Consider the following 113687-nt stretch of genomic DNA (forward strand, 5'->3'; position numbering starts at 1 on the left):
TTTTCCTATCCCAGACATATATTCTTCTTCATGTACTAAATTAGTAGCTACGGAAAGCAACGGAACCTTAGGAAGCTCACAAGAGGTTGTATTCTCAAAGGTTCGGATTCCATGAGCCATACTGTTTCTGTAGTCTTTTAAAATATGAAGTGCTTTTAGTAATAGTTCCTTCCTTTGTTCAAAGGAAATTTTGTCTGTAGAGATTAGCTCTTTGCATACATATGTTTTATCATTGTCTTTGAGGATGCTATACCATTGTATTGCAAGACCAAAAGGGACATTTCCTATTAATATCCAAGGTGGGATATGATTTTTGTTGTTTTGATAGTGTATAAGACTTAAATTATGTCTTGGTTCAATAGCGCATTGTTTTATTTTTTGTAATATATTTTTTCTACGATTATTGCTTGAACTGTAATTTTTAAGAAAAAGGTAGTCTGTGCTATCCCTATTATTTTCATCATCAATATTAGTATAAACACCATAATTTTGTGAAATAATATATGATATTTTACTTTTTAATGAGCGTTCTATGTGCAATATATACTTCAATAATACGCTATTTAAATTTGTATCAAGAATATGAATTGTATACAATTCTTCAAATTTGGTTCCAGGAACGAACATATCACTGCCATTTAATGAAAGAAAAGTATTTTTATATCCGTTCACTAATGTGTAATAAGAAATATTACTCAAAGCATTTTTGGCAAATTCATAGTTTGTTATTTCAATGTTTCTGGAAATCATAATTTCTATAAGTTCATCATAAGTTTTGAATGGTTTATCAAACGCCATAAAGCAAAAGCCCCCTTATCAATACTGATAAGAGGGCAAACGCTAGTCATTTCAATCAACGACCATTTCTGCTGCTATCATCTTATCAGTAGTTGTAGAAAATGTCAAGCCAGTTATCCTAATTTAACTGGGTCGCCAACATGAATTCTTGTATCTTTTGCTTTTAGAGGTTTGATTTCATTTTCATCCACATCTAATGGTACATATTCCTTTTTTTGTAAGGAAAGCAAAGGGGAAATAGCCATTTCAGAAAATACAGTTGATCTAGTTTCCTGCTTTTGACAGATAGAATAACGTCTATCAACTTCTATAACCTCTAAAATATCCTTAGTGTACTCAAATTCACATAATTCGGAGCCGTCTGAATTATAAAGTATATCGATTGGTTCGTATACTTTTACTAAATCCCCAACTTTAAGTTCTTCTTCACCTACATTTATAATAAGAGTTCTATTATCTATAATGCGAATCACATCACCAATTTTGTTTATATTTTTTTCTATCATATAAATCCCCCATTCTTTTATTAATTTTATTAAAACGCCGTAGCGAATTAATCTATTTAAGACGCAATTCAATAAGCTTTTCGCTGTACCCAAATATACGTGATAGCTGCTCCATTGTATACTCTTTATTTTCCTTAATATCTTCGTCCGTAAGAAGACATTCCATTGCAAATTTATTGGCTTCTATTTCTAAATGGTCTACAGATAAAAATGTTGTTGATCGTAGAAATGGAGTATTTGCATTTGGATGCATGACGGCATGGCCTAATTCGTGAGCACAGGTAAGTATTTGTAAATGTTCAGACAGATTCTGATTAATGTGTATCTGCTTTATACGTAATTGTTTGCTGTAATATCCATTGATGCTGCCTAAATCTTCAAACAAGACTAATATCCCCATTGCCTCTGCTAATTCAAATACATTTCTCGTATGGTACTTTTGGATTAATTTGTGCACTACTTTTTTTATATCCAAATGAATCACTTCCCATCAATCTTTCCGATACTTTTTCGGAGTGAATTTCTGCTTTGCATTGATTTTGGCAATACGAATACTATTTTCAAGACTGGCCTTCAGAAGTTCTCTGGTTTCATCATCCAGTGGTTCGCCGCTGAACATAAGTCCTTCCTGCGCATCTTCAAGGTCTGCAAGAGCATCTTCAAGGCGTTTGGCTATATCCTTTTCATCTCTGCGGTTTAAAACAATTTTGTTGTTTTCCGATTCTTCGTTTCCGGATGTTAAATAATCAACGGTCACTTCTAATAAGTCAGCAATTTGTTGTAGCTTATCAATACTGGGTTTGTTTTTATTGAATTTATTAATAGAACTTCTGGCAAAACCCAGCTCCTGTTCCAATTTATTGATTGAATATCCCTTAGTTTTAGCTATATCTCGTATCTGTTCATATAGTCCCATATTGTTATACCTCAAAATTTTGCGCATATTTCACTTGACATACGTAAAATCTTGTGTATAATAAAGATATGAGTTACGCAAGATTTTGCGAATATCCAGTAAAAGCGTTATTCTATAGTTGGTTGGTGGTACTTCTAATTTTAGAATATATTACGCAAAATGTCAATATATTATCTCAAAATTTTGCGTAACCTTAGATTGTTTTTTTGAAGGAGGTGAAATTATTGATATACCAAAAAGTTAAAGAAGCTTGTGGTGATGCAGGGATAAGTATTACAGCTCTGGAAAATAAGCTGAACTTTCCACGAAGCAGTATCTGCAAGTGGGATGATAATATTCCAAGTGTACTGAAGGTTTATGAGGTAGCAAAAGAGCTGAATAAACCTGTAGAGTTTTTTTTGGAAGAGGATAAGGAGGTGAAAATAGAATGACAGTTATTAAACAGATGTACGGAAATCCAGTAATGAGCGTGAAAGGAATCTGTGAACAGTTTCATATCAGCGATCGCACAGCGAGGAAGTATATGAAAGAAATTGAAATAAACCGGGATAGATATGGAGAGTTTGCCGTAATGGGAGAAGGTCCACTGAAAAGGGTGAATTATATGGCCTTCACGGATTACTGGAAATATCGCAGGATGCTGGGCGATAAAAACGCAAGGAAACATACTCCAGAGTATAACCCGCAGGAAATAGCAAAAGCATTAGGTTTTTATGGCACGGAGGTGATGTGAAATGGAAAAACAAATTCACAATATGACAAATGAAGAAATCCTTCGCCAGCAGTTGGTGCTGTTAGCGGAGGCGTCAAGAGGTGCAATGGATATGGAATTAGGACCGTTAAGCACTGCAATGGTTGAAGTCTGTAAATTACTTAGTGCACCAACCAAGACGACGATGTCCCCGGGAGGTTCCTATGGTAGAGAAAGACAGAACAAAAGGAGCAATGAGGAAGAGCTCAGAATAGCAGGTAATGCAGTAAAAGCTATCACAGGGTTTACCTATCGAGAATTGGAAGCGGCAGAGCAGGCAAAGAAAAGGGAAAAGAAACAGGTATATATAAACCCAGATTCTTTAATCGGAAAAGAGATCAAGTACCAGACTGCTTTGCTGCATGAGATACTCCATGAATTAAGGAATAGGGGATGACAAGCACCCCCTACCATAAGGTTAATTGTTGTGAGCCGGCATAAAGGAAGAGAGGTAAGATTTGGACCGTATAAACAAGGTGTTTCTTGCGAAGGAAATTGTAAAAGAACTTTCATCGCAAGGAATAACTGTAAAGGATTTAAATGATATTTGTAATCTTGCCAAGGAGATTGCAAGTAATGAAAAAATAACACTATTTTGCGTTGAGTCTTTCAACGACTGGTTCGATTAAAGCACTTATTTCTGAATAAGCTTTTTCAAAAGCGTCAATGGAATTTTTACATGCTTCATCCATTGAAGTGGGCTGAATATCTTGCAGACATTGATTGACACATATAAGAGATAAGTCATAAACCAATTTGTTTTTATCCAAGTGAAATTCTCCCTCCATATTTACTCAGCCCTGGCGGGGGCCTGTAAGTACATTATAGGTGGGAGCAAAAAGAAAATCAACACAGAAGACCTGACGGGTAAGGAGAGAATCATGTGGGTTATATTTGTACTATCTGCAACGGCATTCGGGCTGTCCAGCGTGCTGACACAGTAGTTAAAGAGGAGTAATAAAGAGGACCTGCTTTTGGGGGCAGACCCGCATGAAACAAGTACAACCAGTACCGCATATCTTTAACAGGAGGTGTTTAGCATGGCAAAGCAGAAAAAAGAGATCAAGTGCACCGCCGAATATACGGAAGGCTGTGCACAGAGATTAACAGATGCTCTGGTAGACATTTACTACCAGAGAAAGGCTCAGGGAAGACTTGGGGAAATTGAAAAATACAAGGAAGATAAAACCGCCTAAGGGCGGGACCATGGGACAAGCAGGAAGGAAGATCAAAATGATACATGCAGTGATAGCTTTTATACTGGTGTGCCTTGTATATAAGCTTCCGCTCTGGTCGATCGTAGTGTTCCTGGTAGGCACTGCGGTCTCCAGGGGAGCAGCAAGGACATTTAAGGAATTGATGGAGGAATAAGATGAGAGTCATGCTTGTAGAAGAGGAAATAGTGGCCGGGATCTGGCACGTTTCGGAAGAGCTTGCAAAGAGCAATGATCCGGAGAATAACATGAAGGCAGTTGCACTGGTCTGGTGCTTGGAGGCACTGGGGCTGGACAAGCCGGAAGAAAATAAAAGGGCCCTGTCAGCGGGGGCGCGAAACAGGACCCAAGACCAAAATAGTCAAATACATAATAACAGGAGAAAGGAGAAAATGCAAGTGTACAGTACGATAGCAGAAGCAATGATTCGGAGATGGGTAGACGGGAATTTCCGGACTGGGAGCGTAAAGATATATATGAACGGGAGAAGTGCAAAAGTGGTAGATAAAAATGGGGACAGCCTTTATCTGGTCTATGATCCAGAGCAAAGAGAGGTGAACGTATATGACCCAGAAGAAATTTAGCACCCTGCAGGCAGACATCGAGCCGATCTTCCGGGAGATCGAGCAGGTAAAAGAGAAACACGGCTTGACCACATTGTCGCTGGAATCTTTCCAGCTTTCGGATCAGTACAGCGGGAGCTGCGCAGGAAAAGACGGGTTTCTGGCCCGCCGGGAGTTCAAACATCGGAGGGACAGCACTACGTCGTTCAGGCTGTTGATATAAAAAAGAAAAGGCAGACCGAGGGAGCAGCCGCCTTTTCTCAAGGGTTATGATGCTTAGAAATTAAGATAAGAAGCTCATGACTGTATAGTAACACTGCCATTAAAAAATGTCAAGATATCCTCAAAAAAATTAGGGATTTGAAAATAAAAAATGGCAGAAACTGTGTGCTCTTCTGGATCATACAGTGCAAAGAAAGGCAGGTACCGAAGAAACCTGCCTTTCCTAAAGAAGGCGCCCCGAGCTACAGGGTACGATTCTATATTACTATCATGAAAAAAAGATGTCAATATATGGGGAAAAGATCCCCTTTTTATCACTTGATAAGACTATTAAACTTGAGATAACACAAGGGGAATGAGATATGAAGACGAAGCGGGTAACATATGAGTTCGCGGATGTGATCGAGCGGGAAGAATACCTTGACGGGAGGTATGGGGCCCCAGGAGAGAAAAGGAGCGTGAAGAAGAAGGCGACCCCGGAGCAGGTGGCCCAGGTGAACCAGTGGAACAAAGAGAAGAAGGCCAGGCACCGCCTGCGGAAGTATTTCAAGGTGAACGATTATCTCATCACCCTGACCTATCCAAAGGACAGACGGCCGAAAGATATGAAACAGGCAAAGGCGGATTTTCGGGAGTTTTATCTGGCCGCCGGGAAGGAATACAAGAAAAGGGGCATGGAGCTGCGCTGGATCCGGAACATCGAGTGCACCCCGACCGGGAACTGGCACATCCATGTAGCCCTGAACCGGATCCCGGATACGGACATCATCATAGAGGCGGCCTGGAAGCACGGCAGGGTAAAGGACAAGCAGCTGCTGTACCGGGAAGGGAACTTCAAGAAACTGGCCCAGTATCTGACGAAAGATGCAAAGAGCCAGGAGAAATATGTCGAGAAGGGCGTGCTGGACCATAAGGTCGTAGAAGCAAACTACTCCGTTTCTAGGAACATGCCCCTGCCGGAGCCGGAGAAAGAAAAGCTGGACCGTTGGCCAAAAGAGCCGGAGGCGCCCAGGGGCTGGTACATAGATAAAGAATCATATTTTGAGGGAAGGAACAAGGTGACCGGATTTCCTTACCGGCATTATACCCTATTCCGGATCCAGACAGGAGGAAAGCGTGAATGAGCTGATGTACCCCAAACAGGGGAAGAAGAAAAAGAGAAAGAAGCATGGGAAGAGCATCCTACAGGACCAGTCCTGTAAACAGTGCTTCCTGTGTATGCTGCTGGAAGGGGACTTCCGGGAAAAGCCGGTGCAGGACCATCATGTCTTTTATGGGAGCGGACGCAGGCAGATCAGTGAGGAGCAGGGATTCAAAGTGAACCTGTGCCTGCGCCATCATATCGACGGGGCGGAGGCCGTGCATCAGAACCGGAACTATGACCGGATGCTGAAACGAATGTGCCAGCAGGTCTATGAGCTGGATCACAGCCATGAGGATTTCTTGGGACTTTTCCATGAGGATTTCAGATGAGGAGGATAAAAGATGAAGCTGGGACAGAGGATGAGCCTGGGACAGCTGGAGGAGATGCACCAGCTGGCTCTGGAAGGGAAGAACGCGCTGCAGATCTCCAGGAGCATGGACGTGTCTCCTACGACAGTCAGGGAGTACATGAAGAAATGGGGCCTGGATGACAAAGGAGGGAAAAAACAGGGAAAATACCCGCCGCAGCTGATCGCGGAATGGGACAGATTACATGAAAGGTATGGGAAGAACGTATGAACAGAGTCGTATTGATCGGAAGACTGACCAGGGAGCCGGACAGCAGGTATACACAGGGGGAGGAACCCTTTATGATCACGACCTATACCCTGGCCGTGGACCGGGCCCGGAAGAAGGAAGGGGAGGCAGAAGCGGATTTCGTCCGCTGTGTGGCCTTCCGCAGACAGGGGGATTTTGCCGCAAAATATTTCCGCCGGGGGATGAAAGTGGCCGTAAGCGGCCGGATCCAGACGGGGAGCTATGTGAATCGGGAGGGGCGTAAGGTATATACCACGGATGTCATCGTGGATGACCAGGAATTTGCAGAGAGCAGGAAGGCAGAAGAACCGGTGACGCCGGTGCCGGTGGACGAGGATGGTTTTATGCATTACCCGGATGAGGCCATGGATGACCTTCCTTTCTCTTAGGAGGCAGCCATGAAAAAAGTGAAGATAAGTATCCGGATATGTGGAAAGACAGCCACAGCGAACCTGCTCTATGTGGATAAGAGCGGGAAAACGCATAGATCTGTGAAGCAGGTGGAGAAGGGGCCTGGGGACACCCGGGCGGCAGTGGAGATAAAAGCCCTGCTGGCAGGCCTTCAGGCCCTGCGGGAGCCGGTAGAGCTGGAACTGTCCGCCCCGGCACATATAGGATCGGCGGTAAAGAATGGCTGGCTGGACCACTGGGCGGCATCCGGCGGTAAAAAGTATGATGGGAAACCGGTAAAATGCTGGGAACTATGGGAGCAGGTGCATGAGCATCTGCAGAAGCATAAGATAGGAGGAACACATGGATAAGTTAAAAACAGACGGGGATATCATGGCGTATCTCAGGAATATCAGGGACAACCTGGAGAAGATAGCAGAAAAGACTGGGCAGGAGATCCATTTATATGTAAATGGCAAGGATTACGGATCTGTAGAGACCGGAGGATATATCGCCATAAAGGTAAACGGGCGGGAAAGTTACCAATACCGGCTGGATGAGGTAAAGGACTGGAGACATGTGGAGCCGGATCAGATCGCATTTGAAAAGGGGGAAAGAACATGACATTTAGAGAAAAATTGCAACAGGAACTCCCCACGTTTGTAAATGAAAAATGGTGGGGAGGATGCAATGGTTGCCCGGATACATATGGATATGAGATAGAAAGCGATTGTATAGCATTAGATGATGAAACGGACGAAGACAAGAAAAGGCATTGCACAGAGTGCTGGGACCGGGAAGCACCGAAAGAACGGGAAGAACCGAAAGAAATGACCTTTGCGGAGATAGAGCAGGCCCTCGGACACCCGGTAAAAATCGTAGGTGATAGCCATGAGAGCGATCAGTGAGATGTATAAGCGTTCCGGAGGTACCGACTATCGGAACCTATGCGCGGAGTGTGATAACTTCTTCCGAGAGAACAGAAGATTCTGCTGCAGGCTGTACCAAGAAGCTGGAGGAACGAGGCAGTGGCAGCCACAGTGGATCGCCTGCAGGTATTTCAACCTTCCGTACCTCCCGGAACAGAATAGAGGAAAAACGGAACAGAATCGGGGAAAAGCGGAACAGAGACAGGGAGAACCGGAACGGGAAGAGACGGGACAGATCTCAGAGCAGCAGGAAGGGGTACAGATGAGTATCTTTGATTATCCGGAATATCTGTCGGGAAGGGAAAGAACATGACAAAAGGTGATAACATCAGGCGTATGCTCGCGACGGATGAGGGCATAGCTGATTTTTTTATGGAACATGGTATAGATGATGGGATTGATTTCTGCCACAGTGAAAATAAGCCGGAATGTGAGAAACTGGTAAATATCCAAGGCGGAGGGTCAGTACCGGATGAATGGTGCCGGCAGTGTCTGACCGAGTGGTTAAAGGGAGAAAGTTTTAAAGATAGGGGTGTATGAAATACTGTGTGAAAGAACAGAGAGACAATTAGAAGAGGTATATCAGAGCAGAAAGCCTTATTTGAGTAAAAAGAGTGAATGCGAGGAATTACATGATGTTTGGATGAAGAGATCAGGTCAAATATCAATATCAGAATACATGCAGGCCAGAGACAATACACCTATAAGACGTTGCGGCCAATGTGTCTGCCGGAGCTGCCTGTACTGGTGGTCAAGTCGTTGCCTATACGGTGATTGCTATGATGATTACCGGGCAAAGGTGGAGCCATACGACAAGGCTCATCCAGATAAGCCGCCACGGACTGCCTGGAGCAACTGGGATAAGCCGGGAGAGCAGGCGCACTGGTGTAGAGGCGGGATATTTTATCCGGTCCATTACTGCCCAGGGTTTACAAAATATAAAGGCTGCCAGGTAAAGGAGTGCCTAAAGTGCAATGTGGCAGTGTATCAGGACGGGTACATAGCATGTAGTCTGGTGGATACTCTGGGGTGCGAGGCTTGTTACCAGGAGTTTTGTGAGAGTATGGAGGATTAGAAATGGAAAATAGAGAAAAATGTGGGAACTGTGTATGGCATATACCAGGCAAGGATGATTGGATATGTTCCTGCGAAGACTCAGAGGCATATGGACTGGAAACAGAATATACAGATGTTTGTGAGGAATTTCACGATATAGAGAATTAATATTTAGAGGAGATACTTATGTGTAATGATTTTGAGTGTGTGCATGATCAGTGCGGCATTTGTAGCTACACGGATGCGAATTGCGAATATGAGGACTGCGAGATGTGGGGAGACTGCGGGCGGCGGATGCGGTGGTGTTACTATAACGAAGATTACGGATACGGGATTTCATTATAGTGCGGGTGGCAGGAGAGACAAGAGTGTTCAGTACAAGGATATAGATGAAATTTATTAAAATAGCAGGAGGAAATCTGATGAAGATAAGAGTGACAACGGAAGGTAAGAGTGTAGCGATAGACTTAGAGAAGAAGCTGGGAGAAAAGGTATTCAAAGCGATCGTGCTGCAGTTACTGCAGGCAGATGGAATGGACCAGGGGCAGCAGTCGGAAACACTGGTGAAGGAGCAGCTGCCAGGAACACCGGTGCAGATCCAACCGAGAGCAAGAGTGAAAGAAAAGCCAGAAGATTCAGAAGAACCATCTAAGAAGCTGGGAGGTGCGTATACATACAAAGGATTCTTGTATTTAAAGTGCCCTTCCTGCGGGCATACAAGAGGATTTTGTACAAAGAAAGAGATAGGAGGATATCATTGTGAACTATGCGGAGCATATCACCCATTTACAGAAGAATTGAAACAGCTGCAGGTGAATTGCCAGTGCGGGAGAAAATTTGAATATATGACCAACAAAGAGGAAAAGATGTTCGATATCAATTGTATAGACTGCGGAGGTCCCGTAGCTGTGAACTATAACGAAAAGAAAGAGATTTATGAGACGATCAGATAAAGAGGAAGGAGAAGAAGTGTGATGGGAGCACCACAGATCATATATGCAGTTTTATTAGGGTTCAGCATAGCGGACAGTTTTGCTAATAACGGGCGGATCAGAGCCGGAAAAGTGAGTTTCGGTCAAACATGTATCAGATGTCTGCTCACTTTGGGGATTTTATGGTGGGGAGGATTTTTCGGATAGACAGCAGGAGGCGAGGCCGTTGGAGAGTAAGATGACCAGGAAGATGTTAGATGATTACATAAAGATAAAAAGAGAGATCCCGGTCCTGAAGATGGAGATTCAGGAGATGCAGACAGGGGAAGGCGGCCTGATAAGCAGCACCGTGTTTGATTATCAGAGAGGATTTCCACGGGCACAATCTGTGGTCGGCATGGACTGGAAACTCTTCGAGAAGAGAAAAAAGATCCTGGAGCAGAAGAGGAAGAGAGCCAGGGCGGTAGAGATGTGGATCGAATCGATAGAGGACGGACAGACCCGGTGCGTGTTCCGAATGTTCTACATGGAGGGAATGACCTGGGAGCGGATCGCGGCCAAAACAGGATATCAAAGCAGTCCGGACTATCCCCGTTTGATGATACGGGATAAATATTTAAAAAAGTGTGGGATAAAATAGATTCTATACATCAGCCACTTATTTGTACACGTGATAATACGTATAAAAACGATTGACATACGTAATAATACGTGATATAGTAAAAATATGATAAGGAAAGGAGATACGAGGAAATGCCAATGACTTCAAAGGAGATGATAAAACATCTGAAAGACAACGGCTTTGCAGAGGTGAGTCAAAATGGTTCCCATGTAAAAATGAGAAACCAGGCGACTGGAAAGCAAGTGATCGTACCTTATCATTCCAGATCTTTGAAAAAGGGGCTGGAACAGGCTATATTGAAACAGGCAGGGCTGAGATAGTGCCCTGCCTTCGGCAGGAGTATGGAGGTAGGAAGCATGAAAAAAACATTTTATCCGGCTGTTTTTCATAAGGCAGAAGAGGGAGGATACTGGGTATCATTCCCTGACTTTCCGGAATGCCTGACGGAGGGGGATGATATGGCGGAAGCGTATGAGATGGCAGTTGATGCGCTGGGCCTGGAACTCACAGATAGGATGAAGCGGAAAGAAGAGGTACCGGCTGCAAGGGAAGCGGATCAGGTAGATACAGAAGACGGGGTGCTGGTCATCGTAGAATTCGATCAGGAAGCATATAGAAGAAAGCACAGCAGCAGGGCAGTCAAGAAGACATTAAGCATTCCGGAATGGCTGGATGAAGAGGCAACGGCAAGGGATATCAATTTTTCTCAGGTGCTCCGGGAGGCACTGCTGGAGAAGATAAATGCAGGATGAGTAACAGAAGAAAGTGATAGATAGGATAGCAGTTTAGAGCAGACAAGGGCGCATTCCTTTCCGGGAACGTGCCCTTTTGACGTCGGGAAAATATGAGATAAAGTGTAAGTAGTTTGTGTTATATTAACAATAGATACCGTAGGCGACACCAAATGGCTCATTTGGAGGTTGACTATCCTCCTTTTTGTAATTTGGCTACTGGGTGTTGTAATTTTGTTGGTGTATCAAACTCAGGCGGCAACGATTCAGTATAATGTAATTCATGATGTTTAGGAGAAATCTTATACATAAAAAACCAAGCACTCAAGGTACTTGGTTACTTGCTGAAAGTGTTACCACAGTTCAGCTGGTTTATAATTCTTTCTCGACAATTGAATTATAACACTGTGGTATACCTTTTTCATGTGATTCCTTTGACTTATAAGGGCGCCTTCCTTTCAGTGAAGGTGCCTTTTTAGTGTATTATAGAAAAAATATAAGATAAAGTGAAAATAGTTCGTTTTATTCGTTGGATTCGTTTTATACTAACAATAGAGCCACTGGGCGGAACCAAACGGCTCATAATCCCCTTACATTTATGTAGTCCCCTTTGTTTTCCAGCCGTCAGGTGTCACAGCCTGGCGGCTGGTTTTTGATCAGAAAAAAAGAAGATAGAACATCAGAGCGTCCAGCAGAAGTGCTGGGCGCTCTTTCTATGGGCAGGAGGCGGAAGATGGATTACCAGTCAGGGAAATGGAAGAAGAAGCGGGCACACATCCTGCGGCTGGACGGCTACCGGGACCGGGTGGCAGCCATGTACGGCAGGAGCGGGGACGCGGACACAGTGCACCATATCTATCCGGCAGAGGAATACCCGGAGTATGAATGGATGGACTGGAACCTGATCTCTGTGAGCCGCGCCACGCACAACCGGTTAGAGAACCGGAAGACCGGAGAATTGACAAAGGAAGGACGGATGCTGCAGCGTCTCATCCGTCCGATGGAAGATTGGAGGAAAGGACATGGATGAATTATTAAAGGCATTACGGGAGGGCACGGTCAAGTCCGGGGATACCAGGCAGATCGATCTGGTCAATGAACTGGGCAGACAGATCAAAACCCTGCAGCAGCAGGCGGACACGATGCCGGTGAGAGTACTGGAGGAGAGCTGTGAAGCGATGCTGCCATATGGATGCAGCATCCATATCCAGGAGATGCAGGTGCATATCTATCGGGAGAGCCCCCCTGGTCCCGAAAAAGAGGCCTGAGGCTCCTCTACTGGGGGAGTACCTGTTCTTCCATCTCCGATGGAAAAAAGAAAAAGGGGGGAAACCCGTGAAAAAACAGACTATGAGCCGGAAGCGGAATGCGCTGTACCGGGAGACAAAAGCCGGCATGGAGGCGCTTGGGACATATAAAAGTGAGTTCGAGGCGCCTATCAAAAGGTACGTGGAACTGCGCCTGCAGTACGACATATTGAACGAAAAATGGTATGAAAACGACTGCCAGATCACAGAGGTATACACGAACAAGGCGGGGGCAAAGAACCAGAGGAAGACGGCACTCTATCTTGCCCTGGAGACCATGCGCAGGGAGCTGACGGAGATGGAGAATGTTCTGGGGCTGACCCCGAAGGGGCTGAAGCTCTTAAAGACAAAGGGACTGGAAAAGAAGAAAGGCGGCGCACTGGCAGAAGCGCTCCGGAAGGCAGATGGAGAAGTATAAAAACTGGGATGCCGTCATGGGGTATGCAAAGGGTGTGGTGTCGGGGAAGATCCGGGCGAACAAATACCGGATCCTGGGCTGTGCAAGGTTCCTAAAGGACTTAAAGAACCCGGCCTATGACTTTGACCCCCATGACGCGGAGTTCTGCATCCGCATCATCGAGAGCACTCTCTGTCACCAGCAGGGAGAAAAGCGGGACGCTACGCCTCTGCGCGGGACCCCGTTCCTTTTGATGGACTTCCACAAGTTCATCGTTTATAACCTGCTGGGGTTCAAGATAAAAGGGACAAAGGTCAACCGGTTCCATGAAGCACTCATCTTTATCCCCAGAAAGAACGTCAAGACCAGTTTTGCAGCAGGGCTGGCGTATGCCCTGGGCCTTTTGTACCGGATGTCCGGTTCCAAGATCTACGTGGTGGCCGCTGCGCAAAAGCAGACCATGGAGACCTTTGGGTTCTTGAAATACAACATCACCCGCATGGGAGAAGAGGAGACTTTCCGGATCATCGACAACAACAACGAGCATTCCATCAGCGCCGAGATCGGAGGAGGCCTCTTCAGCCTGCAGGCCCTGGCTGCGAACCCGGATGCCCAGGACTCTTTCAACTGTAACGTAGCGATCGCGGATGAAATCCACGCGTTCAAGAGGCCGAAGCAGTACAACCTGTTCAAGGAGGCCATGAAGGCATATTCCAATAAGCTGATGATCGGCATCTCCACGGCGGGAGATGACCCCAATGGATTTTTAGCGAACCGGGTGAAGTATTGCAAGCGCGTCCTGGATGGACAGGTGGAGGATGAACAGTATTTCATCTTCATCTGTGAAGCGGATCCCCAAAAGGGGGAGGACGGGAGCGAATACATCGACTACCTGGATCCTACAGTCCATGAGATGGCCAACCCGGCTTATGGGGCGTCTATCCGTCCGGAAGAGATGATGAACGACGCGATGCAGGCCCAGAACGACCCGCAGCAGAGGAAGGACTTCTTTGCAAAATCCCTGAACGTCTTCACAAGCTCTGTGGATACTTACTTTGACATGGCAGTCGTGCAGGCATCGGATGAGAAGTATGACTGGAGCCTGGAGGAACTGGCAGCGCTGCCGGTGACCTGGTACGGCGGGGCGGACCTCTCCCTGATGCATGACCTGACAGGAACGGCCCTTCACGGCCGGTACAAGGATATCGATATCGCGATCACCCACGCCTTCATGCCAGCTGCGCTGGCAGCCCAGAAAGCCGATGAGGACAGCATCCCATTCTTCTGGTGGGAGGAAAAGGGATGGCTGACCCTGTGCAACGGCACCGTCATCGACTATGAGGAGCCGGTGATGTGGTTTTTGAAAATGAAAAAAATGGGCTTTAAGATCAAGTGGGTTGGTTATGACAGACGGTACAGCCGGGAGTTCGTCCTGAAGATGAAAAAAGCCGGATTCCGGGTACAGGATCAGTCCCAGCGGTACGTGGAGAAGACGGAGGCCTTCCGCGAGATCGAGAACAAGTATAAGGAACAGAGGTTTTATTACTGCCATAACCGCGCCTATGAATACTGCATCCAGAACGTGAAGGCTATTGAGGACAGCGATGACTTTGTACGGTTCGAGAAAGTGGAGAAGCACCTGCGCATCGACTTGTTCGATGCGGACGTCATCGCGGCAAAGCAGATGCTGATCGATATCGAAAAGAAGCAGAAGGCGAGCGAATGGTTTTCATAAGGAGGAGACATGGCAAAGAAGAAAAAGAAACAGACCCGTGCAGAGCCGGTATCTTATCTGTGCAGCATGGAGGCGTATGAGACCTTATGCTGCAGCGGCTATACCAGCCTGGCCGACAATCCGGAGATCATGGCAGGGGTGGGTAAGATCTGCGACCTGATCTCCAGCATGACCATTTATCTGATGGGGAACACAGAGAACGGGGACGTGCGGATCCGGAATGAACTGGCGAAGAAGATCGATATCCATCCGAACCGGTACATGACCCGGAAGACCTTTATCTCCGCCGTCGTGCGCACGCTCCTCTTGGAGGGAGAGGGGAACAGCATGGTGTTCCCGGTGACAAAGGACGGGTACCTGGAAGACCTGGTGCCGGCAAGACCGGGGAGCGTATCTTTTCTGCCGGACGGATACGGGTACCGGATCTTATATGAAGGACAAGAATATGATCCGGACGGGGTACTCCATTTCGTCATCAATCCGGATCCCTCTTATCCATGGAAGGGGACCGGGCACCGGACCGCCTTAAAGACCGTGGCGGACAGCCTGAAACAGGCGGTCAAGACAAAGAAAGGCTTTATGGAGAGCAAGTGGAAGCCATCCATGGTAGTGAAGGTGGATGCTCTAACGGAGGAGTTCGCCGACCGGAAAGGCAGGAAGGAACTGCTGGAGAGCTACCTGGAGACATCCGAGGCAGGAGAGCCATGGATGATCCCGGCGGAACAGTTCGATATCAAGGAGATCCGGCCGCTGTCCTTAAATGACATTGCCCTGCCGGATTCCGTGCGGCTGGATAAACGGACCGTGGCGGCCATCCTGGATATCCCGTCTTTTCTGGTGGGGGAAGGACAGTTCGATGAAAAGGAATGGAACAACTTCATCAATACCCGTATCCGTACGCTGTGCGCCGCCCTGGAGCAGGAACTCACCCGGAAGCTCCTGCTGAGTCCGGACTGGTATTTCAAGTTCAACCTGCGATCCCTGTACGCGTATGACATCAACACCCTGTCGAACGTGGGGAGCAACCTTTACACCAGAGGGATCATGGCCGGGAACGAAGTCCGGGACTGGATCGGGCTGTCACCGAAAAAAGGCCTGGATGAGCTGATCATCTTAGAGAACTATATCCCCCAGGGGATGATCGGGGACCAGAAAAAACTGATACAGGGAGGTGAGGAAGATGCGTGAGGAACGCGGAAATGAGATGCGGCAGATGAAAGGAAAGATATCGAAGTTCGAGACACGGGAGGATTCCGAAGACCTCTATATCTCCGGATATTTTGCCGTCTTCGGCTCAGACTATGAGCTTTGGCCAGGGGCCACGGAGAGCGTGGCGGACACAGCCTTTGACGGAGCGCTCTCGGATGACATCCGGTGCTTAGCGGACCATGAGACACGCCTGGTGCTGGGAAGGACCCGGGCCGGCACCCTGACGCTCAAGACAGACAGCCGGGGGCTGTGGGGCGAGGTTCGGATCAACCGGAACGATATGGACGCCATGAACCTTTATGAGAGGGTGAAGCGCGGGGACGTGGATCAGTGTAGCTTTGGGTTCGATATCCTGGATGAGGAGTTCGAGGACCGTGGGAACGAGGTACACTGGACCATCAAAAAAGTGAAACTGTATGAAGTATCCATTGTGACCTTCCCTGCATACACGGAGACTTCCGTGAGTGCCAGGAAGAGCCAGATCGAGACGCTGCGCAGGCGCAGCCTGGAAGCCTGGCGGGAACGGATGTTAGGAAGACTGAAAGGAGAATGAAGATGGCATTACGGGCATTGCTGTTAAGGAGCAGACTGGACAAGAAGAAAAAAGAGCTGGAGGAGCTACGGGGACAGGACGCGGACTTCGCTAAGAGGGAAGCGGAACTGGAGGCTGCGATCCAGGAGATGACGGAGGAGACCACAGAAGAGGAGCGGAAGGAAGTCGAGGACCAGACAGAAGCCTTCCAGAAGGAAAAAGAAGAACATGAACAGAAGACGGGAGAGCTGGAGCGGGAGATCGAGCGGATCGAGGGCGAGATCAAGGAAGAAGAGGCGCGCAGCGCAGTACCGCAACAGCCGGTAGCACCCGCAGGACCTGCAGCCGGTGCGCCGCAGACAGAAAGAAAGGGAGAAAGGACCATGACCATGAGAGGAAAGAGATTTGAGGACATGAGCATCCAGGAGAGAGAGAGCATGTTCAGCCGTTCGGAAGTAAAAGAATTTGTCACAAGAGCCAGGGCGGTCATCTCGAACCGTCGTGCAGTGGGGAACACGGAGCTGATCATCCCGGAGATCATGCTGCCTATGCTGAACCAGATCGTATACGGGACATCGAAATTGTTAAAGTATACAAGCCATGATGTGCTGCCGGGAACGGCCAGGATGGTGATCGCTGGGGAAGACCCGGAGGGTGTGTGGACGGAGCAGTGCGGGACACTGAACGAGCTGACTTTAGGGTTCACGGATGTGGAAATGGACGGCTTTAAAGTAGGCGGATTTTTCAAGGTGTGCAATTATATCTTAGAGGATAATGACGCCGATCTGACCGGGCGCCTCATGAACGCTCTGGGCACGGCTATCGCTAAAGCCTGTGATAAGGCGATCGTATACGGAAAAGGTGCGAAAATGCCTCTGGGCTTTGTGACCCGCCTGGCCCAGGAGACGAAGCCGGATAGTTATTCCGAGACCGAGAGGGAATGGGAGGACCTGCATACCAGCAACCTCATCACTGTGACCGGAAAAAAAGGCGTGGACCTCTTTAAGGAGATCGTAAAGGCTACCAAAGCCATCGCCAATGATTACAGCAAGGAAGGCCTGGTGTGGATCATGAACAAGTCCACTCACGTGGACCTGGTAGTGGAGGCCATGGGCAGCAACATGGCAGCAGCCATCGTGTCCGGGATGTCCGATACCATGCCGGTGATCGGGGGCGCTTTAGAGGAACTGGAGTTCATGGAGGACGGTGATATCGCCTTCGGCTACCTGGGCAGCTATAAGCTGGTCGAGAGAAAAGGGATCACTCTGGGCCAGTCCGAACATGTGAAGTTCTTAGAAGACCAGACCGTGTTCAAGGGCACGGCCAGGTATGACGGAAAGCCGGTCATCGCGGAGGCCTTCGCGATCCTGAACATAGCGGGAAAAGCACCAACGACCGCCGCCACTTTCCCGGAAGACAAAGCGAATACATCCGAAGAGACAAAATGAAGTCCGAATGAGATAGAGAGGAAGGGCAGCTATGAAAAGGGAAGAACAGCTGGACATCCTGAAGATGGATCTGCAGCTGATGACGGATATACAGGACGAATACCTCAGGAAGCTGCTGGAGCTTTCGGAAGAGGAAATCCGGCGGGAAGGGATCAAGCTGGATGACAGCGTGGAGAGCGGCATGGTGCAGGTGCACTATGCGGCCTGGCTCTTCCGAAAGCGTGCTGCGAACGTGAACGAGACGGGGATGCCGCGCTTCCTGCGCTACGAACTCAACAAAAGGCTCATGAGCCAGGTCATGGGAGGGAAGAAAAATGACATTTGATGACGGAAAGCTGGAGATCTATCGGACGGTCAATGCGGCAGATCCTGGGGAAAAGCCCAGGATGGAACTGCGGTACCAGAGCTCCCATGCCTTCGGTTATGAGACCGTGGGGATCAGCCGCTATTATACTGCCCTGCAGGCAAAGGAGAAGATCGAGGAGGTCGTGCACATCTGGAGGGACCGCACGATCCATACGGACGATGTCTGCCGGATCGAGGGCGCATCCTTCCGGTGCGCCATGGTCCAGCATGTCCTGGATGAGAACGGGCTCAAGATCACGCGGCTGTCCCTGGAAAGGCTGGGAGAAAGATGATCGGACAGGCAGTGGACAAGGTAAAAGAGGCACTTCTGGAGGTCACGGAAGAGGTATCCCACTATGAGGCCAGTCAGAAAGGCTGCCACTACATTGTATATGCAGAGGACGGCGAAGGCGCAGGTGTGCATGGGGACAACCAAAAGCTGCTCCAGAGCATAGAGGGGACCATAGACCTGTATACCAAAAAGGACAGAGATCCATGGGTGGAGGGGATACAGAGGGCACTCAAGAGAAAGCGCATCGCTTTCCGGCTGTCAGAGGTCTCTTATGAGCAGGAGACCGGGTATCTCCACTACCAGTGGATCTTTGAGACCAGTTAGAGGAGGAGACCGTATGGCCGTCATGCAGATCAAGGGTATGGAGGAATATACAAAAAAGATCAAGGACCTGGCAAAGAACGAGGAAAAGGTCATCAAAACGAGTGTATATGTAGGGGCTGGTGTGATCGCAGATGCGGTAAAGGTAGCACTCAAGACATTACCCGTGGAGGAAGGCGGGAACGGACTCCCGCCTTTTGGAACACCGGAACGTCCGATATCAGGGGTATCCAGGCAGCAGAAGGGAGACCTTATAGACGGTATGGGCCTGGCGCCCATCAAGGAGTCAAAGCCGGGGTATATCAGCACAAAGCTGGGATGGGCCGGATACGGCCGAGTGAAGACAAAGAGATATCCAAACGGTGTGCCAAACCAGATGCTGATGCGCGCCGTGGAAGGCGGGACTTCCTTTCGCAGGAAAACCCTGGTGGTGCGTAAGAGCGTCCGGAAGGCGAAACAGCAGGCCGTAGAGGCCATGGGCAGACGGGCAGAAGAAGAGATCAGAAAGGAGATATGACATGGCAATCAAAGGATTATCGATCCCGGTGTGCGGGACCTATAAAAAAGAAGAGGACAGGGTGTCCTATGAAGAGCCGTTTGTGGCGGACCATGCTGTAGAATACGGCGTGTCCTGGGAGATGGGGGACGATGCGCCCTTGTACGGGGACAACAAGACCATCGAGAATGCCAGAGGGACCTTTAAGAGCGGAGAGCTGACCCTGGGCACGGCAGACCTGCCGCAGGAACTCTCTATGAAGATCCTGGGGCTGAAAGTAAAAGAGACAGAGTTCGGGCCGGAAGGGGAAAAGATCCAGGTAAAAGAACTGACCTATGACGATGATATGAAAGCACCGTACCTGGGGTTTGGGATCATCGAGGAGCATCAGATCGATGATGTGGACCAGTACCGGGCAGTTTTCCTGCCGAAGGTATGCTTCAATCTGCCGGAGGAGGCAGCGACCACCCGCGGGGAGAGCGTGGAGTGGCAGACGAAGAGCGTCACAGCTAAGATCCTCCGGTCCGACGCCGTGGATGAGGAGAACAAGCATCCCTGGATGCAGGACGCCTGGTTCACGAAGGAGTCGGAGGCCGTGGAGTACCTGATGTGGAAATGCGGGAAGGAATGGGAGGGCGGTCTATGATCAGTTATCTGGAGATCGCCGGGAAGAGATATCCTATGTCTTTTTCCCTGGGAGCGCAGAAGGCAATCGTGGCCAGGTATGGCGGTATGGAATGTCTGGGAGATCTGAGGAGCAGAGGACTGGATGAGCAGGATATGGACATGCTCATCTGGATGACGGAACTGCTGATCGCGCAGGGATGTGCATATAAAAATTATTTTGAAAAAGATATCCCGGCACCGAAGGACGCGCCGGTGGATGCGGATGGAAAATGGATCCCACTTCCGGCGGAGGCCATCGAGGTGGGGATCACGGAACTGGGAGGCCTGGCGGTCCTGGTAAAGAGCATCCTGCAGTGCATCGGGATCTCCAAGAAACAGGAAGTCGAGGCAGAGCCTGTGGAGGGCACCGTAAAAAACGCAGAGACCACGCAGGGCCGCTGAGCTTTGCGTGGTATGACTTCTGGGGAAGAGAACTAGGAGCGCCGGTCCTGGAATATTCCTGCATGCCTGTGGGAGAGTTCCTGGACTTGATCGCTGTATGCCAGATCCGGAACGGAGCCGCACGGGAAGCAGAAAAGAACACGGGATATATCCCAGATTTGAGGTGAGAAGATGGCATATGACATAGGCCCCCGGATCGGGATCGATGGGGAAGCGGAATTTCGGAAACAGCTGAATAATATCAATACGTCCCTTAGGACCCTGGGGACGGAGATGCAGAAAGTCGTATCGGAATTTGCAGAGAATGCCAATGGCCAGGAGGCACTCATCGCAAAGAACCAGGTGCTCACGAGCAGTATCGAGAAACAGAGGGAACAGCTTGAGGCATCCAAGAAAGCCTTGGCAGAGGCTGCGGAAAAATATGGAGAAAATGCCACGGAGACCTTAAAGTGGCAGCAGGTGGTGAACCGTTCCGAGACTGAACTCAATAAGCTGGAAAATGAGCTGAAGCAGAACAATACCGCCCTGGATGAGATGGAACAGGGGCTGCGGGATGTGGAAACCGGTATGGAGGTCAAGGCTGGAGCAGAGTATGAGCGTCAATTGAGTGAGATCGACACGGCATTGCAGACCCTGGGGACGGAGATGCAGAAAGTCACATCCAGGTACGCGGAAAATGCGAATGGCCAGGAAGCACTCCTCGCAAAGAACAAAGTCTTGAACACTTCTATCGAGACTCAGAAGCGGAAGCTGGAGGCCTGCAAGAAGGCCCTGGCGGATGCTTCCCGGGAATTCGGGGAAGGGTCCACGCAGGCCATGAAGATGCAGCAGGCAGTGAACCGTTCCGAGACTGAACTCAATAAGCTGGAAAATGAGCTGAAGCAGAACAGTACAGCCCTGGATGAGATGGACCGGGGCCTTCGCGATGTAGAGACTGGTATGGTGGATATGGCGAAAGCAGCAGGAAAAGCCAAGCGGGAGAGTAGCTCTTTCGGGGACAGCTTAAAAGCCAGCATCCTGGGGAACGGGATCGTGGAAGGGGTGAAGGGCATCTATTCCGCTATCTCCGGCCTTATGGAAGAAACAAAGGAATACCGGAAGATCATGTCCAGCCTGGAGGTGTCCAGCAAGAAAGCCGGGTACAGCACGAAAGAGACCACGGAGAGCTATAAGACACTTTACGGGGTGCTGGGGGATGACCAGACCGCAGCGACCACCACAGCGAACCTGCAGGCCCTAGGCCTGAGTCAGGATAAGCTGACTCAGCTCATCAACGGTACGGTTGGCGCGTGGGCGAATTATGGGGATTCCATCCCCATCGATGGCCTGGCGGAAGCGATCAACGAGACGGCAAAAGTGGGGACCGTGACTGGTACCTTTGCAGATGTACTGAACTGGGCGGGGACCAGCGAAGACGCGTTCAATGAGCGCCTGGCAGCCTGCGGTTCCGAATCTGAGAGGACAAACCTCATCATGCAGGAGCTGGCCGATCAGGGACTGATGCAGGCTGGCAAGGCATGGCAGGCCCAGAACCAGGATCTGGTGGCCGCAAACCAGGCGGCTGCAGATTTTGATGCGAACATGGCACAGATGGCAGAACGGCTCTCTCCGGTGTCACTTGCCGTGCAGGAAGGCATCAACCGTATCCTGCAGAAGGTCCTGGAACTGACTGAGGACGCGGATTTTGAGAAAGTAGGGGACGCCATAGACAGTGCCTTTGATTTCCTCGTGGAGGAAGTCGTCCCGGCGGTGGTAGAGTTTATCGGTTTTTTGATCGATAACAAAGAATCCGTTGTTGGGGTCCTGACAGCCATCGGCCTGGGCTTTGCTGCCTGGAAGCTATCATCCATGGCAGTCCTGAATCCTATCGGCCTGATCATCGGCCTGGTCATATCTTTAGTCGGCATCCTGACCACCCTCTGGAACACGAATGACAAGTTACGGAATTGGGTGGATGAGCACGTAGAAAAGATGAAAGAGAAGGTCGGGGGCGCTGTAGAGAGCGTGAAAGGGTTCTTCAAAGATCTCAAAGAAAAGACCGTGGGAAGTTTCGAGAGCATGGCGGAGAAAGTCTCGGGCAAGGTATCGGAGATCAAGGAGGACACCGTGGACGGATTTGGGAACATGGTGGATAAGACAAAAGAAAAGGCCGGAGACATCAAAGACAACGTGGTGGACGGCTTTGAGAACGCGAAGGAGTATATCACATCCCTGCCGGGCCAGGCAAAGGAATGGGGGAAGGACTTCATCAAAGGGCTTGTAGACGGCATCAAGGAAAGGGTAGCCAGTGTGAAGGACGCCGTAAAGGATGTGGCCAATACGATCGCGTCCCACCTGCATTTTTCCGTGCCGGATGAGGGACCGCTCACCAGTGCACCTGAATGGATGCCGGATATGATAGGCCTCATGACAAAAGGCTTAAAAGACAGCCGTCCGGAGCTGATGCGTGCCGTCCGGGAATTGGCCAGTGACATGCAGGGTACTATGGACCTGGGAAAGAACACCATGACCTACAGCGCACAGGTCAGCCAGCCGGTATACATCTATAACACTGTAGATCTGGACGGAGAACCCATCTACCGGAAGACAGAGCAGTATATTGGAAACAAACAGAGGAGCAGGATGGTGGTGAGAGGAAGATGAGATATGGATATGACTTAGAATATGCCGGGGTCCGGGCGGAGAGCCTGGGGATCTATGTGGTGCGGAGGCCGGATATACCGGCCCCGGAGTATGATATGGAGGCCATCGTCATCCCTGGGAGGGACGGCGTGCTCCATAAGGATAACCATAGGTATCATCCCATAGAGATCACGATCGAGTTCAATTACCTGGAAAAGCCGGAAGCCTGGGCAGAAAAATGGAGGCATGTCAAGCGGTGGCTGTCCGCCCGGAATGCACGATTGTGCCTGTCGGATGACGCGGACTATTTTTATCACGTGTATGCGGTACGCCTGGAGACCAATGCCAGGACTGCGCGGGAGCTGGGAACGTTCAGTGCGGTCTTTTCCTGTGATCCGTACCAGTATCTGAAAACAGGAGAGATGGAACAGGAGCAGGATCTGGCGGATGCTGACCTTCTGGCTGCGGACGGAAGTCCGATCCTCGAAACGGGCGGCGAGCAGATCCTGACGACCTGTCGGATGGCGGTACTGCAGAACCCCTTTGACGGATGCTGCCCGCTCTTCCGGATCACCGGGGAGGGGACCTGCAGTTTTTCCGTGAACGGGAACTGGATGGAGGCGGCGGTCGACGGGGAGATCTTTATCGATACCGAGCGGGAAGCTGCCTACACACCAAAAGGAGAGCTGGCCGGCCGGAAGGTGTCGGGAGATTACCGTGCCATGCGCTTCCTGCCGGGACACAATGAACTGACGACCAGCGGAGATTTTACGATATACATCACACCGAGGTGGAGAGAAGTATGATACAGATCTATGAGGCCGCAAACCAGGCCTATGAAAAGAATGGAGACGCTGTCCTGCACCCTTTATCATGTACGGTGTCAGAAGTCCTGAAGGGGACCTGGGAGATGTCCTTGCAGAACCCTTATGATGAGAACGCGGGCCTGATCAGATCCGGAGCTGTCATCAAGGCAGATACCAACATTGGGAAAGGGCAGCTGTTCCGTATATATAAACACGAAAGATCAGAGAATGGCGTGAACGCCTCGGCCTACCCGATCTTCTTTGATGCGGGGAAAAATACAGCCATCCTGGACAAACGCCCCACCAACAAGACCGGGGATGAGGCACTGCAGATCTTGACCCAGGGGACGCCGTACACGGCCGAGTCTGACATCCGGAGCGCACGCACGGCCTATTACCAGAAGGTGAACCTGATGGAAGCCCTGTGCGGGGAGGATGAGAACAGTTTCATCAACCGCTGGGGAGGGGAACCCATCTATGACAACTACCACGTGACGATCAACAGCCGTGCGGGCGGGGATCATGGAGCCAGAGCAGCCTTCGGCTATAACCTGCAGGGGATCACAGAGCACGTCCGTTTTGATGACGTGGTGACCCGCATCATCCCGGAAGCTTACAATGGCTATATGCTGGAAGGGGAGAGGCCATGGGTGGACAGCCCGAACATAAAGAAATACCCCATCGTCTATACCAAAGTGGTCCAGTACAGTGAGATCAAGCTGCAGGAGGACTGCACCGGTGAGGATGAGACCGGATATCCGGATCTGGAGAGCCTGCAGAAAGCGTTAAAGGAACGGGCGCTACAGGACTTTGAGGCGGGCATCGATAAGCCGGAGGTGTCCTATGATATCGAATTCCTTCCTCTAGAGGACACGGTGGAATATGAGGACCTGAAAGACCTGGTGCAGATCGGCCTGGGAGATAGTGTGGAGTGCGAGAACAAAGGACTTGACATCATCACGAAAGGGAGGGCGACCAGCCTGACCTACGACTGCATTCGGGAGAAGGTATCCGCCCTGCATGTGGGGGACATCGAGAGCAGCTATTTTGACGATATGTCCCTGGTCATGCAGGCGGCCGCGGATGCGATCACCAAAGAGGGAGGCCTCAAAGGAGAAAAGATCATAGGGATCATGAACGCAGCCATAACACAACTGCGGGCGCAGAGTACCAGAGCAAAAAAAGCAGAAGTTGTAGCAATGATCTGCGAGGACCTGGACCCAGAAAGCCCGGATTTTGGAGCGATGTGTATCGGAACAAAAGGGTTCATGATCGCGTCGGAGCGTACAGCAGATGGAAAGGACTGGGACTGGAGGACATTTGGGACAGGATATGGGTTCATCGCGGACTGTATCGTAGCAGGCCTTCTAGCATCCAGAAACTACAACGAGGAGACTGGGGAAGGGTTCTATATCAACCTGGATACCGGGGAAGCCTCAATGAACAATGCCCATTTAAAGGGAGAGATAGAGTCAAAAAGAGACGGATATGGATTGTACGTGAGTATCACACCGGGGGCAGTAAGCCTCTTATCCGATTATAACGGTAAAAAGGTTAGCGTTTTTAGGATGAGTGGCGGCACAACATTAGACGAAGAGACCGGAGAGCTGAGGGGTGTCAGCCCCTATATCACATTAGGACCTAAGAGCAGTTCTTTTGCGATACAGTTTTCGGATAGTATATTGAACGCCTGGCGGTTTGGCAAAGACGGGATCGGGGACAAGAACACTTATATCAAAGGCGGAAAGACCGGACGGATCGAATTTTCGGATGGCACATATCTGGATGTAGAGAACGGATGGGTGTCCGGAGGAAAGACAAAAGAGGGGGAATTCTAATGGCACTGCTCATCAGCAACATGTACTTAGAACGGGGGCAGATGACGGACAATGCCCAGTACATCGCGGACTATCTGATCGGGAATGGCTGGACCCAGAATGCGGTGGCGGGGATCCTGGGGAACATGGAGCAGGAATCCACCATGAATCCAGGACTGTGGCAGGACCTCAAATATGAGAACATGTCTGGAGGGTACGGTCTGGTGCAGTGGACGCCGGCAACGGAATATACCTCCTGGGCTGACCGGAACGGCTACCCCTGGGGTGGAGACACCAGCAGTCCGACCGTTTACGTGAACGGCCAGCTGGAACGGATCTTGTGGGAAGTCCGGTATGACCAGCAGTGGATCGCCACGTCAGCCTTTCCTTTTTCATTTACCGCTTTTACCCAGTCCGGGGAAGCTCCGGAATATCTGGCAGAAGCTTTTATGAAGAACTATGAGAGACCCGGGATCCCGGAGCTGGAAAAGAGAAAACAGAATGCCAGGTACTGGTTTGAAAACCTGCAATACGGCGGGAGCCGGCTGGAAGATGTGGTGCAGTTAGTGCTCAGCCGTGTAGGGAAGAACACCTATTCCCAGGACGGCGGCCTGCGGCAGCGCGTCTTCGACGAACCGAATGGATACTCGGACTGCTCTTCCCTGATGTGGAAGGCGTTCGAGCGGGGGGCCGGTATCCAGATCGGCACCTGGACCGGGGACCAGATGGGTCATGGGGAGCTGGTATGGCATAACCCGGCCTATGAAGATGTGTTCTCTCTGGAGATGCAGAAAGAGTCCGGTGCAAAACGCGGGGACCTGGTGTTCTGGGGGCCGAACGATGACCCGGGAAGTTCGTCCCATGTGGAGATGTACCTGGGGGATGATCAGTTCGTGGGCCACGGCTCCGGGATCGGCCCCAGGGTAAAGACAGCCAGTGCTTATACCCACAGCGGAAAGCTTGTGGAGGTGCGCCGGTATTTACAGGGCGGGGCACCCCCGAAGCCGCCGGATCCGCCGCCTCCCACAGGGGTATATCTGGTCCGGTGGATCCCGGGAAGAAAGGAGTGAGGAGATGGTAGAACATGTGATGCCGGTGTACTTCCTCCGGGAGGGGATACAGGCAAGGCTTTGTATGGTGCAGGATGACCGCGGACGGGAAGCCTGCTTCCAGGTGCGGGATATGATCCTTGCGGAGGGGCTGGGCGCGAAGATCTATATCGAGAAGCCCAGCGGCCTGTCCTGCTGGAGGGAGGCCGAGATACATGGGAATGAAGTGTACGCCGAGATCACGCCGCAGATGCTGGCGGAGACCGGGACCTGCCTGGGACAGGTCCAGCTGTACCGGGAACAGGAAAGGGTCACGAGCTTTTTGTTCCGCCTGGAGGTGCAGAAGTCCCTGGTGGACAGTTCGGTGGAGAGCAAGGATGAGCTCACCGTCCTGGAAAGACTGATCCAAGAGGCAGAAGCAGTCATCCAGAGAGCAGAGAAGGCCGGCGAGGCTGCCCAGACCGCAGCGGAAAAGGCTGAGACCTCTGCAGAGAGAGCCGACACGGCAGCCGGAAATGCCCAGACAGCGGCAGAAAAGGCTGACACAGCATCCGAAGAGGCCAATACGGCAGCGGAAAGAGCCGATACGGCATCTGAAGGAGCGGGTACGGCAGCAGGAAATGCAGAGACTGCAGCAAAAAGAGCAGAAGCAGTCTACGAAAAGTTAAAAGACTTCAGTGCGGAGGCCGTGGATAACGAGATCCAGGAGATCCAGGCAGCACTGGGAAATACGATCATAGTGGAGGGATAGATATGGCAGTAAAAACAATGCAGGCCATCATAAATGGCCAGACCGTGACGCTGACAAAGAACAGTGAATCTGGAAAATGGGAAGCGACCATCACCGCTCCCAACAGGTCCAGTTATAACCAGTCCGGGCATTATTACCCGGTCACTGTAAAAGCAACGGATGATGCGGGAAACGTGACGACCGTAGATGCGTCCGACACGACCCTGGGGAGCAAACTGAGGCTCACCGTAAAAGAAAAGGTAGCGCCCATCATCACCATCACGGCACCGACCGCAGGGGCATACCTGTCCAACAATACGCCGACGATCTCATTCAAGGTGACGGATGACGATTCCGGCGTCAATCCGGATACCATCAAGGTGACCATCGACAGCGGCACGCCTGTTACAGCCGGCATCACAAAGACACAGGTCACAGGCGGATATGAATGTACCTTCAAGCCGACAGCCGCCTTGTCTGACGGCAGCCACACCATCAAGGTGGATGCGATGGATCATGACGGCAACGCAGCCGCACAGAAGAGTGTGACCTTCAAGATCGATACCATTCCGCCGACCCTGAGCATCACAAGCCCGGCCGAAGGCTTGAAGACCAATCAGGCAGCCTGCACCGTGGCCGGTAAGACCAATGATGTCACATCCAGCCCGTGCACCGTGACCATCAAGCTCAACAGCGGCAGCGCAGAAGCGGTGACCGTGAACGAGGACGGTACCTTCAGCAAGGCATTGACCTTGGCCGCAGGAACCAATACGATAACGGTCGTGGCTACGGATAAGGCCGGAAAACAGGCGACTGTCACAAGGACTGTCATCCTGGATACTACTGCACCGAGGATCACGGATGTGGTGCTCACGCCGAACCCGGTAGATGCTGGAAAGACCTTCATCATCAGCGTCACCGTAACGGACTGATATGGTCGCGCGCCTCGAGGGAAAGGTCGACGGCAGGGATGTAGCGTTTGTGAGGAAACATGGGGACGTGTGGGAAGCCATCGTCCCCGCTGACCTGGATGGGACCTATATCGTGGAGCTCACGGCATGGGATGATGCGGGAAACTACTGCTTCGTCCTCAAGTGGCTGCTCATGTTTGATCCGTCCAGCCTCTGCGCGCACCTGATCCCTTGCCCTTATCAGGCAGAGGTGGTGCCGCCGCTCTTTTACGCGGAATTGTTACAGCCAGCATGCGGAAGGAGGTAAAAAATGGCCATGAGATATGAGATGGATACCGGCGAGACCAGGATGGTGCAGATTGTGATACGCAGTATCCACCACCATCCGTTCCGGATCCTGGCAGCGAGATATGAGCTGTCTGAGAAGTATACGGGAGAGATTCTGGAGAGCGGGGAAGCAGACATCGAGAAGCATGTGCTGCGGGCCATGGTGAAGCCGCCGGGACCGGGGATGTATCTGTTAAAGTATATCTACCAGATCGGCATGGAGACATTTGTCGAATGCGTGGAGGTGAAGGTAAAATCTTGCTGAACATCAAGATCACAGACGTAAAGCTGACCCCGCAGACCGTGACCGTTTCCGGTACCTTCCAGATATCGGTGACAGCAGAGGATATCTTGTTCCCGGTGGAAGAAGCAGCAGGGGACATGCTGCAGGACGCAGCGGGGAACGCCATAGAATATGTGCCGCATTGAGGCGCAGGAAGTCAGGAGGAAAAGAAATGGCAGAAGTAAAAGGAAAGAAGATCAAAGAGCTGGAAGAACAGAAAAGCATCCAGCTTTCGGATGACATCATCATAGAGACGGACCCGGAGACTGGGGACCCCAAGACCGGAAGGACGAAGATCGGGGCCTTGTTCCTGGCCCTCCATCCCATCGGGAGCATCTATCTGTCCACTGCGGCAACGAACCCGGGGAGTATCTTTGGGGGGACCTGGACCGCCTGGGGGGCAGGGAGAGTGCCGGTGGGGATCAGTGCATCTGATGAGGATTTCAAGACGGCAGAAAAGACCGGGGGAGCCAAGGACCATAAGCATACGACTGCGGGCCATAAGCTGACCACGGCAGAAATGCCGCCCCATAAACATGATATCGTGTTCAGTGGGACAAAGCTGGACTGTGCCGTGGCTTATTCCGGTATCAACGGACCGGATTACTGGAGGCTGAGCCCGGCGCTGAGCACAGAGGTGACTGGGGAAAAATCCCTTACTATCGGGAACACAGGAAGCGGCGGAAGCCATGGACACGGAGATACCGGATCCACGAACGCACTGCCGCCGTACATCACCTGTTATATGTGGAAACGGACCGCGTAAAAGGAGGGCCGGGCAGATGACGGAATGGGGAGTCTTCGGCGTGATCACCGCCCTGGCAGCGTTCGGGGTGTCGATCGTGACGCCGATCATCAAGCTCAATACATCGATCGTGCGGCTCATCGACCGTCTGAACCGTCTGGATGAAGGGGTAGATGAGCTGACGGAAAAAAATCAAAAATCCCATGGAAGGATGTGGGACCATATGGAGGAACAGGATGGGAAACTGAACGACCATGAGATGAGGATAACGATCTTAGAAGAGAAGGAGAAATAAAATGGATTTAAATTTTTTAATGGATCATATCAACCCTGTGATCTTAGGTATCTGCCTGCTGGTGGGCTATGTGATCAAGACCGCGATACCGGCGATCAAAAACAGGTATATCCCACTTGCCGCTCTTGCTATGGGAACAATTATCGCAATACTTATCAACATGAGTAACGGAATTAACGCAGAGGTGGTGCTTGGCGGTATGATCTCCGGTCTGGCCAGCACAGGCTTTTATGAGATGCTGCGGAACTTGTTGAAAAAAGACGGGAAGAAAGAAACGGAAGAAGGACCAGAGGGCGAGTGATCGTCCTCTTCTGAGTAGAAAGGAAAAGAAATGGGTGTATTGATCATGGGAAGAGCATCTGCCACGGCAGAGCAGATGCGCAGATATATCAAGAGCAGAAACCCCAGTGTGGAGCCGTCCGTACTGGATATGATACCGCTATATCTGGCAGAGGGTGAAACGGAGGGAGTAAAAGGAGATATAGCCTTTGCACAATCATGTCTGGAGACAGGGAATTTTACCTTCGCAGGGTCCGCAGTCAGCCTGAGGCAGAATAATTTTTGCGGAATGGGTGTGACAAAAAATGGTGAGAAAGGTAACAATTTTCCCAGCCCACAATTGGGAATCCGTGCGCAGGTCCAGCACCTAAAAGCCTATGCCTGTGACCAGCCATTAAAACAGGGATGCGTAGACCCACGCTTCCACTTCGTAAAACGCGGGATGGCTGAATATGTGGAGTGGCTGGGGATACAGGAGAACCCAAACCATACAGGATGGGCGGCAGGTAAAGGATACGGAGAAAAAATCTTGAAGATACATCGGGATATTTTAAATGTGGAAAGTGAGGAAGAAGGAATGAGAATCAATGTACATGCAGGACATAACTTTAAGGTTCCAGGAGCGGCTGGGGTATTTTCTGAAACAACGGAAGACCGGAAGGTGAAAGACCTGGTGATTCGTAAGCTGCAGGCGGCAGGCCATACAGTCTATGACTGTACGGATGAAAGCTCCGGAACTGTGAACGGCAATCTTGCCGCGATCGTGGCGAACTGTAATGCGCATGCTGTGGATCTGGATGTGTCCATCCATTTCAACTGCTACAATGGACAAGCGCATGGAACGGAGGTATTTATCTATAACTGGGGATCTGCCGCCGAATCCTATGCCCAGAGGATCGCAGACCGGATCGGGGAACTGGGATACACAAAAAGGGGAGGAGGAGTAAAAACAAATCCCAGTCTTTATGTGCTGCGGCATACCGCCAGCCCGGCACTCCTGGTAGAGTGCTGTTTTTGTGACAATGCGGATGATGCCGCAAAGTACACCGCAGAGAAGATGGCAAACGCCATTGTTGCCGGTATTACTGGCAGTGTGATGTCCGGCAATACTCCATCCGGCGATACTAAAGATTGGCTGTCCAGGGGCGATACCGGAGCAGAAGTGACAGAATGGCAGAAAAAACTGAACATCTTTGGCAGTGGAGTAAATGTGGACGGAGAGTTTGGACCGGACACAGAGACACAGACTATCCGGGTGCAGCGCCTTGTGGGTGTGAATCCTGATGGATGCGCAGGTGAGAAGACAAGGGTAGCCGTAGATACATACCTGAAAAAGAATAACTGGACACAGGTCCGCGATGGCCGCTGGTGGTACCGCCATGCAGACGGCGGATATACCCGGAATGACTGGGAGAAGATCGGGGGCGTGTGGTTCTTCTTCGACGGTTCTGGCTGGATGATGACAGGCTGGATCGAATGGAAGAATAACTGGTATTATCTGAAAGCCAATGGAGCAATGGCTGCAGATGAGCTGGTAAGGACCGGGGGCAAAGTCTACTATGTAGACAAGTCCGGAAAGATGTGCTACACGGACAAAACGGGAGCGCTCAGATAAAAAACAGAACATAGATATCTTATCACTACAAAATAAAACGAAAGGATGATTTTATGTTAGTAGAGATCAAGAAAATGAATAAAGATGAAGTGACAGTATGTACAAGCTTGGATGTAGCGGAGACATTTGGAAAAGAACATAAGAATGTCTTGAAAGATATACGGGAAATGGATTGCAGTGAGGAATTTGGACGGCTAAATTTTGAGCTGTCCTCTTATCTCAATTCACAAAACAAAAGGCAGCCCATGTATTATATGACACGCGATGGGTTTACCATGTTAGTTATGGGCTACACTGGGGAAAAAGCTATGAAGTTTAAAGAGGCCTATATCCGTCAGTTTAATGCTATGGAAAAAGTTCTCATTGGTAAAATGAAGGAGCGCGAAAAAGGCATTGCTGTCCGTCAGGCTCTTACCAACGCTTTGCAGCAGTCAGAAGAAAATGAAAGAATGCATGGCCATGCTTATTCCACATATACGAATATCGTATATAAGGCGGTATTCGGAAAAGACGCAAAACGTCTCCGCGAAGAATATGGCATATCCAAAAAGGAGAATCTTCGGGAATGTTTTAGCGAGGAAGAACGGAAGGCTGTACAATCAGTTGAAATGATCGTGAGTGGTTTGGTGAACTGCGGGTGGGGATATGAACAGATTAAGGAGTTCGTGATGAACCAGAATCTAAAAATGCTGGCAGCCTGATACGTGGACAAGTCTGGTAAGATGTGCTATACTGATAAAACAGGAGCACTACTGTAACTATCAACGCACAGAGTACCACTGTAAAACGCTGTAAGGTCTCGGTTTCTCCACCGGGGCCTTTTAAGTGCCATAAATGAAGAGACTATACATAAAGTATAGCCTCTAGATAAAGAAGGAAATGGTGGATATATTACCAGTTTTTAATGATAACGCGTGGAGTCTCTGATGTCAAGTATAAAATGACAGACTGTACCCGAATGGCCGACTTTAAATGGTTTTGTCAATATAATTACACACATCAACCCAAAAGGATCCCTCCAGGGTCTTTAATCATACAGATTATCTAGTTTTTTGTGCGCTCGATACAACAAAGTTCCGACAGAGGTTATCGTGGAATGATGTTGTTCTGCAATTTCCTTATATGATTTGCCAGAAATTTTTTCTGACAAAAAGATACGCTCAAGCCTACTCAATACAGATAAGTCGCAATCTGTATATTTGGTATAGTCAATATTTTGCCTACGATGTATATAGAGATTTGGCTGTGGGGTATCAAGCTTTTTACGGGCTTTCAAAAGCAGAGCATTTATATTTTGTCTGCAACAATTCAACTGTTGTGATATTTCAACAGTTGAAAGACCTTGCATTTTCAATATCAAAGTTTCACGTTCCCGAATTGTTAAAATGGATAAGTCTGAATCCGCATATTTAGTATAGTCGACGCGTGCCGGCATGACGTTTGATACCTCCTACTATTCATTGTCATTACCTCTGCCCTATATTGTAAATGGGCCGTCAACAGTTGTCAAGAAGCACAAAAAGGCCGGCACCATTACAGCACCGGCCAACAAGTCGAATCGGAGGTTATCCATACCTCTGGTTACATCGACATTTAATCCTGATCGTTTTCGTTAATGACACGTTGGCAATTGGCTGGAGGCAGTTGTGCTGCAGTACCAGCGTGACCACAGGCTTACCGTGGATGGTATTGCAGGGCACGATACCTTTATGGTCTTAATTGCTAAATAACTGGTCGAAAAGTTTTTATAAGGGATTTCCCCGGACTAAGCCGGGGAAAGTATTTAATCACAAACAGGGTTTTCAATTAAAGTCGCAACGATAAAGTCATGTTTGTGTCCTGCGTCCATAGAGGTACATCCTTTAATAAGATGTACGTGTTTTCCACAACCGACATCAATTGCCGGTGAGGATGTGCCGCAAAATTCATGGGTATGGCCATTACAAGAATCGGTTTGAAATTTTACTTCATGCACGTGGCTACCATCACAGGGAATTGCTTCGCTGGACACTGTAGCAAACCGATGGTTATGAGCATATTCACAGCACCCGGAAATCTTAACGCTTCCGGTCACTTCGTGAACGTGTTGTTTTGGAGGACAAGGCCTTTTCATATCTTCATTCATAATTTTTCCCTCATGATTGATAATTGTAGATGTTACAATGTTATATTATGCTTAATGAAGAAAAACGTACCCCCAATTTTTAAATATTAAGCAGCCGACACCATTATAATGCCGGCCATAAAAAAGAGAAGAGCGAACCATTAAGTTCTATTTATAATATGAGATAAGCCTGCTATAAAATACCGATAAGGTCAATAAATGATAAGAAATTTAATGCGGAGCAGGAAGCAAGCTGATACGCAAAATGACCGGTACCATTATAATGCCGGCCATTCCGCGACTAAGAAACTTATTGATACTTTTGGTTGCAAATAAATATTACAACATAATTGGAATTAGAGCAATAGATAATCGTGGACAGTTTTCGACATTAATCCTCTTTTAGCAGCCCACGTTCGTGTGCTTCTTTTACTATACGTTCGTACAATTCCTCTGACGGCTCAAAATTTTCCAGATCCGGTTCAGTATCTATTTCTTTTGGATTTCCTGCAGCCTCATTCCTGACACGCTGGCATATCCATTCAAGAAATCCTGGGTCCTGTTCAAATTCTGGATTAGCCTCAAAATCTGGGTCATATGTTTTCTTTCTGTTTGACATTTTCATCACCTCCGAAAATAAGTTTAATATCGGAGGTGATAATAATGCTACTGGTAAATAATGGAAGTTATGCGGATGCGTGCGGCCCATATCGGTATCCCCTGGGTCGCTCATCTGGATGCATCTTATAATATAGGTAGAGGGCGTACTATACTTTTGAGCTGTTTTGACCAGTGAAAAAAGTATTATTTTTTTCAAATAATCCCCTTTTTGTCCCCTTTTTCGGCTTTCGGACATTTTGTAACGCTTGAAACCCGCATGGTTGGTGGGTTTTGACTAAAAAATATAGTTTTTAAAACTATTTGTAAATGGATTTTTCCGAAAACAGCAGAAATCCCCGGCAAACGCTTGCCTGCCCCGGGGAGCTGTGTTATATTGTAGGAACAGGTGTTTTGATACATGGAGATAGAAAGTACAAAATGTGCTTTCTATTGTTGATTTATGGAGGTACATTTATGAGTATATATGACACTTTGAATCCGCAGCAGAAGGAAGCAGTCCTTCACACAGAGGGGCCGGTGCTGATCCTGGCCGGAGCGGGCTCAGGAAAGACCAGGGTGCTGACCCACAGGATCGCCTATCTGATCGAGGAAAAGGGTGTGAATCCGTGGAATATCATGGCGATCACATTTACCAATAAGGCGGCAGGTGAGATGCGCGAGCGTGTGGATAAAATCGTGGGATTCGGTTCTGAGAGTATCTGGGTCTCCACCTTCCATTCAAGCTGTGTGCGTATTTTGCGAAGATATATAGACAGGCTGGGATTTGACCACAATTTTACCATTTATGATACAGATGACCAGAAAAGTCTGATGAAGGATATCTGCAAACGTCTGCAGATCGATACGAAGGTACATAAGGAGAGGGCCATACTTTCCGCCATTTCTTCGGCAAAGGATGAACTGGTGACGCCGGAGGAATATGAGCTGAACAATATGTCTGATTTCGGCAAGAAAAAGATTGCCCAGGCATACAAGGAATACCAGAAAGAGCTGAGAAAAAACAACGCACTTGATTTTGACGATCTGATCGTGAAGACAGTGGAGCTGTTCCAGGCATGTCCGGATGTGCTGGACTATTACCAGGAGCGTTTCCGTTATATTATGGTGGATGAGTATCAGGATACCAATACGGCACAGTTTAAATTTGTAAGTCTTCTGGCAAGTAAATATAAGAATCTGTGCGTAGTGGGCGATGATGACCAGTCTATCTATAAATTCAGGGGTGCAAATATCGGAAATATCCTTGGATTTGAGAAAGTATTTTCTGATGCAAAGGTGATCAAACTGGAACAGAATTACCGTTCTACCCAGAATATCCTCAATTCTGCCAATGAGGTGATACATAATAATATAGGAAGAAAAGAGAAATCCCTGTGGACAGACAATGAGGAAGGTTCCCTGGTGCATTACAGGCAGTTTATGAATGCATATGAGGAGGCCGAATTCATTGCGGGAGATATCAGCAGGAAAGTGCGGGAAGCAGACTGCCAGTATAAAGACTGTGCCATTTTGTACAGAACCAATGCCCAGTCACGTCTTTTCGAGGAAAAATTCCTTATGGCAAATATTCCGTACAAACTGGTGGGAGGCGTCAACTTCTATGCCAGAAAGGAGATCAAGGACCTGCTGGCTTACCTGAAGACTGTGGACAACGCCAGAGATGATCTGGCTGTGCGCCGTATCATCAATGTGCCGAAACGCGGAATCGGGGCAACCACTCTTGCAAAGGTGCAGGATTACGCCTCTGAGCACGACATGAGCTTTTACGATGCTTTGAAAGAAGCAGAGAATATTCCTACCCTTGGAAGGGCAGCCGCCAAAATCGAACCCTTTGTCACATTTGTCCAGAGCCTCAGAAGTAAGACGGAGTATTTTTCACCGTCAGAGCTGCTCAATGATATTATTGAGGAGACAGGATATGTGATGGAGTTAAAGGCAGAGGGCACAGAGGAAGCAGACGCAAGGATTGAAAATATCGATGAGTTGATCACAAAGATTGTTTCCTATGAGGAGGAAAATGAAGATCCCACACTCAGCGGATTCTTGGAAGAGGTTGCCCTGATCGCCGATATTGACACAGTGGACGGGGATGGAAACCAGGTGCTTCTTATGACGCTGCACAGTGCGAAGGGTCTGGAATTTCCTTATGTATATCTGGCCGGCATGGAGGATGGTATTTTCCCGAGTTATATGACCATCACGGCAGATGACCCGGCAGAGCTGGAGGAGGAGCGCAGGCTTTGTTATGTGGGTATCACAAGGGCCATGAAGGATCTGACGCTGACCTGTGCGCAGCAGAGAATGATACGCGGTGAGACACAGTACAATAAGCCCTCCCGTTTTATCCGGGAGATACCAAGGGAACTGGTGGACCTGGGAAGAGACTTTAAAGAGCAGAAGATCAAGGAGATTCCGCTTCCCAATACGATGAAGCAGATGAAACAGGCGTTTAAGCAGCCTGCATTCATACCAAAGCAGTTTGAGGTGAAAAAATCAGCGGGGCTGTCTTACAATGTGGGTGACACGGTGAAGCATATCAAATTTGGTGTGGGTGTTGTGAAAAATATCGTGGAAGGCGGCCGAGACTATGAAGTGACCGTGGATTTCGACAAGTCAGGGACTAAGAAAATGTTTGCGTCATTTGCAAAACTGAAAAAAGTGGAATAAGATTTGAGAAATCTGCAGAAGCTGAATAGAAATAAAGTTACTGCTCACTCTGTGACCGGTACCGGGATAAATACTGTTCACTGCGTGCCCAGCAACACGCTTCGCGATGCACAGATATGGAGCATTCTGCTCCATATCGCGCTGGCTGTCTCGGGATTTTCATGCCTTCAGCCTGAAAACACCTTGCGGGACAGTGGCGTGTGAACAGTAACTCGGGATAAATCAATATGAAAATATTGAATAAAGGATAGTAAAATTTTGCCTATCGTGATATAATATTAAAAACAAGCCGAATGAAAGTTTTTTTACAGGAAACTATAATAAAGGAATTTGCAGTACATTCGGCAAAGACTGACAGACAGCCGGCAGCAACTCCGGAGAGTCGGGGCAGCAGTGCAGGATGTCATAAGTAAGAGAGGATGGTGCAGGCTATGAATCGTATTGAGGATTTAATCACAGCATTACAGAAGAAAGAAGAAGAAAAAAATAAGAATACCGTCTTATGGATTCTGGCTATCATCGGAGCAGTAGCTGCTGTTGCCGGAATAGCATATGCAGTATACCGTTTCTTCACTCCGGATTATCTGGAAGATTTTGAAGAGGACTTCGACGATGACTTCGATGATTATTTTGAAGACGATGACGAGGATGAAGACAAATAAAAAGAGTAATAGGGAGCTTCGGGAAACCGGAGCTTCTTTTTCTGTTAAACAATATCAGGAGGAACAGTTTTGAAAAAAGGAGAAATTTACGAAGGAATCATTGAAAAAGTAGACTTCCCCAACAAGGGACGTATCATCATAGACGGCAGGACCGTTACCGTAAAGAATGGCATTCCGGGCCAGAAGGTGCGGTTTTTGATTAATAAAAAGAGGGGAGACCGTCTGGAAGGACGACTTCTGGAGGTGCTGGAAAAATCTCCGCTGGAGAAACGCGAACCTGTCTGCAGCATTTTCCCGGCCTGCGGCGGCTGTATGTATCAGACCATGGAGTATGAAGACCAGCTTAATATGAAGGCAGAGCAGGTTAAAAATCTGCTGGACAAGGTGATTGTAAATGCCGGTCAGGTGGATGAGGACGGCAGCCCGGATTATATGTTTGAAGGGATTAAGGGAAGTCCCATGGAGTTTGCTTACAGAAATAAAATGGAGTTTTCCTTTGGTGATGAATACAAGGACGGCCCTCTGGCGCTGGGACTGCATAAGAAGGGAAGTACCTATGATGTGCTGAATGCTTATGACTGTAAGCTGGTGCACGAGGATATGACGAAGATTCTGCAGTGTGTGGGCGAGTATTTCCGGAGCAGGAATGTGAGTTATTATAAGAAGATGCAGCATGTGGGATATCTGCGCCACCTGCTTTTGAGAAGGGCCAATACAACCGGGGAGATTCTGGTGAATCTGGTAACTACAAGCCAGGAGGAACATGATCTGGAACCGCTGAAGGAAGAACTGCTGGCGCTGCCTTTGGAGGGGGAGATAGTGGGATTTCTCCATATTATCAATGACGCCCTCTCTGATATGGTGCAGAGCGATGAGACCAGGATACTGTATGGGAAGGATTATTTTTATGAGGAGATCCTGGGGCTTAAATTTAAAGTAACGCCGTTTTCTTTCTTCCAGCCGAATTCTTATGGGGCAGAGGTGCTGTATAATACGGCAAGGGAGTATATCGGGGATACGAAAGATATGACCGTGTTTGATCTGTACAGCGGAACAGGGACCATTTCACAGATACTTTCGCCGGTGGCGAAAAAGGTGATCGGGGTTGAAATCGTGGAGGAGGCTGTGCAGGCGGCGAAGGAGAATGCAGAGCTGAATGGAATTGACAACTGCCGGTTCATTGCTGGGGATGTGCTGAAGGTGATCGATGAGATCGAGGAGAAGCCCGACTTCATCGTGCTGGACCCGCCGAGAGACGGGATCCATCCTAAGGCGCTGCCGAAGATTGTGGAGTATGGGGTGGAGAAGATGGTTTATATATCTTGTAAGCCCAGTAGTTTGAGTAGGGATTTGGAAGTGTTTTTGAGGGAAGGGTATCGGGTGGAGAGGGTGTGTTGTGTGGATCAGTTTTGTCAGACGGTTCATGTTGAAACCGCCGTGTTGCTGGTGCGGAAACCTTGATTCTAGGCGGGTTTGCGGGATTATTTGGTGAAAATGAAGTTGTGTTTTTATGAAAATAGATATGAATAAGTTATCGTGGAAGTGGGGATGGGGTAACGCCGTGTGAGTTTATTAGGTAGTTAAAATGGGTTTTGCCGGGGAGTGAAAACGATTTGGCAAAACCCATACTTTTTAGCAAAAGGGATATTCCGAATAAAACCGAGCAGAGACTATTTTATTATGTGATCAGACGTAAATAGCTTTTTCTTTTGAGATAGTAAACAGTTGGATTGTGTGGTAAAATTAGGTTATCAGCCAAAGAAGGAGTTGAAAAATACTATGGATAATTATGAAGTATTAGAGGTCATTCATTCATCTAGGACAAGCGAAACAATTATTTTGAAAGTTAAAGAAAAAAATAAGCGAGTTTGTGATAAGGTTTACGCATTAAAATTAATTGGTTCGTTAAATAATAGATTTCAAAAGTTAATATTTAAGCGAGAAGTAGACGCTCTTAAGACATTAAATTCCTGTGATAATATTGTGAAAATTAGAGACTATATGTTAAATGCAGAGTTCAGAGGAAAAAATGATTGGGGTTTGATTTTATTAGACTTTGTTGATGGAATAAATCTAGAAGAATTAGACTTGAGTAGTTTTTCGCAGGTAGAAAAGTATGGACTCTGTTTGAAAATTTTAAAGGCTATTGAAGAAGCGCATAATAATAATGTTTTACATCGTGATATCAAGCCTTCTAATATCATGTATAATGTCGATACTGGCGATGTAAAAATCATTGATTTTGGAACAAGTAAAATAAAATCTATAGTAGAACAAGAGACAACCCTGCCTTTCTTTTCTCCAAATTTTTCAGCACCAGAAGTTGTTAAAGGGAATAGTACAACTGAGGCTAGTGATATTTATTCTTTAGGAGCAGTAATTTTTTATATTTTATTCGGAATGTTGCCTAATGGAACGGAAATGATCTGTAGAACAATGGATACTTTAGAGATTCCTGATAATTTAAAAAAATTAATTGCTCAAATGGTTGCGCAAGAACCAAAAGATAGATATCAAGATATTGGTTCGGTTATTGATATCATGGGGGATTTAATTGGAGATAATAGCCCTCAAAAAGATACATATTTATGTAGCATTGATGTTGACAAACTGAGATATTTGAAAAATATTTCGTTAATTGAAGCAAATACGAATATGACTCTTTTTACAAAATCATTTTTAAAAAGTCAATTTAAGGAATGTTCTGCTTTTTATAACCCAAATACAGATGTTTATATATTTTCTGGAAAGAAAATAGCCGTTGAATGTACATATGATGAAGAAAATCAATTATTTGTAGTAAATAAAATTATGTCTTTGTCTGTTGATAGAAGGATTAGTAATCAAAAAAGAGGGTTTACAATTAATGGAGTTGTTAAATTTATAGAAAATGGAAGACGTAATTATGTTGGAAGAAGTTTTGAAAGTGATAATGAAAAGCTGATTATACAATTTAGGAATAATAAAAATAGTAAAAGTGCGCTGCAAAAACAAGATGAGTTATTTGAAGAACTATTTGGAAAGTGGCAGGATGGCTTAGATGAATCCATGAGAAATGAAAAAGAACGAGTGGGGAGGGTGTCATATTCCGCTTTTAATATAGTAGATCAGCAATTACTTTTGACCGTTGAAGAATACAAAAATAATGATATCGATGGATTAGAAAATGATATGAACTATATCATTGAAGATGTGGATAGCAGAGGGAATTTTTTCTATTATGATATAGGAAATTATCATGGTGTAAGATATGATGAAGAGGAAACGGTTCTTGTTATAGATTTAGATAAAAAAGTACAAATGGGGAAATTGCGTCCTTTACTTAGAAAACAGCGTTCTGTGATGGAAGATTTTAGAGCTAATATAAGTGCATATAAGAGACAACATTATGCTATTCGTGCGTTACATGATGATAATTATTCTTCCAAAAATTTAAAAGATGTTTTACTTAATCTGGATGAGCCTACATACACACCATTTTTACAAAATATAAGGTTTAGCAAGGATAGCTTGAACTCATCTCAAAAAGAAGCAATACGAAAGGCGCTTTATTCAGATAGTATAAGCCTGATCCAAGGACCACCAGGTACAGGAAAAACAACGGTAATAAAAGAAATTGTGTGGCAAATTTTAACGCAAATAAATAAATTTGATGATACATCAAGGATTCTTATTGTATCTCAATCACATACAGCAGTGGATAATATTGTTGAGGGATTAGTTGATATAGATGAGGGAAAGTTAGATATTATTAGAATTGGGCGTGCAGAGAATATATCGACAAAAGTTGAAGAAACCTGTACTATGAATGCTATTAGAAAGAAGATGTTTATAGACATTAAAGAAAAATCTAATGAATATATTGAACAGCAAAATGCGTTATATGCAAATATTGTTGAGCAAAAATTATTAGATAGGTGGGAAAGAATTAAAGACATTCAGAAAGATTGGATTAATAGATGTAGTAATTTAGAAACCTTAGATTATCAAGTGATAAAAAGTGCTACGATTATTGCTGGAACATGTGTAGGATTTTTGTCAAACGATTTTGTCAAAGAATTAGATTTTGATTATGTAATTATCGATGAGGCGGCAAAAGCGACTACACCAGAATTATTAGTCTCTATCATTAAGTCAAAGAAGATTGTATTAGTAGGCGACCAGAATCAATTACCAGCTTATGCGGATCAAGATTTATCACCTATAATAGCTAAGTTGACGAAAGAACCTAAGTATAGATTATTTGATTTATTGTTTAATGTATTACCTGATACGCATAAGCAAATTTTGACAGTACAATATAGAATGAGACGAAATATTGGCAATTTGATTAGTCAAGTTTTCTATGAAGGAAAAATTGCAACAGAAGTCGATGATAAGAATAGAACACATCCGATAAAAAAATTTGAAGGAAAATCTATTATTTGGGTGGATACTTCAATGATGGATAGGAATGACGAAAGTAGACTTAAGGGCGGGTCTTTTTGTAACTATGTGGAAAATACTTTAGTCAAAAAATTGTTGGAATGTTTTAAAGGTGAAGGTGTACTTTCAGATTTGGATATTGGAATTATTACAGGCTATCGAGGACAAAAAGACTTGATTCGAAAATCTGTAAATAATAGTGGATATGACAGAATAGCTAAGGTAATTGATATTAATACACTAGATGCTTTTCAAGGAAGAGAAAACGATATCATCATATATAGTACAGTTAGGACTAAAAATTCAATTGGTTTTCAAAAAGAAAAAGAAAGGGTTAATGTTGCTTTCTCAAGAGCCAAGAATTTACTTATTATTTGTGGTGACATGGATTTCTTTTATAAGTTTGATGATCCGGATAATAAGTTTATTGAAATCATTGATTATATTTGTGAACATGATGATGAATGCCTTATCGTACCAGGAGGTGAAATATAGTGGATAAATTAATTGAATCCTTATCCAATATTAATGTGAGAAAAAATGATGGATATTTTTTTGTAAAACGTGATGAAATCTATGTTCCTATAATAAGAGCTGTATTGTCAATTACTAAACGTTCATTCTACTCTCTTCCATTGTTGGATGAGATAGTATTACGATTAATAAATGAAGGAATTCAGGAAATAGACGAATTGGTGAGGATATTAGGGATTGATAGAAAACTGTTAGAGGTAACACTTGCAGATTTGAGTGTGAAAGATATAGTTTACTGTACAACGAATCGCTGCAGTTTGTTAGCAAAAGGAAAACAGGCATTAAGAGAGTTAAGAACTATACAAAGACGGAAAGACACAGTTAAAAATATTTACCTAGATCCTATTAATCACAAAATAATCCTTGATTATGAAAATTATCAGTTCATTGATAAGGTTTATGTTAATGATAAAAAACTAGATGCAGATTTTGAAGTAAGTGACACAGAGATTTTTAAGGAAAATATCGATAATGTAAATAAAGTTTTTCTTGACGAAATGAACATTTACAATGATAAAACGAAAAGTGAACCGGATGAGCTATTAAGTATTGATGGTATAGAGAATGTCTATGTAAAATTTGTTCGAATCCCTATATATGTGTATGTCAGTTCTGGAGGAGTTGATATAGACATTATGGCTGTTAGCAAAAGGAACGATTCTTTACTTGCTTTATTTAAAAGTGAAATAATAGATCAGATTAGGAAAAAGAAAGTTTTGAAAACGGTTTTTGTGAAACATAGTTTGAGAAAGCCATTTTTAGGTCTAGATTTAGAAGAAAATGATAAACTTAAAGAAGGGCTGCAAAAGTATAAAAAGAATAAATCCGATAGAGATGAGTTAAAACAGATAATTGAAAAGGAAATATTTTCAGATAGAAAGTTAATGGATGAAGAATTTGATGTATTGATAAAATATTTTGCAGATAATTGTGAAAGTTATAAAATTGCGGTTTATCATTTAGATGATTGGGTGAAAAGCGAATGGTGTAGCAGAATTCTGTCAATTCTTAATGGGAAAAAATTGTCTGCAATAGGATATGAGGAATGTTATAATTTTAGAAAGACATTTTCTATTATTCAAAGAATGATACCGGAATATGCAAGAAATAAAGTGATTCATACAGATGCAGATAGCTATATGTCACTGGTATTTGATGAAAAGTATATAATATCAGGGATACCTAAAGATATAGAAATTATAGATAGCAATACACATATTCATAAAGTTGATTTTTATTTGCAAGTAATATAACAAATATGTAAGAAGTATTGCTGGGGATACGGAGGATTATTGATATGGAGTATAAAAGAAAACTTTCACCGCACGTTGAAACCGCCGTGCTTCTCGTGCGGAAATTTTGATTCTAGGCGGGGTTGCGGAATTTTTAGCAAGAAATGGAGTTCTGTTTTGGCGGAAGGTGAGATGGACAAGTATCTATGAAGAATATGATTACCTGGTGAGTATCATGGTAAGCTTTGCTACCGGTTCTTTCACAGAGGACGGAAGGCCGATGAGACATATGAATTATCTTTCCAATGCACTGAATACAGAATCACTTGAAAAATCCCCTGATTTCACAGCTGCCTTAAAGGAAAAGAATACACCTCCGATTTTGGTTGTGCAGCCGGAATACGGTGTTGTGCCATGGCAGATGCATTACCAGTACAGGGAATATTTTGACGATGTCAGATTTGTAATTGCACCCGGCTCCGGGCACAGCGTTTGGGGGGCAGAGTCCGGAAAAGATATTTTAGTACGCAATGGGGATGCTCTGTTTAAAGGGGAAGCAATCCCTGATGCATATACATCAGCGGAGAATCCGTTACCGCCTGTGCAAAATGAATCGGAACGATGAAAAAGAATCGGGAAATCAGAATGTAAATTCAAAAAATATGCCACTGTCGTGGGAAAGCCCTCCAGTCATTTGAGGGGGGCAGAAAAAATATTCGCGCAAGGGAGAGATAGGGATGAAATCTGTAATTATTTATTATTCTTATACAGGAAAAACGAGGGAACTGGCTGAAAAAACAGCACGGGATATAGATGCCGATTTGATTGAGATAAAGGAAAAAAGGAATCGTTCCGCTTTCAATGCTTATGTCTGTGGGTCTCTTGCCGCCAGAAGGCAGAAGAAAACAGAAATTAAAGAAGATACGTTTGATTTGTCTGAGTATGAAAAAGTGATTTTAGCGGTTCCGATCTGGGCAGGCTTTCCCTCCACACCTTTTAATAATATTCTGGAACTGCTCCCTGAAGGAAAAGAAATTGAACTGATTCTGACATCGGGAAGCGGAAATTCTAAGGGGAGTAAAGAAAAAACAATTTCACTTGCCAAACAAAAAAATATTAAAATCATAAAGTATACAGATGTAAAAACAACAAAGTAATCCGGCGGTACTGGCTTATATGCGGTAAGCCGTGTTTTAGAGATCATGATTTCAAGATGAATTTTTTCAGTAGTTACAAGTTTACATTTTGTGTTTTTTATAAATATTAAATTGTCAGTTCGGAAGAATAGAGATAATGGGGAATACGAGTATGGATTATTCGATGGATGAATTAATGGAAGCGAAAAGACAGATTGATTCAACTCTGCACAAGCTGAGAGAAACTATAAAAACGTTTGAAGCAAAAGAAAACGCTTCCCGGTATAAATCTCAGATCACATTGGCTAAGAGGCGCGTAAAGGCTTTTGAAATTGCCAATCATTTTATTGAGGATGAGATAGAAAGAAAATCGAAAAAATAGTTTGCAGTGAATTACTTTTCAACAGAATAAGATTATTTTAAAGCATCAGTCATGAATGATTGGTGCTTTTTATGTGTAAGCGCTTAATTTTCAGCCGTTGATAGAAAAATATCCGGTTACCTTTCGGTAATCGGAATACCTTGACAATTCACATATGATTTATGATTGATTTGTGCAAACAGGTGATATTTGCCACCTGCCAGAAATATTTTATCCAGGGAATAAAAATGTCCGGTCTGAAAGGCTGAGACATTCCCTGACAATCACAACTATAACAAGACAAAATGGAGGACAACTTAAATGAAATACAGAAACCCGATTATTTCCGGATACAATCCTGACCCGTCAATCTGCCGGGTAGGAGAGGATTACTATATTGTTAATTCATCGTTTGAATTTTATCCGGGAGTTCCCGTTTATCACAGCAGGAACCTTGTGAATTGGGAGCTTGAAGGGTATTGCCTTACAGAAGAATCTCAGCTTGATTTACATGGGTGCAGGCCTTCGGGAGGAATCTATGCACCTACAATCCGTTATCATCAGGGAACTTTTTTTATGACGACAACGAATACATCAGGTAAAGGGAATTTTATTGTACATACCACGGATATGAAAAAAGGATGGTCGGAGCCTGCCTGGGTAGATCAGGGGGGAATTGACCCGTCCCTGCTTTTTGATGATGACGGAACGGTGTATTTTGCGTCCACCAGTATGGACAGTGAAGGAAAAACCGGAATCTTCCTCTGCCAGGTAAATCCTTTTACCGGGGAACGGCTCACGGAGAGCGTGGTGATCAGCAGAGGATGCGGCGGCAGGTATGCGGAAGGCCCGCATCTTTATAAATGGTTTGGAAAATATTATCTCATGCTGGCTGAAGGCGGCACGGAATACGGACATATGGAAACTATACTGCGGTCAGACAGCCCTTACGGACCATTTGAGGCGTGCCCCCATAATCCAATACTCACTCACAGAGATGACATGAGGGAGGAGATTTACTGTACCGGCCATGCAGATATGATAGAGGACCACAATGGGAACTGGTGGCTGGTCTGTCTGGCAATCCGTCCATGTCAGGAGAAAAAAGACAGGGTACTGCTTCATAATCTGGGGCGTGAGACTTTTTTGACGCCGGTTGTGTGGACAGAAGACGGATGGCCTATTGTAGGGGAAAACGGTTTGATCTCACCGGAGATGGAAGGTCCCCTTCCCGGAGAAAGCCCGGCACCGGTCAATCGTAATTTTGCAGACGATTTTTCACAGGATAAGTTCAGCCTGCATTATAATTTCCTGAGGAATCCATCTATGGAGAATTATGTGAGGGATACTGCAAAGAGAAAACTGATTCTTAGAGGAACCAGTACAACCATCAATGAAATGGCAAGCCCAACCTGGATCGGTGTGCGGCAGAAAGGGTTTGAGACGGTATCCGTGGCAGATGTTTCATTGCTGGATGCAGTACAGGGAATGCGTGCAGGTCTTACTGCTTATTATAATGATTCCTATCACTATGAGATTTATCTGAGCAGAGAAATGGACAGATGGAAAGTTTGTTTGGCGAAACATATTCATGACATTTTTACAGTTACAGCAAGTGCGGAAATTCCTGCAGCAGAAAATGTTAAGCTGCGGATCGTATCAGATAAAACATATTACAGATTTTCTTATAGTCTGGACGGTGAAACATTTGTGGAACTGGGAAGCGGGCTGACGGTAGGCCTCTGCACAGAAAGTACGAGAAATATGACATTTACAGGCACTTACATTGGTATGTTTGCGGAAAATGGCTGTGCCGTATTTGAAAATTTTCATGTGAAGGTGCTGGATTATTGAAAAACAGAGATACTGCAGTTTCAGAAGCAGAGGGATGGTAGAATGCATAAATTACGGATTCATCCAAATAAGATAGCAGGAAAGATTAACAGAGAAATTTACGGGCATTTTTCGGAACATCTGGGGCGCTGTATTTACGGCGGGGTTTATGTGGGTGAGGATTCACCCATTGAAAATGTAAACGGAATGAGAACAGATGTAATCAATGCTTTGAAAGAAATAAATGTACCTGTATTAAGGTGGCCAGGCGGATGCTTCGCAGATGAATATCATTGGATGGACGGCATCGGCCCGAAAGAGAAACGAAAGAAGATGATCAATACACACTGGGGCGGTGTGGTGGAAGACAACAGCTTTGGAACACACGAGTATTTTGAACTTTGCCGCCAGCTTGGATGCAGTGCATATGTCAACGGAAACCTGGGAAGCGGTACTGTAAGGGAAATGTCGGAGTGGGTAGAGTATATTACCTTCAAGGGATTGTCACCTATGGCACAGCTTCGTGAGGCGAATGGTTCCGAGGAAGCCTGGGATGTAAAGTTTTGGGGTGTGGGTAATGAAAACTGGGGATGCGGCGGCAATATGAACCCGGAATATTATGCAAATGAATACAGACGTTATCAGACCTATATCCGGGACTATAGAAATGACGGAGGCATTAAAAAAATCTGCTGCGGTCCAAATGCAGACGATTATACATGGACCAGAACGGTTCTGGACACCTGTTTCCGCAGCTCTGCGCCGGAACATCACGGGTTTATGGATGGTTTATCGCTTCATTATTATACCGTTCCCGGGGATGGGAAGGAAAAGGGAAGTGCTGTCTTTTTCAATGAAAAGGACTGGTACAGAACATTGAGCAAGACGTTGTATATGGAAGAACTGATTGAGCGGCATGGTCAGATTATGGATGAGTATGACCCGGATAAGAAGATCGGACTGATCATAGATGAGTGGGGAACCTGGTATGACTGTGAACCGAGTACAAATCCGGGATTTCTGTATCAGCAGAACACCATGCGTGATGCCCTTGTTGCGGGAATCAACCTTAATTTATTTAATAAACATTGTGACAGAGTGAAAATGGCTAATTTTGCCCAAATGGTAAATGTGCTTCAGGCTGTACTGCTGACAGAAGGGGAACGGATGATAAAAACGCCTACATACCATGTGTTTCAAATGTATAAGTGCCATCAGGGAGCTTCTCTTGTGGAAAGCACTCTGGAGATTTCCAGGATTGGTCTGGAGGAGGCATTTATGGTTCCGAATCTTACGCATTCCGTATCGGTTGATGACATAGGACAGGTGCATATAACTATTACTAATTTATCGGCTGATGAAGCCAGTGAGATTGAGGCTGAAATCATGGAGAGAGAAGTAAAAGAGGTGAAGGGTGAGTTATTGGCTGGAGATATACATGCAAAGAATACTTTTGAGGAGCCGACAAAGGTGCAGCCGGTACCATTTCACAATATTATTTTAGATAATGGTGCTTTTAAGTTTACACTGCCGCCATGCAGTGTGGCGCATCTTGCGGTGAAATAAGAAGACCGCCGGGAGAGATTCCGGCGGTTTAGACTGTGGAAAACTATCATTATCAAGCTTCCGCAGATAGGAGACGGGGATAGCGCTGGATAGTTCAAAAATGAGGGTAAGCATAAAATATAACAGCGGATTCTCCAATCCGCTGTTATATTTTATAACTGTAGTTGTCAGATATCTATGTCCACATAAATCATTCCGCCTGCGCCTGCGCAGCCGGAACCCGAATCAACCGATTCAGCTTCCTCATCTCCATCGAAAGCATGATCGCCGCCATAGCCACCGAGAACACATCCGACACCGGGAAGGACCACATCAGGCCGATAATCCCGAAGAAGTAAGGCAGGATCAGCATACAGGGAATCATGAACAATACCTGGCGTGACAGGGAAAGCACTGTAGCGCCCATTGCCTTTCCGACTGCCTGGAAGTATACGCTGGCCACCATCTGAACGCCCATGACAAAGATGAAAATGGTCATATTTTTCAGACACATCACAGCGAATTCATTATACAGATCGTTTTCCTGACCAAATATGGAAATGATCTGCTGCGGGAAGATCTGCAGACACAGCATACCGAGAAAGCCGATGGTAACACAGACGATCAGGCAGGTCTGCGCCAGTTTTTTTACGCGTGTAAAGAGTTTGGCGCCGTAATTATAGCTGAACAGAGGCTGTGAGCCAACGGAGATTCCCATGATCAGAGACATCATCAAACCATTTACCTTATTGACAATCCCAAACACGGTCAGAGGAATGTCAGCACCGTACTGAGACAGCGCGCCGTATTTGATCGTCTGCTGATTCATAATGATCTGCATGACCAGTGCGGCATATTGTGTGAGGAAGGAGGAGAGGCCCAGTACCAGGATGCTCTTTACGATGGAGAGACGCAGCCTCATATTTTCCTTTTTCATTGTCAGTGTGCGGAACTTTTTCAGATAAAGAAGACTGAAGACAAGCGTGCCGAACTGTCCGATGATGGTGGCAAAGGCAGCGCCTTTCACGCCCCAGTGGAAGACGAAGATAAACAGCGGGTCCAGCACACAGTTGAGCACAGCGCCGATCAGCATGGATCTCATGGAATAGCCGGGGTTGCCGTCGGCACGGATCTCATCATTGATCATAATGCCCACGCTGGTAAACATGGTGCCAAGAAGATAAATGCGGCCGTAATCAATGGCATAGGGCAGCACTGTGTCAGTGGCACCAAAGAGGCGCAGCAGGGGAACCATGAAGATTTCACCGATGACACAGAGGATGATTCCGCTTGACAGGGCAAGGGTAAAGCCGTTGCCGAGAGTCAGATTGGCACAGTCCTGGTCTTTTCCGCCCAGATTCAGTCCGACATTGGCGGCGGTACCCACGGAAATCATCAGTGAGATCGCCATGGCGATGGTGACAAAAGGAAATACCACGTTGGTGGCAGCATTACCGAGATAACCGACACCCTGGCCGATGAAAATCTGATCCACCAGATTGTAGATGGAGTTTACCAGCATGGAGATGACGGAAGGTATGGCAAATTTCGCAAGGAGTTTTGGTATGGGAGCAATACCCATGATGTTATTTTCTTCCGGCGGGACTGCCGCGGGAGCCAGATTTTTATCAGACATTCGCGTTCCTCTCTTTCATAAAACATATTGGAAACAGTATGCTGCTAAGCAGCAGCGCCCGGAAGACCGTTCTCCTCCGGGCGCTGTGAATAAAAAGCAAAATGATAATAAATTACCGTTTACTGCCTGGATGCACGGTACATACCTTTGCGGAACGCAGGCGTCATCTTCTGTGGGAAATACATATAATTGGGGAAGCAGTATTTGCCGGGCTTGAAGTATTTTCTGACGAATTCTTCACCGGCTTTTTCCTGTTCTGCTTCGGAAGCGCCTTCGGGCAGGTCCGGTTCTACGTGGAGAAGAATCTTATCGCCGTATTCTTCGTACATTTTCTGGGTCGGGTTCATAGGCATGGGGCACCAGGACTGCCAGCCGGCTTTGATAAAGTTGGGAAGCTGCATTTCCAGGCTGCCGCAGCTGTGCAGGTCAGCGATCAGTCCTTTGGACTTGATGTGGTCTGTCAGCTCTCTCATGTAGGGAACGATCATCTCTTCGCCCACTGCAGGGGAGAAGAACGGCGCTCTCTGGGAACCCCAGTCATCGTGTACGGTAAATCCGGAGATACCGTCTCCGTAAGTCTCTGCGCAGCGGTCAACAAGTCTGCAGTACAGTTCTGTTGTCTTAGCAAACAGTTCTTTTAAGGCATCCTTCTGCTCGTCATCGATCAGAGCTACAACCGCACCTTCAAAATCCATGAAGGAAACCAGTCTCTCATACCAGCAGCCATTTAAGAACCAGAGCATGTTTGCTTTGCCGTTGTGGAGAAAGTCGTAGTTTTGTCTGCCGCTGGCATCCCAGTCCCATGCGTCGATGTCAGGGAACTTCAGGATTTGGTTCCAGTCATTGGCATCTTCAAGAAGAGGGGTGCCGGGACGGACCATGGAACCGCCTGCTACAGGAACGTATTCCCATTCGATGCCGAACATATCAGGGCCGCCGTAGTTTGCCATATCGAAGGGGACTCCTTCAATGACAAAGCCGCGTGCAATGTTATCCGGGATTACGGAAGGGGCAAAAAGACCAGACTCCAGACCGGAGGGACACCAGGTGGGTGTTCCGGCATACAGCTCTTTTATTGCCTCTTTTTCGGACTGGGGATAAGTCCAGGCGGGACTTTCCGGGATGGTAGGATCAAGCATATTAGGAACGGTATAAGCGATGGTCATTTCTTTTTCATCAAAGGGTATTTTTGACATAATTTTCTCTCCTGTTCTTTTTGAAATATTTTATTTTCTGTTACTTGCTCTGCTGCATTTTCTCAGCATTTGCCTGGGCGTACTTGGCAGCATCCTTGTCGCTGATCTTGTAAAACACCAGCAGGATAATGGCGGATGCCAGATAGATTAACCCGGGGAGCATGAACGTAACACGCATGAAATTGGAGATCCATGCAGTGTTGATCTCAAAGGCGCCTCCGGAAACAAAACCGATGGCAGACAACAGAGCCAGGCCAAGGGTATTGCCCACGGTCATACCGATCTTCATCGGCGGGGAAGCCAGGCCGGCAGCGATCGCACGGGTATCTTTTCCCGTTTTATACAGGAAATATTCACCTGCATCCAGGTAAAGGACTACCATGTAGGGCATCCAGGTATAGGTTCCGGCCATCATCAGAGACATGAGGATAATATAAGCGGTCAGGTTGGGAACACCATTTGGGGCACCGAAAAATGATACCAGGATCAGTGCAATGCTCATAAGGAGAAATCCAAATACACAGGACATTTTTTTGCCCAGTTTTGCTCCGAGCTTTGGCATAACCATGGCGGCTAAGAATCCGACAATGGCATTGATCAGAGTAACAAATGTAAGCTTGGTGAAATCACCGACAACATAAATAAAGTAATAGGTATAGTTAGCCTGATAGGTAAACTGCGCAATGTAAAGAATCGTAAATACCAGGAAAAGAACCAGCATCTGGGGATTCTTAAGCAATGTACCGAACATATCGCCGATGCTGACCTGGTTCACAGAAGCGGTAGCACCGACAGGAACATCCTTGCCGTCCGCGCATTTGGCGATTGCTCCCAGAGCAAAAGGCATAGGGATCATAAATACGAAAGCAACGATAAAATAGTTCCAGTTACCAAAAGGAAGAACAGTAACAAGGGTAGGAATGAAAGAACAAATGATGGTGATAACCGTGCTCTGCCGTGTCATGTTGACGGTCATTGCATTTCGGTTGGACATGTTCGGACCTGCTACGGCGGCCAGAACGCCATAGTAAGCAGTCTGAAGAATGTTCATCAGACAGTTCAGAACTGTATAGGATACAGCAAGGACTGCCACACGGACTACCATGGGAGCGGAACTGGTATTACATACCTCAGCCATGATTGAAACGGCCAGGATCCAGCGGCCAAGATAGAGCCAGGACTGGTTCTTTCCGGTCTTTCCGATTTTGACTTTTTCAATGATAGCACCGGCAAACAGGCTGAAACAGAAATCCAGAAACTTTGCCACGCCCAGTGCCACAGCCAGAGTTCCTGCGGGAATTACAAGAACCTCGGTGGCGAATGTATTCAGGTACATGAATCCGACCATGATTGCCAGGGTCAATAGAGAATAACTGCCCATTGTCCATATCTCTTTTTTACTACTTGTTACTTCCATACTGATTCCTCACTTTCTTATTGTAATGTAGATTTTGTTTTCTGCAGAGAGCCGTCAGGCATTCATGAAAAGATGTCATCTCATAGAAACTTACGGTCAGATGATACGATTTTCAAAGAAAGAAGCTGGCATTCGGCAGAAGGGTCACATTTTGTACAGCGGATACAAACAAAACAGGTTCCGCTGTTGTTTTCATAAATTATCCGACACGCATACAATGCTCCTCCCTTTTTCCCGGACACAGAGGTACTGTGATGGGGTATTTTATAAAATTTCACGAAATATTTTATAAAATGATTATAACTAAATTGGGATTTGATTGATATGTACATGCAATCCAATTTTGTTCCGGCTTTTATCTGGAATTTTGGTTATGGAGTATGTAGTTTTCTGCTTGAAGTTCAGGTAGAATTATGATAATCGGGGAAGTTTCGGCTTATGAGGGAGTCATTGTCTGTAGTGAGGGAAATATAAGCAAATAATGTCTGGCAATCTCATCTGTGTTTTGATAAACTGTATAACAGGTTAGCGTCCCTCTGCAAAGCCATGGGGAAGAGGAATTAGAGAAAGGTAAAAAACAATGACAGACAATTTTAACCAATACCCGCTTTCACAGGAAATCCTGGAAGCATTGGAAGGTTTGGGATATAAGACACCTACAGGCATACAGCAGGAAGTCATTACACCCATGCTTGCGGGAAAAAATGTGGTGGTGAAAGCACCGACGGGCAGCGGGAAGACAGCGGCATTTGCCATACCGATCTGTGAAGGTGTATGGTGGGAGGAGAATGCGCCCCAGGCGCTGGTACTGGAGCCTACCAGGGAACTGGCAGTGCAGGTCAGCGAGGAAATGTTTCATATAGGAAGAAAGAAACGTTTGAAGGTGCCGGCAGTTTTCGGAGGGTTTCCCATTGATAAGCAGATTCAGACCCTGCGGCAGAAATCCCATATTGTCACAGGTACACCGGGACGTATTATGGACCATCTGGGCAGGGAGAGCCTGAAGCTTGACAAAGTAAAATGGCTGGTGATAGATGAGGCGGATCTGATGCTGGATATGGGCTTTATCGACGAAGTGAAAAATATCCTTTCTCTGGTTCAGGAAAACTGCAGAATATCCCTGTTCTCCGCCACATTAGGGCCGGAAATCAGGGAGCTGGCGGATGCGTTTATTCCGGACAGAATACTTGTGCTGCAGGAACCCACGAAGGAGCAGACAGCGGCGATCACGGAAAAGGTCTATTTCACTGATCAGGAGAGAAAATACGGGGACTTTCTCAAGGTTCTTATAAATGAGAATCCAAAGAGCTGTATGATTTTCTGCGGGACAAGGGAGATGACAAATGTTCTGTTTCAGAAGCTGCGCAGAGGGCGTATATTCTGCGGGATGCTGCATGGGGAGATGGAGCAGAGGGAGAGGCTTAAGACTGTGGATGCGTTTCGGAGAGGCTGCTTTCGCTTTCTGATCGCAACGGATGTGGCTGCAAGGGGGATTGATTTTGAACAGATTACCCATGTTGTGAATTATGATTTTCCAACGGGGAAGGAAACGTATGTCCATCGGATCGGCAGAACCGGAAGAAACGGAAAATGCGGTACAGCCATAAGCCTGGTAACAGAAGAGGACAAAAGGATGCTGAAGCAGGTGGAGGCATTTGTGGGGCAGGAGCTGCCCGGCGCGGAAATTCCGGAGATAGAGGAAGAAAAGGAAAAGGCATTCTGGAAAGCCCAGCGCGTAAAAGCAGAAGCGAAACCTAAAAAGGGGGCGGTATTGAACCGGGGAATTACACGTCTGTCCATCGGCGGAGGCCGGAAATCAAAAATGCGGGCTGGGGATATTGTGGGAACCATCTGCAGTATTGACGGCGTGGAGGCCTCAGACATAGGCATTGTGGATATCCGGGACAGTTTAAGCTATGTGGAGATTTTAAATTTTAAGGGGAATCAGGTTATAGAATGTCTTCAGACGAAGCCGATCAAGGGGAAAGTCCGTAAGGTCAGAAAAACAAAGCGGCCGGGGGATTAGAGGCATCCGCGTGCCTCATATCCCTCTGCCTGCCGCATACGGTAATGGCTGGGGGTACAGCCTTTGTGCTGCTGGAAGATTTCCGCATAGTAACTGGGGCTCTGGAAGCCGCAGGACAGGGCAATCTCTGTGATGCTCATAGCGGTATCTGTCAGCAGGCGCATACTGACCTCCAGGCGGTAGGCGTTCAGAAAATCTATGGGCGTTTTGTTCAGGTATTTTTTGAAGATCCGGCAGCATTTGCTGCGGCATATACTGCCCGCGGCTGCAATATCGTTCAGGGAGAGTTTCTGTGTATAGTTCCGGTATATGAACGAGATCATGTTTCTTTGGGTGGATAAGTCCTCCTCCATGGCAGTGCTGTAGGACAATAGATTAGGACTTAAAAGGGAGTAGAGCGCAGCCCAGGCGGCAGTCAGCCTGCTGATCATCATCAGCTCATAACCTTCATAATGCCTTCGGCAGTCCTCACATGCCGCGTCGAAATGCCGGATGACCGCTGCCTCAGCGGGATTGTCTGCGTGAAGATAAATGTAGGGAAGATTCGGATGCCCGGCAATGGGATGGATGTACTTTTCCGTAAGCTCAGGATTGGTACACAGAAGATGGAGACGAAAGACAATGCAGGCAAAATAGCAGTCTGTCTTATCCTCTGAGAAACCGTAATGCATCTGCCGGGCATTTACTATGAGGGCATCGTGTTCCCGGACCGCCAGTTTTTCTCCATTCACATAGTAGACCATGTGGCCTTTCAGAGCTTTCATGTATTCGATATCCTCGTGCCAGTGGCAGAGAGCCTCCATATTGGCATAGGAGGAGAGCCACCGCTCTTTCAGATACAGGGGAATATTGGGGGTGTTGTAGTGGACAATCTCTGAGGCGTCCTTTAAAATGCTTACTCCGTTCACAAATACCTCCTTCATAAATACGATTGTTATAATATAATGGCATATTTTGATAGAATATACGGAATTAATACACTATTATTATACATGAAAATACTTGTTTGTGAAGGAGAAAAGAGATGGATAATATTACGCGCAGGGATGCAGGTCTTCCCTATATATCAGATGATGCGGTATTTGACCAGCAGAAGGTGACCAGAAGACTTTTAAGAGAATTTAATACTACGGACCCCTCGGATTTTGAGACATTGGGCAGGCTGGCGGGAAAAATAGTGAGTGGTGCACAGGAGAATGTGTCCATTATGCCGCCGTTTTACTGTGACTATGGATTTCATATCCAGGTGGGAAAAGGCTTTTTTGCCAATTATAACTGCACCATACTGGATGTGGGCAAGGTTACCATCGGGGAAAATGTTTTGCTTGCGCCAAATGTATCAATCTATACTGCCGGACATCCGGTGCATCCTGCAGCCAGACAGTCAGGATATGAATACGGGATTCCTGTGACGATCGGAAACAATGTGTGGATCGGAGGAAATGTAGTCATCACTCCCGGTGTGCACATTGGAGACAATGTAGTGATCGGGGCAGGCAGTGTGGTGACAAAAGACATTCCCGCCAATGTGGTGGCAGCGGGGAATCCCTGCCGGGTGATTCGCCGGATCACAGATGCGGATAAAAAATACTATTACAAAGACAGGGAATTTGATCCGGAGTCCTGGGCAAAGGTAGAGGCAGTGGAAATCGGTGAGTGATAAGAAAATATTTTATAAAAAGCTGTTTACCCTGGTCCTTCCCATTGCCTTTCAGAATTTTATGACTGCAGCGGTCAGCGCATCCGATGCCATAATGCTGGGTGTGATCAGCCAGGAGGCCCTGTCTGCGGTTTCCCTTGCGGGTCAGATACAGTTTGTTCTGAGCCTGTTTCTGGCAGCACTTACCATCGGGACCACAATCCTGGCAGCCCAATACTGGGGAAAAGGGGATAAGGTGTCGGTGGAGAAAATACTTGCCATTGCGCTGAAGTTTTCCTCTGCCATATCCCTTGTTTTCTTTCTGGGAACCCTGTTGATTCCGGAGACTCTCATGCGGATCTTTACCCCGGATGCAGGTCTGATCGCGCAGGGGGCGCAGTATCTGCGGATCGTGGGAGTGTCTTACCTGCTCATGGGGATTTCCCAGATTTATCTGTGCATCATGAAAAACAGCGGATATACCTTAAAAAGTACGGTGATAGGTTCTGTCTCCATGGTGACAAATATTGTGCTGAACGCAGTCTTTATTTTCGGCGTCTGGAAGGTTCCGGCTATGGGGATCGCCGGGGCAGCGCTGGCGACGGTGCTGTCAAGGGTTCTGGAGCTGGGATGGGCATTTACAGAATCCCTGCGGCATGGCAGGATCAGGCTGCATGTGAAATATCTGGTGCGCGCTGACCGGGAATTGAAAGGCGATTTCTTCCATTATACCCTTCCTGTGCTTGGAAATGAGCTCATATGGGGATGCGGATTTACCATGTATTCCGTTATTATGGGACATTTGGGCAGCGATGCGGTGGCTGCCAATTCCATTGCCAATATTGTGAAGAACCTGATCGCCTGTCTGTGTCTGGGACTGGGAAGCGGCGGCGGAATCATTGTTGGAAATGAACTGGGAAAGAGGAATCTGGACGCTGCCAAAGATTACGGAGACAGGCTGTGCCGCCTCTCCATTTTGATGGGCGCTCTGTCCGGCCTTCTGCTTCTGGGGTTAAGTCCTATGATCCTCGGCTTTTCCAATCTAAGCCCGGCGGCCCATGGATATCTGAAGGGAATGCTGTTTATGTGTACGTATTACCTCATAGGAAAATCTGTGAATTCCACTGTGATCGCAGGTATCTTCTGCGCAGGGGGAGATTCCAGGTTCGGCCTTTTCTGTGACGCGGTGACTATGTGGGTGGTGACAGTACCTCTTGGACTGCTGACAGCGTTTTATTTTAAAATACCGATATTGGCTGTGTACTTTATCATCAACCTGGATGAGATCATCAAACTTCCGGCTGTATACATACATTACAAAAAGTATAATTGGGTGAGGGATATAACAAGAAGCGGTCAGTGATACTGTTATAATGAGATATTCTGCAGTCTCAAGGGCGCATGACAGATACAGGAAAATGTCTGCAGCTGGCAAAGAGAAAGGAAAGATACCGGAAGGGGCATATTAACAGCCCTGGCGGCATCTTTCCTTTTTTTCAGGGAAAAGCGGGGAATGTTTTTTTACCAGAGATTGCCGTCCTCATCAAAGGGGAGGTATTCCGGTTCGCTCTCAATGATCAGATTTGGGTTGTTTTTTGCTTCCTCATAGTAAGATTCTGAGAGCATGATATGTTCTATGTGGAGGCTGTTTGGAATCCTTACAACCCTGGGATTCTTTTTATCGATCTCATTGCAGGTTCTTATGCAGACCTGGATGGCTTCCCTGTCGCTCTCCATGACAATGGGAATCCGCACACCGCCCAGAACTGTACAGGTGATCGCGTTTGGGTACATGGAGGATAAGTCCAGTTGATTGAAGACGCGTTTTGTGGTGGCGCTGGAATAGCCAAGTCCGATCCCGTTTCCATGGGTTTCAGGACTCAGATCCAGGACACAGACGCGCTGTGACCGGATTCCGCCTGTTGCGTATGGGGTACAGAAGGTTCCGGTGATATTGGGATCCATACCATCTCCGCTGAAGTTTTTTCCAATCTGGTCAACGACCAGAACATCACAGGAATCAACCAGAATCCTGGGCATATTGGCAAAGGCCTCCTGCAGGAGAGGCGGTTCTTTTTCAATGATCTCTTCTGCATTTACGGCTATGATCTTACATGTTTCGTCATACGCATTTTCAATGGTTGGGACTGCAAATAAAATAGGGGCGTTTTTAATGATCGCACGGCCGAACATGGGGACGTATTTGGCCATATTCTTGAAGCCCGCTTCATGGCAGACCTCAGCGCCGTGCTGTTTTCCAAGGCCGATAGCCATCATCTTCATGATTCCGCTTTCGTAGGGGCCGCGGAATGCTGTATGGGGTTTGATGCGGCATCCAAGGATGATACCGTCGGATTCGGCGGCGTTTTTGTCAATGAATACATCCATGCCTTCCTCATTTACCCCGATTTTTTTGACCTCCATGGAAGAAATAATAGGACAGCCTACATAGTCCTCTGTGATTCCGTAGCCTTCCAGGATCGCCCGCTGACCTTCCGCAGTGGCTCCGCCGTGGCTTCCCATGGCAGGGACAATGAATGGATGGGCGCCTCTTGATCTTACAAAGTCAGCAATGCATTTTGTTGTGAGTGCTACGTTTGCGATGCCCCGGGAACCGGCAGTGATGGCGATGCGCATGCCGGGTTTTACTTTGGAGGAGAACTTCTCCTGGGAAAGCAGGGATTCAATGATTCCGGGTATTTCCTCCGGCTCAATTTTGGGCCGGGGAAATACCTGTTTTACTTTAAACATTTTCGGGATGGTCTGGTCACTGACCAGGTCTGCGACAAAGGGTCTTTCTCTCATGAATAAATTCCTCCTGTTATCTTAGAATATTATCATATATCCGCCGGCTGCAAGCAACAGCAAAATAAGGAAAAAGACAGATTCCATCATTTCTGATACGGTATATGTTTTGATGCCTCCCTTGATGGAGAGCCCGCTGATATTGGTTACGATCCAGAAACCACTGTCGTTTACGGTTGCGCCGAAAAGTGTTCCGGACAAACAGGCCATTGCCACAAACACCGGCGGCAGTGTGATGGCGGAAGCCACGCCGGACATAATGGTCATACTGGTAAGCGCAGATACGGTACCTGAGCCGGTCACCTGTTTGATCAGCAGGCCGACCAGGTAGGACAGGATCAGAACAACAAACACATTCTGTGCAAATCCGCTCACAATATCAGCAATGGCATCGCTGACGCCTGTGATTGTGATGATGTTGGAGAAAGCACCGCCCGCACCTGTGATCAGGAATACGATACCTGCGGAGGAGAGAGAATCTGTAGCAGCCTTTTCCGCTTTCTCTTTGCCCATACATTTTACGCCGATCAGATAAGCCACAATGGCTCCTGCCAGCAGAGCAACTGTTTTGTCACCTAAAAAGAGGAAAATACCGGGCTGTGCATCACCCATGGCACTGCCTGTAACTGTGTTTAAAAGAATCAAAATGATCGGCACAAAAATAGGCAGTAAAGCAAAGCCGAAAGACGGCGGTGTGATGGAGCTGTCCTCCTGTGCATCGATATGGACGCCGGCGGAAGACTCATCTGTTTCAGGATTCCAGAAGTCCGTCTTTTTGTCCAAAAACTTTGTATAGATAAAGATAACAAGGAATACGCCGATCAGTCCGAAAACAGTGCCGAATGCGATCATAATGCCTGTGTCAAATCCGAAGATCTCGCCTGCGGCAAGGGGAGCCGGGGTAGGGGGCACCATGGTGTGGGCAGCGGCAGCGCCTATGGTGATGGCGCCTACAATATGGGCAATGGATTTGTTGATCTCTTTCATAAGAGCAATGCCGATCGGAATCAAAATAACAAAGGTCACATCAAAATATACCGGGATGGCGAGAATAAAAGCAGCCAGGCCGATGGCGTAGATCGCTTTTGTTTTGGGGAATGCTTTTACGATCTTTGAGGCAATGATCTGGGCACCGCCGGACCTGCTGACCAGTTCGCCCAGGATAATGCCGAAACCGATGGGAAGCCCCATACCCTTTAACATGTTGCCGAAGCCCACATTGATGCCGTCTATGGTCTCAACCAGGGAAACGCCGGATAATGCGCCCATCAGGATACTTCCCAACACTAAAGAAATGGCAGCATTTAATTTTACTTTCAGAATTAAAAATAAGATAACAACCATGGAAATGATCAAGGACATGAATAACCATGCAGAATGTGACATAACAAATACCTCCGTTCGTTTTTAAAATTCAAATATGACTTTCAGCATAGAGGCTGCGTTTTTATCAAAATCTGCAAAAGCAGCGGCTGCATCGTCAAATTTATATGTATTGGTAACTATTTTATCCAGGTCGACCTTTCCCTCTTTTACAAGGTCAATCAACTGCAGGAAATCTTTTTTCAGTGCGTTTCTGGAACCGAAAATGTTAAGTTCTTTTTTCTGGATCAAAGTACAGTTTACAAGGGACTACACAGGGTAGGTATCTGACGGGAGGGGTTCCGCCCGTCAGATTTTCCATGTGATATTCAAACTATCGCTTGTGGCGGCTATGGTGGTAATCATCAAATCCACCACACGCCGCTTGTCGTCAAAGGATACATCCTCCCAAGTGTCGAGGTAGCCGGAAATCTGGCTGACCTGTTCCGGGCTGATGGCTTCCACCGTCAACTCCGCTATCCTCGCCAGAAGTTCCTGCTTGCGCCCGTCCAGTTCCGCTATCTTCACATTCACATAGGAGAGCAGCACATTGTTTGCGCCCGTCAGACTGTCCACCAGCTTTTCAATCTCGCTGTCCACATGGAGAAGTTCCACTTGCAGGGCGGCGATTTTCGGGTTTGCCTTTGCCGCTTTCTTCCTGCCCGTCAGCGTCTTGTGCTTTTCCAGCTTTTTCACCATCTGCTGGTAAACCACCGCTTCCAGCTCCGAAGTGATGATTTTCCCACACCCGGCACAGCTTTTATTGTCCAGCCGCTTTGTGCAGCGGAGATATTGCTTTCCCACAGGATTGTTAATGCTCATAAGGGCATATCCGCAGTTTCCGCACTTGATTTTTCCCGCCAGCCATGTATGGGTTGCTTTCCGGGCAGACTGGATTTTCATGTTGTTCATCAGCTTCTTGCGGCAGGTCAGCCAGATGTCGGAGGGGACAATGCCCTCATGGGGAGCCAACACCAGCATTTGGTCTTTCAAGTCGTTCTTTTTGCTGGGCTTCACATCCCGCCCTTGATACAGATAGCAGCCATTCATGCCGGTAAAATCGGCAGCGTCATTGACAATGATTGTCCCTTGACTTTTGAAAAATTCGTACACATCAAGGTCTGCCCGCACATAGACAGGATTGCGTAACATCTGCGCCAGCGTGGGGCGTATTAGTTCCTTGCCGTTGAATAAAATTCCCTGTTCGGCAAAGTACCGGGTAATGTCCCCGTAGGAGGTTGTGGGCTGGGCGTACATCTCGAACATCAGCCGGATATTTGCCGCTTCGTCTGGGTTTACCACCAGCTTCTTTGTGTTGATACCGTCCATCTTGATTGGCTCTGTATGGAAGCCATAAGGGGCTTTTCCACCCATCTTAAATCCTCGCTGGCTGCGGGAATAATAAGCGTCCGTCACCCGCTTCTGTATCGTTTCCCGTTCAAGCTGGGCGAACACGATACAGATATTCAGCATAGCCCGCCCCATCGGAGTAGAGGTATCAAACTTTTCCGTAGAGGACACAAACTCCACATTGTATTGCTGGAACAACTCCATCATGTTGGCAAAGTCCAGAATGGAACGGCTGATACGGTCGAGCTTGTAAACCACGACCTTTGCTATCAAGCCCCGCTTAATGTCCCGCACCAGTTCTTGAAACTTTGGACGGTCTGTGTTCTTGCCGCTGTACCCTTTGTCTGTGTATTCCTTACAGTTCCCGCCTTTCAATTCGTATTTGCAAAACTCAATCTGGCTTTCAATGGAAATGCTGTCCTTTTTGTCTACCGATTGCCTTGCATAGATTGCGTCTATTCTGTTATTCATTTTGTCGCTCCTTTTCTTAAAAAAGAAACGGAGCTGCTGACAGTTCTATTATACCGCCAGCAGCCCCGTAAATCAACGATGGCTTCGGAAAACCTTACGCCCCGGCTTCCTCTTTCTGCCGCTTATCGGCATATTTGCGGAACACCTCATAAAGCTGCTGCTCCAGTTCCCAGCGTTTGGCCACTTCCTGTTCCGGCGTGAACACCGGGGAGAGGTTTTCCAGCGTGATTTCTTTTCCCTGAAAAGTCACGACCTCTGTTTCTTTTTTGTATCTGATATGCTCCATAGAACCTCCTGTATTCAATTTTCAAGGTACAATGCCGCACAGGGACGGCGTAAAAATCTGCTTATAAAATCACCTTTCCTTTGTGTGCCGCTGTTGCCGCTTCAACTCCGCCAGCACTTCCGGCGGGATACGGTCAACCAGCCGCTGTAAATTGTCCAGTTCGCTTTTCAGCTTTGCCCGTTCCATCGTATCTTTCATCTTGCCTTTTTCACTGGCTTTTGCCCTTGCTTCCAGCTTTTCATTTTCCGCTAACAGGTCATTGATTGTGACCTTGTATTTTTTCAGTTGCCCGGAGAAATTCTCCATCTGCGGGAACCACTTTTTCAGCATGGAGAGGGCTTCCTCTTTTTTCTTTCCGGCGTTGAACGGGGTAATATCGCCCAGCGTGGCTTCAATGGCTCTTGCCTGTTTGGAGAGATTGACCGCCTGCTTGAACAGACGGGTGGGGATATGCTTCCTGCCTGTCTTGCTGGCGCTTTCCCCACGCTCCAAGTCGGGATATTTCTCCACCATATAAGCGTGAAAATCGTCCTGCCATTTTGTGAGGTTGGCTCTGTTCCCGATAATCTCCTTTGCACACAAGCGGTTGTCCTCTGTCAGAGGGACAAAGACCAAATGCAGGTGGGGTGTTTTCTCGTCCATGTGTACCACGGCCGACACGATATTTTCCCTGCCTACCCGCCCGATGAGGAAGTCTGCCGCCCTCTGGAAAAACGCTTGTATCTCCTTTGGCGACTTCTTCTTGAAAAACTCTGGGCTGGCGGTAATGAGCGTATCCACAAACCGGGTGCTGTCTTTCCTTGTACGGCAACCGGCCTGTTCGATACGGTTTTGAATAAAATGATAGTACCTGCCCTCCGGCTTGACGATATGGAAGTTGTATTTGCTCCGGCTGGTGTCAATGTCGGGGTTGCTGGCGTATTGCTCTTTCTGCCGTTCGTGATGGGCTTCCAGCGGCCTTGCCGGGTTGCCCTTGTGTTTCTCAAACCGCAAAATTGCGTGTTGTGCCATTCTGCTCCTTTCCTCGTTCCATTCTTTTCCAGCGGGTTTCCACAGGGAAAATCCCGCCGAAACTATCTCTGATAGGATAGGAATGGATAGAATATAAATCAATCTTTTTATCTTTATATTTCTATATACCGTCCGGTTTCCGTACTTCCGGGGAGTGATTTCCATACTTCATGGGTATGGTTTTCAGTCCTCCGGCGTTCCATAACCGGATTTCTTGAAGTCGGTGTTTGGAACCGCTTCATAGGATTTTGGGTAAATGCGGTTGGGTTTTCCACAGCCCTGCTTCTGGATCTCCACCAGCCCCGCATACTGCAATTCCCGTAGGGTATTGACGGCTTTCTGCCGCCCACAGTGGAGCAGGGCGACTACCTCGCAGATTGGATAGTACAGGTAAATGCGCCCGTACTCGTCCGCCCAGCCGTTCTTACGGGACAACTCCGTCCGGCGCAGGATAAAGGCGTACAGTATCTTCGCTTCATTGGACAGGGGTGTGAATGTGGGGGCTTCAAAAAGGAAATTGGGCAGCCGGGTAAAGCTGACCGATTTTTCCGGCTGATGGATATAAATGGTGTTTGTCATATCGTGTTTGTGGACGGTTAGAAGCCTGTTTCCGGGGGCAGACGGTAGTTTCTATTGCCTGCCCCTGTTCTGTGCTTGCAAAGCCTTGAAAATCAAGGACTTTTCAGCCCCTAACTGTCCACACAAGACCTCCTTTTCCGTTCACTTTCTGTTTTCTGCCGCCTGTGAACTCTGGCGGCACAGCCGGGGCAGTATTTTGCCCGGTTGGATTTAGGGACGAACACACCGCCGCAGACCGCACAGCGTTTCAAGTCCTTATCCCGGAAAATCTCCGCTTCCAGCGTCCCGTCCAGCGGCAAGACCGCCCAGCGGAACCACTTACAGCAGACCGAGAAAGAAACCGTCTGCGGACAGGTGCAGGTGTCCCCATCGTCAAGGGGCATACAGTTCCCGTCCTCATAACAGCAGCACTCCCGGCGGATCAGGGCGTTTGCCTGTTTCCGCTGCGCTGGGGTCATGCGGTAAAGGGAACCGTCTTGCTTGCGCTCTATGGGCGGCAGTCGTTTATATGGGTTCTCTCTCATGTGTTTCCTCCATTTTGCTTTCCGTTGCCGCTCTCTCCGAAAAGGCTTCCTGCCCCATTCCTGCGGCGTGTTCCGGCGTTGGCACGCTCCCCACAGCTTCGGGACAAGTTGTCCCGAAGTGACCTCTGGACAAAGTGTCCAGAAATTGGCTTCTTGCGGTGCTTCCCCTGCCGGGGTATTCCTTTTCGGACGGTCATTCATTTTTCAAGGTGCAGCTCATCGATGAACTACCCTAAGTCTACACCTAAATGATCGCCCGTCCCGTATATCCGAAAGGTAGGAAATCCGCCCAAAAAACTGCCTATTTCCACGCTCTCGGAATTGTGATATAATAAAAAAACAGAACGACAAAGCGGAAGTGATAAGGAGGAGATAAAATGTATATTAAAAAATATTGGTATAACTATATCGGTGGCACAGACGATAGCCTGACCTTGGTGGACTACCTCTATGACAAAGGCAAAACTGAAATACCTCTGAGTGAGATATTCAATGATACTGGCCTTAGCAAACTAAACTGGAATTTCCATATCTCACCCAATTTAGAATACATTGATTCGGAGGGCCAATGTCACGAATTTTATTATGCTATTGATTTGGCAACTGATTTGGCAGCACTTATTCTTGAGAGTAAGAAAAGTGGTGGGTTCAATATAAAAAATCTGTTTGATGGGGAAAAACGAGATAGGTTTGTAAAAATCATAACTACGCCAGAGGAGGATCAAGCAATGAATCGGGCTTTAGCAGAGTTCTGTGCTTCTCCGCTCGAATATGATCTTCATGAAATGGTAGATGATGAAGATATGCTGGAAATGGCGAAAGACTGCGAAAATATCCGTAAGGAATTGTGCGAATAACTTCCAAATTATCAAGCAGACAAGGAGGGAGTGCATGGAACTATCCATACAAGAACGATTGAAAGACCTGCGTGTGGAACGAGGGCTGACGCTGGAACAGCTTGCGGAGGAAACTCACCTTTCCAAATCTGCTTTAGGCAGTTATGAGGGAGACAATCTCAAAGACATCAGCCACCATGCCCTTATCCAGCTGGCGAAGTTTTACGACGTGACCGTTGATTACCTGCTGGGACGCTCTAAAACAAAAAACCACCCAAACGCCGATCTTGCAGACCTGCGCTTGAGTGATGATATGATTGAACTATTGAAAAGTGGGCGGGTGGATACTTCCCTCTTGTGTGAGCTGGCGGTACACCCGGATTTCCCCCGGCTGATGGCTGACCTTGAAATCTATGTGAACGGAACGGCAGTCAAGCAGGTACAGAGCGCAAATGCCATTGTGGATATTATGAGCGCAACCATTATGAAGCAGCACAATCCCGGCTTGTCCGACCCGCAGTTAAGGCAGCTTGTCGCCGCCCATATTGACGATGACAGCTTTTGCCGCTATGTGATACAGCAAGACATAAACAAGATAGCCCTTGACCTGCGGGAAGCCCATAAGGACGATTTTTTCAGCGTTCCGGAGGACAATCCGCTGGAAGATTTCTTGCAGACCGCCGAGGAAACTGCCAGTCCAGACAGCGACCCGGAGCAAGCGGCTTTGGCGTTTATCTGTAAGCGGCTCAAGCTGAATTTGAAAAAGCTGTCCGAGGAAGAAAAGAAGTGGCTGAAAAAGATTGCACAGAAGTCGGACTTGCTGAAAAATCCAAACCCGCAGCGGGGGAGAAAATAGAGAACGAGAAATTGGAGGGAGTAAAGGTGCAGGAGGCAATTATAAAATTGAAACTTCTCGGTCAAATGCCAGACGCAGTGAAAGATGACCCTACAGAAGAAACCATCAACATGTATGACGAATTGCTCTCCAATGTAAAAACGCCATTGACAAGAGAAGAAGTAGGCGTATTGATTGACATTTTCCCCGAAGGTGGAATGTATGGAGTAGAGTGGGATTTGCTAAAATTGGTAGAGTCTTATTTGATGGAAGCGCCATCAAGTGAAGAGTATCGAAAATTGATTACTGCTTGTCCAAGTGAAGAATGGCGAGAAACTATGCAAGCCCGTTTAGATAATTGGGAAAACAACAAACAATAACTTGTTGGGGAGATAGCAAAGCCAGCCGAGCCAGTCAACGGTCAAGATGAACGGCGCATTTCATGCGCCGCCGTTGACAGCCCCGCCCGTCTTTGCTAATGGGCAATCAAGGCGGGAAAGCCCTAAAATGGCTTCCCGCCCATTTCAATTTTGAGAGAAAAATCCGTCTGCTTTTTCGTAAGTGTGGCTATCCGTCTGGGACACTTTGTCCCATAGTTCGGCGTAGGACGAGGGACGGGGGCATTCATATACGCCCTGTCTGCTGATGAAACCAGTCCTGCGCTTGCGGCTCCACGCCACGCAATCACAGCCCTGTTTTCCTGCCGTAAAAATGCCCTTGCTCTCCCCGGCGGCAACCGCATTTTCGCAGCAACGCCGACAGAGCGTATAACACACTACACTTTGCGAGCAAAGTCGTGTGCCAAGGGGCAAACCCCTTTGGAAACCCCTGACAACAAAACAGGCTGAATATCTCGCACTTTCCCGGTGCTTGATATTCAGCCTTTATTTGTTGTCAGCAGCCCCCGTTTCGTGGTCTGCGTGTAGTTCCTTGTAAACTGACCTAAAGTAAAGTTAAAGTCCAGATTCTGTTTCCCCACACCGATCAGCACAACACGGCCTCCGAAGGCAGCAGCGTCTATGCAGTTCTGGAATGTGGAGGGAAGGCCCACCGCCTCGATCGCCACATCAAATCCGTTTCCGCCTGTGGCTTCCTGCACTTTATCCATAAAAGTTTCCGGATCATCATTTAGTAAAATGTGGTCAATCCCGAAGGTCTCCTGTGCGTAAGCCAGTTTTTTGGGAGCTACATCGCAGATAGTCACATCCGCGCCCAGAGCTTTTGCGGCTACGGCTGCCAGCACACCGATGGTTCCGGCACCGATAATGAGAACCTTGTCATCTTTTGTTACATTTGCCCTTGTGACGCCGTGATAGCTGATGCAGAAGGGTTCGATCAATGCCAGTGTTTTCGGGGAGAGTCCCTTGCCGTCATAGATCCTTTCAATAGGCATTGTGATATATTCCGCAAAGGCACCTTCTCTCTGAACACCCATGGTCTGGTTGGTGGTGCAGCAGTTCACCAGGCCTCTCTGGCAGGAGTAGCATTCCGTACAGTTGAAGTATGGATTGCAGGTTACTATCATGCCCTTTTCAAGGCCCTTGTCATTCGGCTCGATCTCTATGATCTCGGCGGAGAATTCATGGCCCGGTGTTCTGGGATATGAAAAATAGGCAAAAGTTCCGCGGTAGGACCCCAGATCACTGCCGCAGATGCCGCCGTATAATACTTTTAACAGTGCTTCACCTTTTTTTGGTACCGGCATAGGGAGTTCTTTAATAGAGACTTGACCGGGAGTATCGATAAACATTGCTTTCATAATTGTTGTTCCTCCAAAATGTTATAGGAAATTGCTTGTTGTATACAAGAGATGATAGGGTAAAATAGAAAAGATGTCAATAGAAAAAAGAAATAAATACTGAAATTTTCGATAATTTGTTATCTATATACAAAAAATAACTGATAAAAATGTGCATTATAGCCAAAAGAAAAATGTGGTTAAAAAGTTAGAAAAATAACAATGTATACAACTGTGGTGGAATTGAAAGGAGACAGGCTTTGCAATCCGCAGAAAATGTGGTAATATATGTAACAGATCATAACTATTCATCAGGTCTGCGCATTTACTTTGCTGACCGTAAGAAAACGTTTCGCAGCCAAGTAAAAATCCCATCGCCAAAGGCGGTTTTGCATGGATCTTTGCCTGTAACTGTGAGGGAATAGAACAGTTACAACAGAACACAAGTTGCGCAGTGCACTGCAGAAAGGCGGCAGAATGCAGAAAGAGAGTTTGAAACAACAGGCTTACAATGCCATAAAAGCGAAAATATTAAATTGTGAATATGCACCAAATACTTTTATCAATGAAGAACTGCTGCGGGAAGAGGTGTCGGCCAGCAGAACGCCGGTCCGGGATGCCATCAGCAGGCTGGAGCAGGAGGGGCTGGTGAAAATTCTTCCGAAGAAGGGAATCATGGTCTCAGATCTGTCTTTAAGCCAGATCAATATGATATATGAGACCAGGATGATGCTGGAACCATACGCCATCCTTCATTATGGGAACCGGATAGAACAGGATGTGTATATGAAATATTACCAGGATTATCAGGCGTACTTAAAAGGCGCTGATCTGCCATATTCCTACGATGACATGGATGATCTTTTTCATCAGATGTTTATTGACGCCACATCCAATGTATACTTTCTGAAAACCTATGAGCTGATCAACAGCCAGATAAAGCGAATGCGGATCATGAGCGGGGAATGCTCCGAAAAGCGCCGTAAGGAGACCATCCAGGAACATCTGAAGATTACGAAATGTGCACTGAAACAGGACTGGGACGGCGCAGCCGAAGCCATGAAAGAGCATCTGCATTTTTCTAAGAATGCCATATTTGAATTATTGTTTAAAGGAAATGACTGGTCTTTATAAATAGGAAGACCGGTCATTTCCTTTTTATGAAATACTCACAAAATGGAAAATTGTTTTTTATGGAAAGACACGAAAGTGTAAAAAATCAAAAACTGTTGTATACAACAGCGGATATATGAGCTATAATAGGGGCAGTCAATAAAGAAATTGCTTGTTGTACAGAAACTAATGAACAGGTCAGTGCACAGACTGTGCAGGCCGCAGTATGAAATAGTACAGAAAGGGCTTCTATTATGAGCATGCAGAGAAAAGAAACAGTAATACAGTTTGGAGAAGGAGGATTTCTCCGGGGATTTGTAGATTATTTCTTTCAGAAATTAAAAGAAAAAGAATTGTTTGACGGTTCTGTTGTGGTGGTACAGCCGATTGAAAAGGGAATGATCGGCGAACTGAATAAGCAAAACTGTGAGTACAATTTATTTTTAAGAGGAATTGACAAGGGGGAAGTTGTGGATGAGCATACTCACATTGATGTCATTTCAAGGTGTATCAACCCCTACACAGAATATGAGGCTTATGAAAAATTAGCAGAAAATCCGGACTTCCGGTTTATCGTATCCAATACAACGGAGGCCGGAATAGAGTTCGTTTCAGATAACAAGCTGGAGGATAAGCCGGCAAAATCTTTCCCGGGCAAACTGACTCAGTTATTGTACAGGCGCTTTTTACTGGGATTAAAAGGATTTATCATCTTATCCTGTGAGCTGATCGACCATAACGGAGAGGAATTGAAAAAATGCTGTATGAAGTATGCGGATCTGTGGAATCTGGGAGAAGAATTCAAGACCTGGATGGAGACAGAAAATGACTTCTGTTCTACTTTAGTGGACCGCATCGTGACAGGATTTCCCCGTGAAGAGCATGAAGCGCTGTGTAAAAGAATCGGGGAGCAGGACAACATGATGGATACAGCGGAGATATTCCATCTGTGGGTGATCCAGGGAGATCATGAGGACGAACTGCCTCTGGTGAAGGCCGGTTACAATGTGATCTGGACAGACAATGTGGACCCTTATAAGAAGAGAAAAGTCAGAATTTTAAACGGTGCCCACACTTCCATGGTGCTGGGAGCACATCTGTACGGTTTGGAGACGGTGGGGGAATGCCTGAAAGATGAAAAAGTATCGGCACTTCTTAAAAAATGTATTTTTGAGGAGATTATTCCGACGATTGGGGATACACAGGACAATAGAAATTTCGGAGAAGCAGTTTTGGAACGTTTTGCAAATCCCTTTATCCGTCATCTGTTGTTGTCCATCGCCTTAAACTCCGTGTCCAAGTTCAAGGCAAGAGTGCTGCCCACCATTTTGGAATACAAAGAAAAATACGGTTCCTATCCGCAGGGGCTTACCTTCTCACTGGCTGCCCTGATCGCGTTTTACCGCACAGATGCGGCGAACGATGGGGAAGAAATCGTGGCATTTATGAAAGAGGCTTCTGTTGCGGATATTTTAAAGAAAGAAGAATATTGGGGACAGGATTTAAGCCCGATGCTGGATGTGGTGCAGAAATGGTATGACTGTATTGAGGCGGAGGGAATGGAGAAAGCTTACGGCGAGGTTCTGGCGTAAAGGAGAAAATATGCAGGATTTTATCAAAATCAACAGAGAAGATATGGCAGCAGTTGCCTTAAAACCAATGAAAAAAGGAATGACCGTTACCGTGGATGACACACAGATCACACTTCTTGAGGACATTCCCCAGGGCCACAAATTTGCCCTGTGCCATATGAAAAAGGGTGCTCCCGTCATAAAATACGGCGCGACGATCGGTTATGCAAAAGAAGACATCCAAAAAGGAAGCTGGATCCATGTCCACAACCTGAAGACATCTCTGGGCGATGTGCTGGAGTATAAATACGAACCGGTTTCACTGAAAGAACTGACGGGTAAAAAGGCTTCTTTTATGGGATACAGAAGGGTGGACGGTACGGTAGGCGTGCGGAATGAGCTTTGGATCCTTCCCACAGTGGGCTGTGTCTCCTCTGTGGCAAAGGCCATTGAGCAGGAGGCGAAAAAAAGATTTCCGCTGGGAAATGTGGAGGAGATCGTGGCCTTTACCCATCCCTACGGATGTTCCCAGATGGGCGAGGACCAGGAAAACACAAGAAAAGTTCTGGCAGATATGGTCCATCATCCAAATGCCGGGGGAGTTCTTGTGCTGGGTCTTGGATGCGAGAACTGCAATATTCCCGTTCTAAAAGAGTACATCGGTGAGTACGAGGAAGACCGGGTGAAATTCCTGCAGTGCCAGGATACAGAAGACGAGATTGAGGAAGCACTCACTATTCTGGGTAAACTCTATGAAAATGCGAATAAATGTGTCAGAGAAGAGTGTGATGCAGGAGAACTGATCATCGGCATGAAATGCGGCGGTTCTGACGGCCTGTCAGGAATCACGGCGAATCCGGTGGTGGGGGCTTTCTCCGACATTCTCATATCAAAAGGCGGCACAACCATTCTCACGGAAGTGCCGGAGATGTTTGGTGCGGAGACGATTCTTATGAACCGGTGTAAGAACAGAGAGGTATTTGAAAAGACTGTTCATCTGATCAATGATTTTAAAGATTATTTTACCAGGCATAACCAGACAATCTATGAAAACCCATCTCCCGGCAATAAAAAAGGCGGGATTTCCACACTGGAGGACAAGTCTCTGGGGTGTACCCAGAAGTCAGGTTCTGCACCGGTGACAGATGTATTAAGGTATGCTGAGAGGGTAAAAGAAAAGGGATTAAACCTTCTGTCAGCACCCGGAAATGACTTGGTAGCAGCCACCAGTCTGGCCATCTCTGGAGCACAGATCGTCTTATTTACAACCGGAAGAGGTACACCGTTTGCGTCACTCGTACCCACCATTAAAATATCTTCTAATTCAGGCCTGGCGGATTATAAATCCAAGTGGATAGATTTTGACGCCGGAAAAATGGTGGAAGATAAAACAAAAGAGGAATTGGCGGAGGCCCTGTTTGAGTACATTATACGGGTAGCATCAGGTGAGAAGGTGAAGGCAGAAAAAGCAGGCTATCATGATATTGCAATTTTCAAGCAAGGGGTAACATTATAACAATATAGAAGTGAATGGTAAGTTTCACAAAGTTCATCGCTTGGTGGAACTTACCATCCATCTATATCACATCCAGCCACGCAGCCAATTCAACCACAGACTGCCCTATAACCGGACGCATGCAGAGCAATTATCTGCACTCTGCTCCAAGCCAACCTGGTAGAATTCGCAGCTAATCACCATCCAATTCAGCCACCGACTGCCCTATAACCGGACGCATGCAGAGCAATTATCTGAATTCTGTCCCAGCCAACACGGTACTATCCGCAGCCAGTCACCAGCCAAACCCAGCCGCAGGCTTCCCCGTATGGACGTTTCAGAGCGGTAGAGAATCTTACAAGATCCATACGCTAGCAAGCACTTAGTGAAGAGCCCTAAGGCGATGAACTTAGTGCGGGTTGCGTATTAGCTTGGAAGTTCTCTGCTCTCGGCCATACGGGGAAGCCTGCGGCTGGGTTTGGCGTCCGCTTTCTCCAAAACGATGAACATCCACTACATCAATCCCGGAATATCTATATACAGAAAAATCACAATAGTGTATACTTTCTAATAAACCACACCCCATCACCGGCATAACCCCATTACCGTACAACCACACATAACAGCACCCCCATGCCGCAAAGAAAAAGAACAGGACAGTAAATAGATATGAGCAAAGTATTGATTATTGAGGATGATGAAATATTAAATGCAGGTCTCTGCTTTCACCTCCAGAGAAAGAATATAGAGGCAGAACCTGCCTATACCCTGGCGGAAGCAGATTCGTATTTAAAATCACAAGAACCGGATCTGATTCTTTTGGATGTGAATCTGCCGGATGGCAGCGGCTTTGATTTTGCCCGAAAAGTGCTTGCCAAACAGTCCGCCGCCTTTGTATTCCTCACAGCCCACAATCTGGATGACGATGTGATACAGGGCCTGCAGCTTGGCGCAGATGATTACATTACAAAACCCTTCAGCATCCGCGTGGTGGTGGAAAAAATCCAGACCATTCTGCGCCGATGCGCCAGGTCAGAGGAGACTTCCGGTGTATATGTCTGCAGGGAACTGGAAGTGGATTTTGTGAGGCGAACAGCCAGCAAAAACGGGCAGATACTGACACTGACTCCTACGGAATTTAACCTTCTGGAACTGTTCTGCAGAAATCCAAACAGGATTCTTTCAAAGGAAATCCTGCTGGAAAAGGTATGGGATGACAGAGGAAACTATGTGAATGACCATGCGCTGACCTTAAATATCAGCAGACTGAGAGGAAAACTGGAAGACGGGGAAAACACCTATATAAAAACTGTGTACGGTATGGGCTATGAATGGATGGGAGGCAGCAGATAATATGAAAAAAATCGTGTGGCCCATTCTCACAGCAGTGCATTTCCTGGCCGCGTGCGGGGGGAGCTTTTTTCTCTTTTTGCAGCCTGTTTCATTTGAAATAAAGATATTTTTGTGGGTATCCATGTGGGGACTGTGGGCTGCCGGGATTGGCAGCTATCTGTATTTCAGGAACCAGTATGTGAAATATTCCCGGGGTGTATGCCATTATGCACAGGAAATTATGAATGGGAATCCCTGTGCCGAGGTACAGAATCAGGAGACATTGACCTCCAAGATGGTCATGGAGCTTCAGAAGACAGGGGAAATTCTGGAATATAAGGCCAGGGCGGCAGAAAAGGAAAAGGCGGAGACGCAGCAGATGGTATCTGATATTACACATCAGTTGAAAACACCCATAACGAATATAAAAATGTACGGGGAAACACTCTGTGAGGAAAATCTGTCAAAAAATGAGGAGAGGCAGTTTATCCAAATCATTCTGCAGCAGGTTGATAAACTGCAATTTATATAATTATTCCTCTAACTTTCCCCATTTTACAGGCCTTTCCGCCTGTCCATTAGTGAAATGATATGTAGTTTCCCTTATTTTTGCCCTTATGAGATAATCACAAGGGAAATAAGGGAATTTTTTTAGTCATTACCTACCACTTTATCAAGAAGCCGAACCGATTTTCGTTTCGCATCTCTTGTGGAGTGAGCATAGACATTCATTGTGGTACTGACATCTGAGTGTCCCAACAATTCCTGTACATCTTTTGGGGCTGCTCCATTTGCTAAAAGGTTGCTTGTATAGGTGTGACGTAACTGGTGGAAATGAAAGCCTTCAAATCCCTCTAATGCTTTTGCCACCTTTCTGCATACCGTCCCCAAAGTAGTCGGAAGTTCCAGACAACCATCCGGTCTTAAGCAGACAAAAGAAATTTCTTTATAATCTGCCGGGACTTCCTGCGTTCTGTCTAAGCAATAATATTCGTAGTACACTCTGTTTTTCTCTTTGACCTCTTTGTAGTAGTTCGTGTGATAAAGTTCTTCGTACTGCATTCGATTTTTTAACTGCTCTTTCCGGGCATTACGGAAAATCTCTACCAGTGTATCTCCAAAATCAACAACCCTTACTTTTTTCCGCTTGGTTGGTCCGATGATATATTTGCGCTTTGAGCCATCATATCGGATGCTGCGTCTTATGGTAAGGCATTGTTCTTCCAGATTTACGTCCTGCCATGCCAAACCACAGGCTTCTCCAATACGAAGCCCGGCATAATAGGCTATCTGGATTGGAAGTATTGCGGCTGGGTTCTTTTTTTGCAGATAAGCAAGCAGTCTTTCATAATCTTCTCGTGAAATTGGTTGGACATTTCCGTCCATATCCTCATCAGAAAACAAATCCACTTCATCCGTCTGATACCGCAGTTTAATATACTGCATAGGATTGAACGTAATATACTGCTTTGGAAATACTGCAAAGCGGAATGATTGCTGCATGACTGCGGAAAAAGAATGGATGTAATCTTTGCTGTAACCCTTTCTCTCTTTTCCATCGGGATGAACTCCCCCGAAGGAAAGCAAATCGAAGAAAGATTGCAAATGTTCAGAGGTTACATTTTTCAGTTTACGTTCTGCCAATGGGTGTTTCTTAATATTTCGGATTGTTCCGAGGTAATTCTCCACCGTACCATTGCTGAGCGTACCTGTTTTTAATTCCTCCTCTGCCCACACATCCAAAAGCTGTCCGACTGTGAGATTATCCGCTTTGGCAACAAATTTCTTTTTCTCATAATCATCCATTGCCTGACGGAGCAGTTTTTCAGTTTCACTTTTGCTTTCTGTTCCAACGCATTCTTTCTGAACAAGATTGCCGCTTGCGTCCTCTACATAGAAGCGGTAGTACCATTTCTTTCCTTTTTTTCTTACAGATCCTTTTGCCATAATCGTATGTCTCCTTTCGATATTAGACAATCGGAACTGATGAAATGCTTCGTGCGTGTAAGTATATCATAACTCCGGTTGTCTTACTATACCGATTCGGAATCTTCGTATAAGACTTCTGATAAAAGATTTGCAAGCCTTTGTTCTGCTGTTTTTGGTTTCTTGGAATAGAGCCTTACAATGTCTGCCATCTCATTAAAAGCATTGATGGTATGAGTGATTTCCCTTAAGAACATAATCTCATTATATTCCTCATTCGATTCAAACCCTATTGTTTTGGCAATATCCGTCTGACCAGCATTTCCCTTGAAGTTTTTGCAGGCGAACTGGAAGGAATCCAAAAACAGACCATATTGTTTTAACATCAGCAGTAATAAATCTTTTGAAAAAGCATCTTCTTCTTTGGTAAGGGCAAGCGGTAACTGTTCCAGAATATCTCCCATCGCATCACGAATCTGTAATTCTCTCTTATCCGTAATGTCGGTTTCATATTCATCTGTTTCCCCTTTGAGCCATTCCACAGATACATGGAGTGCTTCCGAAAGACCTTCCAGCACCATTTTTTTCGTATTGTCAATCGAACCATTCTCATAACGCAGGATTGTAGAAGCGGTAACTCCCATCTTCTCTGCGACATAAGGCTGTGTCAGATTCAATTCCAGACGGCGCTGTTTTATTCTGCTGCCTATCAGCTTGCGTAATTCTTTATCTTTCATGCTGACTGCCTCCTTTTTCGGTATGTATGAATTATAGCATTGTTTTTCCGAAATTGCAATATGCAATGCAATATTTATTTTTAACATTTCGTAACGCTTGACAAAAAGATGTGAAAAGGATATACTTACATCACAGGAATTGCATAATGCAATTTATAAGGAGGTGATTATATGACGCAAAGAAAAATTGCATTATCCATCGAAGAAGCTGCCGACTATACGGGAATCGGCAGAAACACCTTAAGACAGCTTGTAGAATGGAAGAAACTTCCGGTATTAAAGGTTGGTCGTAAAGTCCTGATTAAAACCGATATTCTGGAAATGTTTATGGAAGCGAATGAAGGTCGTGATTTGAGGGATAGAGGAAATGTAAAAGCCGTAACAAGAACTGCGGCAAATTAAAAAGGCGGCTTCCCAAGAAACCGCCAAAGGTTCTATCAGACCGAAGCCATGATATACCTACACGCAAGAAGATTATACCATGTGCTTCTTCTGATACGCAACCAAGAACTTATGTTTGTGAAGGAAAGGAGAATGTAAGAATGGCAAAATCAACAAAAAGTTATGAAGCACGAATGCTTGAAATGGAAAAGAAAGAGCAGGAAAGCCTTGAAAAGGCGAAACGATATGCGGCACAGAAGAAAGAACTTCTGAAGCGAAAGAAAGCCGAAGAAAGTAAAAAACGAACCCATAGGCTCTGTCAGATTGGCGGTGCGGTGGAATCCGTTCTCGGTGCGCCTATTGAGGAAGAAGACATCCCAAAGCTGATTGGTTTTCTGAAAAGGCAGGAAGCCAACGGGAAATTTTTCTCAAAGGCAATGCAGAAAGAAGTCAATACCGATATGGAGGAAGTGTAATGGCGGAGGGGATGAGTTTTTCATTCCCTTCATTGCTTTTTCATGAAGGGCGCACTTATGGACAACCAGAGGTCGTCCCAATAAGTTTGCCACAAGTGGCAACCGGTCTGCGTTCACGCTTGCCGGGCTCGTTCCGTCGGCGGGGCTTTCAGCCAGACCTGCTCATGCCGCAGGAGGCACTCTTCGCCAGAGAGGCGCATTCCATGCAGGCTGCTATGCGCAGGGCACTCTTACGCAGAGGGCGTTCCGGCAATGCTGCTTTTCCTAAAACCGAAAGCAATGTTGCCGGAAATCTATGCCGGATGTGCAGAAAGGAGGAATCCAGACATGGCGATTTTTCATTACACAGTCAAAATAGTCGGACGAAGTAAAGGGAAATCTGTTATCTCCGCTTCCGCATATCTCAATGGGGATGTGATGAAAAACGAGGAAACCGGGAGAATCAGTTATTACACTTCTAAAAAAGAAGTGGTCTACACTCGGCTGATGATGTGTGAAAACGCACCTCCTGAATGGCAGATAGTACCAGAAGAAAATATAAAACGCTTTCAAAAATCTGTCCGATACAAAAGATCAGAAGATAAAGAAGCTGCTTTAGAAAAATTTAAAATCACATTTCAGAAACAAAGGTTATGGAATGAGGTATTGAAGATTGAAAAAAATGCAGATGCCCAACTTGGCAGGTCATTTGAATTTGCCCTTCCCAAAGAATGGAACAGACAGGAACAAATTCAATATACAACTGACTATATTCAAAAAACTTTTGTAGATAGAGGAATGTGTGCTGATTGGAGTATCCACGATAAAGGGGATGGCAACCCCCATGTCCATCTGCTTCTGACTATGCGTCCTTTTAACCCGGATCATTCTTGGGGAAAGAAAGAAGTCAAGGATTGGGATTTTCTCAGAGATAAAAACGGAAATATCGTGATTGATGAATCCCATCCGAACTGGTGGCAGGATAAGAAAAACCCTGACCGTCATGGAATCCGTATCCCTGTATTAGACGAAAACGGAATTCAGAAGATGGGTGCAAGAAACCGCCTGCAATGGAAACGGGTGCTGACCGATGCTACCGGATGGAACAATCCAAAAAATTGTGAACTGTGGCGGAGTGAATGGGCAAAGGTGTGTAATGAACATCTTCCTTTGCATAATCAGGTCGATCACCGTTCTTATGAAAAACAGGGAAAACTCCAGATTCCTACCATCCATGAAGGCGCTGACGCAAGAAAGATTGAACAAAAGTTTCTTGCCGGGCAGGAAATAAAAGGTTCGTGGAAAGTAGCGGAAAATCAAATCATAAAACAACAAAACACGTTATTGCAAAAGATACTGGACACCTTTGGAAAAGTATCGGGTGCATTATCATTATGGAAGGAGCGATTAAATGACATTAGAAGAAAGCCGGGAAATTATACCCTTAATGGAATCCATGATTGGGCAAATCGAAGAACAGCAGACCTTAATGGCAGAAATGATTCTGGAAATGCAGAACCGGGACACCCAACTCTCTCTTATGCAGGAACAGAATCAGAAATTGCAAAAATTAAACAGCGAGTTATCCGAGCTGCTCAACATTTTGCCAAATACCGAGGAACTGCTTTCCAAGATGGAAGAACAGAAAACGAAGATAGAACTTTTGGAAAACGAAAATCAGTAATGGCAGAAATTGGCACAGACTCTGAACAGCGAAAACAGTTTATTGCTGAAACAGAACACCGAATTGCTGAACTGGAACAGCAAATAAGGAAAGGACGTGATATAGATGAACGAATCCAGAGAATCAAAGAACGCCGAACAGTTGGAAGAACTTCTGCTCTTGACCGAGGAGATACAAGAAGAACTGGAACAGAAAGACCAGCTTATCGAGGAACTGAAGACGCAGCTCAGCGAATCTCTGACCTTGAACGAGAAATTAAACAAAGAGAACAAAGCCGGGAATATTCAAGCATTAAAGAACGACTTGAAGCTGGCAGACAGAGCATTGCAGATCGAGAAAGAGAAGCTGCGAAGCGCAAACGTCATGATCGGGGAATGTCAAGATAAAATACGATGCTTAACACAACAACGGGATTATGCCCGGACACATCAGAAAATCGTAGAGATACCGGTAGAAAAGCCGGTACTCTATGAAAAATGTGAAGCCTGTGACCGGACAGACTATCAGAATGCAAAAGCAAAATACGAAACACAAAAAGAGCGACTTGCAGGACAATATAAAGCAAAAACGGTAATGTTCCAAACAACCTTGTTCCTTCTTGCATGGTATTCGCTGACAACCACTCTTTTTCAGGCAGTACAGTCAGATGTGCTCCTTTCCGATTGTAAATCATTCTTCCATGATGCAGCGTCATTCATACAAACTTTTATCGGATGGACGATTGATGCTGGGCAATCTGTGGCACAGATCAGTACAAAAATTCCCAATGCGTTTATAGCCGGAATCATATATTGGTTATTGCTGATATTAGTTGTTGGAATATACGTAGCAGGAACAGGGATACTTGCGATACTGATAGAAATAAAGATTATAGAATTATATAAGAAAAACTGTTGGGATGTTATTACTCTACTAATGATACTGACAAGTGCTGTTGTCATCATTTATTTTGGAGAATCAATCAAAAAAGTAATGCCCATAAATCTTTTGTTTCTTTTATTATTTATACAGGGAATATATCTTGGAATCCGGTGTTATCTGAACACTCTTTACTGGACAAACCGATAAAAGAAAGGGCGGCAGTATTTTACTGTCGCCCTCTGGTTACTTATAAAGATTGGGTATTCTCTCTAATTCTATTGCTATATCCAATGATACTAACCACTAAAGAAATTCTAAAAATCCTGATTATAAATCTATCTTCTAATCTCACTTATGATATTCTCTTTTCCCATCTTCCAAGCCGGAAACATTACTGCCACTACTGCAATCACTACATTCAGCACCATAATTCCATTCAGAACCAGATTCGGAATATTAGTAGTATAATGTAAAAACTGCAGCACATGAGCCAGATAATAATTCATCACTCTGCGAAGAACTCTGTTATAAATAAGATAGATAAATACATCCGCCAACAATCCATACAGAATACCTGTCTGTAAAATCATCTTGTAAAATCCGCCGTCCGTAATCCCTATTGCTCTGATAATCCCGTACTCTCTTCTTCTGGTCAGAATCGTATGACTCATGCTGTTTACGATATGGAACAGGCTGATAATCAGCAGAATCACTGCAATACTGGAAAAGAAGATCTGCTGCTGTCCAAGATAACCTTTCTGTGTTGCAATTGCGGTCGTATAATCCTGCAATACTGCCTTGGGAACATCTCGGATTACTTGTAATAACTGATTGCTCACGATCTTTGCATCCGCACTATCAGCCGGCGATGCATTGATAAAACTATAATCTGTAATTCCAAAGTTTTCTTCCATCTGTTCGCCTGTCATAATCACACTCTGCGCATTTTTCCAGACTTCTGTATTCAGAAAATCTTTCTCCTGCGCCAACGGTCTGTTTACGATTGCCGCAATCTCAAACTCTTTTTCAATATAGTTTTCTTCGCCACTTTGGAATTTTAACAGTTCATCTGTATAGTTTTCTGTCTTTGGTACTCGAAGAGTAATGGTATCGCCCGGCTTCTTTCCATAAAAAAAGTAATTTCCCTGACCGTCCATATTCGCCGTCACAATCACTTGATTATTATTCTTTATTGTTTCCGGCTGAATCTCTCCCTCCAGAATAAAATCCCGAAGCTGTTCTATCATCGCTTCATCGTAACCGTACACATTATATTTAATCCGATAATTTCCATCTTCCTGCTGCTTACAGATCCCATCATATCTCTGGATATAATACGGCTCCTGATTTTGATATTTGAAATAGTCACTCCATTCTTCTTCTGACAAAAATTCGTTTTTGGAAATCTGTAATTCCCCCATCGTATACTTTGTCGCATATACATTCTCTGTTTCCGGCATGTTTTTAATCTTATCTGCTACCGCCTCCGGAATCGTATCCTTCAGCGAGTCAGATTTTAAAGAAATACGGTACTCAGAACCAAGCCCATCATCCGATATCAGCGAAAGTTCTGCGTGAACCTTCAAATTTTCTACCATATAGGTGGTACATAAGAAAATGCAACCGCCGATAGACAAGGATAATAAAATCCCTATTACCTTTCGTTTATTGGCAAACATGAATTTCCGCACCACTACATTTGCCATATTAACATTTCGCATAGCGTATATTTTTCTTCTTTTTACAAAAGAAGTATCTCCACTCATCACAGTTTTCAGCGAATCTTTCCGCATGGAACGAACCACGAGAAAGGCAACGAGTGCTAACGAAATCAGTAGAAATACAAAACCAAACACAACAGCTTCCTTTGAAACAAAAAACTCTACTGTATTTTCTCCTTCTGCTAACGTATGGTCCGCAACAGAAAGACCATTCCCTGCTCCACTGATTCCTTTTCCACCAAATACACCGCTAAATTTCTGATACATAAGGCTTAAAACACCATTTCCTAAAAGACATCCTAACGGATATCCAATGAAAAATAACGTCCAAAGTTCCAAAAGTAAGGTGCCACCAATCTGCGCTTCACTGATACCTAATGTCTGTAATATTCCGTACTCAGAAGTTCTCTTCGATACAGAAATACTGAATACGCTGTAAACTACGAAAAGACTGAACAGACATAACAGGAAAATCATTCCGTTGTAAGCCAGATTGTAGTCGCTCTGCAATTTCAAAACGATATAAGTGAAGTTTCCTTCTTCTTCAAACAGACCAAATTTCACGATTTCAGAAATGCTGCTTGGTGCTTCTCCGCCAAGATACTGTATTACTTCATCATTTTCTGCTACCGATTCAGAAGATAATTTATGTTCCTGTAAAAAAGCATCCAACTGTTTATATAACTTCTCATCTTCATTAAAACTGAGATATAAAAACGTCTGGCTTCCTCGACCTTTAAAAGAATCACTTACAAAAACTTCCATTTCACTGGAACTTGCCGCCCATTCGCTTTTCAGAACACCAGTAACAATATACTCTTTTTCACCAATGCGAAGGGAATCTCCTAAATTCCCTGAAAATCCAAGATTACTAAGCACAAATCCATCCGCTGCAATTTCATTTTCTTTCTCAGGGAATGTTCCTTCCAACAAGTCTCTGTGTGCCATTTGACGATAAGTTTCATCGGCATGGATAAAACAGATCATAAATTCTTCTGCCACAACGTCACGGATTTCCATTTTTCCACACTGTTCCAGCGTATATCCTTTTCCTTTCTCACCGCTTTCTACAGAATTAAAAAGTTCCTTATCCGTTTCAATATAATAATGCCAGTCTCCGTAAATAGTTTTGCTGTTCGCCAGATCACTTTTCTGACTGCTGTAAATCAAAGAAGAAATCCCGGAAAGCAATGATGCTGTTAATAAAATACTCGCAAAAATTGCAAATGTCTGGCTCTTGTAATACCGCATATATTTCCATGCCAGCTTTAACATACGACATCACCGCCTTTTGCCGGAAATCTTCTCTTTCCTGTAACAATCTGACCATCTTCAATATGAATTACTCTGTCGCAAGTCTGTGCAATGGCTTCATTATGCGTTACCATGAGAATCGTCTGATTGTACTTACGACAACTCGTTTTTAATAACCCCATAACCTCAATGGTTGTGGCTGAGTCCAAATTACCTGTCGGTTCATCGCAAAGCAGGATACTCGGTTTATTTGCCAAAGCTCTGGCGATTGCAACTCTTTGCTGCTGACCGCCGGATAATTCGTTTGGATATTTCTTGCGTTTCTCCCAAATGCCCAGTTCCCGCAACAATTCTTCGATATATTTGCGGTTAATATGTTTTCCACAGTCAAATGTAACCGGCAATGCCACGTTATCATACACATTCAACACAGGCATTAAACTATAATTCTGGAATACAAACCCTATATTTCTTCTACGGAAAATCGTCAGTTCTTTTCTTGAAAGAGAACCAATCTCTTTATTCTTTATAAAAATCTGTCCACTTGTCGGATTATCCAGACCACCGATTAAATTAAGACAAGTAGATTTGCCTGAACCAGATGTGCCTACAATGGCAACAAACTCGCCTTCTTCTACTTTTAGATTGATATTCCGTAGTGCCTTTACCTGATTATCTTTTTCTCCATATATTTTCTCAACATTTCGTAATTCTAAAATACTCATCCGTCATCACTCCTCTTTTCTTGATACATCCAGTATAACTGCCGTATCTTGCAATTTCTTTACAAACGGATGATTAGTTCTTACAGTTTTGTAAGAACACAGAAAAACAGCTTCCCTTTCCATACTCGGAATCTACCGTCATATATCCTTTTTCTTTTTCCAAAATCAGATTAGAAAGATACAAACCAATCCCAGAACCTTCCATATTCTCAACTTCTGGGCTTCTATAAAATCGTTTGAATATATCGGTCATTTCCTCCTGCCGGATACCACGCCCATTATCTGCAATCTGAATCTCTGTGTATAAATCATAACTTTTTACACAAATGGAAATAGTTCCTCCTCTATCGGTGTACTTAACAGCATTTTCCAACAAATTTACAAATACTTCTGCTGTCCATTTTCGATTATGATACAGTAATCTGTCCTCAAATGGTTCCAATGTAAAGTTGATTTCCTTTTTTTCCAGTTTCTCATAAAGCGTATCTACTGCGTCTAAAATCGTCTGCTTGATCCCTATTGCTTTTCCTTCAAAGCCATCAATATTTTGCTCCAATTTTACCATCTTCGATAAAGACTCCACAATCCAACTCAGCTTGTCAATCTGTCGTTGCATTTTTTCAGAAAACAATGTTTTCCGTTCTGATGTAATTTCCTCTTTACTTAAGATTTCTGCATAGAGAGAAATATTCGCTAAGGGCGTTTTTAATTGATGAGACATATTAGATACCAGACTTTTCACCTGCTCTTTTTCTTGTTCGGCACTATTCACGTGATTATCAAGCACTTCCTGTATCTGCTTGATTTTACTGACAAGGGCAGAATATTCTCCTTCTTCCACATCAGAAGCTGCAATCATTTCCCGATTTAACACACTGTCCAGCAAACGGTCAATCAGGCGATATGTTTTTCTTTTTTGATATATGCTATATCCAATCGACAAACACAAAAGCACTGCTAAAAGTATCGTAATCCACATCTCTTTATTCCTTCCAGATATATCCGATTCCATGAACTGTTTGAATCCATTTTGGTTTCGATACATCATCCTCTATCTTTGTACGAAGCCTGCTGATATTCACAGACACCGTATTGTTATCTACATATTTTCCATCACTATCCCATATCTTCTCTAAAATCTGCTCCTTAGAAAGGATATGATTCTTATTTTCAATCAAATACACCAACAGACGGTATTCCAATTTGCTAAGAGAGATTTCTGAACCTCTTTTATATACTTTACAAGTACTCTGGTCTATGCTTAATGAACCTGTAACAATCTTTGTACTTTCAGATTTTTCTTGAAGTATCCGCTTCATTCTTGCTTTTAATACACCCAGAGAAAATGGTTTTGACAAGTAATCATTTACCCCTAATTCTAAAGCCTTTATCTCATCCATTTCTGTATCACGAGCAGTCAGCATAATGATTGGGATATTGCTGTAGCTACGAACTTCTTTACAGAGTTCAAAGCCCGTTCCGTCCGGCAGGTTACAATCCAAAAATACAATATCATAACCACCGTTTGCGATTTCTTGTAAACCATCCTTTTTTGTCCCTGTCTCTGTCACATCATATCCATCACCAGAAAAGGAGAAGGAAAGTCCCTCTCTCAAATCAACATCATCTTCAACTATTAGAATTTTATATTTTTCCATCATGTATTTCCTTTATTGCTTCATATCAAATTACTGCTTTTTACTTCATATTTCATTATACAGTAACCACCCTCGTTGTAAAGCAAAAAGCAAGCCATTTCAGACTTGCTTTCCACCATACAGTTTTAAAAATTAAACTCTATTGTAAAATGCGTATTAGCAATCATCTTGCATCTTAAGAACCCTCAAGAAATGAGATAGATCTACAACAATATTTCACTTCTTGCTTAATAAAGTTCTAATGAATCTTCTGCATCCACCCACATCTGTAAATTGCCATCAAGATATAATCTTGCATATTCCAAAGGCTCATCCACAGCCAATGAAGTAAGCGCACATTCTGATCCATATGTGGTTTTTAAATTTTTTTCAGCTTCCCAGCAATCAATGCGAAGCATATATCCGGCACTTGTGTAAACATCAATACTATCGTGGTTTATGTTGTATTCTGCATAAATTGTTCTCATCGTATCTTATCTCCATTTTCTTTTGATAATCAGTTATAAAGTTAAATATCGAAAACATTTCAATCAGTTCACCATGTCGTTATTGTTATATGTTATATTGTGTTATGAAATTTTCTTTCCCTTAATTTTTCCCATATTAAGGTTCATAAAAACCAATGGGAGAATGTAACACAAGGGAAAGAGTAAGGGAAAGTTCACTTGCTACAAACTTAGTATTTTCAAGGGTTTGCGAAGAATTTGATAATCAAATATAACAGTTATTAAATTTCCTAAAATATGTGAAATATCAACTGGAATTTCTCATTGAATCTCTGGCTGAAATGTCACGCCTTGAGAGCAAAATGCTGCATATGCATCCGGAAAACTGTAAGCTGATCCAGACCGTTTCCCGGGCACTTGATACGGTCAGGTCCCGGGCAGATGAGAAAAAGATGGAACTGCAGGTAGATGTCAGGCCCACGATTGAAGTCAGCCATGACAGCAAATGGACCGCGGAGGCTCTGGGAAATATCCTGGACAATGCAGTGAAATATACACAAAGCGGCGGGAAAATAACCGTAAGTGCCAGGAATCTGGAAATGTATGTCGTAATTTCCATCAGCGATAATGGAATAGGAATAGACCCCGGGCATTATAACCGGATTTTCCAGAGATTTTACCGGGAGGCAAAGGCTGCGAAAACAGAGGGGCTTGGCATCGGACTGTATCTGGCACGGCAGATCATCACCCTGCAGGGCGGGTACATCAAAGTAAGATCAAAAGAGGGATACGGAACAGAATTTGAAGTATTTCTTCCGAGAAGGGCGGCATGAGGCCGCCTTTTTGCGTTGTGCAAAACATGTATCAATATTGATACCATTCATTCCGAAGACTGATACAGGATTGAGAGAATGGACATCTATAATAAGAGTATCACAGGAAAGGGGAATACATCATGAATATTTTACAGACAAGAAATCTTACAAAGTATTACGGGAAAGAGCCGCTTCTGGTGAAGGCTCTTGATGGTATCAATATGGAGATTGAGCAGGGGAGCTTCACAGCCATTGTAGGCAGATCCGGTTCGGGAAAGAGTACGCTTCTGCATATGCTGGGAGGCCTGGACTGCCCCACAGGGGGAAGCGTGATGGTGGACGGACAGGAGCTCAGCGGGCTTGACAGCAATGAACTGACTATTTTCAGGCGGCGTAAAATCGGGTTTGTCTTTCAGAATTTTAATCTGATGCCGAATCTGAATATCTATGACAACATTGTCCTTCCGGTAGAACTGGACGGGCGCCGTGTGGATGAGGAATATGTGAAGGAGATCGTGACGGTCCTGGGGCTTGAGGATAAGCTGAAGAGAAAGCCGGGAAAGCTGTCAGGAGGACAGCAGCAGAGAGCTGCCATTGCCAGGGCGCTGGTCACAAAGCCGGCTATCATTCTGGCAGATGAACCCACAGGAAACCTGGATTCTCAGACAAGTCAGGAGGTACTGGGGCTGTTCCGGGCAGCCAGCAGAAAATTCCACCAGACCCTTGTGATGATCACCCACAACGAGGAGATCGCCCAGGTGGCTGACAGAACTATCCGGATAGAGGATGGAAAAATTGCGGAGAGCGGGTGGTCTTAATGAGCATGGATAGAAATAATAACAGAGGGGTTGTATGGAGAGTTGCCGGTAGCAATCTGCTGGGGAATAAACTCTACAGCTTTTTCACTGTCCTGACCATCATTCTGGCTGTCAGCCTGATCAGCGGTCTGGCCATGGTGCAGAAATCAACGGAAAGAGAAAAACAGCAGATACTGAACTCCATGCAGCATGTCATGTATATGGACGTCACGGATGAGCAGATGAAAGGGCTTGCAGAGGATGCGCTGACAGAGATCATGGTGCCATATAAGGAGGGAAGAGAGGTCAAGGAGGAAGGGGTAAAGATGTATCCCTTCTATATAGAAAGCCACAGCAGCGGCATCGTTACCTATACTCCGACAGAGGGGAACGTGCCGGAGCAGGAAAATGAAATCGTTGTGGACAGACAGCTTCTTAAGGCTCTGGGAAAAGAAGAAAAAACAGGGATAAAACTGGAAATTTCTTTTGCAGAAGGGGAAAGGGAAACCTTTGTGGTCTGCGGCATACTGGATCGGGACCGTGAGATGAGTACATATCCCGTCTACGTCTCAAAAGCGTTTGCGGAAAAAGGTAAGGCGCTCAGGGATATCCCCTATACAGCCCTGATCAGGATCGCGGATGCAGGTGAAATGCAGATGTCAGAGTTTGCCGGAGTGGTAAATAATCTTGCCGTCAAATATGGGATTGAGAGAAATCAGGTGAATATAAACGGGACCTTTGAAAATTCCCTTCAGAATAACAGTGCCGCACTTGTGCTTGGCATTGTAGGGATTATTATCTTATTTGCCGCTGCGGTTGTCATCTACAGTATATTTTATCTGTCTGTGACGGGCAGGATACAGCAGATCGGGCAGCTCAGAACCATAGGCATGACAAAAAAGCAGATAAACAAGATGATCTTCCGGGAGGGTCTCATGCTCAGCGGCATTGCGGTACCCACAGGAGTTCTCATAGGAAATGTGTGTGCTTATCTGATCAAACCGGAAGGTTTTGCAGTGGCGGACCTTTTTCTGATGGCATTTGGAGCGTCTGTGTTCGGCATTCTCACGGTGCTCTTTTCTGTGAGAAAACCGGCGAAAATGGCAGGAAGCGTTTCCCCTGTGGAAGCAGTGAGATATGTGGGAGAGGATGAGAGCGGAGAGGAAAAAGACAGACCCCACAGGAGGCTGACAGCCCGAACCCTGGCAGGGAGCAGCCGGAACAGAAGCCGGAAAAAGGGAATGCTGACCACAGCTTCGCTGGCAATCGGAGGCGTATTATTTATGACAGGCGCTTCTTATATGTCTGCCTGGGATGAAGACGAATATTCCAGAATGGGTGATTTTGAGAACTGGGAATATATTGTGGATTATGTGTACGATGCACACAGCAATGCCCAGAAATACGGAATCACAGACTTACAGATGGGGGGCACTCTGAACGATGCATTAAAACAGAAGCTGGAGAGTATTCCCAATGTAAAAAAGGTTTACAGGGATATTTTTACTTCCGCGGTCCTCAGGGATGGTGATAAAGAATATATGGGTAATGTTTACCCGGTGACGGATGAAAACAGGGAAGAATTAAATGCTCTGCTGGATAAGGGAAGCGTCGATGATCTGAAAGAAAATACCATTATTGTCATCAATACCAGGCTGGTGGAATCCCTTTTCCAGATCTCTCTGGACATAGGAAAGGAGGCTGTGCTGGAGTGGTATAACGGCAGTACACAGGAATGTACTGTGCAGGTAGTTGGCGTAAAAGAGCGTGGGGATGAAGGCAGAAATCTGGAAGACGGCGTTTATATCCCGGAAAAAAGGATGGATGAAATGTGGCCCGGAATGAATAAAACAGCATCCTTTCTCGTGACAGCAGAAGATTATGAAAAAAATGGGAAATCCATCGAAGCAGCCATTCTGAATATACTGGATGACTATAAAGATTTGGACCTGCAGACCCTGAGAGAGAAAAAAATAGATGATGCAGCGCAGACAAAAAAGATCAATACACAGGTTTTCGGCCTGACCATTTTTATCATCATCTTCAGTATTTTTAATATGGTCAACACCAGTATCAGCAGCATGACAGCCAGAAGGAGGGAATTTGCCATGCTGGAATCCATCGGCATGGAGCAGAGACAGATATTGAAAATGCTCTTCTTTGAGAACATTTACCTGGCAGTGCCCAATATGGTCATCACCCTGACAGCAGGCGGCCTGGCCGGATATGGTACTGTGTGGGGACTGCGGAAATTTGCGGGGGCTGCGTATATGCACTTTCAGTTCCCGGCTGCGGAATACGGGATCTATGCGCTCTGCATGCTGCTGATCCCCATGCTGATCACATATGTCTGCCTGAAAATGCAGAACAGGGATTCTCTTGTACTGAGAATCAATTACACAGAATGACATAGAAAAATGATAAGAAAAAGACACATTAGGTTATGAGCCTCATACATTACTCTATTTTATCACCGCTTGGGATTTCCTATAATATAACAAACAGAGGGTTCCGGAACGCCTGTAAGTTGAATACAGAAAAGGAGATCAGGTATGAGGTTAAAAAGAATAAGTGTCATGTTACTGGCAGCGGCTGCAGCAGCAGCGCTTACGGCCTGCGGACAGGGGAAAGAGAGTCAGGAGAAGGAGACAGGCAGCAAAACAGAAGTAAAAAGCGATGATGTGCTGTCCGTGATGACATGGGATGACAATCAGGCGAAGGGGCTTCAGAAGATTCTGGATGATTTTACAGAGGAGACGGGAATCAAGGCGGAGACAGGCGTAGTCAAATGGGACGAATACTGGACTATGCTGGATGCCGGTGCCAGGGGAGGCACACTGCCGGATGTGTTCTGGATGCACTCCAATGAAGCGGAGCGCTATATGACCAACGGACTGCTTCTGGACTTGACAGATGAGATAGAGAGCAGCGATAAGATTGACCTTGCCAATTACCCGGAGGATATTGTAGAATTATATAACAATGACAACAAGCAGTATGCAGTGCCAAAGGATGTGGATACCATTGCCCTGTGGTACAATAAGAAAATGTTTGACGAGGCAGGGGTTGCGTATCCCACAGCGGAGTGGACCTGGGATGATGTGTTTGAGGCAGCCAAAAAGCTCACAAAAGAGGATGGCAGCCAGTACGGACTCGCCATGCGCAATGACAACAACCAGGCAGGCTATTACAATATGATCTATGACAATAACGGTTACATTATCTCAGAGGACAAGAAAAAGTCAGGCTGGGATGACCGGAAGACAGTCGAGGCCATGGAGATGCTGGAGAGCTGGATCCGGGCAGGGGTTATGCCTTCACTGGAAACCATGTCTGAAAACGGTGAGGATGTGCTGTTCCAGTCCGGGAAGATTGCCATGACCTTCCAGGGCTCCTGGATGCTTGCTTATTTTAAGGAAAATGAATATACTGCAGAGAACTGTGACTGTGTGGAACTGCCCAGGAACGCGGAGACGGGAAAGCGTGTTTCTATCTACAACGGATTGGGATGGGCCGCAGCCGCAAACGGGGAGCACACAGAGGAGGCATGGAAGCTGATCGAGTACCTGGGATCAAAGGAAGCACAGCTGAAACAGGCAGAACTGGGTGTCACCATGTCTGCCTATAAGGGAACTTCAGACGCATGGGCCAACTCCGCTGATTTTAATCTCAAGGCTTATCTGAATATGATGGATGACATGGTGATCCGCCCCTACTCCAAGACCACGGTTGCCTGGGAGAATAAGGCAAATGAGATATTAAAAGAGGTTTACGCCGGCAATAAGACCATGGCAGATGCCTGCGCGGAGATCGCAGAGTTTATGAACCAGTCCCTTGCGGAAGAATAAGAATGGAAAGAGGTAGGATGCATGGCTTTGCTTCAGGTTGATTTTTTTTCAGAGGTGCTGGGAATGTGCACACAGATGTCTGTGATCCTTCCCCAGAGGACCAGAAGACAGATCGGTATGACAGGGGCAGTGCGGGAGGGAAAGTATCCCGCAGTGTTTCTGCTGCACGGTATGACGGATGACCACACCACATGGTGCAGGAGAACTTCCATAGAGCGCTATGTCAGTGAGCTGGGGATTGCGGTGGTCATGCCGGAGGTACATTTGGGATGGTATACGGACACGAAGTACGGCATGCGTTACCAGACTTACATAAGCCGGGAGCTTCCGGGTATCTGCCGGGAATTTTTCCCCAATATTTCTGAGAGAAAAGAGGATATTCTGGCAGCCGGTGTGTCCATGGGCGGCTATGGCGCATGGAAGGCTGCTCTTGACGGCAGTGAAAATTTCGGTGCGGCGGCAGCGCTGTCGGGGGCTTTGGATATTGCGGCAGCCCGGCAAAGGCACAGGGAGGAGGAGCCGGATTCGCAGATGCTCTGGGACGGAATCTTCGGAAGCGGGGCGCCTGTGAGAGGCTCGGACAATGATCTGTGGGAACTGGCCCGCAGAAGAAAGGTTTCCAAGAAGGATATGCCCAGGCTTTATGCCTGGTGCGGAAGGCAGGACTTTCTTTATGAGGACAATATACGTACCTGGGAGCACATGAAGCGTCTGGGCATCGAAGTGACTGCGAAGGAATCCGAAGGGAACCATAGCTGGGACTGCTGGGACGTGCAGATCCGGGATGTGCTCAGATGGTGGCTGGACAGATAGGAGGAAAAATGGAACATAACCCGGGGATGAATTTGAGATTCAAAGCTTTTTTGGACAATGAAAGCCAGGATTCCGTAGAACTGGCGCTGAACTACTGCGGCATTGAGGAGTGCAGGCCGGGTTATTTCCACAGTCCGCCCAAACGTTCCATTTACCTGATCCATATTATTCTGAGGGGGAAGGGCACTCTGGAGATTGAGGGCCAGACCTTTCATCTGGGGGAAAACGACGCGTTTTTGATTCCGCCCTACAGGAAGGGCAGCTATCAGGCAGACCGGGAGGAGCCATGGGTCTATATGTGGATTGGCTTTTCCGGTCTGAAAGCCTATGAATGTCTCACAAAGGCAGGGTTCGGGCAGCAGCGGCTGGTCAGACAGGTCACTTGCACGGAACGTCTCCATGAGATCATCAGAAGGATGCTGGAGATACCCCAGCTTACCCTGGTGAATGAACTGCGGAGAAACAGCATGATGCAGTGGTTCCTGTCAGAGCTTATTGAGGAGTATCAGACGCTTTATAAAACCCAGGATACATACCCCTATTCCGCAGCAGCCTATGTCAGCTACGCCAAGGAGTTTCTGGTGGAGAATTATAACCGGAAGGTAAGGGTAGATGAACTGGCTGACCGGATCGGCATCAACAGAAGCTATCTGGCAAAGAGCTTTAAGAAATTGATGGGCTGTTCTCCCCAGCAGTTTTTAGTGAACCTGCGAATGGAGAAGGCAGTGGGAATGCTGAAAAATACGGATTTACCCGTCAATCAGATCGCGGCCCAGGTGGGGTATGAAAATCCCCTGACATTTTCCAAGATATTCAAACAGCGGTACGGCATCAGCCCGAAAAATTACAGGGAATCTGCCGCCTCCTTTCCGACTGCGCAGAATGACTGTGTAGAATAGAATGTTACGCTCCAGTCTTTCGGCTTCTCAGCAGCAAAAGCATGCACACAGACTGCAAAAATCCCCGGTCTGACGTGTGGCTGCTTCGGAATTGTCATTCAAACCTTGATTTGCCCTATATATTGTGGTAATATTAAAATCGTTGACTAAATCTGGATAAGGAGCGATAACATGACAATAGAAGAGTGGCTGGGAGAGGAGAACCAGCTTGGTATGGATATCTGGGCAAAGAAATACTGCTGCGAAAATGAGGATTTCGAGGCCTGGCTTACAAGGATCAGCGGGGGAAATGAGGAGATTGGAGAGTATATCCGGCAGAAGAAATTCCTGTTCGGCGGCAGGATCCTTTCCAACAGAGGACTTCAGAAGCAGAACAGAAAGGTGACGTATTCCAACTGTTATGTCATTACACCACCGGAAGATGAGATTGAAAGTATTTTTGACTGTGCGAGAAAATTGGCGCGGACCTACAGCTACGGCGGAGGGTGCGGCATTGATATATCAAAATTAAGTCCCAGAGGGGCCAAGATCAACAATGCGGCCAAGGAGACAAGCGGTTCCGTATCTTTTATGGAACTGTACTCCCTTGTCACTTCCCTGATCGGACAGAACGGAAGGCGGGGCGCGCTTATGATCTCCATAGACTGCTCCCACCCGGATGTGCAGGAGTTTATTGATCTGAAGACAGACCTGGATAAGGTGACAAAGGCCAATATTTCCATCCGCATCCATGAGGATTTTATGGAAGCTGTCAAGGAGAATAAGGACTATCTTCTGCACTACACACGGGAAGTTACCGGGGAAGTGATCGAGAAGACTGTCAATGCCAGGGAACTGTTCAGAAGGATCGCGGAGACAAACTGGGATTTTGCAGAGCCGGGCGCCCTGTTCTGGGACCGTATCACAGGGTGGAACCTGCTGAGTAATACAGAGGATTTTGCCTACGCGGGCGTAAATCCATGCGCAGAGGAGCCGCTTCCCGCAGGGGGGAGCTGTCTGCTGGGAAGTGTGAACCTGGCGGAGTTTGTGCAGAATGCGTTTACAGATACGGCGTTCTTTGATTTCGACAGCTTTAAGAAGTGTGTGCAGGCATCCGTGAACGCATTGAATGAAGTCCTGGAAGAGGGGCTGCCCCTGCATCCGTTGGACGAGCAGAGGGAGAGCGTGGAAAAATGGCGCCAGATCGGTCTTGGCATCATGGGGCTTGCAGATGCCCTGATCAAACTGGGAATCACCTATGGGGAGACCGAGGCGGTGGAGATGTGCGATAAGATCGGTTTTGCCATGGCAGACGCCGCTATTGCGGCTTCCGCCAGACTTGCCAGGGACAAAGGCGCATTTCCGGCCTGCTGCGTGGAGGAAATCATGGAGACCCCGTATTTTATGGCAAATACCACGGAGAAGACGAGAGATCTTGTGGGCAAATACGGCCTTCGCAATTCACAGCTTCTGACCATTGCGCCTACGGGAACCCTGTCCACCATGCTGGGTATTTCCGGCGGCATTGAGCCTGTCTATGCCAATTACTATGAGCGGAAGACAGAATCCCTGCACGGGACGGATGTGTATTACAAGGTGTACACAAAGATTGTGGAAAACTATATGAAACAGTTTGAGATAAAGGATGACAAATCCCTGCCGGAGTATTTTGTCACAGCCATGACACTGGACTACCGACAGAGGATTGACATGCAGTCTGTGTGGCAGAAGCATATTGACGCGTCCATCAGCTCCACTGTGAATGTGCCGAACAGCTTTACCGTGGAGGAGACAGAGAGCCTGTATCTGTACGCCTATGAGAGCGGGCTGAAGGGAATCACTATCTTCCGCGACGGCTGCAGACGGACAGGGATACTGAACACCAAGGAGACGAAAAAGGTGGCAGCAGGAGAGGGACTGAAGAGAGGCGATATCATTCTGGTCACAGACGATGTGGTGGGCAAGAAGCGGAAGCTGATCACCGGCTGCGGCAGCCTTCACTGTATCGCGCTTTTTGATCCCCATACAGGTGCGCTTTTGGAAACTTACCTGAGCAAAGGCTCCACGGGAGGCTGCAACAACTTCATGGTGGGACTTTCCAGAATGATCTCCATCAGTGCCAGAGGCGGGATTGACATTGAGACCATTGTGGACCAGCTCAATTCCAGCGGTTCCTGTCCTTCCTACACGGCGCGCCGGGTGACGAGGAAGGATACCAGCAAAGGGGCATGCTGTCCTATGGCCGTGGGCAATGCCCTGATGGATATGTATAATGAGATGCAGGCAGAGCTTGCCCAGAAGGAAAAAGACCTGGGAGGACGTTCCCACAAGAAGGCTCCAAAAGCCAAAGCAGTGACCGGACCGGAGACGGACAAGATATACTGCCCGGAGTGCGGGGAGGCTCTTGTCTTTGAAGAGGGGTGCAACATCTGTAAGAGCTGCGGATGGAGCAAATGCCATTAATGAATCACAGAACAGAGGAATAAGGGACCGCCGTACAGTTTGGGAACAGGCTATACGGCGGTCTGTTTCATGAACCCGATTTTCTTTACCAATGTTGAAGTACAGCCGGATATGTCCTATAATAGTCGATAAATATTGACCATTGGAGGATTCGCATGGAAGAAATCACGCTGGAGGAGCGCAGAAAACGGTTTGCGGAAAAATTTGTCCTCTGCCAGCCTGCTCTCTCTGCGGTTGGGGATGAGACGAGGCAGCATATGATCCGGACTCTGATCGAGCACTGCGGGGAGGGAGGACTGCGTGTGGGACAGATTCAGAAGAACACCAACATTTCCCGCACTGCAGTGTCCCACCATCTGAAAATATTGATGGAGGCCGGGATCATTGCGGTGAACAGACGGGGAACCATGAATTTTTATTATCTGGACCCGGAAAGCAGCAGCCTGAAGCTGGTGGCAGAACTGTGGAGAGATGCAGAGGAAATGATGGATGTATGCCTGGTAAAGGTGAAGGAGAGGACAGAGAATGAAAATATATAATATTTATTTCAGCCCCACAGGCGGGACGAAAAAGGTGACAGATATGCTGGGCAGTGCCTGGAGGGAAGAAAAACAGGAGATTGACCTGTCGGTTTTCGGGAAAGATTATACAGGGTATGTCTTTGAAAAGGAAGATATCTGCATTGTAGGAGTTCCCTCTTTCGGGGGAAGAGTGCCGGAGGCAGCTCTTAACGCACTTGGGCAGATGAAGGGATGCGGGGCGCGGGCGGTCCTTGCGGCAGTGTACGGAAACAGGGATTTTGATGACACGCTGCTGGAGCTTAAAGAGGCGCTTATGGATGCGGGATTTCGCTGTGCGGCGGCATCTGCGGCTGTGGCGGAGCATTCGGTTATGAGGCAGTTCGGTGCAGGAAGGCCGGATGAGAAGGACAGGGCAGAACTGCAGGCATTTTCAAAGAAAATAAAGGAAAAGCTGGATGGACAGGCTGAAGGGAAGAGCGTAAGCGTGCCGGGAAATAAGCCATACAGAAGCTACAGCGGCATTCCTTTGAAACCAAAAGCCGGCAAATCCTGCACGAAATGCGGAATTTGTGCCGCAAAATGTCCGGCAGGCGCAATTCCGAAGAGCAATCCGTCGGAGGTGGACAAGGAGAAATGTATTTCCTGTATGCGCTGTATTTCCGTCTGTCCCCGGAAGGCGAGGGACGTAAACCGGATCCTGCGGAAGGCAGCCTCAGTAAAAATGAAAAAGACCTGCAGCGGCAGAAAGGAAAATAAAATATACCTCTGACTGCAGGCGTGAATTTATGAAAGGCAGGAAACAGATAGATGATAAAGGCAGTATTTTTGGATTACACGGGCACTATCATTGAGGAGGGCGGTCCGGACGGCATGGAGATGCTGAAGCGGTGCTACAGAAACAGTGATATGGAGAGTATGGAGGCAATGCTGGCCTACTGGTGGAAGCTGATCAAGAATTTTGAAGCCGTCAGTTATAAAGACAGCTATATCACAGAGGATGAGATCGTGGACCGGGCACTGGAGGAGTGTGCCCGGAAAATACATCTCAAAGAGAATTTTGAGGAGCTGCACAGGCTTTGCCAGCGGTTTTGGATGTATGCGCCGGCATTTCCCGATTCGGCAGAGTTCTTTGAAAAATGCAGGGTACCCATCTATGTGATCAGCAACAATGGCCTTTCCTATGTGGAGGAAGGCATGCGGGACAAGGATCTGCACCCTGCCGGTATCATCTGCGGGGATATGGTGAGGGCATATAAGCCCCACCGGGAAATCTTCCAAAAAGCTCTGGAGGTGAGCGGCCTTGGCCCGGAGGAGGTCATCCATATCGGGGATTCTGTCACCTCAGACGTTGCGGGAGCGGCAGCGGCGGGGATCACGGCTTTGCTGCTTGACAGAAAGGGTGATAAGACCTGTGAGGGGGTCACTGTGATCCACTCACTTACGGAAGCCATTCCTTTGTTAGAAAACCAAGCGTGAGAAAGTCAAATGTGAGAAGATCAGGACAGCTTCAGGGCCAGATACAGGACCGTGGCATCGCGGAATCTTCTGGGGTTCAGGCCGCATTTTTTGTAAATGCGGTCTAATTTATATTGGAGCGTGTTCTTATGAAGAAACAGTCTGCTGCTGGTGTGCCCCAGAGACATATCCTCCTCAAAATAGGCTGACAGCAGGGAAATATCCTCTGCGTCCAGCGCGTCCAGGGTCTTTCTGAGGTATTCCGCCCGGCAGCCCTCGTCCACGGAGGCCAGGACAAGTTCCAGAGTAAGGTCGTCAAAGACCGCATAATGCCGGATATCGGAGGATGCAATGCTTTTCATCGCGGCAGTTCCCGTATGGCCGGACTCTGAGAGCTGGAAAATGGGACAGCTTTTGCCAACGGCTATTTTCAGCAGCCCTTTCTGGGAGACGGCAAATTCTTCCAGGATGGGGGAGATCACAGGAAACCTGCGGCTGTCCGCCACAGCCAGGTATTCACTGGGAAAGTTGAAGGTGTAAAGCGTGATGTCGGTGCGGGTAAACAGCCGTTGTATTTTCTGCTCCGCCTCCGCGGTATTCATAGGAGACCTGCCGGAGTGGATATGGATCTGCAGCAGTCGGTACCTGCCGTTTCGGCTGATCTTAAAATGTTCCAGGGTATCCAGCAGATAAGCCCGGGACAGGTTCTCCCGGTTGATCAGAGAGTGGATGACATAGTGCATCTTCTCCGCCTGGGTGCGGCTGAAGGTGTTAAGCTCCCTCTCCCGGATCAGAAGAACGGTGATACGTTCCGCCAGATAGGCATACTTGCGCACCTGGTCCGGAGGCCCGCTGATGCCGATGACTGCCACCAGGGAGCCGTTATGAAAGATGGGCAGGTTGACACCCTTCTGGGTTCCGGCAAACTGGCTGTCCGTATCTGCCTCCAGCATTTCTCCTTTTTCAGCGGCCTGTTTTCCGATTTCATGAAAACTTCCGATTCTCTTTTCATCTGTGCTGGCATAGATGATACCTGTATGGTCAATAAAATTTACATTTTGTCCGCACACGTCTTTTACGGTCGCTACGATCTGCTGCGCCAGTTTTTTATCAATAGGATTGTCCATAGGAGATTTCCCCTTTCGTGCTAAAATGAATCTGGATAAAGTATAACAGGGTATTGGTATAAATACCATAAATTTAAAGAAAAGATTAAAAAAATTATTATATAAAACATTTTCGGAAAACCGAGTTTTTGGTATATTAGAAAAAAAGAGATACGGGAGGAAGAAAGATATGAGAGTAGTGACAGCCATTGATTCACTGAAGGGAAGTCTGTCGTCTATGGAGGCGGGCAGTGCTGTACGGGAAGGGATTCTCCGGGCGTGTGCGGAGGCTGAAGTGGAAGTCCGGCCTCTGGCGGACGGCGGCGAGGGCACCGTGGAGGCGCTGGTGGGCGGTATGAACGGAGAGATTCAGCGCGTTACCGTTACAGGTCCCCTCGGAAAGCCGGTAACATGTGAATACGGTATCATTATGGATACAAAGACAGCCATTGTTGAGATGTCAGGGGCAGCGGGCATCACACTGCTTGCGCCGAAGGAGAGAAATCCCCTCCACACCACCACTTACGGTGTGGGAGAAGTGATAAGGGATGCCATTGAAAAGGGCTGCAGAAGATTTATTGTGGGCATTGGGGGCAGTGCCACCAACGACGGCGGCATTGGCATGCTGCAGGCTCTGGGCTTCGATTTCCTGAATGCCGCGGGAGAACAGGTGAGATACGGGGCAGAGGGGCTTTCGGAACTGGTCTCTGTAAGTGCAGACCATGTGATTCCGGGACTGGCAGAGTGTGAGTTCAAGGTTGCCTGTGATGTGACAAATGTACTGTGCGGAGAGCAGGGCAGCAGTGCGGTGTACGGGCCGCAGAAGGGGGCTACGCCATCTATGATCATCCAGATGGATGAATGGCTGGGCAGATACGCGTCACTGGCGCAGAAGAGTTTTCCGAAAGCAGACCCCATGTACCCGGGAACCGGAGCAGCAGGAGGGCTTGGATTCGCATTCCTTACCTTTACCAATGCGGTTCTGGAGTCCGGCATCCGCATTGTTCTGGAGGAGACCAGGCTGGAGGACTATGTAAAAGAGGCAGACCTGGTCATCACCGGAGAGGGCAGGCTGGACGGACAGACCGCCATGGGAAAAGCTCCTGTGGGCGTGGCGGAGCTTGCAAAGAAATACGGAAAACCTGTCATTGCCTTTGCCGGGAGTGTGACAAAGGATGCACGGGCCTGCAATGAAAAAGGGATAGACGCGTTCTTCCCTATTCTGCGGGGTGTCACCACACTGGATGAGGCCATGGACCCGCAAAATGCCAGGGCAAATATGGCAGATACGGCGGAACAGGTCTTCCGGCTGATACATGCTTTCCGTGGGTAAGGGCGTGTAATTCCCACATCTGAAATATCCCGCGGTTGTACGATGGGGCATGACATGGTAGAATGTATAAAGAAAATACGCGTACAGAAGCAGGGAGAACGAAAATGGCACAGAAAAGGCTGTCAGACAGGGTAGCGGATACCATCCTGTCCATGATTGTGGTGGATAAAAAGTTTAAACCGGGGGATAAGCTTCCCAATGAAAATGAATTTTCAGAGATACTGCAGGTGAGCCGCACCACGCTGCGCGAGGCATTCCGCATACTGGCAGCAGGCCGGGTGGTGGAGATCCGGCGCGGAAGGGGCACGTATGTCAGAGAAGATTTTGCGGACCCCTCCATGGATGCTTTGTCTGATCTGACAGCAGCCAGAGTGGATGCAGGAGATCTGTATGAGATGCGTCTGATCTTCGAGCCGGAGGCTGCCTACTATGCGGCAAGACGGGCTACAGACAGGGAACTGGAACGGATTCTGGAGCTGGGGGAGCAGATAGAGGAGCTGATATTGGAGGGCAGGGACAGAAGGGCAGTGGAGCAGGAATTTCACAAGGCCATTGCCAGAGCCACTCATAATGAGTTCATGAACCGTCTTATGCCTATCCTTTTTTCTGCCATTGACAAGGGCGTGACACTTTCCAGGGAGAAGCGTGAGGCGGAGGAAAATACAGTTTCGGACCACAGGATGCTTATGCAGTTTCTGCAGAGCAGAAATGCAGAGGGCGCCAGGTATGCCATGAAGATCCATATGATGCATGCCATCGAACAGCTTGATATTCCCAAGGACAGGCCTTGATACGTGAAAAAGAAGTCTGCCAATCAGAATCGGATCTGATTGGCAGGCTTTTTTAATTTTCTGAAATTTTTTCCGCGACCGCATCCAGATATTGTTCATCCACGGGGGAATATACATCCCTGAGCATACGGCACGCCTCATGGTAATAATATGCCGCGTCCGCGGGCAGTGCATTTTGTACAGATATGTCGTTATCACAAGCCGAATAGATGCCGGCTTTTATTTGCGCGTAAATACGGTATATGATTCCCATTTCATAAGGATTTTCCAGTTTTTCCGCATAGCCGAGCGCTGTCTTCAGGTGCGCCAGGGCTTCACTGCACGCTCCTTTTTCCAAAAGTATCCGGGAATAATAGGAATAAGGAAGGCTGCGCCCCCACATAAGGTTTCCCTGTTCGTAGCGCGCGATGGACTCTGTCAGATATTTTTCGGCAGAGCAGAGGCTGCCGTTGTCGCATGCTGCCATGCCCGCGTAGGCGTAGAAGACAGATACGCCGCTGACCAGGAAGTTGCTTCCACTGATCTTCAGGGCTTTTTCATAATACTCCATGGCCTTTTCATACTCCATGGAATGCCGGAATGCCTCCCCAATCCAGGAATAGGCGGCAGCCAGATTGTACAGATGCTCGTCCCTGGCAGGAGAATTGCTGAAGATTGCAATGGCTTCCTGCAGATGGGAAATCCCTTTCTTAAGACTGCCTTTCATAATATCGCCCAGGCCCTGCAGCCGCTTCCAGATAGCCACCTCATCCGTGAAATCTGTGTGTGCCAGAAGCTGCAGGGATTCGGATACGATTTCTTCCATTTTATCGGGCTCATATCGGTTGATGTATACGCAGATCAACTGGCGGTTCGCCTGCAGAAGCTTGGTGAGCTGAAAGGGGGTGGGGGTTTGCCGGTTCAGTTCCTTTAATTTGAAAATGTAGGACAGGCCTTTCTCATAGCTGCATATCCGTATATAATGCCGTCCTATCATGTGCAGATAATCGGACAGGATCTCAAGCTGTTCCTCCCTGGAATTCTCCCCGTCAAACAATTCAAAAGAAGATTCATTTACCTTGTTCTCCACCGTGTACAGCAGATCCTCAATGCTGCTAAGATCCGCTGACAGGCGGTCACTTGTCTCCTCCCTCATATCCAGTGTGAACAGGGTCAGGTTATGACCGATGATCGGAAAGAATTCGTGGGTCACATTCAGGTAATTGTATAGATATTTGACCGCATATTTCAGATACTTCTGCCGGTTGGCCCCTCTCTCAAAGTGAAAGATCAGCTTGGGATACAGTGCCATATCGGCAGGGCCTCCCAGGAGGCGGCCCTCTAAATAATGGCCAGCTTTATTATGGAGGATTCTCTTTTTCGTCCATGACATTTCGTCGTATACATACTCCATGATCTTCTGATGGGAGAAGGAGAAAAAGGTGTTTTCCTGGTCCATATCCTCTTTCAGCAGATCCTTGTTCAGAAGATATTCAAGAATTTCCACCAGCTCATAGTCTTCCTTCCGGGAGAGGACCGAGAGGCAGTCATAGGATACCCCGTCAAAAAATATGGACACAAGATTCAGAATCTGACGGTATTCCGGGGGTACGGGAGCCACACGCTGCTTGATGATATTGCGCATATTTGGGGTGATATCATCAGGGGAGCCGTGATATTTTATGGTGTTGACAGCCTCTGTGATAAAAAGCGCGTTGCCCTCTGTCTCATGAAATAACTGTTCTTTCACACTGTCTGTGAAAGCATATCCGGGCAGCAGACAGGAGGCAAGGGATATGGTGTCCCGGTAGTCAAAGCGGTTCACAGCGATGTATTCCAATTGGCCGATGGAACACATATCCTCGGCAAAACGTTCCGCATCTCCCTCCAGACCGCTGCGGGCAGCGAACAGGAAAAGGAGGTTCTGCCGGCTGTAGTCCTTCAGGCTGGTGATGATATCCCTCATGAGGGAAAGACTCACTTTATCCGCCCACTGTATGTCGTCAAAAAAGAAAACAAGAGGCACGCAGCAGGACAGACGGATCAGGCCATTGACAAAGATACTCTGTATGCTTTTGTAATCCAGGGTGGAGATGTCATCAGCGTCCGGCATGGGATGACACTGCTCCTGAGTGAAGGGGAATAGTGCCTGTATGCTCTGTACAAGAGACATATGCTGCGCCGCATTCCCCGTGTCTGTGAGATACTGCAGGAGCTCCCGCACAGGTTTCTGCCATGGTTTTAATATGTATTTTTCCTCCGCACAGTAGCAGCGGGAGGTGAGCAGAAGGGTATCTGCCGGCAGGTTTTGGGCGGATAGTGCCTGATTTGCCAGCCGCGTTTTTCCGACCCCGGCTTCGCCCAGAAGCAGCATGTGCCGTACCGGATCATCCTGACCGAGAGAGGACAGGTTCTTTTCCATACGCTCCAGTTCTGCTTCCCTTCCACAGAAGACAGAGGAAATATGTCTGGGGGATTTCAGTTCTTTTTTGCCCTCCAGAATCTTGTTCACTTCCTCGTTCCAGGTCTGCTCGATGGCAAGGGCCAGGTCCTGTATTTCTTTTGCGGGAGTTTCAAAAAGCTCTTGTTCCAGCAGGGATTCCAGACAGTTATAGATGTGCAGGGCCTGGGTGTATTCCTTTCTGGACATATAGATCTGCATCAGGTATTTGTAGGCAGTTTCATCGAATTCGTTTATCTGCATCTGTTTTTGGCAGAGGGACTCACAAAGCTCAAAATTTCCGGAGTCATAGTGCCGGGAGATGGCGCGGTGCAGTTTTTTCAGGTAATGGGCCTTGAAGACCTGCCGGGTGTTGGTTACCCACTCATTGAAGGATACATTATTTTTCAGGTAAAAGCCCTCCAGGAAATCACCTCTGTATAGTCCTGTATTGTCTTCATCCTTCAGAAACAGGTCTGTGTCCAGCATCGGAAAAAGGGCCGGATTGATCCTGATGATATCCCCGGATTCTTTTACCAGAAAGTCCTTCCCGAGATTCTTCCGGATGATATAAAAGGCATTTCTCAGATTGGAGTTCGTCTTCTCCTCCGAACATTTATCCTCCCATATAAGGTCAGCAAGGGTATATTTATTCACTGCTTTGTTCAGAAAAAGGTAATACAGAATGGCTTCTGCCTGCCGATAGGGAAAAACAAGGGGAGACCCGTCCAGCAGGATGGAAGGGCTGCCCAGCATGGATACCGCCAGTTGCTGACTCATAAAATACCTCCTGTCAAAAGCTTTACTATCATGTTATTCCTTATTATAAATTAGGCGTCAAAAGATTACAATTAAAATAATTTTTTTTGACACTTCTTTTTTGATATTTTTTTGATACGGTGCCTGTATGCTTGAAAAAATAAAATCCGAGAGGCAGTAAACGGTGGAAAAAATGGAAAAATACAAAGTAATTGGAAAGGAATTGTCAAATGACCAGGCTTACGGCAAGGTGACCGGGCGGGTCAGATACTGCAGTGACATGCAGTCTTTGGGTATGCTCCATATGCGGCTGAAGGCAGGGACGGTTGCCCACGGGATCATCCGCCGGGTGGATGCAGAAAAAGCGCTGGCACTTCCGGGGGTGGCGGCAGTGTACTCCTGTGAAAACACCCCGGATATCTGTTACGACAGGGGCAGAGTGGAAGCCTGGGAAAACGTACCTAACCAGGAAAAGCTCTTTGACAGGCATGTCCGCTTTCTGGGTGAAAGGGTGGCGGCAGTTGTGGCGGATTCGGAGGAGACGGCAGCAAAAGCATGTGAGCTGATCACAGTGGAATACGAGGAACTTCCGGCAGCCATATCTGTGGAGGAGGCAGCAGCTTTGGAGGCACTGCCCCTGCACGGGGATGGAAATGTCTATGAGGTCCCTTCCTTTGAATACGGGGACTTTGAGACAGCCCGGGGAGAGTTCTTCCATGAGAGCAGATCCCATATCGGAAGAATGACGCATCTGGCTATGGAGACACAGTCCTGCAGGGCTGCGTATGATGCCTCGTCGGACAAGCTCACCATATGGTCGGGCTGCCAGTCCGTGTTTGGCGTCAGAAGCACAGTGGCGCAGTATCTGGGGATGCCCTACGCAAGAGTACGTGTGATCAAGGCGCCCATGGGCGGGTCCTTTGGAGTCAGACAGGAGACACTGCTGGAGCCGCTGACCGCGTATGCTGCCAGAATGCTGGAGGCAGATGTAAAGCTGGTGTATACAAGAGAAGAGCAGATTGTGAATACCATGATGAAGCATAGCCTGGACGGAACCGTGAAGAGCAGGATCAGAAAGGACGGAACCATAGAGGGGCTGTCCATGTCCTGTACCCTGGATGCCGGCGCATACCTTACGGTATCCAGGGGGTATGCGTCCACCATTGGGGAGAAGATAGCAAAGGTGTACCGTATGCCAAACATACATTTTGACGCCCGGGTGGTCTGTACCAATACTCCGATAAACGGAAGTTTCCGAAGCTGGGGATCATGTGAGGAGGCACTGCTCTTAGAGAACCACTGGAATATGGTGTGCAGGGAGATGGGAATGGACCCTGTGGAATTCAGGCTGAAGAACATCCTTTATCCCTATGAGACAGAAGCGGTACATAAGATTCCGGTGGGAAATGTCCATTTCCAGGAGTGTCTGTTAAAAGGGCGGGAGGTCTTTTGCTGGGAAGAAAGGAAAGAAGCCTGTAAAAAAAGAAACAGGGAACAGAGAAGATACCGATACGGAATCGGTATGGCGCTGGCATCCCACACCAGCTCCTTTTATCCTTACAGGGTGGATGTGGCGTCAGCAGCCGCCAGAATCCAGGAGGACGGCAGCCTGATCATCCATGTGGGAATCCATGACCACGGCTGCGGAACTGTGATGGCTATGAAGAAGATCGCGTCCGAAATCATGGAGATCGGTCTGGAGAAGATTGAGCTGAACGAGGCGGATACACAGAACAGCCTTTACGATTACGGCTGTTACGCCAGCAGGACAGTATATTCCCTGGGGCAGTCTGTGAAGCAGTGCTGTGAGCACATTTTGGAAATGGCAAGGGAGACGGCAGCGGCAGCCCTTGGATGCAGCAAAAGCTTTCTTCGCTACCGGGCAGGTGAGTTTTTTAAGGAGATGGAGGAGACCGTGCGGATATCTCTGCCGGAAGTCATCCGGTATTCCATTCAGACCATGGGACAGGATATCTACTATGCCAATACCACCAATGCCGGAGAAAATCCCGGCGTGGCAGCAGCTCATTTTACAGAGGTACAGGTGGACACCTATACGGGCATGACGAAGATTATGCACTGCCTGTCTGTACATGATATTGGCAAAGCCATCAATCCTGACCTCTGCAGAGGGCAGATTGGAAGCGGTATTCAGCAGGGAATGGGAATGGCGCTCTGCGAGGAGATCAAAATACATCCGGTGACAGGGCAGACACTCATAACGAATTTTAAGAATTATGAGGTGGCCAATGCCTGTGACCTGCCTGACTACCAGACTCTGCTGATTGAAGAGCCTGAGAACAGCGGCCCGTTTGGGGCGAAATCCATAGGGGAAGTTGTGGTAGTGCCTGTGGCGCCTGCCATTGTGGCAGCGGTCAACGATGCGCTGGGAACAAATCTGACCAGGCTTCCCCTGACACCTGCGGTCATTCTGGAAGCATTGGAGGGAAAAACAGTATGAGATTGAATTTTGTATTAAATGGAGAGCAGAAGACCATGGAGGTTCCGGGGGAAAAACGGCTTCTGGATTTTATCAGGGAGGATCTGCATCTGACCGGCACCAAGGAAGGGTGCGGGGAGGGGGAGTGCGGTGCCTGCACTGTGGTCTTAAACGGACAGGCCATCCATTCCTGCCTTGCTGTTGCCGGACAGTTGGAGGACAGCGAGCTGCTGACCATTGAAGGACTGGAAAAGAACGGTGAGCTGGATGCCATCCAGAAGGCTTTTATCAAAAAAAGTGCTGTTCAATGCGGATTCTGCACCAGCGGCATGGTAATGTCCGCCAAGGCGCTTCTTCTTCATAATCCCAACCCCACTCAGGAGGAGATAAACCGTGCCATTGCCGGAAATATCTGCAGATGTTCCGGGTACCGGGAAATACGGGAGGCCATTCATGAGGCGGCCGCCAGCGGGAACGGAGGTGCAGTATGAGCACAGAGTATTTACAGCCCAAAAGCTGGGGTGAGCTGAAAGAGGATCTGCAGAGACTGACGGAAAAGTCTGTGATCCTGGCCGGCGGTACAGACTTGATGCCGAAAATCAGGTCAGGAAAAAAGGAGCCGGATCTGTATTTAAGCCTTTGCAGGATGGAAGAACTGAAAGCCATAGAAAGGCAGGGCGAATGGCTGAAAATCGGTGCCATGGCTGCCCATACCCAGGCTTCGGAAGATCCCTTTATCAGGAAATATTTTACTGCGCTTGCCATGGCCTGCAGTCAGGTAGGATCCCAGCAGATACGCAACAAGGGAACGCTGGGCGGCAGTCTGGCAAATGCCTCACCTGCCGGTGACATTATACCCTGTATCTTCCTGTACGGAGGGAAGATAGAGATCCTGGGAGAAAACGGAATTCGCAGTGTGGATGCGGAATCTTTTCTTTTGGAAAACGGGTGCACGTTACTGGGCAGAAATGAGCTTATAACGTCCATTCTGCTTCCCCTGGAGGAGGAAAGAAAAAGTTGTTTTGTAAAACTGGGAAGCCGAAGAGAGGTCACAATCGCGCAGATTTCCCTGTGCATTTCCTGGAAAGAGGAGGATAATGAAAAGAAGGACATGAAAGGCTTCATTGGGGCGGTGGATATAAGGCCCGTGGAGTTTGAAAAGGCATATCTTCTCGGAGAAAATTCAGAGGAAAGCAGGGAGGAGGCCGCTGCGTGGCTGGCTGATAAAATAAGAGGCATAAGAAGCAACAGGACCAGGGAATCAAAATTAAAGATAACAGAGGCGGAAAAGCTGTACAAGGAAAGAGCGGTAAAAGGAATCGTTTTTGATGCGGCAGATTGGATAGAGAGAGAAAGCACATTCCATACAGGGAAAAAAGGAGAAGGAAAATTATGAGTGGCGGGAAAAAAGAACGGCAGAAAAATATGACATTTTCTAAATCAGTGTTTGTGTTTGCATTTGTAGTTGCGGCACTTCTGACAGTGACAACCGGTCTTGGGGGGCCTGCCCATGTGGCAATGCTCATCGCGGCCATTGTGGCTGGAATCGTGGCTGTGAGTTCAGGATATTCCTGGGATGAACTGCAGGAAGGTATCGGGGATACCATTAAGGCGGCTGTACCGGCGATTCTGATTCTTCTGGCAATTGGTGTTATCATCGGCGTCTGGCTGCTGGGAGGAATCGTGCCCACCATGATCTACTACGGACTGAAAATCTTATCCCCGTCGGTTTTTCTGCTGGCAAGCTGCCTGATCTGTGCGGTGATTGCTACTGCCACAGGAAGCTCTTGGTCCACAGTGGGGACCATCGGTGTGGCGCTGATGGGAATCGGCAGCGGGCTGGGTGTGCCCGCGGGTATGACAGCAGGTGCCATTATATCAGGAGCGTATTTTGGTGACAAGATGTCCCCTCTGTCCGATACTACCAATCTGGCGCCTGCCATGGCAGGGACGGATATCTTTACCCATATCCGCCATATGATCTACACCACAGGGCCGAGCTTTATTATCGCACTTATCCTGTACGGAATCATAGGTATCAAATTCGCGGGGAATAATTTTGATTCCTCCCTGGTGGAGCTGTATACCTCAACGTTGAAAGATATTTTCTATGTCTCTCCAATCATGCTGATACCGCCTGTGCTGGTCATTATCATGGTAATCAAAAAGATACCGGCGCTGCCTGGGCTGATCGCAGTGGCATTTCTGGGATGTGTGTTTGCATTGGTTTTCCAGGGGGCTGACCTGCAGTCCGTGATTTCCTCCGCCTTCTCCGGATTTTCCATTGAGACAGGAGTGGCAGAGGTGGACAAACTGCTGAATCGGGGCGGCATGACCAGTATGATGGAGATCATCTGCCTCATTCTCATTTCACTTTCCTTTGCAGGTATCGTGGAAAAGAGCGGTATGGTGAATACAGTTATTGAGCGGGCGCTGAAGAATGCCAGGAAGGATTCCACAGTCATAACGGCAACCCTTTTATCCACAATTTTCACCAATTTTGCCACTGGCGTGCAGTATGTGGCGCTGATTATTCCGGGGAGGATGTTCAAGGATATTTACAAAGAAAGAGGACTGCATCCAAAGAATCTGTCAAGGGCTTTGGAGGATACAGGAACCCTGTGTGCGCCCTTTGTTCCATGGGGGACGGATGCCGCGTTTCTTTCAGGGGTCCTTGGGGTGACAACGGGGATTTATGCACCGTTCTGTTTCCTGAATCTTATCAATCCCATTGTGTCTCTGATCTGTGCGCAGACGGGTTGGACCATTGAGAAGATGGAGAAAGATACGGCTTCGGCAACAGAAAATGCAGGATGAATGATTCAGGGTACTGGAAAGAAATAAGAATACGGCAGGGAATGTCTTTTGTCAGGACATTCTCTGCCGTTTCATTATTTTGTCAGGTATCAGAGGTCCATATCCAGAAGGACAGTCAGACTGCGGGGGAGATGAATCTTTTCCAGATTCTCATCACTGCTGCCGCGCAGCAGGCCCTCTGTAAACAGGCGTTTGATCTTGGAACGGGAGACAGAAAGCTGCTCGGCCAGAAATTTATCAGTTCTGATTTTCAGGTCATGCGGATTCTGGATATGGATCATCCGGCAGTTTTCGGTCGGATTTTGCCGGGAGACAGAGGGAAATGCCTCTTTTTTGGAGACGGTGTAAGAGACAGAATCCTCCCTCACAACAGCCCGGTTTTTCTCAAATATTTTCTTGTCAGTGCCGATTTTCAGGGCAAGGCTGCTGTTGTTTTCCTGGAATTTCTGATACAGATCCCGGGGCAGTTTTTGAGGGCTGATGCGCTCAAAAACAGTCAGATTGTAGGTGGATCTGCACTTTTCGCACTGGTAGATCAGCCAGATATCCACACATTTTCCATTGGCGTTGATGCGGAAATCCCCGGTACTTTGAAACAGGGATTTTGTGCCGCATTTCGGACAGTTTCTGATGATTTTATAGGAGGAGGCAGGGAGTATGGCCCAGGTCTCCTCTTTTAAATAGCTCATATGCATATTCCTTTCGCGTTTTATCAGGTCAGGATCTGCAAAGGCTATTTCAATATGAAATTGTTAATATGCAATAGCCTCTGCTATGCATTTTTCTTGGGTTCCAGCATGGTAGTTCCTCCTTTTTACGATATGGGGTTATTATAACGGGAGGATGCGGGGGAGTGCTACCTTAAACTTTTTTCCAAAAGAAAATGAGCAGATACCCATTGGGAAATATGGTATCTGCTCAAGAGGAAACTATTTGCAACTGACATTGTCTGCTTAATAGTTACAACTATTTTCTTTTTTCCTGTAATAAGATCCTCTGTACGCTTTTCAGGGACAGACAGTATTTATCTGCCAGCCGGACGGGGTCCGCGCCATTTTGATAATCACGGAACAGCCTGGTATTGCGGGCGGCGATTTCCTGCCGGATTCCTGTAGTGTCCCCCCAGGAACGCCTGTTTTCCGTCTTTCTGGGAATATAAATACTCTCTCCCTCCACGTACTGCTGTATTATTTCAAGCAGTTCTTTGGGAAGAATCTTATCAGCCTTTTTGTAGCTCATCCTGTCCTCCTTGATTTTTAAAATTCCAGGATTCACAAAGGCTATTTTATATTTGATGAGTATCCGCAATAGCCTTTGCTACGCGGACATAACATATCGTTTCATAAAAAATGCCTCCTTTTATTGTTCGAAAAAATTATTTTGATTTTCTGGTTTGATTATACTGTATGTGGAGGCATTTGTATAGGAAAAGTTAAAGCAATTCGGTCATAAACTGCATCATTTTGTCCTGAAAACCAGGAAAGGGTTCATGGCCATATTCCGGATATATAATCATTTTTTTGTCGGAAGTAAGGGCATTGTAAGCTGCAAACTGGGTGGAAGGCGGGCATGCCTTATCTTCCAGTCCAATTCCCCATAAAACATCTGCCTTTACCCAGGGAGCCAGGTTTCTGATGTCAATATACTGCAGTTGTCTGAAAAAATCCTGCTCCTGCTCGTGGCAGGGGTCCAGGATACGGAAGTAGTCCCACAGTTCCAAATAAGCACCCTGGCATTCCTGGTGACAGCAGGCACCCTGGTAATCCGATAAAAAGGGGCTGCACGGAGCCGCTTTTTTGGATGGAAAACATGCCGCCCTGAAATTCATGTTTTGTATTTTCCAGGGATAATGTACCCTCTCCGTAATAGCAGTATCCTATTTCCATGTGATTGTGAAAATGAAGGTAATCCACCTCCACACCATAGCACTGTTTTAAATTTTTACCTGTCAGCGGAAGCATATGGCTGTCCGCCGGTATTTTGTAATATCTGAACTCCATTTTGGGCTTTTTCTTCTTCATCTGCACCATTCCTTTTTACGTGACCTGAGGTATGTTTTTTATATTGTACCAAGTCGCTGGCGCGACGGCCAGCCCCAAGTACGGTGATCCTCCTATATTAAAAAAAGTAGCAGTTTTTGTATATTTGTTGTATTGTTAAGATACCCCTACCTAAACAACCACATTTATACTCAAACTGCTATGCTTAGTTTATCATGGATCTTTAAACTCAACAACAACTTTTGATTCTTATCTGGAAATGTTATCCACTGCGCGGTCTTACGCATAACACCATTATATAAGTTATTCTGGAATACTGGTATTCTTTACCCCCTTCTCTCCGCCCTAGAGACTGGCTCTCCACCCAGCAACACGACAAGAGCAGGCCTCTTTAATCATGAACATATCCTGCCTGACTTTATGTCTGTAAATGGAGCCCTTGAGGTAGACTTTTTTGGTCATGTATGTGCGGAGCCAATTTCCATTGCCCATCCGGATTTCAGGGAAGAATTTATGTATGAAGCCAGGAAAAGAATGATAGTAATTTAGGATGAAAAACAGTTGATGCGGAGCTCTCGGGAAGGCAGCACACAGGGAAATGATGGGAGCTTACTTAAAAGAAAACAACGTAAAAGTCAAAGATGGTACAGATGTTAATTCTATTCTTATATCAGTTTTTTCTGTTTACACAAACTTTGAAACTCTCTCGATAACAATACATAGTAATGATTCTTTACCGATGGGTGGTGATTTCACCACCCATCGCTATTAATTATATCTGTTAAAAGAGCGGTGTTAAAAATTCATCTGGAGAAGATGCCCTTCCAATAATATCTATGAAGTTCCACAGAAGGACGATGGTTTTTCAGCCTCTAATAGCTGCACCATCCGCCATCCACCGTCAATTCTGCACCGCAGCAAAATTTAGAATCTTCTGACAGGAAAAAGCATACAGCCGATGCGATATCCGAGGCATCTCCCAGCTGCTTTTCTCCCCGAAGAATATTTACACCGTTTTTATAAAACAGGCCAATGCCTTCCGGATCCATCTTCCGCCCCGGAAGTACCAGCTCGGTATTCTGTGTGAGGGGAGTACGGATAGCTCCGGGGTTGACCAGGTTCACCCGCATATTACGGTCACGATAGCTCCAGGCCAGATTCTTTGAAAGAGCAGTCAGCGCATGTTTGGCCGCCACATACGCTGTACCGCTGCTGGTATGTTCAAAACCACCTACAGAAGAAATGTAAACGACACTGGAACTTTTCCCTTCGTGATCCCATAAAAGAGGCAGCAGATCCCTTGTGAGTTTGAACGCAGAATTCACAGTAACATTCATCAATGCATCCCACAGTTCGTCATCACAATTATGGGGCGCTGTCATAAAATCAACGAGACCCGCTGCATAGACCATAGAATCGATCTTTCCAAATTTATCTTTCATAAAATCAGCGATCTTTTTCCTTGCTCCGGCATCATTTACATTGCCTGCAAAGGTTTCCAAGGTTCCCGGCCCATCTGCCTGGGCCTGTAGAAGCGCCAGCTTATCCTCCTGCCAATCAAAGGCAACAACATGAGCTCCTTCCTGAACCAGTGAAAGAGCAGTGGCTTTCCCCATACCGCTGGCCCCTCCGATGATCAGGGCTATATTATCTTTAAATCTCATACTTTTCTCCTTTCCCGGTTAAACTGCCGGATCCATGAGTTCATTCTAAACAAATACCGTATCACAGATAACTGCCTGGGCGCCATTGATGGTAACTGTGTCTCCTTTTGCCACTTTACCGGTTTCTGCATAAATGTAACCAATGGGTTTATCCAGTACATAGCTGTAATTGCACTTGGATACCCGGCCTACCTCTTCCCCATCCTTTATGACGGGAGTTCCGGGGCCGCCCAGATCTTTGCCGTTCACACGGACATCTGCTTCCTCCATCGTAAATCCCACCATAATATGTTTCGGGCCTTCTTCTTTTATTTTCAAAAGCGCTTCCTTGCCAATAAAATCTTTATTCCAGCCTATGCCGACATCAAGGCCGACCTCCAGCGGGTTGGTATGCATCAGGTCTCTCATATAGTAAAAGCCTTTTTCTGTGGGCAATGTCCATGCCATAATTTGAAAATCAGTAACCTCCTGTCCCCCAAAAGCTGTGGCCGCTGTTTTCAATTTTGATTCCAACATGCCATCATATTCCGGTGCGATGTATATTTCATAGCCAAACTTTTCTCCGCTGAATCCTGCCCG

The 113687-nt window shown here is 46.8% G+C and carries 125 protein-coding genes and 1 pseudogene (2 of these 126 running past the window's edge); 91 read left to right on the plus strand and 35 right to left on the minus strand.

Translation table 11 applies throughout. From position 1 onward, the window contains the following. From V8Q34_RS11265 to V8Q34_RS11280, 4 genes are all read right to left on the minus strand, one after another. Nucleotides 1-798, minus strand: the 5' portion of a protein-coding gene (locus V8Q34_RS11265) for an Abi family protein (RefSeq protein ID WP_052099715.1). Its footprint begins 216 nt before the window's first position; 798 of the gene's 1014 nt are visible here — the first part of the coding sequence; the start codon lies at nt 796-798; the stop codon falls past the left edge of the window. 113 nt (nt 799-911) lie between these two features. Continuing rightward, nucleotides 912-1304, minus strand: coding sequence for a hypothetical protein (locus V8Q34_RS11270; RefSeq protein WP_033143717.1), 393 nt, complete (start codon nt 1302-1304; stop codon nt 912-914). Nucleotides 1305-1356: 52 nt separating this feature from the next. Further along, nucleotides 1357-1779: an ImmA/IrrE family metallo-endopeptidase gene (locus tag V8Q34_RS11275; protein WP_033143718.1), complete on the minus strand. Its 423-nt coding sequence runs from the start codon at nt 1777-1779 to the stop codon at nt 1357-1359. A gap of 15 nt (nt 1780-1794) precedes the next feature. Further along, on the minus strand, nt 1795-2220 hold the full coding sequence (locus tag V8Q34_RS11280) for a helix-turn-helix domain-containing protein (RefSeq protein WP_033143719.1): 426 nt from the start codon (nt 2218-2220) through the stop codon (nt 1795-1797). Between the two features lie 224 nt (nt 2221-2444). Here V8Q34_RS11280 and V8Q34_RS11285 point away from each other — a divergent pair, with 224 nt between their 5' ends. From V8Q34_RS11285 to V8Q34_RS11295, 3 genes are read left to right on the plus strand one after another with little or no spacing between them, the layout of a single operon-like run. Further along, on the plus strand, nt 2445-2651 hold the full coding sequence (locus V8Q34_RS11285; protein WP_052099716.1) for a helix-turn-helix transcriptional regulator: 207 nt from the start codon (nt 2445-2447) through the stop codon (nt 2649-2651). Continuing rightward, nucleotides 2648-2953 carry a hypothetical protein gene (locus V8Q34_RS11290; protein WP_033143720.1) on the plus strand — a complete coding sequence of 102 codons (306 nt, stop codon included), beginning with the start codon at nt 2648-2650 and terminating at the stop codon, nt 2951-2953. Before V8Q34_RS11285 ends, V8Q34_RS11290 begins: the two co-directional genes overlap by 4 nt. A 1-nt stretch (nt 2954) precedes the next feature. Next, nucleotides 2955-3368 carry a hypothetical protein gene (locus V8Q34_RS11295; RefSeq protein ID WP_033143721.1) on the plus strand — a complete coding sequence of 138 codons (414 nt, stop codon included), beginning with the start codon at nt 2955-2957 and terminating at the stop codon, nt 3366-3368. Between the two features lie 193 nt (nt 3369-3561). Here V8Q34_RS11295 and V8Q34_RS11300 read toward each other — a convergent pair whose 3' ends face one another. Beyond that, nucleotides 3562-3741, minus strand: coding sequence for a hypothetical protein (locus tag V8Q34_RS11300; RefSeq protein WP_156120912.1), 180 nt, complete (start codon nt 3739-3741; stop codon nt 3562-3564). 270 nt (nt 3742-4011) lie between these two features. On the opposite strand from V8Q34_RS11300, the gene V8Q34_RS11305 reads away from it, so the two are divergent. From V8Q34_RS11305 to V8Q34_RS11530, 46 genes are all read left to right on the plus strand, one after another. After that, nucleotides 4012-4167, plus strand: a complete 156-nt coding sequence (locus V8Q34_RS11305) for a hypothetical protein (protein WP_250810238.1) — start codon at nt 4012-4014, stop codon at nt 4165-4167. A gap of 37 nt (nt 4168-4204) precedes the next feature. Next, a complete protein-coding gene (locus V8Q34_RS11310; RefSeq protein ID WP_335835450.1) occupies nt 4205-4342 on the plus strand; it encodes a hypothetical protein in 138 nt (45 codons plus the stop codon). A gap of 1 nt (nt 4343) precedes the next feature. Next, a complete protein-coding gene (locus V8Q34_RS11315; protein WP_103732653.1) occupies nt 4344-4769 on the plus strand; it encodes a hypothetical protein in 426 nt (141 codons plus the stop codon). Continuing rightward, nucleotides 4750-4971 (plus strand): hypothetical protein, encoded by a 222-nt coding sequence (locus tag V8Q34_RS11320; RefSeq protein WP_054353782.1) that lies wholly within the window; start codon nt 4750-4752, stop codon nt 4969-4971. The genes V8Q34_RS11315 and V8Q34_RS11320 overlap by 20 nt, the downstream gene beginning before the upstream one ends. A gap of 361 nt (nt 4972-5332) precedes the next feature. Continuing rightward, nucleotides 5333-6094 carry a rolling circle replication-associated protein gene (locus V8Q34_RS11325; RefSeq protein ID WP_103732654.1) on the plus strand — a complete coding sequence of 254 codons (762 nt, stop codon included), beginning with the start codon at nt 5333-5335 and terminating at the stop codon, nt 6092-6094. Continuing rightward, nucleotides 6087-6443 carry a hypothetical protein gene (locus tag V8Q34_RS11330; RefSeq protein ID WP_118594208.1) on the plus strand — a complete coding sequence of 119 codons (357 nt, stop codon included), beginning with the start codon at nt 6087-6089 and terminating at the stop codon, nt 6441-6443. Before V8Q34_RS11325 ends, V8Q34_RS11330 begins: the two co-directional genes overlap by 8 nt. A gap of 12 nt (nt 6444-6455) precedes the next feature. After that, entirely contained in the window at nt 6456-6692 is a 237-nt protein-coding gene (locus tag V8Q34_RS11335; RefSeq protein ID WP_054353784.1) for a hypothetical protein, read from the plus strand. Then, nucleotides 6689-7099 (plus strand): single-stranded DNA-binding protein, encoded by a 411-nt coding sequence (locus V8Q34_RS11340; protein ID WP_103732848.1) that lies wholly within the window; start codon nt 6689-6691, stop codon nt 7097-7099. The genes V8Q34_RS11335 and V8Q34_RS11340 overlap by 4 nt, the downstream gene beginning before the upstream one ends. 9 nt (nt 7100-7108) lie before the next feature. Next, nucleotides 7109-7471: a hypothetical protein gene (locus tag V8Q34_RS11345; protein WP_335835451.1), complete on the plus strand. Its 363-nt coding sequence runs from the start codon at nt 7109-7111 to the stop codon at nt 7469-7471. After that, nucleotides 7464-7724 (plus strand): hypothetical protein, encoded by a 261-nt coding sequence (locus tag V8Q34_RS11350; protein WP_335835452.1) that lies wholly within the window; start codon nt 7464-7466, stop codon nt 7722-7724. The genes V8Q34_RS11345 and V8Q34_RS11350 overlap by 8 nt, the downstream gene beginning before the upstream one ends. After that, entirely contained in the window at nt 7721-8008 is a 288-nt protein-coding gene (locus V8Q34_RS11355; RefSeq protein WP_103732845.1) for a hypothetical protein, read from the plus strand. The genes V8Q34_RS11350 and V8Q34_RS11355 overlap by 4 nt, the downstream gene beginning before the upstream one ends. Then, entirely contained in the window at nt 7992-8342 is a 351-nt protein-coding gene (locus V8Q34_RS11360; protein ID WP_033144028.1) for a hypothetical protein, read from the plus strand. Before V8Q34_RS11355 ends, V8Q34_RS11360 begins: the two co-directional genes overlap by 17 nt. After that, nucleotides 8339-8569, plus strand: a complete 231-nt coding sequence (locus V8Q34_RS11365; RefSeq protein WP_103732844.1) for a hypothetical protein — start codon at nt 8339-8341, stop codon at nt 8567-8569. Before V8Q34_RS11360 ends, V8Q34_RS11365 begins: the two co-directional genes overlap by 4 nt. Nucleotides 8570-9106: 537 nt before the next feature. Beyond that, on the plus strand, nt 9107-9253 hold the full coding sequence (locus V8Q34_RS11370) for a hypothetical protein (RefSeq protein WP_335835453.1): 147 nt from the start codon (nt 9107-9109) through the stop codon (nt 9251-9253). Between the two features lie 18 nt (nt 9254-9271). Continuing rightward, complete coding sequence (locus V8Q34_RS11375; protein WP_335835454.1) at nt 9272-9430, plus strand: hypothetical protein; 159 nt, start codon at nt 9272-9274, stop codon at nt 9428-9430. Between the two features lie 77 nt (nt 9431-9507). Next, nucleotides 9508-10038: a hypothetical protein gene (locus tag V8Q34_RS11380; RefSeq protein ID WP_335835455.1), complete on the plus strand. Its 531-nt coding sequence runs from the start codon at nt 9508-9510 to the stop codon at nt 10036-10038. A 205-nt stretch (nt 10039-10243) separates the two neighbouring features. Next, entirely contained in the window at nt 10244-10657 is a 414-nt protein-coding gene (locus V8Q34_RS11385; protein ID WP_225305372.1) for a hypothetical protein, read from the plus strand. 113 nt (nt 10658-10770) lie between these two features. Then, on the plus strand, nt 10771-10959 hold the full coding sequence (locus tag V8Q34_RS11390; protein ID WP_054353790.1) for a type II toxin-antitoxin system HicA family toxin: 189 nt from the start codon (nt 10771-10773) through the stop codon (nt 10957-10959). A gap of 36 nt (nt 10960-10995) precedes the next feature. Beyond that, on the plus strand, nt 10996-11391 hold the full coding sequence (locus tag V8Q34_RS11395) for a type II toxin-antitoxin system HicB family antitoxin (RefSeq protein ID WP_033144010.1): 396 nt from the start codon (nt 10996-10998) through the stop codon (nt 11389-11391). 712 nt (nt 11392-12103) lie between these two features. Beyond that, a complete protein-coding gene (locus tag V8Q34_RS11400) occupies nt 12104-12400 on the plus strand; it encodes a hypothetical protein (RefSeq protein WP_033144009.1) in 297 nt (98 codons plus the stop codon). Continuing rightward, nucleotides 12393-12638 carry a hypothetical protein gene (locus V8Q34_RS11405; RefSeq protein WP_103732542.1) on the plus strand — a complete coding sequence of 82 codons (246 nt, stop codon included), beginning with the start codon at nt 12393-12395 and terminating at the stop codon, nt 12636-12638. Before V8Q34_RS11400 ends, V8Q34_RS11405 begins: the two co-directional genes overlap by 8 nt. Nucleotides 12639-12705: 67 nt before the next feature. Then, a complete protein-coding gene (locus V8Q34_RS11410; RefSeq protein ID WP_158587376.1) occupies nt 12706-13095 on the plus strand; it encodes a P27 family phage terminase small subunit in 390 nt (129 codons plus the stop codon). After that, nucleotides 13082-14809 (plus strand): terminase large subunit, encoded by a 1728-nt coding sequence (locus V8Q34_RS11415; protein WP_335835456.1) that lies wholly within the window; start codon nt 13082-13084, stop codon nt 14807-14809. The genes V8Q34_RS11410 and V8Q34_RS11415 overlap by 14 nt, the downstream gene beginning before the upstream one ends. A 9-nt stretch (nt 14810-14818) precedes the next feature. Further along, entirely contained in the window at nt 14819-15997 is a 1179-nt protein-coding gene (locus V8Q34_RS11420; RefSeq protein WP_054353791.1) for a phage portal protein, read from the plus strand. Then, a complete protein-coding gene (locus V8Q34_RS11425; protein WP_033141856.1) occupies nt 15990-16571 on the plus strand; it encodes an HK97 family phage prohead protease in 582 nt (193 codons plus the stop codon). Before V8Q34_RS11420 ends, V8Q34_RS11425 begins: the two co-directional genes overlap by 8 nt. Before the next feature lie 2 nt (nt 16572-16573). After that, complete coding sequence (locus V8Q34_RS11430) at nt 16574-17998, plus strand: phage major capsid protein (RefSeq protein ID WP_335835457.1); 1425 nt, start codon at nt 16574-16576, stop codon at nt 17996-17998. A gap of 31 nt (nt 17999-18029) precedes the next feature. Then, nucleotides 18030-18323, plus strand: a complete 294-nt coding sequence (locus V8Q34_RS11435; RefSeq protein ID WP_335835458.1) for a hypothetical protein — start codon at nt 18030-18032, stop codon at nt 18321-18323. After that, the gene (locus tag V8Q34_RS11440; protein ID WP_033141859.1) at nt 18313-18636 is read left to right on the plus strand and encodes a hypothetical protein; all 324 of its coding nucleotides are present in this window, start codon (nt 18313-18315) and stop codon (nt 18634-18636) included. The genes V8Q34_RS11435 and V8Q34_RS11440 overlap by 11 nt, the downstream gene beginning before the upstream one ends. Continuing rightward, nucleotides 18633-18959, plus strand: a complete 327-nt coding sequence (locus V8Q34_RS11445) for a hypothetical protein (protein WP_250810252.1) — start codon at nt 18633-18635, stop codon at nt 18957-18959. Before V8Q34_RS11440 ends, V8Q34_RS11445 begins: the two co-directional genes overlap by 4 nt. Before the next feature lie 13 nt (nt 18960-18972). After that, the gene (locus V8Q34_RS11450) at nt 18973-19473 is read left to right on the plus strand and encodes a hypothetical protein (RefSeq protein WP_250810251.1); all 501 of its coding nucleotides are present in this window, start codon (nt 18973-18975) and stop codon (nt 19471-19473) included. A 1-nt stretch (nt 19474) separates the two neighbouring features. After that, a complete protein-coding gene (locus V8Q34_RS11455) occupies nt 19475-20098 on the plus strand; it encodes a hypothetical protein (RefSeq protein ID WP_291599764.1) in 624 nt (207 codons plus the stop codon). Continuing rightward, complete coding sequence (locus V8Q34_RS11460; RefSeq protein WP_033141863.1) at nt 20095-20520, plus strand: hypothetical protein; 426 nt, start codon at nt 20095-20097, stop codon at nt 20518-20520. The genes V8Q34_RS11455 and V8Q34_RS11460 overlap by 4 nt, the downstream gene beginning before the upstream one ends. Before the next feature lie 171 nt (nt 20521-20691). After that, the gene (locus V8Q34_RS11465; RefSeq protein ID WP_335835459.1) at nt 20692-23163 is read left to right on the plus strand and encodes a hypothetical protein; all 2472 of its coding nucleotides are present in this window, start codon (nt 20692-20694) and stop codon (nt 23161-23163) included. Further along, the gene (locus tag V8Q34_RS11470; protein ID WP_103732246.1) at nt 23160-23948 is read left to right on the plus strand and encodes a distal tail protein Dit; all 789 of its coding nucleotides are present in this window, start codon (nt 23160-23162) and stop codon (nt 23946-23948) included. Before V8Q34_RS11465 ends, V8Q34_RS11470 begins: the two co-directional genes overlap by 4 nt. Beyond that, the gene (locus tag V8Q34_RS11475) at nt 23945-25786 is read left to right on the plus strand and encodes a phage tail spike protein (protein WP_335835460.1); all 1842 of its coding nucleotides are present in this window, start codon (nt 23945-23947) and stop codon (nt 25784-25786) included. The genes V8Q34_RS11470 and V8Q34_RS11475 overlap by 4 nt, the downstream gene beginning before the upstream one ends. Continuing rightward, nucleotides 25786-26835 (plus strand): phage tail tip lysozyme, encoded by a 1050-nt coding sequence (locus V8Q34_RS11480; protein ID WP_335835461.1) that lies wholly within the window; start codon nt 25786-25788, stop codon nt 26833-26835. Before V8Q34_RS11475 ends, V8Q34_RS11480 begins: the two co-directional genes overlap by 1 nt. Before the next feature lie 4 nt (nt 26836-26839). Beyond that, entirely contained in the window at nt 26840-27565 is a 726-nt protein-coding gene (locus V8Q34_RS11485) for a hypothetical protein (RefSeq protein ID WP_052099395.1), read from the plus strand. Nucleotides 27566-27567: 2 nt separating this feature from the next. Then, complete coding sequence (locus tag V8Q34_RS11490; protein WP_033141029.1) at nt 27568-28476, plus strand: Ig-like domain-containing protein; 909 nt, start codon at nt 27568-27570, stop codon at nt 28474-28476. A 1-nt stretch (nt 28477) separates the two neighbouring features. Next, complete coding sequence (locus tag V8Q34_RS11495; RefSeq protein ID WP_033141028.1) at nt 28478-28762, plus strand: PF13754 domain-containing protein; 285 nt, start codon at nt 28478-28480, stop codon at nt 28760-28762. Between the two features lie 3 nt (nt 28763-28765). Continuing rightward, the gene (locus V8Q34_RS11500; RefSeq protein WP_335835462.1) at nt 28766-29047 is read left to right on the plus strand and encodes a hypothetical protein; all 282 of its coding nucleotides are present in this window, start codon (nt 28766-28768) and stop codon (nt 29045-29047) included. After that, nucleotides 29041-29211: a hypothetical protein gene (locus V8Q34_RS11505; RefSeq protein WP_158588534.1), complete on the plus strand. Its 171-nt coding sequence runs from the start codon at nt 29041-29043 to the stop codon at nt 29209-29211. The genes V8Q34_RS11500 and V8Q34_RS11505 overlap by 7 nt, the downstream gene beginning before the upstream one ends. A gap of 26 nt (nt 29212-29237) precedes the next feature. After that, the gene (locus V8Q34_RS11510; protein WP_335835463.1) at nt 29238-29831 is read left to right on the plus strand and encodes a phage baseplate protein; all 594 of its coding nucleotides are present in this window, start codon (nt 29238-29240) and stop codon (nt 29829-29831) included. A gap of 16 nt (nt 29832-29847) precedes the next feature. Beyond that, on the plus strand, nt 29848-30105 hold the full coding sequence (locus tag V8Q34_RS11515; protein WP_033141025.1) for a hypothetical protein: 258 nt from the start codon (nt 29848-29850) through the stop codon (nt 30103-30105). Between the two features lies 1 nt (nt 30106). Next, entirely contained in the window at nt 30107-30406 is a 300-nt protein-coding gene (locus tag V8Q34_RS11520) for a phage holin family protein (RefSeq protein WP_335835464.1), read from the plus strand. A gap of 30 nt (nt 30407-30436) precedes the next feature. Further along, a complete protein-coding gene (locus V8Q34_RS11525) occupies nt 30437-31999 on the plus strand; it encodes an N-acetylmuramoyl-L-alanine amidase (RefSeq protein ID WP_335835465.1) in 1563 nt (520 codons plus the stop codon). A 53-nt stretch (nt 32000-32052) separates the two neighbouring features. Then, on the plus strand, nt 32053-32700 hold the full coding sequence (locus tag V8Q34_RS11530) for a Rha family transcriptional regulator (protein WP_335835466.1): 648 nt from the start codon (nt 32053-32055) through the stop codon (nt 32698-32700). Nucleotides 32701-33026: 326 nt separating this feature from the next. On the opposite strand, the gene V8Q34_RS11535 is transcribed toward V8Q34_RS11530, so the two are convergent. After that, the gene (locus V8Q34_RS11535; RefSeq protein ID WP_033144139.1) at nt 33027-33434 is read right to left on the minus strand and encodes a sigma factor-like helix-turn-helix DNA-binding protein; all 408 of its coding nucleotides are present in this window, start codon (nt 33432-33434) and stop codon (nt 33027-33029) included. A gap of 199 nt (nt 33435-33633) precedes the next feature. Here V8Q34_RS11535 and V8Q34_RS27540 point away from each other — a divergent pair, with 199 nt between their 5' ends. Further along, a complete protein-coding gene (locus V8Q34_RS27540; RefSeq protein WP_081960570.1) occupies nt 33634-33729 on the plus strand; it encodes a peptidoglycan-binding domain-containing protein in 96 nt (31 codons plus the stop codon). 53 nt (nt 33730-33782) lie between these two features. Here V8Q34_RS27540 and V8Q34_RS11540 read toward each other — a convergent pair whose 3' ends face one another. Both V8Q34_RS11540 and V8Q34_RS11545 read right to left on the minus strand, forming a co-directional pair. Next, nucleotides 33783-34124, minus strand: a complete 342-nt coding sequence (locus tag V8Q34_RS11540; RefSeq protein WP_081960569.1) for a YmaF family protein — start codon at nt 34122-34124, stop codon at nt 33783-33785. A 370-nt stretch (nt 34125-34494) separates the two neighbouring features. Continuing rightward, a complete protein-coding gene (locus tag V8Q34_RS11545) occupies nt 34495-34722 on the minus strand; it encodes a hypothetical protein (protein ID WP_335835467.1) in 228 nt (75 codons plus the stop codon). Nucleotides 34723-35177: 455 nt separating this feature from the next. Between V8Q34_RS11545 and pcrA the strand changes: the two genes are divergently transcribed. The 10 genes from pcrA (at nt 35178) to V8Q34_RS11595 (ending at nt 49140) form a co-directional block, all read left to right on the plus strand. Next, complete coding sequence (pcrA, locus tag V8Q34_RS11550) at nt 35178-37391, plus strand: DNA helicase PcrA (protein ID WP_335835468.1); 2214 nt, start codon at nt 35178-35180, stop codon at nt 37389-37391. A 431-nt stretch (nt 37392-37822) separates the two neighbouring features. Beyond that, nucleotides 37823-38053 (plus strand): DUF4366 domain-containing protein, encoded by a 231-nt coding sequence (locus V8Q34_RS11555; RefSeq protein ID WP_018594181.1) that lies wholly within the window; start codon nt 37823-37825, stop codon nt 38051-38053. A gap of 69 nt (nt 38054-38122) precedes the next feature. Continuing rightward, nucleotides 38123-39514, plus strand: coding sequence for a 23S rRNA (uracil(1939)-C(5))-methyltransferase RlmD (gene rlmD / locus V8Q34_RS11560; protein WP_335835469.1), 1392 nt, complete (start codon nt 38123-38125; stop codon nt 39512-39514). 318 nt (nt 39515-39832) lie between these two features. After that, on the plus strand, nt 39833-42973 hold the full coding sequence (locus V8Q34_RS11565; RefSeq protein ID WP_335835470.1) for a serine/threonine-protein kinase: 3141 nt from the start codon (nt 39833-39835) through the stop codon (nt 42971-42973). Further along, nucleotides 42973-44265, plus strand: a complete 1293-nt coding sequence (locus V8Q34_RS11570) for a hypothetical protein (protein WP_335835471.1) — start codon at nt 42973-42975, stop codon at nt 44263-44265. Before V8Q34_RS11565 ends, V8Q34_RS11570 begins: the two co-directional genes overlap by 1 nt. Before the next feature lie 166 nt (nt 44266-44431). Next, nucleotides 44432-44869 (plus strand): alpha/beta fold hydrolase, encoded by a 438-nt coding sequence (locus tag V8Q34_RS11575; RefSeq protein WP_335835472.1) that lies wholly within the window; start codon nt 44432-44434, stop codon nt 44867-44869. 112 nt (nt 44870-44981) lie between these two features. Further along, on the plus strand, nt 44982-45401 hold the full coding sequence (locus V8Q34_RS11580; protein ID WP_335835473.1) for a flavodoxin family protein: 420 nt from the start codon (nt 44982-44984) through the stop codon (nt 45399-45401). A gap of 151 nt (nt 45402-45552) precedes the next feature. Then, complete coding sequence (locus tag V8Q34_RS11585) at nt 45553-45762, plus strand: hypothetical protein (protein WP_335835474.1); 210 nt, start codon at nt 45553-45555, stop codon at nt 45760-45762. Nucleotides 45763-46062: 300 nt separating this feature from the next. Continuing rightward, complete coding sequence (locus tag V8Q34_RS11590; RefSeq protein WP_335835475.1) at nt 46063-47595, plus strand: glycoside hydrolase family 43 protein; 1533 nt, start codon at nt 46063-46065, stop codon at nt 47593-47595. A gap of 42 nt (nt 47596-47637) precedes the next feature. After that, nucleotides 47638-49140, plus strand: coding sequence for an alpha-N-arabinofuranosidase (locus V8Q34_RS11595; protein WP_335835476.1), 1503 nt, complete (start codon nt 47638-47640; stop codon nt 49138-49140). Nucleotides 49141-49330: 190 nt separating this feature from the next. On the opposite strand, the gene V8Q34_RS11600 is transcribed toward V8Q34_RS11595, so the two are convergent. The 3 genes from V8Q34_RS11600 to V8Q34_RS11610 all read right to left on the minus strand — a co-directional run bounded on the left by V8Q34_RS11600 (nt 49331) and on the right by V8Q34_RS11610 (nt 53368). Beyond that, entirely contained in the window at nt 49331-50755 is a 1425-nt protein-coding gene (locus tag V8Q34_RS11600) for an MATE family efflux transporter (protein WP_335835477.1), read from the minus strand. A gap of 119 nt (nt 50756-50874) precedes the next feature. After that, nucleotides 50875-51951 carry a uroporphyrinogen decarboxylase family protein gene (locus V8Q34_RS11605; protein ID WP_033138994.1) on the minus strand — a complete coding sequence of 359 codons (1077 nt, stop codon included), beginning with the start codon at nt 51949-51951 and terminating at the stop codon, nt 50875-50877. Nucleotides 51952-51991: 40 nt separating this feature from the next. Continuing rightward, complete coding sequence (locus V8Q34_RS11610; protein WP_081960088.1) at nt 51992-53368, minus strand: MFS transporter; 1377 nt, start codon at nt 53366-53368, stop codon at nt 51992-51994. A 580-nt stretch (nt 53369-53948) separates the two neighbouring features. On the opposite strand from V8Q34_RS11610, the gene V8Q34_RS11615 reads away from it, so the two are divergent. Further along, nucleotides 53949-55394, plus strand: a complete 1446-nt coding sequence (locus V8Q34_RS11615; protein WP_335835478.1) for a DEAD/DEAH box helicase — start codon at nt 53949-53951, stop codon at nt 55392-55394. On the opposite strand, the gene V8Q34_RS11620 is transcribed toward V8Q34_RS11615, so the two are convergent. Continuing rightward, nucleotides 55391-56302 carry a helix-turn-helix transcriptional regulator gene (locus V8Q34_RS11620; RefSeq protein WP_197064063.1) on the minus strand — a complete coding sequence of 304 codons (912 nt, stop codon included), beginning with the start codon at nt 56300-56302 and terminating at the stop codon, nt 55391-55393. The genes V8Q34_RS11615 and V8Q34_RS11620 overlap by 4 nt on opposite strands. Before the next feature lie 116 nt (nt 56303-56418). Between V8Q34_RS11620 and V8Q34_RS11625 the strand changes: the two genes are divergently transcribed. Both V8Q34_RS11625 and V8Q34_RS11630 read left to right on the plus strand, forming a co-directional pair. After that, nucleotides 56419-57054, plus strand: a complete 636-nt coding sequence (locus V8Q34_RS11625) for a sugar O-acetyltransferase (protein WP_103732620.1) — start codon at nt 56419-56421, stop codon at nt 57052-57054. After that, nucleotides 57047-58396, plus strand: a complete 1350-nt coding sequence (locus tag V8Q34_RS11630) for an MATE family efflux transporter (protein WP_335835479.1) — start codon at nt 57047-57049, stop codon at nt 58394-58396. The genes V8Q34_RS11625 and V8Q34_RS11630 overlap by 8 nt, the downstream gene beginning before the upstream one ends. A 158-nt stretch (nt 58397-58554) precedes the next feature. Here the strand turns inward: V8Q34_RS11630 and V8Q34_RS11635 are convergent, their stop codons facing one another. From V8Q34_RS11635 to V8Q34_RS11670, 8 genes and pseudogenes are all read right to left on the minus strand, one after another. Further along, nucleotides 58555-59838 (minus strand): lactate racemase domain-containing protein, encoded by a 1284-nt coding sequence (locus tag V8Q34_RS11635; protein WP_335835480.1) that lies wholly within the window; start codon nt 59836-59838, stop codon nt 58555-58557. Nucleotides 59839-59859: 21 nt separating this feature from the next. After that, nucleotides 59860-61224, minus strand: coding sequence for a GntP family permease (locus tag V8Q34_RS11640; RefSeq protein ID WP_033139001.1), 1365 nt, complete (start codon nt 61222-61224; stop codon nt 59860-59862). A 21-nt stretch (nt 61225-61245) separates the two neighbouring features. Then, nucleotides 61246-61461: pseudogene (locus V8Q34_RS11645) on the minus strand (alcohol dehydrogenase); the annotation flags it as partial. A 48-nt stretch (nt 61462-61509) separates the two neighbouring features. Next, the gene (locus V8Q34_RS11650; RefSeq protein WP_020225666.1) at nt 61510-63021 is read right to left on the minus strand and encodes a recombinase family protein; all 1512 of its coding nucleotides are present in this window, start codon (nt 63019-63021) and stop codon (nt 61510-61512) included. A gap of 94 nt (nt 63022-63115) precedes the next feature. Then, nucleotides 63116-63307: a hypothetical protein gene (locus V8Q34_RS11655; protein ID WP_227359740.1), complete on the minus strand. Its 192-nt coding sequence runs from the start codon at nt 63305-63307 to the stop codon at nt 63116-63118. A 69-nt stretch (nt 63308-63376) separates the two neighbouring features. Then, the gene (gene mobV / locus V8Q34_RS11660) at nt 63377-64318 is read right to left on the minus strand and encodes a MobV family relaxase (RefSeq protein WP_040452192.1); all 942 of its coding nucleotides are present in this window, start codon (nt 64316-64318) and stop codon (nt 63377-63379) included. A gap of 183 nt (nt 64319-64501) precedes the next feature. Then, nucleotides 64502-64897: a replication initiator protein A gene (locus V8Q34_RS11665; protein ID WP_020225663.1), complete on the minus strand. Its 396-nt coding sequence runs from the start codon at nt 64895-64897 to the stop codon at nt 64502-64504. A gap of 110 nt (nt 64898-65007) precedes the next feature. Beyond that, nucleotides 65008-65421 (minus strand): cysteine-rich VLP domain-containing protein, encoded by a 414-nt coding sequence (locus V8Q34_RS11670; RefSeq protein ID WP_020225662.1) that lies wholly within the window; start codon nt 65419-65421, stop codon nt 65008-65010. 377 nt (nt 65422-65798) lie between these two features. Between V8Q34_RS11670 and V8Q34_RS11675 the strand changes: the two genes are divergently transcribed. Genes V8Q34_RS11675 through V8Q34_RS11685 form a run of 3 tightly spaced genes read left to right on the plus strand, consistent with a single transcriptional unit; the run spans nt 65799 to nt 67472 of the window. After that, a complete protein-coding gene (locus V8Q34_RS11675; RefSeq protein ID WP_020225661.1) occupies nt 65799-66278 on the plus strand; it encodes an imm68 putative immunity domain-containing protein in 480 nt (159 codons plus the stop codon). A gap of 34 nt (nt 66279-66312) precedes the next feature. After that, entirely contained in the window at nt 66313-67113 is an 801-nt protein-coding gene (locus tag V8Q34_RS11680) for a helix-turn-helix domain-containing protein (protein WP_020225660.1), read from the plus strand. Further along, the gene (locus tag V8Q34_RS11685) at nt 67044-67472 is read left to right on the plus strand and encodes a hypothetical protein (RefSeq protein ID WP_227359741.1); all 429 of its coding nucleotides are present in this window, start codon (nt 67044-67046) and stop codon (nt 67470-67472) included. The genes V8Q34_RS11680 and V8Q34_RS11685 overlap by 70 nt, the downstream gene beginning before the upstream one ends. Before the next feature lie 497 nt (nt 67473-67969). Here the strand turns inward: V8Q34_RS11685 and V8Q34_RS11690 are convergent, their stop codons facing one another. Then, on the minus strand, nt 67970-68851 hold the full coding sequence (locus V8Q34_RS11690; RefSeq protein WP_335835481.1) for a zinc-binding dehydrogenase: 882 nt from the start codon (nt 68849-68851) through the stop codon (nt 67970-67972). Nucleotides 68852-69307: 456 nt separating this feature from the next. Here V8Q34_RS11690 and V8Q34_RS11695 point away from each other — a divergent pair, with 456 nt between their 5' ends. From V8Q34_RS11695 to V8Q34_RS11715, 5 genes are all read left to right on the plus strand, one after another. Continuing rightward, nucleotides 69308-69964 (plus strand): GntR family transcriptional regulator, encoded by a 657-nt coding sequence (locus tag V8Q34_RS11695; protein WP_335835482.1) that lies wholly within the window; start codon nt 69308-69310, stop codon nt 69962-69964. A gap of 230 nt (nt 69965-70194) precedes the next feature. Further along, the gene (locus V8Q34_RS11700; RefSeq protein WP_302759446.1) at nt 70195-71535 is read left to right on the plus strand and encodes a tagaturonate reductase; all 1341 of its coding nucleotides are present in this window, start codon (nt 70195-70197) and stop codon (nt 71533-71535) included. Nucleotides 71536-71545: 10 nt separating this feature from the next. Next, nucleotides 71546-73030 (plus strand): UxaA family hydrolase, encoded by a 1485-nt coding sequence (locus tag V8Q34_RS11705; protein WP_335835483.1) that lies wholly within the window; start codon nt 71546-71548, stop codon nt 73028-73030. 648 nt (nt 73031-73678) lie between these two features. Then, complete coding sequence (locus V8Q34_RS11710) at nt 73679-74362, plus strand: response regulator transcription factor (protein WP_033139004.1); 684 nt, start codon at nt 73679-73681, stop codon at nt 74360-74362. Between the two features lies 1 nt (nt 74363). After that, entirely contained in the window at nt 74364-74873 is a 510-nt protein-coding gene (locus tag V8Q34_RS11715) for a histidine kinase dimerization/phospho-acceptor domain-containing protein (protein WP_335835484.1), read from the plus strand. 119 nt (nt 74874-74992) lie between these two features. Here V8Q34_RS11715 and V8Q34_RS11720 read toward each other — a convergent pair whose 3' ends face one another. Both V8Q34_RS11720 and V8Q34_RS11725 read right to left on the minus strand, forming a co-directional pair. Beyond that, nucleotides 74993-76288: a tyrosine-type recombinase/integrase gene (locus V8Q34_RS11720; RefSeq protein WP_006859611.1), complete on the minus strand. Its 1296-nt coding sequence runs from the start codon at nt 76286-76288 to the stop codon at nt 74993-74995. An 86-nt stretch (nt 76289-76374) separates the two neighbouring features. Next, nucleotides 76375-77004, minus strand: a complete 630-nt coding sequence (locus tag V8Q34_RS11725; RefSeq protein ID WP_015529844.1) for a helix-turn-helix domain-containing protein — start codon at nt 77002-77004, stop codon at nt 76375-76377. Nucleotides 77005-77175: 171 nt separating this feature from the next. Between V8Q34_RS11725 and V8Q34_RS11730 the strand changes: the two genes are divergently transcribed. The 4 genes from V8Q34_RS11730 (at nt 77176) to V8Q34_RS11750 (ending at nt 80592) form a co-directional block, all read left to right on the plus strand. After that, nucleotides 77176-77406, plus strand: a complete 231-nt coding sequence (locus V8Q34_RS11730; protein ID WP_004843519.1) for a helix-turn-helix domain-containing protein — start codon at nt 77176-77178, stop codon at nt 77404-77406. A gap of 140 nt (nt 77407-77546) precedes the next feature. Continuing rightward, nucleotides 77547-77861, plus strand: a complete 315-nt coding sequence (locus V8Q34_RS11735) for a hypothetical protein (protein WP_006859613.1) — start codon at nt 77547-77549, stop codon at nt 77859-77861. A gap of 327 nt (nt 77862-78188) precedes the next feature. Then, on the plus strand, nt 78189-79910 hold the full coding sequence (locus V8Q34_RS11745; protein WP_227295599.1) for a MobA/MobL family protein: 1722 nt from the start codon (nt 78189-78191) through the stop codon (nt 79908-79910). Beyond that, a complete protein-coding gene (locus V8Q34_RS11750) occupies nt 79888-80592 on the plus strand; it encodes a DUF6040 family protein (RefSeq protein WP_044952226.1) in 705 nt (234 codons plus the stop codon). The genes V8Q34_RS11745 and V8Q34_RS11750 overlap by 23 nt, the downstream gene beginning before the upstream one ends. A 128-nt stretch (nt 80593-80720) precedes the next feature. Here the strand turns inward: V8Q34_RS11750 and V8Q34_RS11755 are convergent, their stop codons facing one another. The 5 genes from V8Q34_RS11755 to V8Q34_RS11775 all read right to left on the minus strand — a co-directional run bounded on the left by V8Q34_RS11755 (nt 80721) and on the right by V8Q34_RS11775 (nt 86210). After that, entirely contained in the window at nt 80721-83381 is a 2661-nt protein-coding gene (locus V8Q34_RS11755; protein ID WP_008707471.1) for an ABC transporter permease, read from the minus strand. After that, the gene (locus V8Q34_RS11760) at nt 83375-84085 is read right to left on the minus strand and encodes an ABC transporter ATP-binding protein (RefSeq protein ID WP_008707470.1); all 711 of its coding nucleotides are present in this window, start codon (nt 84083-84085) and stop codon (nt 83375-83377) included. Before V8Q34_RS11760 ends, V8Q34_RS11755 begins: the two co-directional genes overlap by 7 nt. A gap of 73 nt (nt 84086-84158) precedes the next feature. Next, entirely contained in the window at nt 84159-85064 is a 906-nt protein-coding gene (locus tag V8Q34_RS11765) for a sensor histidine kinase (protein ID WP_055066700.1), read from the minus strand. A gap of 4 nt (nt 85065-85068) precedes the next feature. Then, complete coding sequence (locus V8Q34_RS11770) at nt 85069-85743, minus strand: response regulator transcription factor (RefSeq protein WP_008707461.1); 675 nt, start codon at nt 85741-85743, stop codon at nt 85069-85071. 227 nt (nt 85744-85970) lie between these two features. Continuing rightward, complete coding sequence (locus V8Q34_RS11775) at nt 85971-86210, minus strand: DUF6061 family protein (RefSeq protein WP_020994096.1); 240 nt, start codon at nt 86208-86210, stop codon at nt 85971-85973. A 341-nt stretch (nt 86211-86551) separates the two neighbouring features. Here V8Q34_RS11775 and V8Q34_RS11780 point away from each other — a divergent pair, with 341 nt between their 5' ends. The 10 genes from V8Q34_RS11780 to V8Q34_RS11825 all read left to right on the plus strand — a co-directional run bounded on the left by V8Q34_RS11780 (nt 86552) and on the right by V8Q34_RS11825 (nt 97800). Then, nucleotides 86552-87022 carry a sensor histidine kinase gene (locus V8Q34_RS11780; protein ID WP_317430394.1) on the plus strand — a complete coding sequence of 157 codons (471 nt, stop codon included), beginning with the start codon at nt 86552-86554 and terminating at the stop codon, nt 87020-87022. A 122-nt stretch (nt 87023-87144) separates the two neighbouring features. Continuing rightward, entirely contained in the window at nt 87145-87822 is a 678-nt protein-coding gene (locus V8Q34_RS11785; RefSeq protein ID WP_033139006.1) for an ABC transporter ATP-binding protein, read from the plus strand. Nucleotides 87823-87827: 5 nt separating this feature from the next. Then, complete coding sequence (locus tag V8Q34_RS11790; protein ID WP_335835496.1) at nt 87828-90209, plus strand: ABC transporter permease; 2382 nt, start codon at nt 87828-87830, stop codon at nt 90207-90209. 144 nt (nt 90210-90353) lie between these two features. Continuing rightward, nucleotides 90354-91649, plus strand: a complete 1296-nt coding sequence (locus V8Q34_RS11795; RefSeq protein ID WP_033139008.1) for an ABC transporter substrate-binding protein — start codon at nt 90354-90356, stop codon at nt 91647-91649. A gap of 21 nt (nt 91650-91670) precedes the next feature. Continuing rightward, on the plus strand, nt 91671-92462 hold the full coding sequence (locus V8Q34_RS11800) for an alpha/beta hydrolase (RefSeq protein ID WP_298076375.1): 792 nt from the start codon (nt 91671-91673) through the stop codon (nt 92460-92462). An 8-nt stretch (nt 92463-92470) separates the two neighbouring features. Continuing rightward, nucleotides 92471-93361, plus strand: a complete 891-nt coding sequence (locus V8Q34_RS11805; protein ID WP_054351886.1) for an AraC family transcriptional regulator — start codon at nt 92471-92473, stop codon at nt 93359-93361. Between the two features lie 171 nt (nt 93362-93532). After that, a complete protein-coding gene (locus V8Q34_RS11810; RefSeq protein ID WP_227242738.1) occupies nt 93533-95803 on the plus strand; it encodes an adenosylcobalamin-dependent ribonucleoside-diphosphate reductase in 2271 nt (756 codons plus the stop codon). A 155-nt stretch (nt 95804-95958) separates the two neighbouring features. Beyond that, nucleotides 95959-96342 carry an ArsR/SmtB family transcription factor gene (locus V8Q34_RS11815; RefSeq protein ID WP_335835497.1) on the plus strand — a complete coding sequence of 128 codons (384 nt, stop codon included), beginning with the start codon at nt 95959-95961 and terminating at the stop codon, nt 96340-96342. Continuing rightward, nucleotides 96329-97093 (plus strand): EFR1 family ferrodoxin, encoded by a 765-nt coding sequence (locus V8Q34_RS11820; protein ID WP_335835498.1) that lies wholly within the window; start codon nt 96329-96331, stop codon nt 97091-97093. Before V8Q34_RS11815 ends, V8Q34_RS11820 begins: the two co-directional genes overlap by 14 nt. A gap of 38 nt (nt 97094-97131) precedes the next feature. Then, the gene (locus V8Q34_RS11825) at nt 97132-97800 is read left to right on the plus strand and encodes an HAD family hydrolase (protein ID WP_033139013.1); all 669 of its coding nucleotides are present in this window, start codon (nt 97132-97134) and stop codon (nt 97798-97800) included. A gap of 20 nt (nt 97801-97820) precedes the next feature. Here V8Q34_RS11825 and V8Q34_RS11830 read toward each other — a convergent pair whose 3' ends face one another. After that, nucleotides 97821-98906: a CdaR family transcriptional regulator gene (locus V8Q34_RS11830; RefSeq protein WP_227209841.1), complete on the minus strand. Its 1086-nt coding sequence runs from the start codon at nt 98904-98906 to the stop codon at nt 97821-97823. Between the two features lie 169 nt (nt 98907-99075). Here V8Q34_RS11830 and V8Q34_RS11835 point away from each other — a divergent pair, with 169 nt between their 5' ends. After that, nucleotides 99076-100218, plus strand: coding sequence for a glycerate kinase family protein (locus V8Q34_RS11835; protein ID WP_335835499.1), 1143 nt, complete (start codon nt 99076-99078; stop codon nt 100216-100218). A gap of 104 nt (nt 100219-100322) precedes the next feature. Then, nucleotides 100323-101009, plus strand: coding sequence for a FadR/GntR family transcriptional regulator (locus tag V8Q34_RS11840; RefSeq protein ID WP_148393206.1), 687 nt, complete (start codon nt 100323-100325; stop codon nt 101007-101009). Between the two features lie 52 nt (nt 101010-101061). Here the strand turns inward: V8Q34_RS11840 and V8Q34_RS11845 are convergent, their stop codons facing one another. Then, on the minus strand, nt 101062-104208 hold the full coding sequence (locus V8Q34_RS11845) for an AAA family ATPase (RefSeq protein WP_335835500.1): 3147 nt from the start codon (nt 104206-104208) through the stop codon (nt 101062-101064). 172 nt (nt 104209-104380) lie between these two features. Between V8Q34_RS11845 and V8Q34_RS11850 the strand changes: the two genes are divergently transcribed. The 4 genes from V8Q34_RS11850 to nhaC are packed head-to-tail and all read left to right on the plus strand — an operon-like array spanning nt 104381 to nt 109444. After that, entirely contained in the window at nt 104381-106648 is a 2268-nt protein-coding gene (locus V8Q34_RS11850) for a xanthine dehydrogenase family protein molybdopterin-binding subunit (protein WP_335835501.1), read from the plus strand. Continuing rightward, nucleotides 106645-107118 carry a (2Fe-2S)-binding protein gene (locus V8Q34_RS11855; RefSeq protein WP_148393203.1) on the plus strand — a complete coding sequence of 158 codons (474 nt, stop codon included), beginning with the start codon at nt 106645-106647 and terminating at the stop codon, nt 107116-107118. Before V8Q34_RS11850 ends, V8Q34_RS11855 begins: the two co-directional genes overlap by 4 nt. Then, nucleotides 107115-108023, plus strand: a complete 909-nt coding sequence (locus V8Q34_RS11860; protein WP_148393202.1) for an FAD binding domain-containing protein — start codon at nt 107115-107117, stop codon at nt 108021-108023. The genes V8Q34_RS11855 and V8Q34_RS11860 overlap by 4 nt, the downstream gene beginning before the upstream one ends. Further along, nucleotides 108020-109444: a Na+/H+ antiporter NhaC gene (gene nhaC / locus V8Q34_RS11865; RefSeq protein WP_335835502.1), complete on the plus strand. Its 1425-nt coding sequence runs from the start codon at nt 108020-108022 to the stop codon at nt 109442-109444. The genes V8Q34_RS11860 and nhaC overlap by 4 nt, the downstream gene beginning before the upstream one ends. 89 nt (nt 109445-109533) lie before the next feature. Here nhaC and V8Q34_RS11870 read toward each other — a convergent pair whose 3' ends face one another. The 5 genes from V8Q34_RS11870 to V8Q34_RS11890 all read right to left on the minus strand — a co-directional run. Next, on the minus strand, nt 109534-110133 hold the full coding sequence (locus V8Q34_RS11870) for a DUF1062 domain-containing protein (protein WP_335835503.1): 600 nt from the start codon (nt 110131-110133) through the stop codon (nt 109534-109536). Nucleotides 110134-110410: 277 nt separating this feature from the next. Next, the gene (locus tag V8Q34_RS11875) at nt 110411-110683 is read right to left on the minus strand and encodes a CD3324 family protein (protein WP_033139018.1); all 273 of its coding nucleotides are present in this window, start codon (nt 110681-110683) and stop codon (nt 110411-110413) included. A gap of 193 nt (nt 110684-110876) precedes the next feature. Continuing rightward, the gene (locus V8Q34_RS11880) at nt 110877-111272 is read right to left on the minus strand and encodes an acetylxylan esterase (protein ID WP_227209834.1); all 396 of its coding nucleotides are present in this window, start codon (nt 111270-111272) and stop codon (nt 110877-110879) included. A 1044-nt stretch (nt 111273-112316) separates the two neighbouring features. Beyond that, complete coding sequence (locus V8Q34_RS11885; RefSeq protein WP_335835504.1) at nt 112317-113108, minus strand: SDR family NAD(P)-dependent oxidoreductase; 792 nt, start codon at nt 113106-113108, stop codon at nt 112317-112319. 45 nt (nt 113109-113153) lie between these two features. Beyond that, nucleotides 113154-113687: the 3' portion of an aminomethyltransferase family protein gene (locus tag V8Q34_RS11890; protein WP_335835505.1), read on the minus strand. The gene runs 486 nt beyond the window's last position; the window shows 534 of its 1020 coding nt (coding positions 487-1020); its start codon lies off the right edge, out of view — the gene reads right to left on this strand; its stop codon occupies nt 113154-113156.

The sequence above is a fragment of the Blautia sp. JLR.GB0024 genome (assembly GCF_037000545.1).
In the GTDB taxonomy this organism is placed as follows: domain Bacteria; phylum Bacillota; class Clostridia; order Lachnospirales; family Lachnospiraceae; genus Blautia; species Blautia celeris.

Coding starts and splice junctions, on each gene's coding strand:
- V8Q34_RS11870 (WP_335835503.1), bottom strand. CDS start 110,133: ATGAGCTATTTAAAAGAGGAGACCTGGGCCATACTCCCTGCCTCCTCC.
- V8Q34_RS11375 (WP_335835454.1), top strand. CDS start 9,272: ATGTGTAATGATTTTGAGTGTGTGCATGATCAGTGCGGCATTTGTAGC.
- V8Q34_RS11770 (WP_008707461.1), bottom strand. CDS start 85,743: ATGGAAAAATATAAAATTCTAATAGTTGAAGATGATGTTGATTTGAGA.
- V8Q34_RS11580 (WP_335835473.1), top strand. CDS start 44,982: ATGAAATCTGTAATTATTTATTATTCTTATACAGGAAAAACGAGGGAA.
- V8Q34_RS11440 (WP_033141859.1), top strand. CDS start 18,313: ATGACATTTGATGACGGAAAGCTGGAGATCTATCGGACGGTCAATGCG.
- V8Q34_RS11800 (WP_298076375.1), top strand. CDS start 91,671: ATGGCTTTGCTTCAGGTTGATTTTTTTTCAGAGGTGCTGGGAATGTGC.
- V8Q34_RS11445 (WP_250810252.1), top strand. CDS start 18,633: ATGATCGGACAGGCAGTGGACAAGGTAAAAGAGGCACTTCTGGAGGTC.
- V8Q34_RS11480 (WP_335835461.1), top strand. CDS start 25,786: ATGGCACTGCTCATCAGCAACATGTACTTAGAACGGGGGCAGATGACG.
- V8Q34_RS11845 (WP_335835500.1), bottom strand. CDS start 104,208: ATGAGTCAGCAACTGGCGGTATCCATGCTGGGCAGCCCTTCCATCCTG.
- V8Q34_RS11455 (WP_291599764.1), top strand. CDS start 19,475: ATGGCAATCAAAGGATTATCGATCCCGGTGTGCGGGACCTATAAAAAA.
- V8Q34_RS11600 (WP_335835477.1), bottom strand. CDS start 50,755: ATGTCTGATAAAAATCTGGCTCCCGCGGCAGTCCCGCCGGAAGAAAAT.
- V8Q34_RS11605 (WP_033138994.1), bottom strand. CDS start 51,951: ATGTCAAAAATACCCTTTGATGAAAAAGAAATGACCATCGCTTATACC.
- V8Q34_RS11710 (WP_033139004.1), top strand. CDS start 73,679: ATGAGCAAAGTATTGATTATTGAGGATGATGAAATATTAAATGCAGGT.
- V8Q34_RS11875 (WP_033139018.1), bottom strand. CDS start 110,683: ATGAGCTACAAAAAGGCTGATAAGATTCTTCCCAAAGAACTGCTTGAA.
- V8Q34_RS11860 (WP_148393202.1), top strand. CDS start 107,115: ATGAGCACAGAGTATTTACAGCCCAAAAGCTGGGGTGAGCTGAAAGAG.
- V8Q34_RS11565 (WP_335835470.1), top strand. CDS start 39,833: ATGGATAATTATGAAGTATTAGAGGTCATTCATTCATCTAGGACAAGC.
- V8Q34_RS11615 (WP_335835478.1), top strand. CDS start 53,949: ATGACAGACAATTTTAACCAATACCCGCTTTCACAGGAAATCCTGGAA.
- V8Q34_RS11395 (WP_033144010.1), top strand. CDS start 10,996: ATGAAAAAAACATTTTATCCGGCTGTTTTTCATAAGGCAGAAGAGGGA.
- V8Q34_RS11720 (WP_006859611.1), bottom strand. CDS start 76,288: ATGGCAAAAGGATCTGTAAGAAAAAAAGGAAAGAAATGGTACTACCGC.
- V8Q34_RS11465 (WP_335835459.1), top strand. CDS start 20,692: ATGGCATATGACATAGGCCCCCGGATCGGGATCGATGGGGAAGCGGAA.
- V8Q34_RS11755 (WP_008707471.1), bottom strand. CDS start 83,381: ATGTTAAAGCTGGCATGGAAATATATGCGGTATTACAAGAGCCAGACA.
- V8Q34_RS11675 (WP_020225661.1), top strand. CDS start 65,799: ATGTATATTAAAAAATATTGGTATAACTATATCGGTGGCACAGACGAT.
- V8Q34_RS11495 (WP_033141028.1), top strand. CDS start 28,478: ATGGTCGCGCGCCTCGAGGGAAAGGTCGACGGCAGGGATGTAGCGTTT.
- mobV (WP_040452192.1), bottom strand. CDS start 64,318: ATGGCACAACACGCAATTTTGCGGTTTGAGAAACACAAGGGCAACCCG.
- V8Q34_RS11270 (WP_033143717.1), bottom strand. CDS start 1,304: ATGATAGAAAAAAATATAAACAAAATTGGTGATGTGATTCGCATTATA.
- V8Q34_RS11760 (WP_008707470.1), bottom strand. CDS start 84,085: ATGAGTATTTTAGAATTACGAAATGTTGAGAAAATATATGGAGAAAAA.
- pcrA (WP_335835468.1), top strand. CDS start 35,178: ATGAGTATATATGACACTTTGAATCCGCAGCAGAAGGAAGCAGTCCTT.
- V8Q34_RS11380 (WP_335835455.1), top strand. CDS start 9,508: ATGAAGATAAGAGTGACAACGGAAGGTAAGAGTGTAGCGATAGACTTA.
- V8Q34_RS11475 (WP_335835460.1), top strand. CDS start 23,945: ATGATACAGATCTATGAGGCCGCAAACCAGGCCTATGAAAAGAATGGA.
- V8Q34_RS11530 (WP_335835466.1), top strand. CDS start 32,053: ATGTTAGTAGAGATCAAGAAAATGAATAAAGATGAAGTGACAGTATGT.
- V8Q34_RS11335 (WP_054353784.1), top strand. CDS start 6,456: ATGAAGCTGGGACAGAGGATGAGCCTGGGACAGCTGGAGGAGATGCAC.
- V8Q34_RS11840 (WP_148393206.1), top strand. CDS start 100,323: ATGGCACAGAAAAGGCTGTCAGACAGGGTAGCGGATACCATCCTGTCC.
- nhaC (WP_335835502.1), top strand. CDS start 108,020: ATGAGTGGCGGGAAAAAAGAACGGCAGAAAAATATGACATTTTCTAAA.
- V8Q34_RS11750 (WP_044952226.1), top strand. CDS start 79,888: ATGATCGGGGAATGTCAAGATAAAATACGATGCTTAACACAACAACGG.
- V8Q34_RS11640 (WP_033139001.1), bottom strand. CDS start 61,224: ATGTCACATTCTGCATGGTTATTCATGTCCTTGATCATTTCCATGGTT.
- V8Q34_RS11290 (WP_033143720.1), top strand. CDS start 2,648: ATGACAGTTATTAAACAGATGTACGGAAATCCAGTAATGAGCGTGAAA.
- V8Q34_RS11555 (WP_018594181.1), top strand. CDS start 37,823: ATGAATCGTATTGAGGATTTAATCACAGCATTACAGAAGAAAGAAGAA.
- V8Q34_RS11775 (WP_020994096.1), bottom strand. CDS start 86,210: ATGAGAACAATTTATGCAGAATACAACATAAACCACGATAGTATTGAT.
- V8Q34_RS11690 (WP_335835481.1), bottom strand. CDS start 68,851: ATGAAAGCAATGTTTATCGATACTCCCGGTCAAGTCTCTATTAAAGAA.
- V8Q34_RS11825 (WP_033139013.1), top strand. CDS start 97,132: ATGATAAAGGCAGTATTTTTGGATTACACGGGCACTATCATTGAGGAG.
- V8Q34_RS11295 (WP_033143721.1), top strand. CDS start 2,955: ATGGAAAAACAAATTCACAATATGACAAATGAAGAAATCCTTCGCCAG.
- V8Q34_RS11365 (WP_103732844.1), top strand. CDS start 8,339: ATGACAAAAGGTGATAACATCAGGCGTATGCTCGCGACGGATGAGGGC.
- V8Q34_RS11425 (WP_033141856.1), top strand. CDS start 15,990: ATGCGTGAGGAACGCGGAAATGAGATGCGGCAGATGAAAGGAAAGATA.
- V8Q34_RS11510 (WP_335835463.1), top strand. CDS start 29,238: ATGGCAGAAGTAAAAGGAAAGAAGATCAAAGAGCTGGAAGAACAGAAA.
- V8Q34_RS11830 (WP_227209841.1), bottom strand. CDS start 98,906: ATGGACAATCCTATTGATAAAAAACTGGCGCAGCAGATCGTAGCGACC.
- V8Q34_RS11540 (WP_081960569.1), bottom strand. CDS start 34,124: ATGAATGAAGATATGAAAAGGCCTTGTCCTCCAAAACAACACGTTCAC.
- V8Q34_RS11305 (WP_250810238.1), top strand. CDS start 4,012: ATGGCAAAGCAGAAAAAAGAGATCAAGTGCACCGCCGAATATACGGAA.
- V8Q34_RS11820 (WP_335835498.1), top strand. CDS start 96,329: ATGAAAATATATAATATTTATTTCAGCCCCACAGGCGGGACGAAAAAG.
- V8Q34_RS11470 (WP_103732246.1), top strand. CDS start 23,160: ATGAGATATGGATATGACTTAGAATATGCCGGGGTCCGGGCGGAGAGC.
- V8Q34_RS11815 (WP_335835497.1), top strand. CDS start 95,959: ATGGAAGAAATCACGCTGGAGGAGCGCAGAAAACGGTTTGCGGAAAAA.
- V8Q34_RS11435 (WP_335835458.1), top strand. CDS start 18,030: ATGAAAAGGGAAGAACAGCTGGACATCCTGAAGATGGATCTGCAGCTG.
- V8Q34_RS11850 (WP_335835501.1), top strand. CDS start 104,381: ATGGAAAAATACAAAGTAATTGGAAAGGAATTGTCAAATGACCAGGCT.
- V8Q34_RS11730 (WP_004843519.1), top strand. CDS start 77,176: ATGACGCAAAGAAAAATTGCATTATCCATCGAAGAAGCTGCCGACTAT.
- V8Q34_RS11415 (WP_335835456.1), top strand. CDS start 13,082: ATGGAGAAGTATAAAAACTGGGATGCCGTCATGGGGTATGCAAAGGGT.
- V8Q34_RS11650 (WP_020225666.1), bottom strand. CDS start 63,021: ATGAATAACAGAATAGACGCAATCTATGCAAGGCAATCGGTAGACAAA.
- V8Q34_RS11430 (WP_335835457.1), top strand. CDS start 16,574: ATGGCATTACGGGCATTGCTGTTAAGGAGCAGACTGGACAAGAAGAAA.
- V8Q34_RS11745 (WP_227295599.1), top strand. CDS start 78,189: ATGGCGATTTTTCATTACACAGTCAAAATAGTCGGACGAAGTAAAGGG.
- V8Q34_RS11490 (WP_033141029.1), top strand. CDS start 27,568: ATGGCAGTAAAAACAATGCAGGCCATCATAAATGGCCAGACCGTGACG.
- V8Q34_RS11725 (WP_015529844.1), bottom strand. CDS start 77,004: ATGAAAGATAAAGAATTACGCAAGCTGATAGGCAGCAGAATAAAACAG.
- V8Q34_RS11355 (WP_103732845.1), top strand. CDS start 7,721: ATGACATTTAGAGAAAAATTGCAACAGGAACTCCCCACGTTTGTAAAT.
- V8Q34_RS11360 (WP_033144028.1), top strand. CDS start 7,992: ATGAGAGCGATCAGTGAGATGTATAAGCGTTCCGGAGGTACCGACTAT.
- V8Q34_RS11325 (WP_103732654.1), top strand. CDS start 5,333: ATGAAGACGAAGCGGGTAACATATGAGTTCGCGGATGTGATCGAGCGG.
- V8Q34_RS11805 (WP_054351886.1), top strand. CDS start 92,471: ATGGAACATAACCCGGGGATGAATTTGAGATTCAAAGCTTTTTTGGAC.
- V8Q34_RS11310 (WP_335835450.1), top strand. CDS start 4,205: ATGATACATGCAGTGATAGCTTTTATACTGGTGTGCCTTGTATATAAG.
- V8Q34_RS11810 (WP_227242738.1), top strand. CDS start 93,533: ATGACAATAGAAGAGTGGCTGGGAGAGGAGAACCAGCTTGGTATGGAT.
- V8Q34_RS11350 (WP_335835452.1), top strand. CDS start 7,464: ATGGATAAGTTAAAAACAGACGGGGATATCATGGCGTATCTCAGGAAT.
- V8Q34_RS11450 (WP_250810251.1), top strand. CDS start 18,973: ATGGCCGTCATGCAGATCAAGGGTATGGAGGAATATACAAAAAAGATC.
- V8Q34_RS11695 (WP_335835482.1), top strand. CDS start 69,308: ATGCAGAAAGAGAGTTTGAAACAACAGGCTTACAATGCCATAAAAGCG.
- V8Q34_RS11785 (WP_033139006.1), top strand. CDS start 87,145: ATGAATATTTTACAGACAAGAAATCTTACAAAGTATTACGGGAAAGAG.
- V8Q34_RS11485 (WP_052099395.1), top strand. CDS start 26,840: ATGGTAGAACATGTGATGCCGGTGTACTTCCTCCGGGAGGGGATACAG.
- V8Q34_RS11765 (WP_055066700.1), bottom strand. CDS start 85,064: ATGTGGATTACGATACTTTTAGCAGTGCTTTTGTGTTTGTCGATTGGA.
- V8Q34_RS11500 (WP_335835462.1), top strand. CDS start 28,766: ATGGCCATGAGATATGAGATGGATACCGGCGAGACCAGGATGGTGCAG.
- V8Q34_RS11340 (WP_103732848.1), top strand. CDS start 6,689: ATGAACAGAGTCGTATTGATCGGAAGACTGACCAGGGAGCCGGACAGC.
- V8Q34_RS11595 (WP_335835476.1), top strand. CDS start 47,638: ATGCATAAATTACGGATTCATCCAAATAAGATAGCAGGAAAGATTAAC.
- V8Q34_RS11625 (WP_103732620.1), top strand. CDS start 56,419: ATGGATAATATTACGCGCAGGGATGCAGGTCTTCCCTATATATCAGAT.
- V8Q34_RS11515 (WP_033141025.1), top strand. CDS start 29,848: ATGACGGAATGGGGAGTCTTCGGCGTGATCACCGCCCTGGCAGCGTTC.
- V8Q34_RS11320 (WP_054353782.1), top strand. CDS start 4,750: ATGACCCAGAAGAAATTTAGCACCCTGCAGGCAGACATCGAGCCGATC.
- V8Q34_RS11880 (WP_227209834.1), bottom strand. CDS start 111,272: ATGAATTTCAGGGCGGCATGTTTTCCATCCAAAAAAGCGGCTCCGTGC.
- V8Q34_RS11420 (WP_054353791.1), top strand. CDS start 14,819: ATGGCAAAGAAGAAAAAGAAACAGACCCGTGCAGAGCCGGTATCTTAT.
- V8Q34_RS11795 (WP_033139008.1), top strand. CDS start 90,354: ATGAGGTTAAAAAGAATAAGTGTCATGTTACTGGCAGCGGCTGCAGCA.
- V8Q34_RS11665 (WP_020225663.1), bottom strand. CDS start 64,897: ATGACAAACACCATTTATATCCATCAGCCGGAAAAATCGGTCAGCTTT.
- V8Q34_RS11715 (WP_335835484.1), top strand. CDS start 74,364: ATGAAAAAAATCGTGTGGCCCATTCTCACAGCAGTGCATTTCCTGGCC.
- V8Q34_RS11520 (WP_335835464.1), top strand. CDS start 30,107: ATGGATTTAAATTTTTTAATGGATCATATCAACCCTGTGATCTTAGGT.
- V8Q34_RS11655 (WP_227359740.1), bottom strand. CDS start 63,307: ATGGAGCATATCAGATACAAAAAAGAAACAGAGGTCGTGACTTTTCAG.
- V8Q34_RS11405 (WP_103732542.1), top strand. CDS start 12,393: ATGGATGAATTATTAAAGGCATTACGGGAGGGCACGGTCAAGTCCGGG.
- V8Q34_RS11855 (WP_148393203.1), top strand. CDS start 106,645: ATGAGATTGAATTTTGTATTAAATGGAGAGCAGAAGACCATGGAGGTT.
- V8Q34_RS11790 (WP_335835496.1), top strand. CDS start 87,828: ATGGATAGAAATAATAACAGAGGGGTTGTATGGAGAGTTGCCGGTAGC.
- V8Q34_RS11345 (WP_335835451.1), top strand. CDS start 7,109: ATGAAAAAAGTGAAGATAAGTATCCGGATATGTGGAAAGACAGCCACA.
- V8Q34_RS11780 (WP_317430394.1), top strand. CDS start 86,552: ATGCTGCATATGCATCCGGAAAACTGTAAGCTGATCCAGACCGTTTCC.
- V8Q34_RS11735 (WP_006859613.1), top strand. CDS start 77,547: ATGGCAAAATCAACAAAAAGTTATGAAGCACGAATGCTTGAAATGGAA.
- V8Q34_RS11545 (WP_335835467.1), bottom strand. CDS start 34,722: ATGTCAAACAGAAAGAAAACATATGACCCAGATTTTGAGGCTAATCCA.
- V8Q34_RS11535 (WP_033144139.1), bottom strand. CDS start 33,434: ATGCCGGCACGCGTCGACTATACTAAATATGCGGATTCAGACTTATCC.
- V8Q34_RS11635 (WP_335835480.1), bottom strand. CDS start 59,838: ATGAGAGAAAGACCCTTTGTCGCAGACCTGGTCAGTGACCAGACCATC.
- V8Q34_RS11590 (WP_335835475.1), top strand. CDS start 46,063: ATGAAATACAGAAACCCGATTATTTCCGGATACAATCCTGACCCGTCA.
- V8Q34_RS11525 (WP_335835465.1), top strand. CDS start 30,437: ATGGGTGTATTGATCATGGGAAGAGCATCTGCCACGGCAGAGCAGATG.
- V8Q34_RS11885 (WP_335835504.1), bottom strand. CDS start 113,108: ATGAGATTTAAAGATAATATAGCCCTGATCATCGGAGGGGCCAGCGGT.
- V8Q34_RS11370 (WP_335835453.1), top strand. CDS start 9,107: ATGGAAAATAGAGAAAAATGTGGGAACTGTGTATGGCATATACCAGGC.
- V8Q34_RS11835 (WP_335835499.1), top strand. CDS start 99,076: ATGAGAGTAGTGACAGCCATTGATTCACTGAAGGGAAGTCTGTCGTCT.
- V8Q34_RS11610 (WP_081960088.1), bottom strand. CDS start 53,368: ATGGAAGTAACAAGTAGTAAAAAAGAGATATGGACAATGGGCAGTTAT.
- V8Q34_RS11280 (WP_033143719.1), bottom strand. CDS start 2,220: ATGGGACTATATGAACAGATACGAGATATAGCTAAAACTAAGGGATAT.
- V8Q34_RS11680 (WP_020225660.1), top strand. CDS start 66,313: ATGGAACTATCCATACAAGAACGATTGAAAGACCTGCGTGTGGAACGA.
- V8Q34_RS11670 (WP_020225662.1), bottom strand. CDS start 65,421: ATGAGAGAGAACCCATATAAACGACTGCCGCCCATAGAGCGCAAGCAA.
- V8Q34_RS11390 (WP_054353790.1), top strand. CDS start 10,771: ATGCCAATGACTTCAAAGGAGATGATAAAACATCTGAAAGACAACGGC.
- V8Q34_RS11705 (WP_335835483.1), top strand. CDS start 71,546: ATGCAGGATTTTATCAAAATCAACAGAGAAGATATGGCAGCAGTTGCC.
- V8Q34_RS11460 (WP_033141863.1), top strand. CDS start 20,095: ATGATCAGTTATCTGGAGATCGCCGGGAAGAGATATCCTATGTCTTTT.
- V8Q34_RS11400 (WP_033144009.1), top strand. CDS start 12,104: ATGGATTACCAGTCAGGGAAATGGAAGAAGAAGCGGGCACACATCCTG.
- V8Q34_RS11315 (WP_103732653.1), top strand. CDS start 4,344: ATGAGAGTCATGCTTGTAGAAGAGGAAATAGTGGCCGGGATCTGGCAC.
- V8Q34_RS11585 (WP_335835474.1), top strand. CDS start 45,553: ATGGATTATTCGATGGATGAATTAATGGAAGCGAAAAGACAGATTGAT.